The 115,343-nt window shown below is 67.7% G+C and carries 92 protein-coding genes, 1 other RNA gene and 4 pseudogenes (2 of these 97 running past the window's edge); 50 read left to right on the forward strand and 47 right to left on the reverse strand.

Going from position 1 to position 115,343, the window contains the following annotated elements; genetic code table 11:
• Positions 1 to 202, reverse strand: partial view of a hypothetical protein gene (locus ACFYWY_RS00820; protein ID WP_389177513.1) — the start only. 962 nt of this gene lie to the left of the window's left edge; only the first 202 of its 1,164 coding nucleotides appear in the window; the start codon lies at positions 200 to 202; the stop codon falls past the left edge of the window.
• A gap of 313 nt (positions 203 to 515) precedes the next feature.
• Here ACFYWY_RS00820 and ACFYWY_RS00825 point away from each other — a divergent pair, with 313 nt between their 5' ends.
• From ACFYWY_RS00825 to ACFYWY_RS00840, 4 genes are read left to right on the forward strand one after another with little or no spacing between them, the layout of a single operon-like run.
• The gene (locus ACFYWY_RS00825) at positions 516 to 1,352 is read left to right on the forward strand and encodes a Nif3-like dinuclear metal center hexameric protein (protein WP_389177516.1); all 837 of its coding nucleotides are present in this window, start codon (positions 516 to 518) and stop codon (positions 1,350 to 1,352) included.
• Positions 1,349 to 2,092 (forward strand): zinc ribbon domain-containing protein, encoded by a 744-nt coding sequence (locus ACFYWY_RS00830; RefSeq protein ID WP_389178392.1) that lies wholly within the window; start codon positions 1,349 to 1,351, stop codon positions 2,090 to 2,092. Before ACFYWY_RS00825 ends, ACFYWY_RS00830 begins: the two co-directional genes overlap by 4 nt.
• A gap of 8 nt (positions 2,093 to 2,100) precedes the next feature.
• Positions 2,101 to 3,471 (forward strand): bifunctional RNase H/acid phosphatase, encoded by a 1,371-nt coding sequence (locus ACFYWY_RS00835; protein WP_389178395.1) that lies wholly within the window; start codon positions 2,101 to 2,103, stop codon positions 3,469 to 3,471.
• Positions 3,472 to 3,483: 12 nt separating this feature from the next.
• Entirely contained in the window at positions 3,484 to 4,362 is an 879-nt protein-coding gene (locus ACFYWY_RS00840; protein WP_389177519.1) for a GNAT family N-acetyltransferase, read from the forward strand.
• Here ACFYWY_RS00840 and eda read toward each other — a convergent pair.
• On the reverse strand, positions 4,355 to 4,996 hold the full coding sequence (gene eda / locus ACFYWY_RS00845; protein WP_389177522.1) for a bifunctional 4-hydroxy-2-oxoglutarate aldolase/2-dehydro-3-deoxy-phosphogluconate aldolase: 642 nt from the start codon (positions 4,994 to 4,996) through the stop codon (positions 4,355 to 4,357). The two genes, ACFYWY_RS00840 and eda, sit on opposite strands and share 8 nt — an antisense overlap.
• Positions 4,997 to 5,055: 59 nt before the next feature.
• Positions 5,056 to 5,856 carry a peroxide stress protein YaaA gene (yaaA, locus tag ACFYWY_RS00850; RefSeq protein ID WP_389177525.1) on the reverse strand — a complete coding sequence of 267 codons (801 nt, stop codon included), beginning with the start codon at positions 5,854 to 5,856 and terminating at the stop codon, positions 5,056 to 5,058.
• A gap of 101 nt (positions 5,857 to 5,957) precedes the next feature.
• Between yaaA and ACFYWY_RS00855 the strand changes: the two genes are divergently transcribed.
• Positions 5,958 to 7,400 carry an RNB domain-containing ribonuclease gene (locus ACFYWY_RS00855; protein WP_389177528.1) on the forward strand — a complete coding sequence of 481 codons (1,443 nt, stop codon included), beginning with the start codon at positions 5,958 to 5,960 and terminating at the stop codon, positions 7,398 to 7,400.
• Here ACFYWY_RS00855 and ACFYWY_RS00860 read toward each other — a convergent pair.
• The gene (locus tag ACFYWY_RS00860) at positions 7,351 to 8,037 is read right to left on the reverse strand and encodes a hypothetical protein (RefSeq protein ID WP_389177531.1); all 687 of its coding nucleotides are present in this window, start codon (positions 8,035 to 8,037) and stop codon (positions 7,351 to 7,353) included. The two genes, ACFYWY_RS00855 and ACFYWY_RS00860, sit on opposite strands and share 50 nt — an antisense overlap.
• Positions 8,034 to 8,807: a MerR family transcriptional regulator gene (locus ACFYWY_RS00865; RefSeq protein ID WP_389177533.1), complete on the reverse strand. Its 774-nt coding sequence runs from the start codon at positions 8,805 to 8,807 to the stop codon at positions 8,034 to 8,036. Before ACFYWY_RS00865 ends, ACFYWY_RS00860 begins: the two co-directional genes overlap by 4 nt.
• A gap of 180 nt (positions 8,808 to 8,987) precedes the next feature.
• Here ACFYWY_RS00865 and rnpB point away from each other — a divergent pair.
• Together rnpB and ACFYWY_RS00875 are read left to right on the forward strand one after the other, a co-directional pair.
• An RNA gene (gene rnpB / locus ACFYWY_RS00870) (RNase P RNA component class A) lies at positions 8,988 to 9,392 on the forward strand.
• 644 nt (positions 9,393 to 10,036) lie between these two features.
• On the forward strand, positions 10,037 to 10,858 hold the full coding sequence (locus ACFYWY_RS00875) for a hypothetical protein (protein WP_389177536.1): 822 nt from the start codon (positions 10,037 to 10,039) through the stop codon (positions 10,856 to 10,858).
• Between the two features lie 550 nt (positions 10,859 to 11,408).
• On the opposite strand, the gene ACFYWY_RS00880 is transcribed toward ACFYWY_RS00875, so the two are convergent.
• A complete protein-coding gene (locus ACFYWY_RS00880; protein ID WP_389177538.1) occupies positions 11,409 to 12,602 on the reverse strand; it encodes a hypothetical protein in 1,194 nt (397 codons plus the stop codon).
• A gap of 298 nt (positions 12,603 to 12,900) precedes the next feature.
• On the opposite strand from ACFYWY_RS00880, the gene ACFYWY_RS00885 reads away from it, so the two are divergent.
• Positions 12,901 to 14,208, forward strand: a complete 1,308-nt coding sequence (locus ACFYWY_RS00885) for a hypothetical protein (RefSeq protein WP_389177541.1) — start codon at positions 12,901 to 12,903, stop codon at positions 14,206 to 14,208.
• A 158-nt stretch (positions 14,209 to 14,366) separates the two neighbouring features.
• Here ACFYWY_RS00885 and ACFYWY_RS00890 read toward each other — a convergent pair whose 3' ends face one another.
• On the reverse strand, positions 14,367 to 15,326 hold the full coding sequence (locus ACFYWY_RS00890; RefSeq protein WP_389177544.1) for an NAD-dependent epimerase/dehydratase family protein: 960 nt from the start codon (positions 15,324 to 15,326) through the stop codon (positions 14,367 to 14,369).
• A gap of 11 nt (positions 15,327 to 15,337) precedes the next feature.
• Complete coding sequence (locus ACFYWY_RS00895) at positions 15,338 to 16,633, reverse strand: nucleotide sugar dehydrogenase (protein WP_389177547.1); 1,296 nt, start codon at positions 16,631 to 16,633, stop codon at positions 15,338 to 15,340.
• Between the two features lie 344 nt (positions 16,634 to 16,977).
• On the opposite strand from ACFYWY_RS00895, the gene metG reads away from it, so the two are divergent.
• Positions 16,978 to 18,702: a methionine--tRNA ligase gene (gene metG, locus ACFYWY_RS00900; RefSeq protein WP_389177550.1), complete on the forward strand. Its 1,725-nt coding sequence runs from the start codon at positions 16,978 to 16,980 to the stop codon at positions 18,700 to 18,702.
• Positions 18,703 to 18,734: 32 nt separating this feature from the next.
• On the opposite strand, the gene ACFYWY_RS00905 is transcribed toward metG, so the two are convergent.
• The 6 genes from ACFYWY_RS00905 to ACFYWY_RS00930 are packed head-to-tail and all read right to left on the reverse strand — an operon-like array spanning position 18,735 to position 24,648.
• Positions 18,735 to 19,373, reverse strand: a complete 639-nt coding sequence (locus tag ACFYWY_RS00905) for a histidine phosphatase family protein (RefSeq protein ID WP_389177553.1) — start codon at positions 19,371 to 19,373, stop codon at positions 18,735 to 18,737.
• 20 nt (positions 19,374 to 19,393) lie between these two features.
• Positions 19,394 to 19,948 (reverse strand): FkbM family methyltransferase, encoded by a 555-nt coding sequence (locus ACFYWY_RS00910; RefSeq protein ID WP_389177556.1) that lies wholly within the window; start codon positions 19,946 to 19,948, stop codon positions 19,394 to 19,396.
• Positions 19,900 to 21,456 (reverse strand): hypothetical protein, encoded by a 1,557-nt coding sequence (locus ACFYWY_RS00915; protein WP_389177559.1) that lies wholly within the window; start codon positions 21,454 to 21,456, stop codon positions 19,900 to 19,902. The genes ACFYWY_RS00910 and ACFYWY_RS00915 overlap by 49 nt, the downstream gene beginning before the upstream one ends.
• A gap of 45 nt (positions 21,457 to 21,501) precedes the next feature.
• Positions 21,502 to 22,644 (reverse strand): glycosyltransferase family protein, encoded by a 1,143-nt coding sequence (locus ACFYWY_RS00920; protein ID WP_389177562.1) that lies wholly within the window; start codon positions 22,642 to 22,644, stop codon positions 21,502 to 21,504.
• Between the two features lie 13 nt (positions 22,645 to 22,657).
• Complete coding sequence (locus ACFYWY_RS00925; RefSeq protein WP_389177570.1) at positions 22,658 to 23,974, reverse strand: N,N-dimethylformamidase beta subunit family domain-containing protein; 1,317 nt, start codon at positions 23,972 to 23,974, stop codon at positions 22,658 to 22,660.
• Positions 23,971 to 24,648: a class I SAM-dependent methyltransferase gene (locus ACFYWY_RS00930; protein ID WP_389177573.1), complete on the reverse strand. Its 678-nt coding sequence runs from the start codon at positions 24,646 to 24,648 to the stop codon at positions 23,971 to 23,973. The genes ACFYWY_RS00925 and ACFYWY_RS00930 overlap by 4 nt, the downstream gene beginning before the upstream one ends.
• Positions 24,649 to 25,295: 647 nt before the next feature.
• Here ACFYWY_RS00930 and ACFYWY_RS00935 point away from each other — a divergent pair.
• Together ACFYWY_RS00935 and ACFYWY_RS00940 are read left to right on the forward strand one after the other, a co-directional pair.
• Complete coding sequence (locus tag ACFYWY_RS00935; RefSeq protein WP_389177576.1) at positions 25,296 to 26,333, forward strand: AAA family ATPase; 1,038 nt, start codon at positions 25,296 to 25,298, stop codon at positions 26,331 to 26,333.
• A complete protein-coding gene (locus ACFYWY_RS00940; protein WP_389177579.1) occupies positions 26,333 to 26,884 on the forward strand; it encodes a guanylate kinase in 552 nt (183 codons plus the stop codon). Before ACFYWY_RS00935 ends, ACFYWY_RS00940 begins: the two co-directional genes overlap by 1 nt.
• A gap of 28 nt (positions 26,885 to 26,912) precedes the next feature.
• On the opposite strand, the gene ACFYWY_RS00945 is transcribed toward ACFYWY_RS00940, so the two are convergent.
• The 5 genes from ACFYWY_RS00945 to ACFYWY_RS00965 all read right to left on the reverse strand — a co-directional run bounded on the left by ACFYWY_RS00945 (position 26,913) and on the right by ACFYWY_RS00965 (position 31,628).
• Positions 26,913 to 27,800: a DUF1932 domain-containing protein gene (locus ACFYWY_RS00945; protein ID WP_389177582.1), complete on the reverse strand. Its 888-nt coding sequence runs from the start codon at positions 27,798 to 27,800 to the stop codon at positions 26,913 to 26,915.
• Positions 27,797 to 28,462, reverse strand: coding sequence for an HAD family hydrolase (locus tag ACFYWY_RS00950; RefSeq protein WP_389177585.1), 666 nt, complete (start codon positions 28,460 to 28,462; stop codon positions 27,797 to 27,799). Before ACFYWY_RS00950 ends, ACFYWY_RS00945 begins: the two co-directional genes overlap by 4 nt.
• A 406-nt stretch (positions 28,463 to 28,868) precedes the next feature.
• Positions 28,869 to 29,588: an HAD family hydrolase gene (locus ACFYWY_RS00955; protein WP_389177588.1), complete on the reverse strand. Its 720-nt coding sequence runs from the start codon at positions 29,586 to 29,588 to the stop codon at positions 28,869 to 28,871.
• 2 nt (positions 29,589 to 29,590) lie between these two features.
• Positions 29,591 to 31,108: a helix-turn-helix domain-containing protein gene (locus ACFYWY_RS00960; RefSeq protein ID WP_389177591.1), complete on the reverse strand. Its 1,518-nt coding sequence runs from the start codon at positions 31,106 to 31,108 to the stop codon at positions 29,591 to 29,593.
• A 397-nt stretch (positions 31,109 to 31,505) separates the two neighbouring features.
• Entirely contained in the window at positions 31,506 to 31,628 is a 123-nt protein-coding gene (locus ACFYWY_RS00965; protein ID WP_389177594.1) for a hypothetical protein, read from the reverse strand.
• Between the two features lie 238 nt (positions 31,629 to 31,866).
• Between ACFYWY_RS00965 and ACFYWY_RS00970 the strand changes: the two genes are divergently transcribed.
• Entirely contained in the window at positions 31,867 to 32,061 is a 195-nt protein-coding gene (locus ACFYWY_RS00970; protein ID WP_389177596.1) for a hypothetical protein, read from the forward strand.
• Between the two features lie 399 nt (positions 32,062 to 32,460).
• Here ACFYWY_RS00970 and ACFYWY_RS00975 read toward each other — a convergent pair whose 3' ends face one another.
• The 4 genes from ACFYWY_RS00975 to ACFYWY_RS00990 all read right to left on the reverse strand — a co-directional run bounded on the left by ACFYWY_RS00975 (position 32,461) and on the right by ACFYWY_RS00990 (position 35,520).
• Positions 32,461 to 33,081: a hypothetical protein gene (locus tag ACFYWY_RS00975; RefSeq protein WP_389177599.1), complete on the reverse strand. Its 621-nt coding sequence runs from the start codon at positions 33,079 to 33,081 to the stop codon at positions 32,461 to 32,463.
• A complete protein-coding gene (locus tag ACFYWY_RS00980; protein ID WP_389177602.1) occupies positions 33,078 to 34,277 on the reverse strand; it encodes an MAB_1171c family putative transporter in 1,200 nt (399 codons plus the stop codon). Before ACFYWY_RS00980 ends, ACFYWY_RS00975 begins: the two co-directional genes overlap by 4 nt.
• Positions 34,278 to 34,282: 5 nt before the next feature.
• Entirely contained in the window at positions 34,283 to 34,813 is a 531-nt protein-coding gene (locus ACFYWY_RS00985; RefSeq protein ID WP_389177604.1) for a hypothetical protein, read from the reverse strand.
• A gap of 257 nt (positions 34,814 to 35,070) precedes the next feature.
• Complete coding sequence (locus ACFYWY_RS00990; RefSeq protein ID WP_389177607.1) at positions 35,071 to 35,520, reverse strand: helix-turn-helix domain-containing protein; 450 nt, start codon at positions 35,518 to 35,520, stop codon at positions 35,071 to 35,073.
• Between the two features lie 396 nt (positions 35,521 to 35,916).
• On the opposite strand from ACFYWY_RS00990, the gene ACFYWY_RS00995 reads away from it, so the two are divergent.
• The 16 genes and pseudogenes from ACFYWY_RS00995 (at position 35,917) to ACFYWY_RS01070 (ending at position 54,807) form a co-directional block, all read left to right on the forward strand.
• Complete coding sequence (locus ACFYWY_RS00995; protein ID WP_389177610.1) at positions 35,917 to 36,264, forward strand: hypothetical protein; 348 nt, start codon at positions 35,917 to 35,919, stop codon at positions 36,262 to 36,264.
• Positions 36,265 to 36,266: 2 nt separating this feature from the next.
• The gene (locus ACFYWY_RS01000; RefSeq protein WP_389177613.1) at positions 36,267 to 37,286 is read left to right on the forward strand and encodes a hypothetical protein; all 1,020 of its coding nucleotides are present in this window, start codon (positions 36,267 to 36,269) and stop codon (positions 37,284 to 37,286) included.
• Complete coding sequence (locus tag ACFYWY_RS01005; protein ID WP_389177615.1) at positions 37,286 to 37,996, forward strand: ATP-binding protein; 711 nt, start codon at positions 37,286 to 37,288, stop codon at positions 37,994 to 37,996. Before ACFYWY_RS01000 ends, ACFYWY_RS01005 begins: the two co-directional genes overlap by 1 nt.
• A gap of 98 nt (positions 37,997 to 38,094) precedes the next feature.
• The gene (locus ACFYWY_RS01010; protein ID WP_389177618.1) at positions 38,095 to 38,661 is read left to right on the forward strand and encodes a WhiB family transcriptional regulator; all 567 of its coding nucleotides are present in this window, start codon (positions 38,095 to 38,097) and stop codon (positions 38,659 to 38,661) included.
• On the forward strand, positions 38,658 to 39,698 hold the full coding sequence (locus ACFYWY_RS01015; protein WP_389177621.1) for a DUF2637 domain-containing protein: 1,041 nt from the start codon (positions 38,658 to 38,660) through the stop codon (positions 39,696 to 39,698). Before ACFYWY_RS01010 ends, ACFYWY_RS01015 begins: the two co-directional genes overlap by 4 nt.
• Before the next feature lie 100 nt (positions 39,699 to 39,798).
• Positions 39,799 to 40,023, forward strand: coding sequence for a hypothetical protein (locus tag ACFYWY_RS01020; protein WP_389177624.1), 225 nt, complete (start codon positions 39,799 to 39,801; stop codon positions 40,021 to 40,023).
• Between the two features lie 236 nt (positions 40,024 to 40,259).
• Positions 40,260 to 40,643: a plasmid mobilization protein gene (locus ACFYWY_RS01025; RefSeq protein ID WP_389177627.1), complete on the forward strand. Its 384-nt coding sequence runs from the start codon at positions 40,260 to 40,262 to the stop codon at positions 40,641 to 40,643.
• A 2-nt stretch (positions 40,644 to 40,645) separates the two neighbouring features.
• Entirely contained in the window at positions 40,646 to 42,391 is a 1,746-nt protein-coding gene (locus tag ACFYWY_RS01030) for a relaxase/mobilization nuclease domain-containing protein (RefSeq protein ID WP_389177630.1), read from the forward strand.
• A 52-nt stretch (positions 42,392 to 42,443) separates the two neighbouring features.
• Positions 42,444 to 42,866, forward strand: a complete 423-nt coding sequence (locus tag ACFYWY_RS01035; protein WP_389177633.1) for a hypothetical protein — start codon at positions 42,444 to 42,446, stop codon at positions 42,864 to 42,866.
• A gap of 394 nt (positions 42,867 to 43,260) precedes the next feature.
• Complete coding sequence (locus ACFYWY_RS01040; protein WP_389177636.1) at positions 43,261 to 48,540, forward strand: sacsin N-terminal ATP-binding-like domain-containing protein; 5,280 nt, start codon at positions 43,261 to 43,263, stop codon at positions 48,538 to 48,540.
• Between the two features lie 34 nt (positions 48,541 to 48,574).
• Positions 48,575 to 49,062: pseudogene (locus ACFYWY_RS01045) on the forward strand (IS5 family transposase); the annotation flags it as partial.
• Positions 49,063 to 49,443: 381 nt separating this feature from the next.
• A pseudogene (locus ACFYWY_RS01050) lies at positions 49,444 to 50,160 on the forward strand (aminoglycoside phosphotransferase family protein).
• 41 nt (positions 50,161 to 50,201) lie between these two features.
• Positions 50,202 to 50,399, forward strand: a pseudogene (locus ACFYWY_RS01055) (transposase); the annotation flags it as partial.
• Between the two features lie 461 nt (positions 50,400 to 50,860).
• The gene (locus ACFYWY_RS01060) at positions 50,861 to 51,091 is read left to right on the forward strand and encodes a hypothetical protein (protein WP_389177639.1); all 231 of its coding nucleotides are present in this window, start codon (positions 50,861 to 50,863) and stop codon (positions 51,089 to 51,091) included.
• Positions 51,088 to 51,648 (forward strand): RIO1 family regulatory kinase/ATPase, encoded by a 561-nt coding sequence (locus ACFYWY_RS01065; protein ID WP_389177642.1) that lies wholly within the window; start codon positions 51,088 to 51,090, stop codon positions 51,646 to 51,648. The genes ACFYWY_RS01060 and ACFYWY_RS01065 overlap by 4 nt, the downstream gene beginning before the upstream one ends.
• A 546-nt stretch (positions 51,649 to 52,194) precedes the next feature.
• Entirely contained in the window at positions 52,195 to 54,807 is a 2,613-nt protein-coding gene (locus tag ACFYWY_RS01070) for an N-6 DNA methylase (RefSeq protein ID WP_389177645.1), read from the forward strand.
• A gap of 209 nt (positions 54,808 to 55,016) precedes the next feature.
• Here ACFYWY_RS01070 and ACFYWY_RS01075 read toward each other — a convergent pair whose 3' ends face one another.
• The 7 genes from ACFYWY_RS01075 to ACFYWY_RS01105 form a co-directional block, all read right to left on the reverse strand.
• The gene (locus tag ACFYWY_RS01075) at positions 55,017 to 56,564 is read right to left on the reverse strand and encodes an ATP-binding protein (RefSeq protein ID WP_389177648.1); all 1,548 of its coding nucleotides are present in this window, start codon (positions 56,562 to 56,564) and stop codon (positions 55,017 to 55,019) included.
• Between the two features lie 20 nt (positions 56,565 to 56,584).
• Positions 56,585 to 57,040, reverse strand: coding sequence for a DUF6238 family protein (locus ACFYWY_RS01080; protein WP_389177651.1), 456 nt, complete (start codon positions 57,038 to 57,040; stop codon positions 56,585 to 56,587).
• Between the two features lie 44 nt (positions 57,041 to 57,084).
• Positions 57,085 to 58,551, reverse strand: a complete 1,467-nt coding sequence (locus tag ACFYWY_RS01085; RefSeq protein WP_389177654.1) for an SCO6880 family protein — start codon at positions 58,549 to 58,551, stop codon at positions 57,085 to 57,087.
• A 98-nt stretch (positions 58,552 to 58,649) separates the two neighbouring features.
• Positions 58,650 to 60,017, reverse strand: coding sequence for an ATP-binding protein (locus tag ACFYWY_RS01090; protein ID WP_389177657.1), 1,368 nt, complete (start codon positions 60,015 to 60,017; stop codon positions 58,650 to 58,652).
• 58 nt (positions 60,018 to 60,075) lie between these two features.
• Entirely contained in the window at positions 60,076 to 60,762 is a 687-nt protein-coding gene (locus ACFYWY_RS01095; protein WP_389177660.1) for a hypothetical protein, read from the reverse strand.
• Entirely contained in the window at positions 60,762 to 61,070 is a 309-nt protein-coding gene (locus ACFYWY_RS01100) for a DUF6112 family protein (RefSeq protein WP_389177663.1), read from the reverse strand. Before ACFYWY_RS01100 ends, ACFYWY_RS01095 begins: the two co-directional genes overlap by 1 nt.
• Positions 61,071 to 61,144: 74 nt before the next feature.
• Positions 61,145 to 62,275 (reverse strand): C40 family peptidase, encoded by a 1,131-nt coding sequence (locus ACFYWY_RS01105; protein ID WP_389177666.1) that lies wholly within the window; start codon positions 62,273 to 62,275, stop codon positions 61,145 to 61,147.
• A 629-nt stretch (positions 62,276 to 62,904) separates the two neighbouring features.
• Here ACFYWY_RS01105 and ACFYWY_RS01110 point away from each other — a divergent pair.
• On the forward strand, positions 62,905 to 63,654 hold the full coding sequence (locus ACFYWY_RS01110) for a DNA-methyltransferase (protein ID WP_389177669.1): 750 nt from the start codon (positions 62,905 to 62,907) through the stop codon (positions 63,652 to 63,654).
• A 94-nt stretch (positions 63,655 to 63,748) separates the two neighbouring features.
• Here ACFYWY_RS01110 and ACFYWY_RS01115 read toward each other — a convergent pair whose 3' ends face one another.
• Complete coding sequence (locus tag ACFYWY_RS01115) at positions 63,749 to 64,666, reverse strand: transporter (protein ID WP_389177672.1); 918 nt, start codon at positions 64,664 to 64,666, stop codon at positions 63,749 to 63,751.
• Positions 64,667 to 65,208: 542 nt separating this feature from the next.
• Between ACFYWY_RS01115 and ACFYWY_RS01120 the strand changes: the two genes are divergently transcribed.
• The 9 genes from ACFYWY_RS01120 to ACFYWY_RS01160 all read left to right on the forward strand — a co-directional run bounded on the left by ACFYWY_RS01120 (position 65,209) and on the right by ACFYWY_RS01160 (position 87,732).
• Positions 65,209 to 66,780 (forward strand): TIGR02677 family protein, encoded by a 1,572-nt coding sequence (locus ACFYWY_RS01120; protein WP_389177675.1) that lies wholly within the window; start codon positions 65,209 to 65,211, stop codon positions 66,778 to 66,780.
• Positions 66,780 to 68,201 (forward strand): DUF2398 family protein, encoded by a 1,422-nt coding sequence (locus ACFYWY_RS01125; RefSeq protein WP_389177678.1) that lies wholly within the window; start codon positions 66,780 to 66,782, stop codon positions 68,199 to 68,201. Before ACFYWY_RS01120 ends, ACFYWY_RS01125 begins: the two co-directional genes overlap by 1 nt.
• The gene (locus ACFYWY_RS01130) at positions 68,198 to 72,535 is read left to right on the forward strand and encodes a TIGR02680 family protein (RefSeq protein WP_389177680.1); all 4,338 of its coding nucleotides are present in this window, start codon (positions 68,198 to 68,200) and stop codon (positions 72,533 to 72,535) included. The genes ACFYWY_RS01125 and ACFYWY_RS01130 overlap by 4 nt, the downstream gene beginning before the upstream one ends.
• Complete coding sequence (locus tag ACFYWY_RS01135) at positions 72,532 to 73,791, forward strand: TIGR02679 family protein (protein ID WP_389177683.1); 1,260 nt, start codon at positions 72,532 to 72,534, stop codon at positions 73,789 to 73,791. The genes ACFYWY_RS01130 and ACFYWY_RS01135 overlap by 4 nt, the downstream gene beginning before the upstream one ends.
• 94 nt (positions 73,792 to 73,885) lie before the next feature.
• Positions 73,886 to 74,290, forward strand: a complete 405-nt coding sequence (locus ACFYWY_RS01140) for a hypothetical protein (RefSeq protein WP_389177686.1) — start codon at positions 73,886 to 73,888, stop codon at positions 74,288 to 74,290.
• A gap of 283 nt (positions 74,291 to 74,573) precedes the next feature.
• A complete protein-coding gene (locus ACFYWY_RS01145) occupies positions 74,574 to 75,656 on the forward strand; it encodes a MerR family transcriptional regulator (RefSeq protein WP_389177689.1) in 1,083 nt (360 codons plus the stop codon).
• Positions 75,657 to 75,812: 156 nt separating this feature from the next.
• Entirely contained in the window at positions 75,813 to 78,809 is a 2,997-nt protein-coding gene (locus ACFYWY_RS01150) for a helicase-related protein (protein WP_389177692.1), read from the forward strand.
• Positions 78,803 to 82,657 carry an Eco57I restriction-modification methylase domain-containing protein gene (locus ACFYWY_RS01155; RefSeq protein WP_389177695.1) on the forward strand — a complete coding sequence of 1,285 codons (3,855 nt, stop codon included), beginning with the start codon at positions 78,803 to 78,805 and terminating at the stop codon, positions 82,655 to 82,657. The genes ACFYWY_RS01150 and ACFYWY_RS01155 overlap by 7 nt, the downstream gene beginning before the upstream one ends.
• A gap of 143 nt (positions 82,658 to 82,800) precedes the next feature.
• Entirely contained in the window at positions 82,801 to 87,732 is a 4,932-nt protein-coding gene (locus tag ACFYWY_RS01160; RefSeq protein ID WP_389177698.1) for a DEAD/DEAH box helicase, read from the forward strand.
• Positions 87,733 to 87,798: 66 nt separating this feature from the next.
• On the opposite strand, the gene ACFYWY_RS01165 is transcribed toward ACFYWY_RS01160, so the two are convergent.
• Positions 87,799 to 88,278: an ASCH domain-containing protein gene (locus ACFYWY_RS01165; protein ID WP_389177701.1), complete on the reverse strand. Its 480-nt coding sequence runs from the start codon at positions 88,276 to 88,278 to the stop codon at positions 87,799 to 87,801.
• The gene (locus ACFYWY_RS01170; RefSeq protein ID WP_389177703.1) at positions 88,275 to 90,323 is read right to left on the reverse strand and encodes a GNAT family N-acetyltransferase; all 2,049 of its coding nucleotides are present in this window, start codon (positions 90,321 to 90,323) and stop codon (positions 88,275 to 88,277) included. The genes ACFYWY_RS01165 and ACFYWY_RS01170 overlap by 4 nt, the downstream gene beginning before the upstream one ends.
• A 671-nt stretch (positions 90,324 to 90,994) precedes the next feature.
• On the opposite strand from ACFYWY_RS01170, the gene ACFYWY_RS01175 reads away from it, so the two are divergent.
• Together ACFYWY_RS01175 and ACFYWY_RS01180 are read left to right on the forward strand one after the other, a co-directional pair.
• Positions 90,995 to 91,234, forward strand: a complete 240-nt coding sequence (locus ACFYWY_RS01175) for a helix-turn-helix domain-containing protein (protein WP_389177706.1) — start codon at positions 90,995 to 90,997, stop codon at positions 91,232 to 91,234.
• Positions 91,235 to 91,360: 126 nt separating this feature from the next.
• Entirely contained in the window at positions 91,361 to 92,614 is a 1,254-nt protein-coding gene (locus tag ACFYWY_RS01180) for a tyrosine-type recombinase/integrase (protein WP_389177708.1), read from the forward strand.
• Between the two features lie 168 nt (positions 92,615 to 92,782).
• Here the strand turns inward: ACFYWY_RS01180 and ACFYWY_RS01185 are convergent, their stop codons facing one another.
• The 3 genes from ACFYWY_RS01185 to ACFYWY_RS01195 form a co-directional block, all read right to left on the reverse strand.
• Complete coding sequence (locus tag ACFYWY_RS01185; RefSeq protein WP_389177710.1) at positions 92,783 to 93,268, reverse strand: hypothetical protein; 486 nt, start codon at positions 93,266 to 93,268, stop codon at positions 92,783 to 92,785.
• A gap of 125 nt (positions 93,269 to 93,393) precedes the next feature.
• Entirely contained in the window at positions 93,394 to 93,876 is a 483-nt protein-coding gene (locus tag ACFYWY_RS01190; RefSeq protein ID WP_389177712.1) for a VOC family protein, read from the reverse strand.
• A 371-nt stretch (positions 93,877 to 94,247) separates the two neighbouring features.
• Entirely contained in the window at positions 94,248 to 96,125 is a 1,878-nt protein-coding gene (locus tag ACFYWY_RS01195; protein WP_389177715.1) for a sigma-70 family RNA polymerase sigma factor, read from the reverse strand.
• A gap of 216 nt (positions 96,126 to 96,341) precedes the next feature.
• Between ACFYWY_RS01195 and ACFYWY_RS01200 the strand changes: the two genes are divergently transcribed.
• Positions 96,342 to 96,497 carry a DUF6131 family protein gene (locus ACFYWY_RS01200; RefSeq protein WP_389177718.1) on the forward strand — a complete coding sequence of 52 codons (156 nt, stop codon included), beginning with the start codon at positions 96,342 to 96,344 and terminating at the stop codon, positions 96,495 to 96,497.
• A 194-nt stretch (positions 96,498 to 96,691) separates the two neighbouring features.
• Here the strand turns inward: ACFYWY_RS01200 and ACFYWY_RS01205 are convergent, their stop codons facing one another.
• Positions 96,692 to 96,934 (reverse strand): DUF6411 family protein, encoded by a 243-nt coding sequence (locus ACFYWY_RS01205; protein ID WP_389177721.1) that lies wholly within the window; start codon positions 96,932 to 96,934, stop codon positions 96,692 to 96,694.
• Positions 96,935 to 97,106: 172 nt separating this feature from the next.
• On the opposite strand from ACFYWY_RS01205, the gene ACFYWY_RS01210 reads away from it, so the two are divergent.
• The 3 genes from ACFYWY_RS01210 to ACFYWY_RS01220 all read left to right on the forward strand — a co-directional run bounded on the left by ACFYWY_RS01210 (position 97,107) and on the right by ACFYWY_RS01220 (position 98,911).
• The gene (locus ACFYWY_RS01210) at positions 97,107 to 97,475 is read left to right on the forward strand and encodes a MerR family transcriptional regulator (protein WP_389177724.1); all 369 of its coding nucleotides are present in this window, start codon (positions 97,107 to 97,109) and stop codon (positions 97,473 to 97,475) included.
• 292 nt (positions 97,476 to 97,767) lie between these two features.
• Positions 97,768 to 98,082: an ArsR/SmtB family transcription factor gene (locus ACFYWY_RS01215; protein WP_389177727.1), complete on the forward strand. Its 315-nt coding sequence runs from the start codon at positions 97,768 to 97,770 to the stop codon at positions 98,080 to 98,082.
• Positions 98,083 to 98,119: 37 nt separating this feature from the next.
• Positions 98,120 to 98,911: an aquaporin gene (locus tag ACFYWY_RS01220; RefSeq protein WP_389177730.1), complete on the forward strand. Its 792-nt coding sequence runs from the start codon at positions 98,120 to 98,122 to the stop codon at positions 98,909 to 98,911.
• 112 nt (positions 98,912 to 99,023) lie between these two features.
• Here the strand turns inward: ACFYWY_RS01220 and ACFYWY_RS01225 are convergent, their stop codons facing one another.
• A complete protein-coding gene (locus ACFYWY_RS01225) occupies positions 99,024 to 99,371 on the reverse strand; it encodes a MazG-like family protein (RefSeq protein WP_389177733.1) in 348 nt (115 codons plus the stop codon).
• 162 nt (positions 99,372 to 99,533) lie between these two features.
• Positions 99,534 to 100,283, reverse strand: coding sequence for an SDR family oxidoreductase (locus tag ACFYWY_RS01230; RefSeq protein WP_389177736.1), 750 nt, complete (start codon positions 100,281 to 100,283; stop codon positions 99,534 to 99,536).
• A gap of 133 nt (positions 100,284 to 100,416) precedes the next feature.
• On the opposite strand from ACFYWY_RS01230, the gene ACFYWY_RS01235 reads away from it, so the two are divergent.
• Positions 100,417 to 102,039: an alkaline phosphatase D family protein gene (locus ACFYWY_RS01235; RefSeq protein ID WP_389177739.1), complete on the forward strand. Its 1,623-nt coding sequence runs from the start codon at positions 100,417 to 100,419 to the stop codon at positions 102,037 to 102,039.
• Here ACFYWY_RS01235 and ACFYWY_RS01240 read toward each other — a convergent pair.
• Complete coding sequence (locus ACFYWY_RS01240; protein ID WP_389177742.1) at positions 102,026 to 103,030, reverse strand: Gfo/Idh/MocA family protein; 1,005 nt, start codon at positions 103,028 to 103,030, stop codon at positions 102,026 to 102,028. The genes ACFYWY_RS01235 and ACFYWY_RS01240 overlap by 14 nt on opposite strands.
• Positions 103,031 to 103,111: 81 nt before the next feature.
• On the opposite strand from ACFYWY_RS01240, the gene ACFYWY_RS01245 reads away from it, so the two are divergent.
• Positions 103,112 to 104,491, forward strand: a complete 1,380-nt coding sequence (locus ACFYWY_RS01245) for a multidrug effflux MFS transporter (protein WP_389177745.1) — start codon at positions 103,112 to 103,114, stop codon at positions 104,489 to 104,491.
• A 62-nt stretch (positions 104,492 to 104,553) separates the two neighbouring features.
• Here ACFYWY_RS01245 and ACFYWY_RS01250 read toward each other — a convergent pair whose 3' ends face one another.
• Positions 104,554 to 105,876 (reverse strand): hypothetical protein, encoded by a 1,323-nt coding sequence (locus ACFYWY_RS01250; protein ID WP_389177748.1) that lies wholly within the window; start codon positions 105,874 to 105,876, stop codon positions 104,554 to 104,556.
• A gap of 130 nt (positions 105,877 to 106,006) precedes the next feature.
• On the opposite strand from ACFYWY_RS01250, the gene ACFYWY_RS01255 reads away from it, so the two are divergent.
• The 3 genes from ACFYWY_RS01255 to ACFYWY_RS01265 all read left to right on the forward strand — a co-directional run bounded on the left by ACFYWY_RS01255 (position 106,007) and on the right by ACFYWY_RS01265 (position 108,535).
• Positions 106,007 to 107,011 carry a small ribosomal subunit Rsm22 family protein gene (locus tag ACFYWY_RS01255; protein WP_389177751.1) on the forward strand — a complete coding sequence of 335 codons (1,005 nt, stop codon included), beginning with the start codon at positions 106,007 to 106,009 and terminating at the stop codon, positions 107,009 to 107,011.
• 73 nt (positions 107,012 to 107,084) lie between these two features.
• A complete protein-coding gene (locus ACFYWY_RS01260; RefSeq protein ID WP_389177754.1) occupies positions 107,085 to 107,690 on the forward strand; it encodes a TetR/AcrR family transcriptional regulator in 606 nt (201 codons plus the stop codon).
• Positions 107,691 to 107,782: 92 nt separating this feature from the next.
• Positions 107,783 to 108,535, forward strand: coding sequence for a bifunctional DNA primase/polymerase (locus ACFYWY_RS01265; protein ID WP_389177757.1), 753 nt, complete (start codon positions 107,783 to 107,785; stop codon positions 108,533 to 108,535).
• 125 nt (positions 108,536 to 108,660) lie between these two features.
• Here the strand turns inward: ACFYWY_RS01265 and ACFYWY_RS01270 are convergent, their stop codons facing one another.
• The 4 genes and pseudogenes from ACFYWY_RS01270 to efeO form a co-directional block, all read right to left on the reverse strand.
• The gene (locus ACFYWY_RS01270; RefSeq protein ID WP_389177760.1) at positions 108,661 to 109,611 is read right to left on the reverse strand and encodes a hypothetical protein; all 951 of its coding nucleotides are present in this window, start codon (positions 109,609 to 109,611) and stop codon (positions 108,661 to 108,663) included.
• Complete coding sequence (gene efeU / locus ACFYWY_RS01275) at positions 109,529 to 110,497, reverse strand: iron uptake transporter permease EfeU (protein ID WP_389177763.1); 969 nt, start codon at positions 110,495 to 110,497, stop codon at positions 109,529 to 109,531. The genes ACFYWY_RS01270 and efeU overlap by 83 nt, the downstream gene beginning before the upstream one ends.
• 25 nt (positions 110,498 to 110,522) lie before the next feature.
• The gene (gene efeB / locus ACFYWY_RS01280) at positions 110,523 to 111,890 is read right to left on the reverse strand and encodes an iron uptake transporter deferrochelatase/peroxidase subunit (RefSeq protein WP_389177766.1); all 1,368 of its coding nucleotides are present in this window, start codon (positions 111,888 to 111,890) and stop codon (positions 110,523 to 110,525) included.
• 12 nt (positions 111,891 to 111,902) lie between these two features.
• A pseudogene (gene efeO / locus ACFYWY_RS01285) lies at positions 111,903 to 113,043 on the reverse strand (iron uptake system protein EfeO).
• 180 nt (positions 113,044 to 113,223) lie between these two features.
• Here efeO and ACFYWY_RS01290 point away from each other — a divergent pair.
• Complete coding sequence (locus ACFYWY_RS01290) at positions 113,224 to 113,901, forward strand: PhzF family phenazine biosynthesis protein (RefSeq protein ID WP_389177769.1); 678 nt, start codon at positions 113,224 to 113,226, stop codon at positions 113,899 to 113,901.
• Here ACFYWY_RS01290 and ACFYWY_RS01295 read toward each other — a convergent pair.
• Together ACFYWY_RS01295 and map are read right to left on the reverse strand one after the other, a co-directional pair.
• A complete protein-coding gene (locus ACFYWY_RS01295; protein ID WP_389177772.1) occupies positions 113,891 to 114,541 on the reverse strand; it encodes a heme oxygenase (biliverdin-producing) in 651 nt (216 codons plus the stop codon). The genes ACFYWY_RS01290 and ACFYWY_RS01295 overlap by 11 nt on opposite strands.
• A gap of 148 nt (positions 114,542 to 114,689) precedes the next feature.
• Positions 114,690 to 115,343, reverse strand: partial view of a type I methionyl aminopeptidase gene (gene map / locus ACFYWY_RS01300; RefSeq protein ID WP_389177775.1) — the 3' portion only. It continues 204 nt past the right edge of the window; 654 of the gene's 858 nt are visible here — the last part of the coding sequence; its start codon lies beyond the right edge, outside the window; the stop codon is at positions 114,690 to 114,692.

The raw sequence follows: 115,343 nt of genomic DNA on the forward strand, positions 1-115,343 counted from the left end.
GCACCTCGGCTTCGCGCTCCTCGGGCTGGTCCAGCGGCAGCGGCACGGCGTAGGGCTCGGGCCCGAGCGTCCACCGCTCCGGGAACAGGGCCTGACGGCTCCCTGCCAGCCGGGCCGCGTATGCGCCGTCCGCGGTGATCGTGATCCCCGTACGCCCCACCGCCCCGTCCTCCGTGGCGGTCTCGATGGCACAGGCTGTCATCGGTCAGTCACCTCCGGCAACCGAAGCTAGGTATCGCACTTCCTGCCGAACAACACGTGACTCACCACTTCACACATATGGGGGTCAATGCCCGGATTCTCCTGAGGGGAAGGGGGCGAGTGTGCTCAGCGGGAATGCCGATGGCTGAAGTCAGGTCCCCCTAAGTGCTGGATCAGAAGCACGTCATGTCCCTACCCCGCCGAGGACAAGGCCCTCGGACGTCCTCCGGCGCTTCCTGGTCAAGTGGCCAGCCTTCCTGGCCGAGTGACCAGCGCAGGCCGCAGGGGCACTGAGGACAGGTAGCCTTTCCCTCGTGCCCCGTCTGTCTGAAGTTCTCGCCGCGCTCGACGCCCTGTGGCCCGCCGAGCGGGCCGAAGAGTGGGACGCGGTCGGTACGGTCTGCGGCGACCCGGACGCCGGGATCAGCCGCGTGCTGTTCGCCGTCGACCCCGTCCAGGAGATCGCCGACGAGGCGATCGAACTCGGTGCCCAGCTGATCGTCACGCACCACCCGCTCTATCTGCGCGGTACGACGACTGTCGCGGCCTCCACCTTCAAGGGCCGCGTCGTGCACACCCTGATCAAGCACGACATCGCCCTGCATGTCGCGCACACCAACGCCGACACCGCCGACCCCGGAGTGTCCGACGCCCTCGCGGGCGCGCTCGACCTGCGGGTCGTACGCCCTCTGGTGCCGGATGCGACGGACCCGCACGGTCGCCGCGGCCTCGGCCGGATCTGTGAGCTCGACCACCCCGAGACACTCGGCGAGTTCGCCGCGCGCGCCGCCAAGCGCCTGCCCGCCACCGCGCAGGGCGTCCGCATCGCGGGCGACCCGGACGCCGTGGTGCGTACGGTCGCGGTCAGCGGCGGCTCCGGCGACAGCCTCTTCGACGTCGTACGGGCCGCGGGTGTGGACGCGTTCCTCACCGCCGATCTGCGCCACCACCCGGCGTCCGAGGCGGTACAGCACTCACCGCTGGGACTGGTCGACGCCGCGCACTGGGCCACCGAGTGGCCCTGGTGCGAGCAGGCCGCGGCCCAGCTCGACGCGATTTCCGACCGGCACGGCTGGGGCCTTCGGGTCCACGTCTCGCACACGGTCACCGACCCCTGGTCCTCCCACCATTCTTCTGGAGCCCCCAACTGAACGCCTCGCCCGCCGACCAGATCCGACTTCTCGACGTCCAGTCCCTCGACTCACGGCTGTCGCAGCTTGCCCACAAGCACAGGTCGCTGCCCGAGCACGCCGAGATCGAGTCGCTCGGCAAGGACCTCACGCAGCTGCGCGACCTGCTGGTCGCCGCACAGACCGAGGAGAGCGACACCGCCCGCGAGCAGACCAAGGCGGAGCAGGACGTCGACCAGGTGCGCCAGCGCTCCGTCCGCGACCAGCAGCGCCTCGACTCGGGCTCCGTCACCTCGCCCAAGGACCTGGAGAACCTGCAGCGCGAGATCGTCTCGCTCGCCAAGCGCCAGGGCGACCTGGAGGACGTCGTCCTCGAGGTCATGGAGCGCCGTGAGTCCGTGCAGGAACGTGTCTCCGAGCTGACCGGACGGGTCTCCTCGGTCCAGGCCAAGCTCGACGACGCGACCGCGCGCCGGGACGCCGTCCAGGAGGAGATCGACGGCGAGGTCGCCTCGCTCACCAAGGAGCGCGAAGTCGTGTCGGGCTCCGTGCCGGCGGATCTGCTCAAGCTGTACGAGAAGCTGCGCGTCCAGCAGGGCGGGGTCGGCGCGGCCCGCCTCTACCAGCGCCGCTGCGAGGGCTGCCAGCTGGAGCTGAACATCACCGAGGTGAACGAGGTCAAGGCCGCGTCTCCGGACACGGTGCTGCGCTGCGAGAACTGCCGGCGCATCCTGATCCGTACCTCTGAATCGGGGCTGTAGTGCCGGAACTGCGGGAGTTCGTCGTCGAGGCGGACGGCGGCTCCCGGGGAAATCCCGGCCCCGCCGGATACGGCGCGGTCGTGCTCGACCCGAAGACGGGGGAGACGCTCGCCGAGACCGCCGAGTACATCGGCGTCGCTACGAACAACGTCGCCGAGTACAAGGGCCTGGTGGCGGGGCTGAAGGCGGCCAAGGCCCTCGACCCCCAAGCGTTGGTCCGGGTCCGGATGGACTCCAAGCTGGTCGTCGAGCAGATGTCGGGCCGCTGGAAGATCAAGCACCCGGACATGAAGCCGCTGGCGGCAGAGGCGGCGCGCGTCTTCCCGGCTTCTCAGGTCACGTACGAGTGGATCCCGCGCGAGAAGAACAAGCACGCGGACCGGCTGGCCAACGAAGCGATGGACGCGGGCAGGAAGGGCAGGCAGTGGGAGCCCTCGCGCTCCACGGCGGAGCTCGACGCACGCGACGCGGAGGCGGCGAGGGTGGTCGGCGACGCGACGGCGGGCGCGGCGAGGGCGAGGGCGGCGCTGACCGGTACGACGGGCGGCGCGGGCGCGGGTGCGCCTGCGGCTGCGGGTCGCGGATCCGGCGTCGCGCCCCAGCTCGGGCCCGGGCGCGGACTGTCCGGCGGCGTCGTGACCGACGGGTCCGCGGCCGAGGCGGTCACGGTCCGCGCCGAGCCTGTGGCCGGAGCCGAGGAGGCCGGTGAAGCCGCGCCGACCGCACCGTCCGTCGGGTGGGGCCCCGCCGACCTCGGCGCACCCGCCACCTTTGTGCTGCTCCGCCACGGCGAGACCCCCCTGACCCCCGAGAAGCGTTTCTCGGGCAGCGGCGGGACCGACCCTTCACTCTCCCCGGCGGGCCTGCGCCAGGCCGAGGCGGTCGCGGCCGCCCTCGTGGCGCGCGGCACCGTCCAGGAGATCGTCAGCTCCCCGCTGAAGCGCTGCCGCGAGACCGCGGAGACCGTCGCGGCCCGCCTGAACCTCGATGTCCGCATCGAGGACGGCCTGCGCGAGACGGACTTCGGCGCCTGGGAGGGCCTGACGTTCGCGGAGGTCCGCGAGCGGTACGGCGACGACCTCGACGCCTGGCTCGCCTCTGCGAAGGTCGCCCCGACGGGCGGCGGAGAGAGCTTCGCGACGGTGTCGCGGCGGGTCTCGGCGACCCGCGACAAGCTGATCGCCCGATACGCGGGCCGCACGGTCCTGCTGGTCACCCATGTCACGCCCATCAAGACCCTTGTCCGACTGGCGCTGGGAGCCCCGCCGGAGTCGCTGTTCCGGATGGAACTCTCCGCGGCGTCGGTCTCGGCGGTGGCGTACTACTCGGACGGCACGGCATCGCTGCGGCTGCTGAACGACACGTCGCATCTGCGCTGACGCGATGACGCGATGACCTGGCAACTGACCGAAGACGTCGAGGAGTTCCGCCGGGCCGCCGACGACTGTCTGACCCGCGACCCCGTCGGCAGCACCGCCCTGCTCACCGTCAGCGAGACCGTGCGGCGGCACGGGCCGCATGCGTACGGGAACGCGGAACCCGCCCGCTTCGGATGGTGGCGGGACGGGAACGCGAACGGGGACGGGAACGCGAACGCGAACGGCGGCCACGTGGCGGGCGCGTTCGTGCAGACGCCGCCCCTGCCGCCCCTGCTCGGGCCGATGGCCGAGCCGCTCGCCCGCGCGCTGGCGCGGACGCTGCGGGCCGCCGGGATCGGACTCAGCGGTGTGCGGGGCGGAGAGGCACACACGTACGCCTTCGCCGACGAGTGGGCGGGCGCGCAGGGCTGGACCGTCGACGCCCGGCTGCGGCTCTTCCGGCTCGGCAGCCTGACGCCGCAGCGGCCCGCGCCGCCGGGCGCCGCGCGCCGGGCCACCTCCGCCGACGTGCCGCTGGCCGCCGCCTGGATGCGTGCCTTCGCCGCCGACATCGGTGATTCCTCCGACGCGGACCAGACCGGGAACGTCTCCCGCCGCATCGCCGACGGCTGCCTGTACCTGTGGGAGACGGATGGGCAGCCGGTGTCCATGGCCGCCCGCTCCCCGCTGCTCGCCGGGCAGTCCCGGGTCTCGCCCGTCTACACCCCGTCCGGGCTGCGCGGACGGGGATACGCCGGTGCGGTCACCGCCGCCGTGAGCCGCGACGCGCTCGACGCCGGGGCCGAACAGGTGCTGCTTTTCGCGGACTTGGCCAACCCCACCAGCAACGCCCTGTACGAGCGCCTCGGTTACCACCCGCTCGCGGACTTCGTGGACCTCGACTTCAGCTGACCCGGCCGCGCAGCGCGGCGGCCCCGGCCGCCAGTGTCTCGACCCCCGCCCAGTCCTTGGCAGCGATCGCGTCCGCCGGCAGCATCCACGTACCGCCGACGCAGCCCACGTTCCGCAGCGCCAGATACGAGGGCGCGGAGGCGAGCGAGATCCCGCCCGTCGGGCAGAAGCGGGCCTGGGGCAGCGGACCCGCAAGGGACTTGAGGAACGCAGTGCCGCCCGCCGCCTCGGCCGGGAAGAACTTCATCTCGCTCACCCCGCGCTCCAGCAGCGCCACGACCTCCGAGGTCGTCGACACCCCGGGCAGGAACGGCACACCCGACGCCTGCATCGCGTCGAGCAGCCGGTCCGTCCACCCGGGGCTCACCAGGAACCGCGCCCCGGCCGCCATCGCGGCGTCGGCACCGTCCGCCGAGATCACCGTGCCCGCGCCCACCACCGCGTCCGGCACCTCGGCCACGATCGCGCGGATCGCGTCCAGTGCGGCCGGCGTCCGCAGCGTCACCTCGATCGCGGGCAGACCGCCCGCGACCAGGGCACGCGCGAGCGGTACGGCATCGGCGGCGTCGTCGATGACGACGACGGGGACGACCGGCGCGAGGTCGAGCACGGTGGGCAGGGCAGAGGTGGTCATGCCGTCATCCTGCCCGTCGTCCGCAGCATGCGCAAAGGGCATTGCATATGCTGCAATACCTAGTGGATCTGGTTCACCACCACGTCCAGCGCCCATGCCTTCCCGGCCCTGCCCGGGGCCTGCGCCTCCACCACGTAACCCAGATCCCGCAGCGCCTCCACCAGCTCGCCGGGCCCCACCGGCTTCGCGCCCGCCGTCAGCAGGTCCCGTACCAGCCGGCCCTTCGTCGCCTTGTTGAAGTGGCTGACCACAGACCGCTTCTCCACCCCGTCGACCAGCTGCGAGTGCAGCACCCGCACCGTCGCCGTACGCCCGGCGACCTCGCCCTTCGGCTTCCACGCCGCCGCATAGGCGGAGGACCGCAGGTCGAGTACGAGCCCGTCACCCGCGGCCTGAGGCACGGCGGACTCCATGGGCTCGCGCCAGTACGCCCCGAGTGCGCCAAGGCCCGGCAGCTTCACCCCCATCGAGCAGCGGTACGACGGAATCCGGTCGCCGACCCGCACCGCGCCCCACAGCCCCGAGAAGACCAGCAGCGACTTGCGGGCCCGGCGCCGCGCGTCCGGCTCCAGCGTCGCCAGCCCGAGCGCGTCGTAGAGCACACCCGTGTAGATCTCCCCGGCCGGCCGGGTCCCAGCGGTCCGCAGCTCCACGTTCTTCGCGATCTCGCCGCGCAGGCCCTCGCTCAGACCGAGTACTTCCCGCGCCTTCTCCTCGTCGGCGGCGCACAGTTCGACCAGTTCGTCCAGCACCGCGGCGCGCGCCCCGGCAAGGCCCGGCAGCGACAGTGACTCCGGCTTCAGCGGAGCCCCGCGCCCGGAAGCGGCCTTACCCTCCGACGGCGGCAACAGCACGAGCACGGCAAGTCTCCTTCGTACGTACGGGGACGGGGGTGCGGCCCCCGCGCCAGCCTACGGTCATCCGGGGTGCCGTCCGCCCGGCACCGCCATACGCTCGGTCCATGCCCCGCCGCCATATGCATGTGACCGGAGCAGCCGAGGCTCCGCTGCGGGCCGCCCTGCGAGAGCTGCGTACGACGCTCGGCGTGCCGGCGGACTTCCCGGCGCAGGTCCTCGCGGAGGCGGAATCGGCAGCCAGGACCCCGCGTCTGCCCGACCGCGACGCCACCGGCATCCCCTTCTTCACCATCGATCCGCCGGCCTCCGTCGACCTCGACCAGGCGATGTTCCTCGCCCGCCGCGAGGCCGGGGGATTCAGAGTCCACTACGCGATCGCCGACGTCGCCGCCTTCGTCGCGCCGGGCGGCGCGCTCGACGCCGAGGCCCACCGCCGGGTGCAGACCCTCTACTTCCCGGACGGAAAGGTTCCGCTCCATCCGGCGCGGCTCTCCGAGGGCGCGGCCAGCCTGCTGCCCGGCCAGACCGCGCCCGCGCTGGTCTGGCAGATCGACCTCGACGCCGAGGGCCGGGCCGTCAGGTCCGAGGTGCGGCGGGCCCTCGTGCGCAGCAGGGCCAGGCTCGACTACGAGGGCGTGCAGCGGCAGATCGACGCGGGCACCGCCGAGGAGCCGCTTGCGCTGCTCAAGGAGATCGGACTGCTGCGCGAGACGCTGGAGAGCGAACGCGGCGGGATCTCCCTGAACGTCCCCGAGCAGGAAATCGTCGAGCGGAACCACTCGTACTTCCTCGAATACCGCGCCCCACTCCCTGCAGACGGCTGGAACGCCCAGATCTCCCTGCTCACCGGCATGGCCGCGGCCGACCTCATGATCGCGGCGGGCACCGGCATCCTGCGCACCCTGCCCACCGCCCCGGACGGCGCGGTGGCGCGGCTGCGCCGCTCGGCGAAGGCGCTGCACATCGACTGGCCGCACCATGTCTCGTACGCCGAACTGGTCCGCTCTCTCGACCCGCACAACACCCGCCACGCCGCCTTCCTGCAGGAGTGCACAACCCTCCTGCGCGGCGCGGGCTACACCGCCTTCACGGGCGGTGCGGTGCCCTCGCCCGCGGTCCACGCGGCGGTGGCCGACGAGTACACGCACTGCACCGCGCCGCTGCGGCGTCTGGCCGACCGGTACGCGGGCGAGCTGTGCGTGGCCGCGGTGGCGGGACAGGAGCCGCCGGAGTGGGTCGCCGCCGCGCTGGAGGCCCTGCCGAAGGAGATGGCGGACGGCTCCCGGCGTGCGAACACGGTGGAGCGGGAGTGCGTCGACATCGTCGAGGCGGCGCTGCTGAGGGAGCGGGTCGGCGAGGTCTTCGACGCGATCGTGGTGGATGTGCACGAGCGCGAACCGGCCGTCGGCACGGTCCACTTGGAGGACCCGGCGGTGGTGGGGAGGGTCGAGGGCGGCGAGTCGAAGCTGCCACTGGGGGAGCGGCTGCGGGTCCGGCTCACGCAGGCGGACCCGGGGTCGGCGAAGGTGCTGTTCGTGCCTGAGTAAGGGCCGCGACGAGGGCGGTGACGAGGGCCTTCGGATCGTCGGCGTGGAAGCGGACTGTGTGCGCGCTCCCTCGCCTGCCGAGCGGCCGTACGAAGTCGACGGGCGCCGCCAGCTCTACGGTCACGGTCGTCTGACCCGCGACGATCAGTTCCAGCGACCCGTCCTCGCGCGGCTGGATCAGCCTCCCGTCGGGGAAACGGCGGTCCACGCGCGCGCGGACGATGTCCTGCCGCTGTATCCGCAGGTCGAACAGGGCGCCGTAGCGGATCCTCAACGACCCGTCCGCGCCCAGCACATGGGGCCGCGTCACACAGGCGGCGTGCATGGCGATCATCAGCAGCACGCCGTACACATCGATGACGAGTGTGATCGCGTGGACCAGCGGCCAGCGAATCAGCACCGCGAGCGCCACCGTTTCGACGACCGATACGAAAATGAACCCGTACATCAGGGCGGTCTGCGGCCCGGTGTACGCGGCCACGTGCGCGCCCTTGCCGACGCCGTGCCGCCGACGGACTATCCAGAGCCCGAGGCTGTGGGCCGCCCGTAGTTCGTGCGCGAGCAGCCTGCGCAGGGCGGTGGGCATGAGGGCGAGAGCGGCGTCGCGCAGGGCGAGGGCCGGTCGGGCGGCCCTCATCGGAGCTCCTCGGCGCGGGCGGTGAGCACGGTCAGCATCCGTCGTACGGCGGCGGCCTGCGCGGGCGCGAAGTCGGCCAGGAACGCCTCGCCGAACGCGCTGTCGGTCTCCTTTGGCGCCCCTCGCATCAGGTCGAGCAGCTCGTCCGGCATGCTCGCGGCTAGCTCGTCTCCGAGCGGGCCGATGCGAGGGTCGTCGACCTCCGCGTCGGAGAGGGCGTCGAGGCGTTCGTACAACTGCTGCACCCGCAGGGCGGTTTCCGGGTCCTCGGCGAGCGGTCGCAGCGCCGCGAACAGCCGGTCCCGCTGCTCCGGCTGCACGATGGTGTCCAGCAGTGACAGGTGGGCGCGGTCCTTGGCGGCCATCGGAGAGTCGCTCGGCGTGAGCGCGCCGAGGAGCCCGGCGAGCTCCGGTGACACCGGGCCCTCGGCCGGCAGCCGTCCCTCCCCGGCCTGCTTGATCAGATGGCCGAGCCGGATACGCCGCTCGGCGATGGCGTCCTGCTGCCGGGCGAGATCGTCGTCGAGCTCTCGCAGCACCTCGGCGAGCTCGCGCCCGGCGTCGTCGGCGAGCACGTCGCGTACCTCGGCGAGGCCGAGGCCGAGCTCGGTGAGCCGGCGGATCCGGGCGAGGGCGACGGCGTGCTGGAGGCCGTATTCGCGGTAGCCGTTGGGCAGACGCTCGGGCTCGGGGAAGATGCCGAGGTGGTGGTAGTGGCGAACGGTGCGGGGGGTGACGCCGGCGAGCGCGGCGATCTCTCCGATCCTCACGGGGCTCAGTACAAACCATGACGCTGCGGCAAGGTCAAGGAGACTCCTGCCGGCTGGACCTTGATGGCCGGACGGGGGGCCGCGTGGACGGCGCCGCGTGGACGGGGCCGCGTGGCCTGGGCGACCGCCTCCGTGGGCTTTGTCCCCGCACACGCCGGGTACCATGGTCACCACGGCAGACGAGCCGGGCGGACGGCCGCGTGGAGATCTTCTGGATCTCCCCGAGGAACGTCCGGGCTCCACAGGGCAGGGTGGTGGGTAACGCCCACCCGGGGTGACCCGCGGGACAGTGCCACAGAAAAGAGACCGCCGGGGACCTCGGTCCCCGGTAAGGGTGAAACGGTGGTGTAAGAGACCACCAGCGGCTGAGGTGACTCAGGCGGCTCGGTAAACCCCACCCGGAGCAAGGTCAAGAGGGGCCGCTGTAAAAGGCGGCCCTGCGCGGACGTTCGAGGGCTGCCCGCCCGAGTCCGCGGGTAGACCGCACGAGACCGGCGGCAACGTCGGTCCTAGATGGATGGCCGTCTCCCCGGCCGCCGCGAGGCGACCGGGCGACAGAACCCGGCGTACAGCCCGACTCGTCTGCCGCTGCCTGCAGCTTTGCCTCGGACAGGGCCTCTGACCTGCGTCGGAGGCCCTTTCCGATCTTTCGATGGCTTGCTACGTTAGGCGGCGAAAAGTCCCTCCGAAGTCCCTCAGACAGCGCTGAAAGTCCCTGAAAAGTCCCAGGAGCAGAGGGGCGGGCGATGCCTCTGAGCTGGTTCGGATCGATGGGGCATGACGCTCTTGCTCTACCCCGACGGCTTTGCAACTGCCGCGTGGTAGGACGTGGTCTGCGGTGGAGTGTTTGTGGTCTGAGGTCGGTGCACTCGTAATGTGTAGGTCTCGGGTTCGGATCCCGAAGTCGGCTCCAAAGAGGCCCAGGTCAGACGTGCTCTGGCATGGGCCTTTTGCGCACCGTGACTGCACGTTCCCACGACACTCCGGCCCGACAGCCGCTCCTGAAGGTCGCCGGTGGACAACCGGTGGACAGGCGCGCAGCGAGCGTGCAGAGCGGTGGACGGGCGGACGTACGAGAACCGGACTGTCGTGCCAGAGGCGACGGGGCTGCGAGGCCCCGAACGCCAGGCTGCCAGAAGCAGCGCTGTTCGGGGTTCCTGTAAATCGAGGGAACCGAGACGGCGACTGGTGAAGAATCAGCCGGAGGCATTACTACGGAGGAGCCGGTCGTGAACGTTATGCGCTTCGATGCCGGAGTCGGGGACTTCACCCTCGACGTCCAGGAGGAGAGCATCCAGCTTCTCAAGGGCATGGGCATGATCTGCCTGCAACTGGGGCTGGAAGTCAAGGCCCCACCCGCCCAGGAGGTCGGCAGGTTCCTTGCCCTTCAAGCTGACCTCTACGGCATTCATGGGTCGTACCAGCGGATGCTCCTCGGCCGGGTGACCGAGATGCTGCCGTTCACACCGGAGACCGGCATCGAGCGCCGCACCCTGAAGTTCTTGCTCACCGGCGCTCAGCTCCACGCGATCAACGAGGCTCGCGACGGCGACCTTCGCATGGAGCTTGAGGTGACAGGGACGCTGCCCCAAGCAACCGGCTACCCCGGGAGCACGACGGAAGTGCTGCACTTCAGCGTTGCGAAAAGCCGCTGGATTGACCAGCTCAATGCCCTCGGCCCGTCGATTGCCTTCGAGATGACGGTGCCCTTCCCGTTGGAGGACGACCCCCGGGCCGAGCCTGCACAGCACCTGCGGTCCGCGCAGCGGCGGCTGCTTGAGAGCGACCTCGACGGCGCGATTCTCGATGCCCGCCGGGCCCTTGAGTGGATCAGGCTCCACAGTGGTTGGACCTGGCCCCTCAATAAGGACAGTCGTCTGCGGTTGCAGGATGAACGGTGGGCGGCGATCCGCTCGGTCGTTGAGGACCAGGCGAGTGGATCGGTGCACGCGGATGCCGTTACCTCGGCTTTTAAGTACAGCCCGGACGAGGCGAAGGCGCTGATCGGCATCGCCGCCGCGCTGCTCACTGTGGTCGACAAGCCAGTCTGAAGTCGGTGGTCGGCTCGATCCGGTGGGGAATGAGTCGTGATGAGTCGGTCGCGCATGAAACTCCATCGCTTCATCAAGGTCTGATTGCTGGTACGACGCCGTCGTTGCCGCTGGCTGCGAGGTCGAGCCGGTCGGCGGCTAATTGCGGGACCGGCTACTGGCCCTGGCCGGCCCGCAAGCGGGCCGTCAGCGAGCGCTGGCAGGGCGAGATCAATCAGACTCGCACGGGGGCTCAAACTCGCGTTTCTCGGCGGCTGTACGGCCCCGACTCCTTTAACGTCTTCCGCGGGCGAGGCTCTGTCCACCTGACCACTGATCACCAGTTCGGTTCGGCTTCGTGTCGTGTCGGGGCGCGTGGTGGTTTTGGACAGGAGTGGGCAGCGCCGTGACACGCGCGTCGCGGCGTTGCTGAACCGAGCGACTCCGTATGCCAGGCACTGAGGACGTCATGGCTGATCGTTCGGGGCCCCGTGGCGTGTTCGGTGCCGGTCAGGTGGGTGAGCAGACGAGCGGCAGACGTCGGCCACCTGCCCGTGCGCTGCGTTGCCCGTTACACTGCGGGCAGCTCAAATGGAGCTGACGCTTTCCCGATTGAGAGCCCGAGCATGAGCGCGCCTTCGAGTGCCGTGAAGAGTGTGAGAAGCTGTTCGCGCTCTTCTGGTGAACCAGTGTCGGCGTGCTTGATTTTTTGCAGTCTGTTCCGGGTTGATACCACAGCCCGGGCGATCATTTCGTGAATCAGGCTCGGTCCTTCACTCTCATCGTGTTCGGTGGCAGGTCGAAGCACAGAACCGCCGCCGTAGACAAAGCACAAGGCCTCGCCGTATTTGGTCGGCTTCCTTTTTTGATCCTTGTCAAAGTGCGTGAGCTCCGGTTCGTTGGGAAGGTTGGCATCGACCCATTCCAGTACGGCGTGAGGCGGATACGCCTCACCCATGATTCTGTCGATGAGTTCGATGAGCGAGTTCGCTGCCTGCGAGGTGCCGTCCTCGGAGTACGTGAGAGCAGCTCGCGCACCCTTGATCTTCCTGATGAGGGGGGAGTTCGCGCGCTCCACCCGCTTGGCTGATGCTTCCGCAACCAGGCTGCGGAACTGGCTGACAAGGTCCGCCGCGCCCTCCATCTTCCAGGCGGTGACGTCGCTGTTCGTGGCGGCCGTGACTTCCATGGGGAGTTTGGCAAGGACTTTTTCGCCAAGTAACCCGTCCAGACTGATGACCAGGTGCACGACGTTGAGTGCGGCGAAATCGGCTTTGCTCTTGGCTTTCAGTTGGTCTTTCGTCAGGGTGCCGACAGAGTCGCTCCACGCGACGGCAAATGGCATAGCGCCGCGCACGATGCGTCTGAGCGCCAAGGCTGCTACGGCAACGTCCTCTTTCAATGCTTGTATGAGCAGTCGGTACCGCGCAGCCCCGAGGAGTCGCAAGGCGAAATCTCGGTACCCGTCATTCTTGTACTTCTCCACCCATATCTTTGACTTCCCGTCCTGGAAGTCTTTCACCATGCCCTCGAAACCCTCTTCCAAGGCGCTGGTGTCGGCATCTTCGAAGTACTTCTCGATACGCTCCATCCAGGGCTGAGAGTTGTCCGAATCTGTCAGCAGCTTGCAGATCGACACAGCCACTTCGGCCGCAAGGATCGTCGCCTCGTCTATTCGCAATGTGGAGAGTAGCGACGGGTTCAGGCTCCGGGCATAGGTAGCAAACCGGGACTGGTAGGTGCCGATCGAAGTGGACTGCTGCACTGTGGTTCGCCTCGCTTCACCGGAACGCGCTCATCACAAAGTTACCTGTGAAGATCCGGCGATGATAACGAATTTGACGGTGCAGCTGCCGGTCACCAACCCCCCTGAGCGGCGCAGTGCTCGCCTTCGCACACGCCCCCACTTCCCATGAGCGCCACACCTCACGGGCAGCTCTGGCCCCTTCAGAGCACGCGTGGAGGCTCGCAGCAGTACGAGGTCCGTCACTGGCCGTTGTGCTGACGGCCGGTGTGTGGTCCGTATCGCCGGTACGGTCGCTCTGTACCAGAGGGGGCTGCTGATGAGTAAGAAAGTCGTGACACTGCCGGACATCCCCGGGGCAGGCGACGAACTCGAGGACTACATCGCCGCGCTGTTCCAGGCGTCCGGCCACTTCGTGGAGAAGCAGATCGTGGAGTCCGACCCGGCGGACCTCCTCGAACTCGACATCTTCACCACCGACTACGCGCCCGAGGAGATGGCGCAGCGGCTCATCGAGGTCAAGGGTGGGAAGTGGGGTTACACCGACCTGTTCAAGGTGGTCGGCTGGATGAGGTACCTGGAGCTTCAGCACGGCGCCTTCTTCGTCACCAAGTGGGACGATCGCGCATCCGCGCCGCGCAAGATGGAGCCGCTCGGCCTGGATGTCGTCTGCTTCGATGACTTCACAACCGCCCCGCAGCACTTCGAGGACAAGGGCTTCGGATCCTTCGTGGACCCCAAGCTCATCGACTTGTGGCGGCACTCGTACGGCGTCGAGCGCAAGTTCGTCAAGACCATCCTCCATCAAGCAAAGGCGAGGGCCGACGGAGCCAGGGCGGCGAAGACCTATCACCGCCAGATCAACAACGGCACCTTCTTCGCCAGGACCCCAGAGGAGTCCCTGGCGATGCTGTATGAGGCATATGGAGAGCACCCCAAACTGACGCTTGGTTACGCACGCGAACTCGACGGGGGCGGCTTCGACCCACACTCGGCATCGACCGACAGCGCGAGTTGTAAGGCGGCCCTGCAGGAGGGCAAATACCCAGAGCTCCAAGCCTGCATGTACTTCGAACACCGGGCCCGACTCGCCATCCTCAAGGCTGCCGTGGACTACGCGCTCGCGAACCCGGACGGGCCGCCGGAGCTGGGGATGTCGGAGGACGGGAAGTTCTTCTTCTTTCGAGGGCTGACGTACCACGCCCTGCCGACGACGTTCCACGACGGCATGGACTGGCTGCGGCAACAGCCCAACTTCCGGCGCTACGCAGCCTTCTGGCAGCAGTTTCTCTGGGGATGGGGAGGGTTCTGCCTCGACGACCGGAAGGACCAGGAGTTCGCGTGGATGTCGAGGTACTCCGGCATCCCGGCAAGCGAGATCCCAACAGCACTCGAGGCCTTCGACCGCTTCTTCCCCATACCGAACGGCTGGTTCGTCACGCCGGGGCCGACGGACATTCACATGCTCAAGATGGTCCCGATGGTCTTCCAGGGAATCGGCGCCCACCATCGACGCGTCCAGTACAGCCTGGGCGACAACCTGTCCACGCTCAACCCAAGCGCCCAGTATACGCTCAGCGACCTTGGCAAACGCATCAACTGTGCGGTTGACTTCCTGCTCTCGTAGGCGGTATTGACCATGCACACTCCCTTCGCGGTCAGGTCGATCGGTGATACCGACGGCGGCGCGAGGCCGGTTGCGAGCTCACCGCTTGAGGTCGCCGACCCGGTAGAGGAGTTCGGCACCGCGCATGCCCGCCGGAGCTGGGAAGGGACCAGAGGTCCCTATTGGACACTCTGGCGACAAGGACCCGCGATCGAGGTGCCAAGCCAATCGATCGTTGCTGAGATGCCCTCCAGTATCGGTACAGGCTTCACGGCCGGGAAGAGCGCTCGCAGGCGTGTGCCGTCGGCCTGGGAATGGGGGACATCTCCCACGCGAGTGGCCGTGTGCTTCCTCAGAGCACGGATTCCGGTTGTGGCCTCGATCGCAGGAATCAGGTCCAGAAGGGGCAGACGTGTCCCGAAGGCCAGGTTCACAGGACGAGATTCGACAACCCGGCGCAGCAGCGCGTCGGTGAGTACACGGCAGACGGAACCCACGTACGTGAAGTCCCGCGTCTGAGTGCCGTCACCGTGCACGGTGACGGGCTGGTCGGCGAGCGTGGCGCTGATCCACTTCGGGATGACCGCGGCGTAGGGATGGTCGGCGCGCTGGCCGGGGCCGTAGACGTTGAAGAAGCGGAAGGGCAGGACTGGCAGGCCGTAGCTGTGGTGGTACGCGCCCAGGTATGCCTCGGTGGCGAGTTTGGTGACCGCGTACGGGCTCATCGGGGCGGTGGTGAGGTCCTCATGCTTCGGGAGGTGCGGGTTCGCGCCGTAGACGGATGACGAGGAGGCTGCGATCACGTGCAGGTTGCCGGCGCGGCGGGCGGCTTCGAGGACCTGGAGGGTGCCGGTCGCGTTGGCGTGGTGGCTGGCCAGCGGGTCCTTCACGGAGCGCGGTACGGACGGCAGAGCAGCAAGGTGGACGATCGCGTCCATGCCGTGGAACGCCTGATCCAGTAGAGCGGCGTCCTGGATGTCGCCTTCGAAGAAGTGGACGTCGAGGCCGGCGATGTTCTCCTTGGAGCCGGTGGAGAGGTTGTCGATCACCCGGATCTCTGCGATCTCGGGGTGCTCCGACAGGGTCCTAGTGAGGTTGCTGCCGATGAATCCGGCGCCGCCGGTGATCACGATGTTCACGTGGCTTCCCTTCAGAGAGAGTCGACGTGTGCGCCGACGAGTCGGCGGCGGCAGTCGAGGATGTATGGAGCGTGTGCGGTGATCGCTGGGTAGTCGAAGGCGTCATGGTCGGCGAGCAGGACGACGGCGTCAGCCGCCGCGAGACGCTCGGGGGTCACGTTGACGCGCTGGACGGTTTCGAGATTGGCGGCACGGGGGTGAGCGTTGTCGACGACGTGAGGGTCGGCCGCCTGGACCTCGGCGCCCATTCCAGTGAGCAGTTCGGCGATACGCGCTGCTGGGGTTTCCCTGGCATCTCCGGTGTTGGCCTTGTAGGCGAGGCCGAGCAGCAGAATCCGGGATCCGTTGAGAGCCTTCTTTCGCTCGTTGAGACCGTCGACGAGGCGGCGGACCACGTAGTCGGGCATGTGGTTATTCACGTCGTTCGCCAGCTCGACGAAGCGGAAGTTGCGCCCCAGGGTGCGCTGAACGCGCCAGGACAGATACGACGGATCGATGGGCAGGCAGTGGCCGCCGACGCCGGGGCCCGGGGTAAAGCGCATGAACCCGAACGGCTTGGTGGATGCAGCGTCGATGGCTGCCCAGACGTCGATGTCCAGTTCGTGGGCGAAGATCGCGAGCTCGTTGGCGAGGGCGATGTTCACGTGCCGGAAGGTGTTCTCCAGCAGCTTCGTCAGTTCTGCCTCCTTGCAGCTTGCGACCGGCACGATCGTGTCGACGAGGGACGCGTAGAAGCGGTGAACTGCTTCCGTGGAAGCGGTGTCGATGCCGGAGATGACCTTCGGGGTGTTCTCCAGCGTCCAGCTCGGATTGCCGGGGTCGATGCGTTCGGGGCTGTAGCCGAGGTGGAAGTCGACTCCGGTGATCAGACCGGATGAGCGCTCAAGTAGCGGACCGAAGAGCTCCTCAGTGGTTCCCGGATACGTGGTGGACTCCAGGACGACCGTCGCTCCCCGCCCAAGGTGGCGGCCGAGCATCCGGGCCGCATCCTCTACATGAGACAGGTCCGGCACCCCGTCGCGCAGTGGCGTCGGGACGGTGACGATTGCGATGTCGAAGTCCGCGCAGTCGGAGCTGTCGATGCTCGGACGGTAGACGCCGGATGCGAGGAGCGGGGCCAGCCGTGTATCCGGGATGTCCTCCACGTACGACTCTCCGAGCATGAGGTGCTTCACCCGCTGCACGTCAACATCGAGGCCCACGACAAGGTGTCCCACTTCGGCGGCCCTGACCGCGAGCGGCAGCCCCACGTATCCCTGGCCCACGACGACCACGCGGAGCTGCGAGGACTCGGAATCTTCGATCATGCTGTCCACCTCATTGGAATCGTGTGAGGGCAGTGCATGCGGATCTCTGGCGCGGGGGCGGTTGTGGTGGCCCTAAGATGGGGAGTGCCTCGGCCGTACGAGACTCGCTTGGCCGCCTGTCTCGGACGGCCGAGCGCCTTTTCGGCCCCACCCCGGCACCCCTGAAAACCCGTGGGAAGGGCGTTGCCCGGATTCGATACGATGGCGGCAGCTTGCAGCCTCGATCCGTCACCGTGCGTGATATCCCCATGCGGCCTGAGTGGTCGCGTCGACTGCAACCTCCCGACTTGGGCCCGCCGTGGCACTGTCACCGGCGCCGTACGTACGAAATGGAGCATCCGAGGATGGCTCGACACCTGGTCACCAGCGCGCTTCCCTACATCAACGGGATCAAGCACCTGGGCAACATGGTCGGGTCGATGCTTCCGGCGGATGTGTACTCCCGGTACCTCCGCCAGCGCGGCCACGACGTCCTCTACATCTGCGCCACCGACGAGCACGGCACGCCGGCCGAGCTGGCCGCCAAGGAGGCCGGGCTGTCGGTCGCCGAGTTCTGTGCTCAGGCCCACGACGTGCAGAAGGCCGTGTACGACGGGTTCGAGCTGGCTTTCGACTACTTCGGACGCAGCTCGTCGCAGCAGAACGTCGAGATCACCCAGCACTTCGCGCGCAGGCTGAACGAGAACGGGTTCATCGAGGAGCGGGCGATCCGCCAGGTGTACTCGCCCGTCGACGGCCGCTTCCTGCCGGACCGGTACGTCGAGGGCACCTGCCCACACTGCGGCTACGACAAGGCCCGCGGCGACCAGTGCGAGAACTGCACCCGTGTGCTCGACCCGACCGACCTGATCAACCCGCGCTCGGCGATCAGCGGCTCCACGGACTTGGAGGTCCGGGAGACCAAGCACCTCTTCCTGCTCCAGTCCAAGCTCCAGCACGAGGTCGAGGAGTGGATCAGCTCCGTCAGTGCGCAGTGGCCGCACCTGTCCACGTCCATCGCTCGCAAGTGGCTGACTGAAGGTCTCCACGACCGGGCGATCACTCGGGACCTGGACTGGGGTGTCCCCGTCCCGGCCGACACCTGGCCGGAACTCGCGGCCGAGGGCAAGGTCTTCTACGTCTGGTTCGACGCCCCGATCGCCTACATCGGCGCGACGAAGGAGTGGGCGGACGCCGCCCCAGACAGTGAGACCCGGGACTGGAAGTCGTGGTGGTACGAGGCCGACGACACCGTCCGCTATACCCAGTTCATGGCGAAGGACAACGTCCCCTTCCACACCGTGATGTTCCCGGCCACCGAACTGGGTGTCCGTGAGCCGTGGAAGAAGGTCGACTTCGTCAAGGGCTTCAACTGGCTGACGTACTACGGCGGCAAGTTCTCCACCTCCCAGAAGCGCGGAGTCTTCACGGACGCCGCCCTGGAGCTGCTGCCCGCCGACTACTGGCGCTACTTCCTGATCGCCAACGCTCCCGAGTCCGACGACTCCTCGTTCACCTGGGAGCACTTCTCCGCGACGGTCAACAAGGACCTGGCCGACACCCTCGGCAACTTCGTCAACCGAGTCCTGTCCTTCTCGCGGAAGCGGTTCGGCGATGCCGTCCCAGCGGGCCACACGGCCGCTGAGGCGGAGGCGAAGCTGGGCGAGGAGATCGCTCGGCTGCTCGCCGAGTACGAGGAGCACATGGAGGCCCTCCAGTGCCGCAAGGCCGCAGCGGCGCTGCGCGCCCTGTGGTCCGCGGGCAACTCCTATCTGGAAGAGAAGGCCCCCTGGCTGGAGATCAAGACCGACCCGGACGGCGCCGCTCTGACCCTGCGTACGGCGATGAACCTCATCCACCTGTACGCAGTCGTCTCCGAGCCGTTCATCCCTGCGTCGGCCGCCGCCATGCGCGGAGCCTTCGCGCTGGAGGGTGACACCGCGACTTGGGTGACCGCCGAGCAGGCAAAGGCCCTGGACACGGTCCCAGCCGGTGCCGCCTTTACCGTGCCGCCGGTGCTCTTCGCGAAGATCACGGAGGAGGACCTGGAGTCCTACCGTGACCGCTTCGGTGGCGCCGAGACCGCCTGACCGTAACCGCCGCACCCGTACCGCCCCCGTCCTCATGGGGCGGTACGGGCCGCGAGGCGACCGGGTAGCTCTGTGGGCGGCACGTTCATCAGCCGGATCCGAGGGGTGCCCTCGTCCACTTCGATCCAGGTGACGCCCGCGGAGCCGGGTACGTACGCGAGGTACCGTTCGAAGCTGTTCTGCGTGAGCCACAGCAGCAGGCAGGCGATCCCCCCTCCGTGGCCGACCAGAACGGTAGTTCGGTACGGACTGGAGGCGACTTCGTCCCACGCGCGTACGTAGCGGGCCTGGACGTCCTCGGATGACTCGCCTTCCGGTGTGCGGAGTTGGTGGATGGGCACACCGTGGCGAGAAGCCTCGATCTGTGCGAACTCCCGTGGCCGGCCCCCGAGATGGCCGCTGTTCTTGGCGGCCAGTCGCTCGTCGACGCGTACGTCAGCCGGGGCGAGCGCGGCAGTCAGCAGCGCGGCGGACTCATGGCAGCGTGACATCGGGCTGACCAGCATCTGGTCCACGGTGATCCTGGCTGCGGCAAGGCTGACAGCGACGTTGCGGACATCGTTGCTCCCTCGCTCACTGAGTCGGCCGCCGACGGTCCGGCCCTGGTGAATGCCCTGGAGGTTTTCCTCGGTCTCACCGTGCTTGATCAAGTAGATGTGCTTCGAGTGCATGGTCGTATCCCTTCCTCGCCTCAGTCCCAGTCGCGTACGTCGACGCACGCGGATACGGCGCCGACGAGCTCGTCGTGGTCGGCTTGCTTCATCGCGGGGAAGCGGTCGTAGTGCCACTCGATGTACAGGACGGAGATGAGACTCAGCGTTCCGTCGGTGAGAAGCTTGTTCAGGACGGGGTACTCGGCGCCCTCGATGTCCATCTTGACGACGACGTGATCATGCGGGGTGACCGTGCGGCGCATCCAGGCACTGAAGTCGGTGGCCGGCACGGCGACGGGCGCGCTGTAGTCGATCTGCTGGTCGTACATTGGCGGCACGCGCTTGCCCGGCATGACGGTGGAGCTCTCGTGGTGGCCGAGAAAGAGGTCGATCGTTCCGTCGTGGGTCCAAACCGCGCTGTGGGAGATCTCGACGCGGGGAGAGTGGGCGGCCCGTGCGACTTCCTGGCGGATGGACGGATGCAGGTCCTTGTTGGGCTCGAAGGCGTAGAAGTCGTGGTCCGGGAGTTCGTCGATGAAGCGGTTCAGCACGATTCCGAGGTTGGTGCCGCAGTCGATGAAGACCTTGCGCATGGAGTACTCCCGTGGTGTGGGTTGGGTGTGAGGATTTCGATCTCCTGCACGGTGTGATCGGTGAGCAGGACGAAGTCACCAGTGCGCGGGCGGTAGCAGCGTTCCTTGTAGCGGATGGTGATGCGGCGGACCGGCTCCTCGCCGCGGTAGGGAGGTAGGTCGCCCCACTGGTAGAGCTGGCCGCCGGGGGCCTTGAGACGGCGCAGTGATCGAGGCAAGGGGCCCTTCGGGGTGCCGGTGTTGAGGTGGGTGAACATCGAGGTCAGGAATGCGATGTGGTCGCGCGCCTGCTCCTCGTCCGCCTGCACCTGGCCGTACGCCTGCTTGAGGGTGCGCAGTTCGTCGCTGTTGCCGTCCGCCTGGACGAGACGATCACGTAGCTGCCGGTCCCATACGATGCCGAGGTGGCCGTGAAGGATGGGCTCCGCGGTGAGGAAGTACCCCAGGACGCGGCCGAACTCGCGCTCGTACGGGCACATGAAGTCGTTGTAGAGACCCAGTTTCGTGCCGGAGACGGTCTCTACCTGCCAATGCATGCGGGCGGTGAAGGGGGAGTCCCACCAGCCCAGGTGCCAGGGCTGCCACAGAAGGTCGGCGGCACTGAGCAGGAGCACCACCAGCGCGACGAAAGCAGCGGGCCAGCCGAACGCCACGTCGTAGCTCGTGTCCGGAAGCAGCGTCACAGTGATCGCCAGGGCGGTGTTGGTGATGATGTTCTCCCAGAAGAGGATCCCTGAGGCGAGCGCGACGGCCATGTTGAAGAGGACGGTCGCCATCAGGACGGCGATCAGGAGCCGGCGGTCGAGGAAGGCGATCAGTCCGGCAGACTCGACGGCCATCGTGAGGAAGTTGACTGGTCGGTCGACGACCTGCGCCCTGCGCAGCAGGCGGGCCATGGTCTCGGCGGGCAGGAACCGTGCCCAGCCCCACGAGTATGCAGAGGCGATGAGGTAGTGGGTACGGTTGTGCCAGGCCCACGACCACGGGCGCGGCCCCAGGCGGACCTTGCTCCAGGCCGGTTTGACGTAGTGAGAGAGCGAGACGCAGCCGAGCACCAGCAGCAACGCTGGCACGGAGATCCGGGGGCCGAGGAGCAGCGTGGCGAGGAACCACGCTAGGTATGCCTTGAGCAGGCGTAGGGGCATCATTGAGTGATGCCTCCAGCCACGCAGTGTGCCGCAGTACACGGCGAGCCATGGAAGCAGGGCAGGCGTCCACAAGCACGAGGCGGCCGCGAGGAGCAGCAGCAGCCGCTTGTCGCGGCGCTGTGGCCCGATGGGCTGGGTCGCGTCGTAGTCACTGGTGGTGCCTTGCCATGTGAGTAGCACGACCACGAAGACGGTGAACCAGCGGAACGGGCCGGGCTCAGGAAGCGGGCGGAACGCGAGGAACACCGCGGGCACCATGGCAGAGATCGCAGCTCGCAGAACCCTTGGCTGCTGTGTGAGGGCTCGTACGGCGGGTGAGACGACGAAGCGGTAGCAGGCGATGACTGCGACTACGGCCACCGCAGTGTCGATAGACGTATTGAGCGGAGCGATCTCCATGACCGCCTACCGGGCGGACGGGGTGAGGAGCCGCCCACTCGCCACGGGCAGACTCTCCATGTAGGAGGCGATCCGCACCCGGGGGTCGGACGTGAGGTGCTGGTCCCGGTGGCGTACGACGTTGTTGCGAAGCTCCCGGCTGCGGTTCAGGAAGTCGAGTATCGCTCCGCGGTCGATACGCGGTGCGGTGGTGCCGAGTTCTGCCTCGTGGACGACCTTGGCGCACCAGTGCTGGTCGTACGTGGGCAGTGGCACCAGATGCACCGGCTTGCCGAGGACGAAGGCTTCGCTGATGAGGTTGAAGCCGGCGTTGGAGAAGACTGCCTCGGATCGCGCCATGTCGGCGATGAATGCCTCGCGGTCGAAGGCACAGATCTCGATCTTTCCGTCGGCGTACTGACGCAGGCTCTCGATCTCGTCGGAGTGCGCGTAGATACGCAGCGCACGCTCGGGAACGTACTGACGGAAGACCTCAGCGAGGGTACGGACGGACTCCTCCGGGCCGTGGTCGAAGTAGCGCGAGAAGTAGGCTGTGGCGACGGGCTCGGTGGTGACCGGCGTGGAGCGGACCAGGTCAGGGACGACTGGAGCGATGAACTCCAGCGTGCCGTCGTCAGCCTCCAGGGGAACGTAGGAGCAGATGAAGGATCGTTGGGCGTGGGGCGTGAAGTAGCGCAGTCGCTGCTCGTCGGCGGTGCGGGCGTATCGGCCGACGGTCGGCAGTTTGAGGTGCCGGTATTTGCTCTGCTGGTCGACGGAGATCAGCGGTTTGCCGAAGTGGTAGGCGAGACGTGGCGTGTTGGGCTCGTAGTCGGTGATGAACACGTCCGGGACACCGGTGCGCTGGATGATCCGGCGCAGGCGCAGGTGTTGGGCGATGCCCGCGGGCGCCTGCCGGATGTTGGCGCGTACGGCGTCGCTGCCATGTATGCGGTCACCGCGGGCAATGAGGGTCGGCATCCACCCGTCCCACGCGGGGAAGCCGAGGTCCCGGAAGTATTCGACACGGGCGGAGCCGTTGGTGACGATCCGCACCTGGTGCCCACGGTCGCGGAGGTACTGGGCAATCACGCTCTGTCTGACGGAGTGCCCCATACCGATGCCATTGACGCCGATGATCACGTTGAGCGGCTGTACGTACTCAGACACGACGATCCTTTCGTCAGGAGAGTCGGGTGATGACGTTGCGGGTGATGGCCTCGACCTGGGGGTCAGTGGCAAGCAGGCGAGGCCAGTCGGTGGTGGCGGCGGTGAAGACCGTGCCCGTGGCCCTGAGGAGGCCGAGGGTGGCCACACGGGGGCTGGAGGTCGCCTCGCGGGCTGCGAAATTCCAGTCGGAAGGCAACTGGGCGGTGCCGAGGATCTCGAAGCCTTCCGGCGTACCGTCCTTGCCAGTCGGGCGGGGGCGGCCCTGCTCGTCGGTCTCGTACGCCGCCCCGTCGCATTCGTAACCGATCAGCGCACCGTCGCTGCCGAGGACGTCGCCGGTCTTCAGCCCGGTCCCCTCGAACACCCAGTGATCAGCATCCGTGATGGTGAAGCCAAGTGGAGCGCGAGGGCCGTCCCAGTGCCCACCGCCGTTGCGGTAGCTCGCGCCGAGCAGGGCGTTCTCGGGGTCTGACTCCCACCAGTGGTCGGGGCAGCCGTGGGAGCTGTCCGGATCGATTCCGACGGGAGCTCCAGGGGGAAACTTTGAGCATTCCAGCCCGACGTCGCGCTCGTCGACCTTCACTCGCCACCAGCAGGTGTTGGCACCGAAGTTGGCGACGTTGCCGCCGGCGTTCCGAAAAGCGGTGACGTGGCGGCGGGTCTGGGCGCTCCAGTACTCGTCATGCCCTGCGGAGACCAGAAGGCGGTATCCGTCGTCAAGGTGCCGGCCTTGGTGAAGGTCCAGGTCTGTGCAGTAGTCGCTCTCGATCCCGTTCTCCTCCATCCAGGAGATGAACCGGGCGTCCCAATGTGCGAACGTCTGCCGCGGCGACGTTAGGTCGTACGGATCTGGCAGTCCCTTGACGGGGCCCCCGACACCGCCCCCGGGGCGGCGCATCGTCACTCGGGAAGCGCTGTAGAGGCTGCCTCCACCTGCTGTGTTGTAGGCGTGGTACGTGGAGACCGGGATCTTGTACAGGACTTTGCGGCCGGAGGGAGCGGAGGGAGTGACGACCAGCAGCATCCTGGCCTCGCGAGAGTCCATGGGCGGTGTGCTGGGACGCGACCCTGTGCTCAGGACCGCGATGTAGACGCCGGACTGCCAGTTGTGAGGCACGTGGAAGTCGTAAGCGGGCCATTGCCAGTCCTGGTCGTACCGCCCGGGGACAGCGGCACGTCCGGGCCACTCAATGCGGGCCATGTGCTGGGGAGTTGATCCCCAGCGGTAGAAGTCGACGCGGAAGCGGGCGGCTGAAGTGGCGATGTGCAGTCTGATCACTTCGCCGGCGCGGACGCTGGGCCGGGCAGGGTAGCCGTTGATGCTGCTCATGAGCGTTCACTGGGCCGCGCCACGCCGCCGAAGTGATACTGGTCGACCAGCTCGACGTGAGCTTCCCATCCCAGCGCGTTCAGTCGCTTGGTGAGCCCATCAGCGTCGTGGAGGACCTTGACCGTCAGATGCTGAGACCCGTCGGAGAGCCTGCGGCGCACAGTCGGCACGTCGGTCTCGGCCACCGTCTCCTCGATCTCCGCTTTCGCGTGGGAGTCGTCGAGGAAGACCACGCAACCGCCCGGCTTCAGTGCTTGTCGCAGAGTGGCCCAGAAGGCTGCCAGACTCGCTGGCGGGACGTGGCTGAGCCAGAAGGCGAAGAAGACGGTGTCGTACTGGCGGTCCGGAACCCAGCTGAAGATGTCCGCGTCGATGAAGCGAGTCGTCGTGCCCTGCAGTCGACGGCGGGCAACGTTCAGCATCTCCGGCGCGGCATCCAGCGCAGTCAGGCTGCAAGCGCGGTTGTAGAGCAGCCGGGTCCACTGGCCCGTACCGCACGCCAACTCTAGGACGTCGCCGCTGATGGGCAGTTTGTCGAGAACCTTCGCGAGCTGGGGCATGTGCATCCGGTCGGCATACGCCGTGTCGTACTCGTCGGCCCGTGCCCGGTAGTAGGCGATCTGGCGCTCCGACCAGTCGGCTGCCTCCTGCTGCCACTCTCTGATGCCGTGCATGCTGACCCCTTCGTTTACATGGCGGTGCCGTTGCGCTGACCGCCCGCGTGGGCAGTCAGCGTGATCGGGATTTGGAGATGTACGCCTTCGACAGGCCTCCTGTGGCATGCCGACGGATTAACTCGGTGCAGCCGTTGAGCAGGCCGTAGCCGCAGGATGGGCGGAGACGGGTGTCTGCCCTACCCAGTCGCCTTCGCCGCTCGCCGCCATGGCGCGGCCTGCTTCACTGCTGCGGACACGGAATGGGGGCTATCTCCTCGCGGCGTCCACGATCTGTCCATGCCTGCCGAACCAGCCACCGCAAGCTCGGCGGCGAGCCTCAACATTGCCTGGCGCTGCAAGAACTCGCACACAACGCGGGTGATATCACGGCGGTGATCCTCGGAGGCTGGGGAGAACACCCGGTGCTGCAGCGGCACCAGTCGCTGAGGCCTTGAGGCCCGCACGGTCATCAACTCCTTCATGAACCGGTAGCCGCTAGTAATTGCTAGTTGCACTCAGGCTTCGAATGACAAGACCAATGACACCGGGATGCCGGCCGTCTGCGTATCACTGCGAGCTAGCGAAGCTGCTCATCGACGGACGACGTGACTTTTCAACATCTGCTTACACACGACCTCGCACGGGGCAGACTTAGGGTCCCGATCATGACGAGCGATGGGCAGGCAGAAGGGGCCGTGGGGAAGAGCCGTGTCGGTTGGCGCCCGGACAAGCTCCGCGAGGTGCGCGAGGCACACGGGCTGACGCTCGAGCGTGCCGGTGAGCGGTTGCGCGAAGTGGCAGAGAGGGCTGGCATCATCGTGCCAGCCGCGAACTTTCAAACTCTTTGGCAACACGAGCAGGGTGAGGTCTACCCCGGGCCGCACTACCGGCGCGCGTACTGCCTCCTGTACCGAGCAACGGAACCCGAGCTCGGCTTCCGCAACCCCCTGCCGGACGAGGCCACGCACCTGAAGCTCACGTCATCTAGCGAGCCTCGCAATGGCGCACACGTGCTCGCCGTCGAGCGTGCTCTTGCCCGGATCACGCCCGGCGCGGAGGCTGCTGACGAGCACGGGGTGCAGCAGCGAATCATCGACGCATGGAAGCGGCGCCATACTGGCGGGGATCCCCATCGGCCGACGCTGCTCATTGTCGGCGGCTACGCAGGCAGCGGGAAGTCTGAGTTCGCCCGCTTCATCTCACAGCTCACGGGGTGGCCCGTGCTCGACAAGGACTCCATCACGCGTCCCCTCGTGGAGCGGCTCCTTGTCGAGATGGGCAACGATCCGAATGACCGGCACTCCGAGCTCTACCGTGAGCGGGTGCGGCCGCTGGAGTATCAGTGTCTGCTGGAGACCGCGTACGCGAACGTCGACTGCTCCATCAGCACGGTGGTGACCGCACCGTTCGTCTCGGAAGTGATGGATGTCCGCTGGATGCGACGGTTGATCAATCGGTGTGAGGCGCGGGGGGTGAGCGTCGCTACCGTCTGGATTCAGTGCGATCTCGAGACGATGCACGAGTACATCAGCTTCCGCTCCGCGGCCCGCGACAGCTGGAAGCTTCAGCACTGGGACGAATACGCCAGGACCATCGATCCTGAACTCCGGCCGATCATGCCCCACATGGTGGTGGACAACCGCTTGGGCGCTGCCATATCGCTCACTGATCAAGTGCGTCAGGTCTTTGGGACGGTGTTCTGATGAGCCAGGGAATTCTGCTCTATGGGCCGCCAGCTGCCGGCAAGGACACAGTGACGGCTGCTCTCACCCAACTCGGCGCGCGCTACGTACCATTCAGCCGCCTGAAGGTCGGCAGCGGCAAAACCACGGGCTACAGGATGGGCACACACGAACAGCTGGCCGAGCTGGAGGCACGCGGCGACGTCATCTATCGCAACGATCGATACGGCAACACCTACGTCGTCGATCGGCCAGGCCTTGGCTTGGCGATGGCGGGCGGGCAAATTCCAATCCTGCACCTCGGCCAGGTCTCGGGGATCGAGGCCGTCACCGCGAACTACCCGGCAGGGTGGTCTACCGTCCTTCTGTGGTGCTCCCGGGAGGCCACAGCTCGACGCTCGACGGGCCGAGGCGACCACGATACGGAAGCTCGGCTTGCCGCCTGGGATGCGACTGAGCAGGATCTCGCCGACTGCGGCCAGGTGACGTGGCACTTGCGTGTAGATACCGAACTCCGCTCACCAGAGGACGCGGCGGCGCAGATTGATCGCTTGGTGCTCGCGTCAGCGTGACAAGCTGCAGCCGTCTCAGACGGTACGGCTACTCTTCCACCCGGTTCCCTACGCGGCTGTCATCCCCATCAACCTCTCCCGCTCGCAACCGTTCCAGAGCCTGCGCGACTGTGAGCGGTGTGTCGCGGACATCGTCCCAGCGGTGAAGCACGTCGGCGGTCGCGCGCATGAAGAGATCGGGCAGGCCCGATTCGGCGAGCAGGTCCGCGGCGTCTTCCAGTTCGGGGCCCCATCGCCAGGCTCGGGCGGCTGTTTTGGGGATGTAGTCGGTTTCCGTCAGATAGCTGCCGCCACGCTTTGCGGCGATCTGGAGGAGTTCGTCAGCGACGCCATTCGCATCTGCGAGTCCGTATGCCACTGCAGCCAAGACACGGGACGCCTTTTGGTAGCTGGAGTACGCGAGCTTCAGAGCGGAGGCTTGACCGATCTCGTCGCCCAAGGGGTGGGCGCGCACATCGGTGCCAGCAAAGAGCTGCTCGACCAGCGCAACGTGCTCGCGAGGGCCAGAGAGGTACAACGTAGGCCGCTTGCCCCCGACGGGAGGTGAGCCCACGACGCAGCCGTCGACGACAGAGGAGCCTGAAAGACATGCGGCAATGCGCTGGACCTTCTGCGGAGTGATCGCATTCGCCTCGACATACGTCCCCCCTGGGAAACCGTGGGCGGCGACTTGCGCGGCGACGCCCTCGGCGGCCGCCGGCGGACACAAGGACAGCAGCACGTTGACGCGGTCGAGGAGCTCCGCAAGGTCGTCAACAGGCTCCATGCCGGCGTGCTCGGCACGCTGCCGTGAGGTCACACTGCGACCGATCGGGCACCACAACACGGTGGTGCCCTGGGATCGCAACTGGGCGGCGAAGGCCGACCCCATACTTCCGGGATGAAGCAGCCCAACCGTCGGACCATGCGGCTTCATGCCGTGCTCTTCACGTGGTCGCTGGTAAGCAGTAGCTCCACGGCGGTGCGGGCATCGGGCACGGCGTGATCGGGTGGCGCGAGATGGCCGGGCCAGGGGCGGCCTCGGCCGATCCAGATGGTGCGCAGCCCCGCCCGCTTGCCTCCGCAGATGTCGGTTTCGGGGTTGTCGCCCACCATCCATCCTCCGTTGGAGAGCAGGGCGCCGCAGGCCGCGGCCGCCTCTTCAAAAGCCCTGGTCTCGGGTTTGCGGGCACCAGCCGCCTCTGAGATGCAGACTCCGTGAACGCGTTCCACGAGGCCAGCGGCATGGAGTTTGGCGGTCTGGATATCGGTGGCGCCGTTGGTGGCAATGCCGACCAGCCAGCCGGCGGCCCGCAAGCTGTCCAGCCTGACGAGGAGGTCGTCGGTGCACGAGACGGCCGCCGAGATGTCGGAGCAATAGTCGCTCCACAATGACGCTGCCGAGGGCGCGAGACCGAAGCGGGTTCGGATCTCTTCGAAGGTGCAGGGGGAGGTTCGCTCCCGGACCAAGTCGAACACTTGTGAGCGCCCGTGGTCGCCGAGCTGGTAGCGCGTGGCGAAGAGGGTGGCCCACGCTGCGACGGTGCCACTCCTGTCGACCAGGGTGTCGTCAAGATCGAAGAGCACGAGGCGCTGCATAGATCGAAACCCTAACTGGAGCGGGCGGCATGCGGGTCAAGCGGATGGCTGACAGGAGATTGCTTTCCTACTCGCCTTGATTGCCCCATTCCTCCCGGAGAGTGCGCCTCCAGACTTGGCGCTCGTAGTCTGCTTGGGCTCTGCGTCGGCGGTGCGCTTCCGCCGCTACTGAGATGGCCGTGGTGGTGGCGACCACGCTGGCGAAGGCAGTCCAGACGCCGAAAAGGGAACTCATCAGCAGCGCCCCGCCGCCGAATACCAGCAGCCCGATGGCAATGGCCTCAGGTTCATTTCCTCGGCTCGGCATCACCGAGAGCAGGCTCGGGGCCCTTGGTGAGCCCTGGCTGACTGGCAGTGGTTTGGTAGACCCGTCAACATACTGCACTCCAATCAGAGTCAGCAGGTGCTAGGACGTGACCGATGCAATAGCCCTCATCAACTGCGGGGTGTCTTCTAGGCTTTCAAGGACCACATCGGCCCCTGCGTCCTCGAGTTCGGTCGCCGTGGTCTTGCCGGAGGCAACGCCGATGACAGGGGCGCCGCCCTCGAGTCCTGTCCGGACGTCTTCAAGGGAGTCTCCAATGATCACGGTGTTGGAGCGGGTGAAGGCCGTGCCGTACTTGGCCTGGGCCCGCCGCTGCGCGACCTCAACCAGCGCGGGTCGGTGGTCGTCGTCGGAAGCGAAGCCGCCGATCTCGATGTCTACGAATCGGTCGAGGCTGAAGGCTTCGAGTTTCAAGATGGCGTTGGGTTTGAGGTTTCCGGTGACCACGGTCGGCAACAGACGTGGATGATCACGCACGCAGCTGAGTGCAGCGACTGCGCCCTGCATGAGAACGCCTTCGCGTCGCAGGTCTGCTGTGTGGCCGCCTAGTCGCTTCGGCAGCAACTCCACCATCTGCGGCAACAGTTCTGGCACATCCTCTTCCGGCACGCCGTTGTTCAGAAGCAGGCCGCGGATCGCGAGCGGCATCGTCACCCCTGTCCCGCGGGCCGGTAGGCGCTCCGCCGGGCGGCCGACGACTTCGGCGAAGGTTTCCCGGTAGACCTGACGGTCGATATCACCGACGTACAGCAGCGTCCGATCAATGTCCCACAGCACAAGGACCCGCTGGGCTTCGGTCACGTTCAGCTCCTCATCCGCGTCACAACGGCGGCCCGTTCAAGCAGCTCACGAGCGTATGGGGTGTGGCTGATCGGAGTGAGCTCGTTGGTCATGGCGTCGACATGCTCGGTAAGTCGGGCGGACTGGAGCCGTTCGGCCAGGTCCATTGCTTCGTGCCCGGTGGCACACCCCGCTTCTGCATCGCCTCCGCGGATCTGGGCTGTAGCCGCACGAGAGAGAATCAGGGCTCTGGTTCGAAGATCGCTTGGATTGAGCGCGTCGCGGGCTCGGATGAGACTGTCAATGGCCCCCTGCGGGTTTCCGAGATCGAGGTGACAGCTGCCGGCCTGCCCGTGGATCTCTCCCTCATTGATCCAGTACAGCCAACTCGGGTCGTTCTCCGATCGCCCTCGAGCGCACAGTTCGGCCGCTTGGCCAAGCGCCCTGAGCGCCGCCTTCTGTTCTCCGAGTTTCGCGTGGCCACGAGCCTGTCGGGTGAGCAGCATGGCCTCCAAGGACGGGGCGGTGACTTCTTTGACTCGCTCGCGGGCTGCTCGCGCTGCGGATACGGCGTCTCGTGGGCGCCCTGTCGAGTAGCCGTGGATGGCGATGTAGGACAAGGCGCCGGCGCCCAGTCGCACGTCACCAGACGCTTTGGCGGCGCGCAGCGCGGCGAGGAGGTACGCCTGGGCCAAGTCATGCTGTCCAGAGTCGAAGGCGAACCAGCCCGTTTGTGTGGCTGTATCAGCGACGATGGCTGCGAGCTTTCGACCGGTTGCCTCGCTGTAGGAGGCCCGTTTGAGGATGCGTTTCAGGAGTTCGAGATGAGCGTCTCCCATGTCGGTCAGCGTGCCGCTTCCGGAGCTGGCATCCATGATCCGCAGGTGATCCGTGGTGCCTTGCAGTTTATCCAGTAGATCGTCGGAGATTCGGCTGCCCTTTCCGGCCCGCTGGAGGGGCTCGGCTTCCTCCACGCCCCAGTGATGCACGTACGCGGTCAGTGCGATGCCGCTCGCAGTGATGAACTTTCGACGGTCCACCGACCCACCTCCTACCGCGCCGTTCAGTGCGGCCACCATACGACTGGCAGTCCATGGGAGGGCTGGGTCCAGGTCGTCAGTGAGGAGGTTGCGTGGCTGATGTTCGGTCGCCGGTGTAGCCCGCCTCGGAAGCGGGAGGGGTACGAGATCAGCGGGTGTGTCGAGACCCGTCAGGAACTCGATGATCTTGTCAATGTTGGTGAGTCTGCGCGCCCCGGATTCGAGCATCGACAGGAAGGCCTGACTCAGGCCCGTGAGTTGAGCCAAGTCGTCTTGCCGTAGCGATCCGCGTTGCCGAATCAGGCGGCTGACCTTGCCGAAGTCCCAGGTGGCGAGCGCCCCGCGGACTTCGGCGTCCTGCCAGACCCGCTCCGGTATGCGCGGGGCGTTGACTACCGCAGGTCGCCTGGAGCGGGCGCATCCTGCGCACCATTCGTCAGGGTTGTACTGGCTTAAGAGGCAGCCGCATTGAGAACAGTGTCGCGCCGCCTGCTGAGCCACCTCTTGCCTCTCCTCTGAGCGAGAGCGTGCGGGCTCAACGGCCCCTGCCTGACATCGGGATCACCTCAGTGATATCACCCGCCGAATGTGTGCAAGGGCGGTTTGTCGAACAGTCTTGTGGCCAGCCAGCCCGGATCGCGGAGTCGTGTGGTGTCGACCGGGCCCCAGCGTGACGATGCATCGAGATGTTCAGGAGACTGAGGTGCTTGCTCCTTCTGGTCAGCTTGCGGCCTGCGCATCCGGCGGCCCAATCGTTCCTGGGTGCCGTCATTCACGCCACTCGGCTACGAGATGACGGGGTTCTCTCGGTTGTCCCCTCTCACCGGAGCCTTCGTTGCCTTCCTCTACCCAGACCGAACTGCCTTGGAAAATCCAGCTTGTGGAGCATCCGCTTCCCTCACCACTGCTCAGCAGTCCCATTGATGTGGTTCAGACGGGGGTACGCATCGGCCTGCGGGCGCTCGAAGGTATGCGCGAGCAGCAGCATCCGGTGAGTCCGGTTCTTTGCTGCTTGTCTCACATGCTCCTCCATATCCCGGTGGAACCAGGCTCCGAGCATCGCTGGCATGTCCCACAAACACTCTGCCGACCCGGCACGTTGGCCTGTTCGGCCACCGAGTTCGAGTCTGCTCGTCATGCGTGCCACCGCATCTGGCTGATTCCCCATGAGGTCGTACACCCCCACACTGGCAGCACCAAGCTTGGTCTCGGCATCGCGCTCGCACGTTCGACGCCCGACCGCGGATGGGGTGTTCCCCGTGGCCGTTAGCATCTCCGCCGTAGTGCTGCTGGCCGTCATCGTCTTCCTACTCATCCGGAAGGGCGGGCTGAAAGCCGGGCACGCGATCGTCTGCGTACTGCTGGGCTTTTACCTGGCCAGTTCCTCGATCGCGCCGACGATCTCCGAAGCCACGACGAGCTTGGCTCGGATGATCGGCGGGATCAAATTCTAGACCGGGCCGCCAGGTACGAGGACGGGCACGAATCCCGAGCTGGCGCGACCCGTCAACGCCGAGCAGCATCTTCTGGACGAGGCCGTGCAGACCGGTGTGTAACTGCCACTCGCAGCGGGACTCGAATGGTGGACACCTCGCCCGGCAGCTCCAATTCGACACTGGCCGCAGCGAGGGCCACGTGCAGCCGGATGGCTGGGATCCACGGGCAACGCTGTAGCGGATCGCACCACTGCGGTGGCAACGTCCGGAGAGTGAAGGTCGGCTTGCCCCGCGCACGGCGGCATCAGGAGATCCAGTTGGCTGGCGTCGATCTCAACGTCGTCAGGAAACTCTTCCCAGAGGTCCCACCAGCCCGCCTCCAGCGCCTCCGGGCGCCGACCCTTCGTGGGCCGTGGTTCAGCGGAGCAGGGTGAAGACGACCGCAGAGATGGCGCCCAAGGCTGTGCCGCAGCAGAGCTGGGCGAGAGTGTGGGCCTTGAGGACCCGGCGGGACCAGCCGACAGCCAGCACGATCAGGATCGCGGGCAGTACCGCTTGGCCGAAGACCAGCAGCAGGATCATGACGGTGCCGCCCGCGACGGCGTTGTGAGCGGAGATCTGCCACCAGACGGTCACCGCGAGGGTGGAGGCGAGGCCCACGAGCATGGCGACGACGAGCGCGGAGACCTCGCTGGGTGCGTCGAGGACGTACAGCAGCACGATGCCGACGACGACGGACACCAGGCTGGTGGCGAGTGGCGCTATGCGCTGCTTGCGCACGCGGACGTGCTTGTCGGTCAGGCGGCCACGCCTTACACCGAGCCGCACGATGGTGATGGGGATGATGCCGCAGAACAGCGCGCCGACGAGTCCCCAGGCGACCCCGGTGAAGTTGCTGGTGCTGTGCCACCCGACGAGGAGCAGGAGTGCTATCACCAGGTTGGCGGGCGCGAGCACGTCAGTGATCAGCTTCGCTGCCTTCACCTTCGTGGAGGCTTCGGAGTACTTGGGCGGGGCGGGGGGCGTGAACGTGCTCATGGCTGCGTCTCCAGCGTACGGGTGCGATCCGTCGCTTCGGCGAAGGAGCGGGTGAGGTCGGAGTGGTAGGCGGCGGACAGTTGGCTGAGGGCGCTGATCTCGCTGGCAAGATTGCGGCCGCCGCCGGCGGGCCGGTGGTGCTTGTTGGTGGGGTCCTCGCCGCGTAGCCGGGAGCGGCGGGCCACCTCCAGCCAGCAGGCTTCGACGGCGGTGTCGGCTTGGGTGCCGATGAGTCCGCTTGCGACCACGTGCGACTGGGCCTGCGCCCGGATCTCCGCGGGGGCATGGTCGCTGAGTACGAGAGCGGCATCGCGGATCTCGATGGTGCGGCGGTAGAGGCGACCATGGGCGTTGCGGGGGTCGAGCCGTTCCACGGTTCGGCTGCGGGGCGGATCGAGTCTTACGGAGGGGACCGCGTCGGTGAGCCGGTGCCACAGCGGGTAGAGCCGGAGCAGGTTTCGGCGGTCCGCGGACCAGCTGCGGATCTTGGTCAACGCCGGGAGAGTGCTGCCGGTCAGGATGAGCAGTACAGCGACGACGAGGAAGAGCGTGCTTGTGGTGTGGTCGAGGCTCTCGCCAAGGATTGTGTGGCCGAAGTAGCGCGTAACGAGGTTCGCGATGCGGTGCAGGGCGTATGCGACGCCACTGGCCATGCCGACGCCGATGAGCCTGAGGCCCCAACCGAGGGAGCCGTTGGCGGAGTCGCGCCCCCAGCGCCAGCACACGCGCATGGCGCCGAACAGGGCGGTGGTGAGGTAGGCGACGAAGATGATGCCGTACGCGAGGATGGTGCCGTGCTGTGCGTAGTCGGTCAGAAGGTCTTCGGCCTCGTACGGCTGCGAAGTCGCGGCGAATAGAGCCGTCATGGCAGTTGCAGTCGTGATCGGCAGGGCCACGCGAAAGCCAGCTCGCCAAGAGCCCGAGTCATTGCTGCCCGAAACGTTCCGTAGGAAGGCCAGCAGGGCAGCGGCGCCGAACACACCACCGCTGATGTGCTTGAGCAGAAACGAAAGATCTACGACACCGATACTGCGGTCCAGATCCTGTCCGAGGGGCAATCGGAGGGTCATGGTGACGCTGACCCCGAAGAAGGCCCACCACAGGGTGCGATCCTTACCCTGACGCCAGACTTTCGGGGCGCGCCAGGCCGTTATGGCCCAGAGCAGGATGGCGACGGAACCTTCAAGAGTGGTCATGGGGCTCATTCGGAGCGGAGTGCCACGTCGATGCGGTGCAGCTCAGCGGGACGGGCAGGGGCAGCCGGGAGTTCAGCCAGCTTGGCGATGCGGGTGGCGAGCTGTTCCGCCTCGCGCTCCTGCGGGGTATCGAAGTTGGCTCTCGCCAGCACACTGCGGACCGTCTGCGGGGCGATGCCAGTGAACAGCGCAGAAGGCACCGAAGGCGTCACATCGTTGACCGACGAATGCCCGAGCAGCATGTGGCTGATCTCGTGCAACACGATGTGGTCCCGGTGAAGCGGTGATGTTGATGCCTCATAGAATATGCAGTCGCTGTTCTCCAGCTCGATCCACAGGCCGCACAGCTCGTCGTTACTTCCCGAAATGCCCTCGACCGCTTCGAGACGTAGCGGTCGCCCCCGATGGGCAGCGACGTTGTCGCAGAAAGCTTGAATGCTGAACGGGGAAGGGATTTCGATCTCGGTCAGAAGATCTTGGGGATCTCGGCGCTTGCGCTGCGGCAGGCGTGACCGGAGCCGTCGGCGAAGACGCAAGGCAACTCCTGGGCGGTGCTAAGTGCCGATCATGGAATCACCATCTTCGGCTGTCGTGCAGTCGTCAGCACAATATGTGAATTGCATACGCAATGTTGCCGCGGGGTCATCGGGCTGTTGGCGGACACTCACTGGCGGCCGGAGCGTGGCTACGGAGCGTGCATCGTCAATCAGGCATCAGGTGCACAGGGGGTGAATCGCCCTGTGGGCAACCAAGGAATTTTTATCGATCCTTAACCGGCTGGAGCCGGCTTGGGTCAAGGTTGCTCTTCTCGGGCGCGGTCGCCTGAGTTGAGGCCCTCTAGGTCGCGTGCTCGCTCGATGAAGCTCTGGATGGTCTGCAGCGTCTCGGGTGACAGGCCGCTTGCGCGCATGGCAACCGATCGCACCTGGTTGTCGCGCATCGAGGAGAGCATCGACAACTCGGCGTCGATCCGCCTGGACGACTCCTCGTCGAAGAAGTACGACGGTGAGACGCCGAAGAAGCCGGCCAGGGCTTCGAGGTGCTTCATGGTCGGGTTGTCTCGCTTGCCGGTCCGCAGTTGCCAGATGTAGCTGGAGGACATGGGCGGGCCGCCTTGCTCGCGGATGCCGGCCTCCACCTCCTTGTAGGAGTACGGGCCCCGGTCTCTGGGGTGAATCGTGAGGAAGAGGTGATCGACCTTCTCCGCGAGGGAGCGCTTCACCTCATGTGCCCCGTCGCCCATGGGGGGTCGCCCTTCCGTCCGGTGCGGGTGACGCTGGTGCACCACGCGAATCTCATCAACTGGTGTAGACGATACATGCCTCTGCAGGCTCATTCCATCTTCACCAGTTGACATGATCCATCCTCATCAGTCTATGGTCGTCCCGTCGCCGTCAACTGATGAAAACGCGACCCGGAGGGGCTCGCTAGGAGTGACCGAGGGGAGTGCGGTTCGCCGCGCAGGGCGACACCTGATCCGCAGAACGGATTGCGGAGGAATGCGCCGGTGTCTGGGGCTGGAACCCCAGACACCGGGCCGCGGCCCTCTGCGGGACGCGGATCCATAACTGGAGCGGGTCGGCTGGCCTTTTCGACGAGAACGGCCGCCCCGCCCCACCTACGAGTGAGGGATTTTCGCATGCCTACGCCCCAGAGCGAAAGGGCGGTCAGCGCCCAGTATGACGAGTCTGCAGACATCCGTCGGCAGCGTATGGCCCGCCTCCTCGCAGACATGGTGCCGGGAGCCATCGTCATACGCATCTCACAACGGGAGCCCAGCCAGACCTGGCCAAGCCCGTATGCCCGCGCCTACGACGAGCACGGTCGCCGCATGGAGATCAACCGCGCGCAGGGCTTGATCGCCGCGCGCTGGATCATCCGCTCCTATCCCGGGGTGAGCTGGGACGAAGCCCACGACCTTGACCTGACCACGGGCGTCCTGAAGCCCGCCGCCCAGGCGTACGCCGCTGCGGGCGGGGTGCGCTGACCGTGGCGAGGATCCGCACCATCAAGCCCGAAGCCTTCACCAGCGAGTCGTTCGCCGAGGTGAGCGTCTATGCCGAGCGGACCTTCTTCGGCCTCCTCACCCAGGCCGACGACCATGGTCGCTTCCGCGACAACCCGGCCATCATCACCGGGCTGCTCTGGCCACTGCGGGCTGAGCACACCCCGGTGCACGTCGAGGACGACCTCCACCAGCTGGCCACCGCCAGGCTCGTCTGCCGGTACACCGGCTGCGACGGCCGCCGGTACCTGCACATCGTCACCTGGTTCGAGCACCAGAAGATCGACAAGCCCTCGCAGTCCCGCATCCCGGCCTGCCCGGCCCACCATGCCAAGGAGCGCTGCGGAGCATGCAAGGGCACCTGCACCGTGTTCGACGAGAGCTCGCCGGACGCTCCCCGCGGGCTTGCCGGGGCCTCGCCGAAGGCTCCCCGGACCTTCGATCGGCCGTCGAAGACACCCGCGACGCCTCCCACCGCCCGGTCCGCGAGCACAGGCGGCCAGCAGGCCACGCTCGACGGCACCACCGACGCTCCCAAGCGAGCCATGAAGAAAACCGCAGCTCAGAAGAGTGTCGGGGAGGGCTCCCGGAAGGCTCCCCGAGCCTTCCCCGAGGGCTCGACGCCTGGATCTAGGATCTTGGATCCTGGATCTTCTAATCCTTCGGGGCGCACAGCGCCCGCACCCAGCCCTTCGGCGCAGGACCTCGTCCGCGAGTACGTCGCCGCTCGTGACGAACGCCCGCCGGGCGACGTGATCGGGCACCTCGGGCGCATCACCAAGAAGCTCCTGGACGAGGGCATCTCCCCGGAGCACATCCGGGGCGGCCTGCAGCGCTTCGCCGCCAACCCCAAGCACCCCAGCGTGCTGCCCGGCATGGTCAACGAGGCCATGAGCGCCCGGTCGGCTGGTTTGGCGCGGCCGGGATCGCGGCCTAACGTGCCCGGGCACCGGGCCTGGGCCAACCCCGCCGACCCTGCCGCCGCTTACGCCGAGGAGCTGTGATGCGCGACTACGACGCCCAGCCCGTCGGCGGCATCGCCCGCCGCCTGGCGAACATCCTGACCGCCCGGGGCATCGACCCTGCCGCCACGCCCTCCGGCCTGCTCGAGCCCATCCCGGCTCTCCAGGCCGCACAGGCCCGCATCCCGGCCCGCTACCAGGCCGCCCTCGCGGACCACCCGGCAATCACCGCCTGGGTCCACGAGGTCGCCCAGGCCGGCCGACCCGGCCCCGGCGGAGCCCCGGGCATTGCCCAGGGGCGCTCGCTGCTGATCGTCGGCACCACCGGCACCGGCAAGACCCACCAGGCGTACGGCGCGGTTCGCTCCCTGATCACCGTCGGGGTCCGGCTGCGCTGGAAGGCGACCACCGCCGCCGACCTGTACGCCGACCTGCGGCCCCGACCCGGCCACGACGGCGAGCGGGAGCTGATGGACATGGCCCGCTGCCCCCTGCTGATCATCGACGACCTCGGCGCGGCCAAGAGCAGCGAGTGGACCGAGGAGATCACGATGCGGCTGATCAACCGCCGCTACAACGAGATGCTCCCGACCCTGATCACCACGAACCTCGGCATGGCCGACCTGCGCGAGTACATCGGGGACCGCGTCGCCTCCCGCCTCACGGAGATGACCGACAAGGTCATCCTCGACGGCCCCGACCGCAGACGAGCCATCGCAGCCGAGCGTCGCCGCCCCGCCGCTGCCGCCTGATCCCTCTCGCGACCGCCGTCACGGTCCGCCTCCTTCAAGCACCAACCCCCGGGCCGCGCATGCCCAAACGCGCCCCGGGGGGATACGGAGACACCCACATGCACAGCACCGAGCTCCACACGCCGCGCACTCTCGGCGACCACAACTGGCACGACCACGCCGCCTGCCGCTCGACCACCCATCACAAGGTCGACCCAGAACTCTTCTTCCCCGAGCCCGACGAGATGGACCGCATCCGCGCCGCCAAGGCTCTGTGCACACAGTGCCCCGTCCGCAGCACCTGCCTGGATGCCGCCCTCGAAAATGGCGACCGCGACGGCATCCGGGGAGGCATGACCGAAGAGGAGCGCGACCCCCTGCACCGCAAGTTCCAGCACCGCCTCAACTACGCCCGCGTCAACGCCGTCCTGGCCGGACGCGACATCCACCTCACCGAAGCCGAGCGCCAAGCCGTCGTCCGTGCCGCCTATCAGTCCGGCACCCCGGCCGAACGCCTCGCCTGGCTCCTCAAGGTGACTGAGGAACACGCCGAGAAGCTCTACCGCCGCACCCGGCGCGAGATCCGCAACCGAGCGGTGGACCAGACGAAGAATGCCAAGACCAAGGCACTCAAGGAGCCGAAGGCGCAAAACCCCCGCCGCGATGACCTCGGGAAGGCGGCATGAGCCACATCGCGCCGATACCCGCACGCATCAGGGGATGGGACCGCGCCGCCATCGTCGCCCTCGGCGGCGCAGGATGCGCTCTCTCCTACGACGCCCTCCAGCAGATGGCCACCGCCATCCATGTCCGCGGACTCCTGACCTTCCTCTTTCCCCTGGTGATCGACGGTTTCATCGCCTACGGGGTACGCGCCCTCCTGGTCCTGCGTGCCGCCCCGCTCGCCGCCCGCTGCTACGTCTGGATGCTGTTCGGCACCGCGACGGCCGCCAGCATCTGGGCCAACTCCCTGCACGCCGTACGCCTCAACCAACAGCAACCCGAAGGCGCGGGGCTGCGGCTCGGCGACGTAACCGTCGGCGTCCTCTCCACCCTCGCCCCGCTCGCCCTGGCCGGGGCAGTCCACCTATACATCCTCATCGCCCGGCGGGTCACCGAGCCCGCTGTCCCCGGACAGCTCGGACACCCGGACACCGCCAGTCACTGGACTGACCGGATCGCAGCCGACCGACGGGAGCCCCTCGGCCAGCCAGAGGACAATCGGCCCGGGGAGGTCACCTCCGGACACCGGCTTGCCGCCCTGGCCGGGACAATCGGCCAGGACAACCGCCCAGCGGTCACCGCCGCCGCGGAGGATCGTGCACCAGCCGATCCGGAGGGCGAGCCCGGACAGCCACAGACCATGCCGGAACCGGGACCCGAGCACGCTGGCCGTGACGCTGACCTGGGCGGACAACCGGTGACCAGACCCGTCCCGCTCACCCGTCTGCACCTGGAAAATCCGGTCACCACCGATCCGGAGACTGCCCAGGACAGCCTCCTGGAGACCTCGGACAGCGGTGACCGGGACACCAATCCGACAACCGGCGAACTCCTGGAGATCGCCCGCCGGGCGGTCACGGAATCCGGCAAGGTCACCCGCCAGGTTGTTGCGTACGCCATCCGGGGACAAGGTCTCCCGCTGGCCAACGACCGACTGACGGGCCTGATGGAACAGCTCCGCAAAGAGGCCAACCAGAAGTCGGTCACCCGGACCGGCTGACCGATCAGCCCGCACGACGAGTGGCCCGGCCGCCGGATACCGGCCGGGTCACCCACCCCGACGCACCTCCCCGCTCTCCCTCTGCACCGGAGACACCATCATGCGCACCACCCCGGCCACTTATGCCGAAGCCGACGCCTGGATCACCGTCCTGCGCGACCACGGGCACCTCCACCGCGCCGAGACCGGGCCCGACGGGACCTGGGCCGTCTGGCGCACCGCCACGAGCACTCCACGAACCCTCCACCACCCGGTCTTCGCCCTCGACTACGTCGCCGAGATCCTCCTCGACGTGCGCCGCAGCAAGGCGGAAACGCCACGATGACAACTTTCGAACCGACCGGCACCACCTCTGACGCGCAGCAAGGCCACTGCCCGGCACGAGGCCGAGCAAGCTGTACGTTCCGAAACTCCTCCGCTGCCACGGGCTGCGGAGGAGTTTCGGAAGGGCATGCCCCCGCCCCCGGAGGGGCAGGGGAGGCCCGGCACCAGGGGGCGCCGGGCTCAGGGGCTGCGACCGAGGGCGGATCGCAGCCAGGAGGAGAAGCAGATCCAAACGCCGTGACGCGTACGCGCCCCCGTCTGCGCCAGAGCGTCCACCGCGACCAAGTCCGCAGCGTCCGTCTGACCCGAGACGAACTCGACACCGTGAAGCGCGCCGCGGAAGCCGTCGGTCTGAAGACCGCCGGGTTCCTCGCCGACGCCGCGGTCGCGGTCGCCCAGGCGCAAGGCGGTCCGAAGACATGGCTGTTGGACCAGCGCGGCCGAGTGGAGGAGCTCATGGCGGCCAGTGCCCAGCTCGCCCGCGCTGGCAACAACCTCAACCAGGTCGCCCGCGTCCTTAACTCCGGCGGTCAGGCCGACTACACGGACGACGCGGTCGCCCGTGTCCTACGCGCTGCTGCCCGCATCGAAGCCGCCGCCATAGAGATGGCGCGGCGCTGACGGTGGTCCCCGACATCTCCACCGGCAGCCGTACGTACGGACTGCTCAACTACCTCTACGGGCCCGGCCGTCGGGACGAACACACCGACCCGCACCTTGTCGCGTCCTGGATGCCGGGGCTCGCCCCCGATCCCGGACGCGATCCGGCCGCCACGCTCAAGCAGCTCACCGACCGGCTCGACCTTCCCGTTCTCGCCCTGCCGAAGAACCGCCGTCCGGCCCGGCACATTTGGCACTGCCCCGTCCGCACGGCACCTGGAGACCGTCACCTCACCGATGCCGAATGGGCCGAGGTTGCCCGACGCATCGTCCACGCCACCGGCATCGCCGAGGAAGGTGACGCCAAGGCCTGCCGATGGATCGCCGTACGCCACGCCGACGACCACATCCACCTCGTCGCCACCCTCGTCCGCGAAGACGGCCGCCGCCCCCGACGCCACGAGGACGGCATCCGTGCCCAGGCCGAATGCCGAAGGATCGAAGCCGAGTTCGGCCTGCAGATCCTCAACGGCGGAGACCGCACCGCCGCCCAGCGACCCACCAGCGCCGAACGCTCGAAAGCCGAGCGATCCGGTCGCCCCGAGACACCCCGCGAGACGCTGCGGGAGAGCGTCCGCCACGCCCTGGCCGGAGCCGCTGGCGAGGAGGAGTTCTTCCGCCGCCTCGCCGAGGCCGGCATCCGGGTCGAAAAGCGCATCGCTCCTTCCGGCGACACCCTCGGATACAAGGTCGCCCTCCCCGGCGACCGCAACCGCGACGGCGAACCCGTCTGGTTCTCCGGCTCGAAACTCGCCCCGGACCTCTCCTTCCCCAGGATCCGCCAACGCCTCGACGCCGGACGGCCCGACGACGAGCCCGTCACCGAGCATGCCGATGAACGAGCACCTCGCCCGGCCCGCGCTCGACGCCAGGCAGCCCCGGTCGCCGAACGGGCGGTATCGATCCTGGACGGGAACGACGACGAGGACTCCGCCGCCCAACTGGCCGGCGTCGGCGAACTCCTCGACGCACTCGCCCAGACCGCCCCGGCATCAACGCGCAAGGAACTCGCCGAAGCCGCTCGCGCCTTCGAACGCGCCACCCGCTCCCACATCCGCGCCGAGCACGCCGACAACCGCGCCATCCGCTCCGCCGCCCGCGGCATCATCCGCGCCGGCAACGCCCTCGGCAAAGGCGAAGACGGCGGCGCCACCGCGATGCTCCTGTCCACGATGGTCCTCGTCACTATCGCCGCGGTGCGCTGGCACTCCGCCCGCGGCCATGCCCAGCAGGCAGCCGCCGCCCAACGAGCCGCACAGCACCTGCGCAGCGCCTACCGATCGGCCGCCCTTGCCCCTATGAACGCGATGCGCGAGCACGGCCGTCGCCTCCCCGAACCCGTACGAGTGCGGTACGCCGGCACTCTCGAAACCGCCCTGCCCGAGCAGGCCAACTCCGCGCGCCGAGAACCCGGCTGGGACGCCCTCGCCGCCACCCTGGACCAGGCCGAGCGCGCGGGACACGACCCCGATGCCCTGCTCCAGCAGGCCATCGAATGGCGCGAGCTGGACACCGCGGACAGCGTCACCGACGTCCTCGTCTGGCGACTTCGACGCATCGGCAAACTCCCCGGCACCATGGACCCGCCTCGTGCCCGTACGAACACGCGGGCAGCGCAATCACGCTCCCACCCGTCCCCGCCACAGGCGCCCGAGACGACCGCTGAGACCCGCCATGTCGCCCCCCGCTCCCGAGGACCGAGGCGCTGAGCAGCACAAAGAGCTGGACACCGACCGCCAGTGCCTGTTAGGGCTGGTTGATATGGAGAAGGAGACGATGCAGATCCTCAACGAAGGCCTCCACCCTCAGAGAACCGTTCAGCCGGAGACGGACTTCGGCGACGACCCCCTGTTGAGGCTCCAGCAGGAGATGCAACTCGGTGACGGCAACATCGGTCTCCGTGCCAGCACCCACCCCGAGGAAATCGTCATCACCGGAATCCCCGTCATGTGCCCGCGGTGCGGCGCCCGGCGCGACTGGATGGTCATCTGCGACCGCGACGAGATCAGCATCCGCTGCCGCTGTGCACACCAGTGGGTCGAGCGCGAACTGACCCGCGCGGACTACGAAGCGATGATCGGCGTCGGAGGGCAGGACTACCCGAGCCTGGAGGCTGCGGCCCAGGCCGCGGGCTACGACGGCACGCTCGCCGGCGTCTATCTGACCGAGCCCAGGCCCGAATAGGGCCTGCGACCAAGCGCCGTAGACGCCGCCCGGTGGCGCATGCACTCAGGCTCATGAGGTTCCCTGAGAACGACCAGCTCTCGCTTAACCCGCGTTTGATCACAACCGCAGACAGCCCCTAGCACCCGCCTCTGACAATTCAGGCTGCCGACGAGCTTCTTTCGGTCGTCCCGCCGTTCACCACATCTGAGGGTGCCCGGACGTCGCAGGGGACCGAGCGGGCCCCACCCCCTCTCGCATCGACATGTGAGCTTTCAAGGAATTGGCCGGAAAACGTGGCTGGTGCCCCCTTCCGGACACACTGATGAGCACGATTCCCGGCAGGCACGCACAGGCATGCCGGTTCAGCGAGGGGGGAACGGCCATCACACCGATGAGGGGCAGCGGATCAGGGGTGGGGTTCGGGGACGCGATCACCGCCCTAACACGCCGGCGGATCGAGATCTTCGACGGAGCGGGAGGAGACTGGCGCTTCGCCGAGAGCCTGAAGTCCGTCAGCGAGGACACGGCCCAGGAGTACGAGGGCCGCACGATCCTGGAGCTCATCCAGAACGGACACGATGCCCTGGCCGCGGGGGGCACCGGCAGGATCGCCGTGCTGGCCACGCGCCACCAGGACGGCGGCGGTGTCCTGTACGTCGCCAACGAAGGCACCGGATTCACCGTGGAGAACTTCAAGGCCATCACCGAACTGGCCCTCTCCAGCAAGGGAGCCGGTGAGGGCATCGGCAACAAGGGCCTCGGCTTCCGCAGTGTGCTGCAGCTGACCGACTGGCCGGAGATCTACTCCAAGGCGTCGCCCGCCTCCGACTCGTTCGACGGCTACTGCTTCCGTTTCGCCCGACCGGACGACATCCACGCCGTCGTCGACGACACGGCCCTCGCCGCCCGGGTGATCAAGGACGTCTCCCCGCTGGCACTGCCGGTGCCCGCCGAGGCCGCGGACCCCGTACTCAAGGAACTCGCCACGGACGGCTACGCGACCGTCGTACGACTGCCGCTGCGCAACGACCACGCCTGGAGCCTCGTCGTGGCGCAGGCCGAGAACGTGGTGGACGACGAGGCGCCTCTGCTGCTCTTCCTCGACCGCGTACGGGAACTGGTCGTGGAGATCCGTGACGGGGCCGAGTGCGGCACACGACATGTGCTGTCACGTGCCCAACGCCCCTGCGACCTGGTCGAGTCCCGGACCGCAGACTGGATGAGCGAAGTCGACCTCGGTGACGCCGGGCGGTATCTGCTGGCACGGCGGACCCTGGACGCCGAGGGGCTGCGCGTGGCGATCGAGCGCAGCGTAGACGTCCATGGGATCGACGCGAAATGGCTGGACTGGCAGGGCGAGGCGTGGGTCGGTGTCGCGCTCCGACTGGACCGGCCGCTGTCGCGGAACGGCCGGATGTACACCTTCATCCCGATGTCGGAGGCGTCCTCCGCGCCGTTCCCGGGCCACGCCCACGCGCCATTCTTCACCAAGCTCGCCCGGCTCGACATGAGCGAGGCGGTGGCCCTCAACGATCTGCTGCTCGACCAACTGGCGGTTCTCTGCGTGGAATCGGCCAGACGCCTGCGTACCGAGACCCCGCACGCCCGCGCCGGGGACCTCGTCCTCGACCTCATGTGCTGGGACACCCCGGCCCGCCTCGGCAAGGCGGTGGACGGGCGGCTCGCCGTCGAGCCGTTCCTCCCCCTGGAGGGCGGGGAGTCCTGGGGCACCCTGCGGGACACCTACGTCTGGCCGGACGGCCGACGCCCCTGGCGGGTCCTCACCGCCGGGGCTCTCGCCCGGGCCGGCGCCCATCTGCTGGCCGCCTCCGCGGGCCAGGTCCGGCACGCCCGTGCCGACCGGCTGGCCAAGGCGGTCGTCTCCCGGGCCCTGCGTCCTCCGCTGGTCAGGACCGCCGACTGGGCCGAGGCGGTGGCCGAGGAGATCCGGGCAGAAGGTGGCGAGTCGCCGAGCCCACGCTGGGTGGACTTCTACAACGACCTGGCCCAGGCCTTCACCGGCCAGCACACCGCGCTGCGGGGCCGGCGGATCGTCCTCGACCAGGACGGCGGCCTGCGGCCTGCGCTCGGCGGTGCGGTGGAGCAGGGAAAGAAGGGCCAGAAGGAAGGCACCGTCTTCTTCCACCCCGGGGACGAGCACGACGACGCCGGCACCCGCGTCCCCGGCGACCTCAAGGCGCTGCGCCGCCGTGTCGCCTTCACCCACCCCGACATCACCTGGGAGAGCCCCGGACGGGACTTCCTGCTGCGGGGCGGGCTGGTCCGCTCCTACCAGCTGGACCAGGTCCTCGACGCGCTGCACGACCTGCTCGGGGCACGGCCCTCGGAGGCCCTCAGCCGTGACGCCCTCACCTTCGCCCTGCGGCAGTTCCCGGCGCTCACGCCGGGGCAGCGCGACCGGCTGTCGCGGATCGCCTTCCGGGTGCCGCTCGCCGACGGCGGCTGGGCGAGGGCGGCACGCTGCTCGTACTCACCGGGCTGGGGCACCGAAGGCGCGCAACGGCTGGAGAGGTTCCTCAAAGCGGGCGGTTCCCGGATCCCCGAGCTGGCGGACCAGCGGCGGCACTGGATCAGCGGCCCCGACGACTGGCCCGCGCCGGTCCGAGACCGGGAGGCGTACCTCGAATTCCTCACGGCCGTCGGTGTGGTCGACGGACTGCGGCTGTCCGTTGTCGGGGACCGCCTGGGAGCCCAGCAGGGGAACGATCTGGCACCCCGTGGCCTGGCCCAGCGGTTCGGCCTCGGCGACGACCTGGGGCCTGTGTGGACGGCGGACGTACGGTCCCGGTGGACCAAGTTCGCCCACCCGTGGACGCCCTACGCGTTCCAGCGGCGACTGGCCCATCTCCCGGGAGCGACTGAGGTGGAGGGCCTCGGCCCCACCACACGGCGGGAGTTCGCCGAACTGCTCATCCTGGGGTTCCGCACCTGGGGCGACGAGGTCTTCGACGTCACCGTGTACCGGCCCGAGCACCCGCACAAGAGGGACGAGCATTCCTGGCCCACGCCGTTCGCGTCCTTCCTCCGCCGCACGCCCTGGCTTCCGGTGGAGGACGCCGAGTCGGACGGCCCGGCCTTCGTCACCCCCGGTGAGGCATGGTTCAGCACCGACGGGGAACTGCCCGGCTTCGTCCCCTCGTTGCCGCTGCAGACCCGGCGGCTGCTCGCCGACAAGGCCGCGGCCGCGAGGCTCCGCCGGTGCGGGCTGCGTAGCTGGGAGGACCCGCGGCACGCCGGAGCGGCCGTCCAGCACCTCGGTGAGATCCTCCACCGGGGCGACGTGCCGTCGTACCTCAGTGTCTCCTTCAAGAAGCACTACGGGCGGGCGTGGTCGCACCTCGCGCAGAACGCCCGCTGGCCGTGGCTCCCCGGTGAGGAGGTACGGCTCGTGGTCAGTCGCGGCAACGCCCTCGGCACCTTCGTACCGGCGGCCGAGGACGTGCCCGTGCATGTCTGTGACGATCAGGCGCCGCTGAAGGAGGCACTCGTCGAACTGGCGGGCCATCCCGTCCTGGTCGCCGGACCGGAGAGCGGGGACGCAATCGTGGAGATGGCCGACGCGCACGGCATCCGCACCCTGCGCACGTCGGCGACCGATGTGCAGGTCCGCGACCGCGACGGCGAACCGATCACCCCGACCGGACACGCCGACACGCTCATCGACGGCAGGGAATGGCTCGTCACAGTGGTGGCTTTGGCCGTGGAACTGAAGTCCGGGGCGTTCCTGCGCCGCAGCGAGCGCGGTGTGCGGGCCCTGCTGGAGCGGCTGCGCACCGTGCGTGTCGTCCGGGCCGACGCGGTGGAGGTCGTCATCTCGGGCGTGCTCACCGAACCACCGCCGACCACGCGCGCTCTGCCGCTGCCGGACGCCGACCATCCCACGGTCGTCGTCTGGCGCAGCGAGGAGGGCTGGGACGAACTGCAGGCGTGCACGTCCGCGCTCGCCCAACTGCTGGGCAGGCCGGGGCTGCAGGACGTGCTGGAGCTGGTCCTGGTCAAGCTGGAACGGCAGCTCGACACCCATGATCCGGAAAGGATCGACGACCGCACCCTTGCGATGGCACTGGACACGACCGAGGCCAAGGTCGCCGAGATCAGACGCAATCTCACGGGAGACGTGCACGACACGGTACGACTGCTGCGCCCGGCCCTGTGCTGTCTCCTCGGCTCCGCATGGGACGAGGAGAGTGCGCGGGCGCTCGACCGCGCGGCAGGCGAGGACGAACTCGTCCAGATTGTCGGCCGGTACACCGTCTCGCTGCCCGCGTCGGCCGCCGAACTCGTCGCCCTCGCCCGCTCCTGCACCACACCGGCCGAACTCCGCGACGAACTGGGGCTGGACTTCCAGCGGTTCAACGAGGCGCTCACCACGCTCGGCCCCGGCTACGCCCCCTACTCCCACCCCGATCTCCACGAGCAGGCCTTCGGCGACTTCGTACGCGGCCACGCCGGCACCCTGGTGGACCGGCTGCGGGAACGGTACGTGGCGGCGGCCCGCGACGGCGCGGACCTCTCCGCGTACGCCGGGGCCCGTCGACTCCACGACCTGCTGCCGGACCCCGACTGGCTGCCCCGGTTCGTCACCCCGCCCGAGGACGAGATGCGGGCCAGGACACAGGCCTGGCTGCGCTCGCACGGCGCCGACGACGATCTCGGCCGAACCACCGATCTCCCGCCCGTCGACCGGCTCCGCGAACTCAACACCGCCGCACTGGACCCCCTGGTTCCGGCGCTGGCCCGGCTGGTGTCCGCCTGGTGCCGCCGGCACGGAGCACTCGTACCGACCGGCTGGCAGGGCGCGCCCCTGCTGGAGGCGCGGACCCTCCTCGACGGCTCCGGCCTGAGCGACCTCATCGAGCTGAGCGAGGGACAACTGCTCGACGTGGTGCGGCGCGGTGTGGGCTGGCCGACCGGCATGCCGCTCACCGCCGACGCGGGGCTCCTCGGCCTCACCCCCGCCGACCTGGCGCTCCGGACCGGACCGGCGCAGGGCACCGCCGGATCACGCGGGGCGGGCCCGGCCACGATCATGATCGGCGAGAAGGAGGTCGCCGTGGGACGCGACCACTTCTCCGCCATCGCGGACATAGCCTCCAGGACCGTCGACGAGGCCTTCCTCGCCCAGTCCGGCAAGGTACGCCTGGACACGGTCGCGCCGGTGCCCCAGCCCGGGCGGGGCGGGAGTTCCGGCACGTCGCGGGTGGTCGTGGCCCGACTGCACCAGGTGAGTGAGGACCAGCGGTCAGCCATCGGTCTGGTCGGGGAGGTCGCGGCACGGGCCTGGCTCCAGCGCCATTACCTCGAGGTGCGCTGGCGGTCGGGGTACGCCGCGGTCATCAACGGCGACCGGGAGGCATCGGACAGCCTGGGGTACGACTTCGAGGTCGCCTGGCATGACACCACACGGCTGTACGAGGTGAAGGCGCTGAGCGAACCCGTCGGCGAGCGCGTGGAGTTCGAGCTCGGGCCGTCCGAGGTGGATGCCGCGCGCACCCACGCGCGTGGCGGTCGATACCGGATCCTGCTGATCACCGCCGCCCTGGACCCGGAGCACCGTCAGGTGTTCGAGCTGCCCAACCCGTTCTCGGCGGCCGGTCGCGAGCGCTTCCGGATCGTGGGCAAGGGGCTGCGCTATCAGTGCTCGCCGCTGCGGAACAGCCGACGGCCGTGAGCTGAAGCGCACGATGTCCCGCGTGCCGGGGAGCGGCCGGTCCCGGGTCGGGCTGACCTCCAAGAATCACCTGGCCGCCGACCGGCGCTGTCGGCCGATGGCGATCGTCCTGACCGCCGGGCAGGCCGCCGACAGCCCTCAGTTCATCCCGATGCTGAACAACGTGCGGGTCCGTCTGCCGGTCGGCCGTCCCGGCACCCGGCCCACCGCCGTGGCGGGCGACAAGGCCTACTCCTCCCGCGCCAACCGCGCCCACCTGCGCAAACGCCGCATCAAGGCGCTCATCCCGGAGAAGAAGGACCAGGCCGCCAACCGCAGCAGAAGGGCAGTCGGGGCGGTCGGCCTGTCACCCATGACGCCGATCTCTACCACGACCGCAACACGGTTGAACGCGCCATCAACAAGATGAAGGACTGGCGAGGCATCGCCACCCGCTATGACAAGTCGCCCGAGAGCTACCTCGCCGGACTCCATCTCCGCGCAACGACCATCTGGATCCGCAGCCTCCTGAAAGCCCATTGATCACAACCGCAGACAGGCCTAGTCGCGCTCGTGGGCGCGCCGGCGGTTTGCTACGGGGAGTCGTGCAGCATTGTGACCCGCTGCGACGCTCGGTATGGGCTGACCTGCGGAGTTGAGGATCAAGACCAGGGAGCGACGCGAGGGCGGGCCATCTTCGCTCTGCCTGTTGCACAGGAGGGTGAGACGGCATGACGACTAGGGAACGAACCGCCGCCTTCGACTCCACCGCGGCAGAGAGCATCCTGCGCAGAGCTTGCGGGTTGGTCGGGCTGGACCCCAACGGAGTCGAAATGCTGCGACTCGGTGACCATGCGGTGTTCCGCATCGACGGCGGGCGGGTGGTCTCTCGCGTCGGCCCGCCACGCGGACCGTCTGCCGTCCGTGCGTCGAGACGTCGCTGTCGCGCAATGGCTCGTGGCTGAGGGCTACCCGGCAGCACGACTCGTCACGGAGGCCGAGCAGCCTGTCGTCGTCGAGGGCCACCCCGTGACCTTCTGGGAGGGGCTGGCCGACGGCGAGAAGTACGCCAGTACACGTGAGATGGGCGAACTCCTCCGGCGGCTTCACGGACTGGAGCCGCCGCACTTTTCCCTGCCCGCCCTCCGTCCCTTCGACAAGGTCGAGCAGCGCCTGCGGCGTGCTGTGATCCGTGCCGAGCCCCACGCGTATCTAGCCGGTCTAGCTGCGGAGTTGGCGGCTTAGTACGAGCAGCTGGAGTTCGTCCTTCCGCCGGGGCATCTACACGGTGATTTCAACGTCGGCAATGTCCTGCACGACCCCGAGGGGCACCCGGAGGTCATCGACCTGGACGGCTTCGCGACTGGCCCCCGCGAGTGGGATCTCATGCAGACGGCCATGTACTACGACAGCTTCGGCTGGCACACGGAAGCCGAGTACGTCGACTTCGCGGAGGGCTACGGCTTCGACGTCCGGCGATGGTCTGGGTACACCGTGCTCCGGAGTGTCCGCGAACTGCTGATGGTCACCTGGCTCGCGCAGAACGCCGGCACGACCCCGCGCGCCGCCAAAGAAGTGGAGAAGCGTGTCGAGACGCTGCGGTCAGGTGGATCCCGGCGGGATTGGGCACCCTTCTGGTAGGACTCCGTTAGGTCTTCAGGTCTGTGCTCGTGAGGAGCACGTTGGAGACCGTGGAGCAGCGGGTTGTGGGTCTGCGGAGTGACTTGGCGGAGGTATCCGCCTGGGCTCCGCGGAGGGACCAGCGGGCCAAGGGCGACTGCTGTCTGCGCGGGTTGATGCTGGATGGGCGGCGCAAATCGGTCCAGGCGATGGCCGCTCGGCTGCCGGATGGCAACGAGCAGAACCTGCAGCAGGAAGTCGAGGTCGAAGCGCGACAGGTCCTGGGTGGTGCGCACGTCGAGGATGGTCCGGCCGTGCAGTCGCCCGGTGGGGAAGGAGTAGCCGTCCCGGACGTCGTAGTGCAGCACGTCGATGCCGCGGTTGCCGCCCTGTGGGAAGTACGGGTCTCCCGTCCCGCTCGCACCGGGCGTCGGGCCCCGCTCGGTCACCGCGGGTCCGGCCGGCAACGACCCGGCCAGCGTCAGCCCAAGCACGGGCGGGACGAGCCCGGTACGGAGGATCAGCCGGAAACCTACGGCACCGCTGGGCCCCTCGAGGCGGGCCGACTTTACTCGGTTGCCGCTCCCCGTGTCCGCCCTCACCATGGGCGAGACACCGGGAGCTGCCCGGTGCTCCACGAGAGGAGGCACGACCGTGACTACGACTGTCCTCGGCCTGCCCGCAGACCGCCTCCCTCTCGCCTCATGGAGCACCTCCAGCGATGTCTCGCGACGATCTCTCGCAGCACCCTCAGCACCCGGCATTTCCTGACGACTTCATCACCGACCCCTACCGCTACGTCCCGCCGCCGGACGACCTGGGCGACGTCGACGACCGGTTCGTCTTCGACTTCCGTTCCTACGACGACCTCGAGGACGGCCAGCGTTGGTCGACCTGGCTCGGCGTCGAACCCCTCTGCCGAGCCCCGAGCCGCTCCCGGACTGGGTGGTGACCTCGCAGGGCGCGATCGACACCGAGCTCGGCGTCCTGAAGACCGGCAAGGAGGCCGACGTCCACCTCGTCGAGCGCGCCGACCCGCTCGACCCCGCCGCCGGCGTGGTCATGGCGGCCAAGCGGTACCGCTCTCCCGAGCACCGGACCTTCCACCGCGCCGCGTCCTACACCGAGGGCCGCTCGATGAAGCGCTCACGTGACGAGCGGGCCCTCAAGCGGAAGAGCACCTTCGGCCGGCAGGTCGCGGCCGGCGAGTGGGCGGTGTCCGAGTGGGGTGCGCTGCTGCGGCTCTGGGACCTCGGGCTGCCGGTTCCCTACCCGGTCCAGATCGACGGCACCGAGATCCTGATGGAATGGATCACCGTCGTCGACGAGGACGGCACCGTCGAGACCGCGCCCCGGCTCGCCCAGACCCGGCCCTCACCCGAGCTGCTGGCGGCGTACTTCGAGCAGCTCACCGATGCGCTCGCGACGATGGTGCAGAACGGCGTCGTGCACGGCGACACCTCGCGAGAGGTCTGGTCCAGTTCGACCAGATGGGCGGTCAGGCGCTGAGACTCAATTGCGATTACCGCGTCTGCCACCGAAGACGGCACGTGTGGCACCTCGGACAGGGGCGGGGCGCCGCCGCCGTGGCGGACGACCGGCCGCGCCATCTCACTGGCATCCATGCGCCCCCGGAGGGAGTCAAGAAAATTCCACAGGCGCTGGTCGACCGTCCGCTGCTCGTTCGTCATGTGGAGCCCCCGGGCTGCCCCAAGATTGGGGCAGCCCTAGTGGCGTTGGGCGCGTCGCCGCAGATCGCGGTCCGGTTGGGTCAGCGCGTACAGGCTGGTGTCGGGCAGCCGCTCGAAGCCGACAACTTCAAGGCTCGGTGCCGCCTGGTGGAGGGTTTGGGAGCTTCTGCCGCTGGCTTCCGCGCTGTGGAACGCGGTCGACTGGAGAACCCGGACTACGGGCCTGCCTGCACCGGAGCTCGAAGATCTGCAGCGTGTCGCACGGAACGCACAGCACAGAAACCCTGAGCTGGACTCCACACTGGAAGGCGAGCAGCAGGCGCTGCACAGCTACACCCCCACCCAGATACGTCATTACGCCCGGATGCTGCTCCGCCCCTTCTCCACCTCGGACCACCGTGGCGAGCTCACCACGTCCGCATCCCTGGTGAAGGTTGCCAGAACCGCGTTGACCGCGTATGAGCGTGATAGCCACACGGAGGCGACGCATCTCTACGATCCAGCGTGCGGCTCCGCCACCCTGGCGCTGGACGCGGCCCAGGCGCTGGCCGAGCAGACCGGAACAACTGTCACCATCGCCGGCCAGGACGTCAACGCGTCCGTCGTCCAGCGTGCCCGGGCCCACGCCTTCCTCCTCGGCGCTGACGCCGCATTCAGCCCGTCAAACTCCCTCGAACAGGACGCCTTCCCCGACCGCCGATTCGACTACACAGTGGCAGAGATTCCGTACAACCTGCACTGGCAGAAAAGCTACGAGGAGTGTGAAGTCGAGGCTGGCCGCCCGGAGGGACGTTTCCCCGCCGGACTTCCGCAGCCCAACAACGCCTCCCTGCTGTTCGCCCAGATCCTGCTCAGCAAGCTTCGAGATCCGGCAGACGGTGGCGGCCGGGGCATCATGTTCACCGCCACCGGGCCGCTGCACGACACGGGCGGCAGCGCGATCCGTACCTGGCTGCTCGACCAGGACCTCCTGGATGCCGTAATCGCTCTGCCCGAAGGGCTCAGCGCGAGCACCGGGATCCGGCTGTTTGCCCTGATCTTCTCCAACCGCAAGCCCACGGCGCGTCGGCACAAGGTGAAGTTCATCGATCTTCGCGGCTTTTACCAGGACGGGGACTCCCGCCGACTCGTCGAGCGCCGCACGATCAGCGAAGCAGCTCTCGACGAACTGTCTCGTAGCCTGAAGCATCCGAAGCCGACGGCCTACAGCAGAACAGTCGCAGCGAAGGATCTCTCCTTCCGCCAGGTCAGCGTCGCCCATCACACCACCGCAGCCACCATCAAGCCCGAGCCGTGCGACGTACCACGCCTGACCATGCTCCTACCGGCAACCTCCGCCACCGAAGCATGGCGCGACACTCGGTACGCCACGATGCCACCGGACGTGAAGGACGTAGCGAACCCACAGCTCACGATGTTCGACGTGGACCGCGTCTTTAGAACCGACCGAACCCCGCGTGCGCTGCGTGACCTCACCCAGCTCGGCTGGAAGACCGCCCGCCTGACCGAGCTCACCGAGCACATCTGCTATATCCCCTCGGCCAAAGCCGCCGAACGCGCCGTGATGCTGTCGTCCGTCACCGGGGAGCCAGCTCTCATCCTTCCCATTGAACCGCGCTTGGACGCGGTGATCGGGGACCCGGGCGAAGTCGCTCCCGAAAACCGCATCCTCGTGCTCAGGATCAGGGCGACGCACGCGGACGCCGAATACCTAGCGGGCTGGCTCAATTCCCCTCTGGGCCGGCACCTGCGCTCGGTGGCCATCGGCTCCGGCAGCGACAGTTACGTCAGCCCCCGCGCCGTCAACCTCACCCAAGCCTGGCGCATGGCTGACGATCTCCTGATCCCCCTACCGGACCTGTCCGTCCAGCGGGACATGGCCCGCACGGAACGAGCACTGGTCGCAGCCCGCCGTCACCTGGTCGATTCGCACCGAGAGCTCTGGAACGACCCTAAGAGGCGCTCCGACATCTACCGGGAAGCCAGCCGCCTCATCCCGTCGGCAGACCTTGCTCAATGGGCAGCCAGCCTGCCCTTCCCCATGGCTAGCGCCCTGTGGGCCTACGAATCCAAAGGCGACAGTAACCTGCACGCCCGCCGCGACCAGATGTTCCACTTCTGGGACGCCACTATTCAGTTCCACGCCACGGTTGTCGTGTCAGCCCTACTCCAGGATCGCTCACGCCTCAAGCAGGAACTCCCCACCCTCGCTGCACAGTTCCACTCCGTGGGACTCACCCCCGAGCGGGCCACCCTCGGCATCTGGCACATCATCCTGCAGCGGCTCACCAAGACGTACCGCACCGCACTGACCGGAACCGACACCGACGAGCAGGCACGAGCACGAGCAGCCTTCGCCGACGCACCACCGGACTTCCTGGACACCCTCCTTAGTACCGACGTCACGAACCTGTTCGGAGAGGTGATCCAACGACGCAACACCTGGAGCGCCCACTCGGGTGCGACAAGCTCCGACTCCCTCAAAGAGCAACTCGACATCCTGACCGGCCACGTCCACACCCTGCGCAATCTGATCGGCGCCGGCTGGCAGGACTTTCCCCTCGTACGCGCTGGCGCCGCCCGGATCAGAAACAGGGTGTTCCACCATGATGTGGACCTGGCCATGGGCCCGAACGCACCGTTCCGGCAGGAGCAGATCCCGATTAGCCAGGCTATGGAGGAAGACGGCCTCTACCTCCTCTCCCGCGAGGCCGGCAGCGCACTCCCCCTTGCTCCGCTGGTCATAATGCGCCCGGCAGCGTTCGGATCGAACAGCGGCTGCTACTACTTCAACCGCCTGCAACCTGAAGGTGTCCGATTCGTGGCCTACCACGAAGTAGCCGAATCGGAACTGATCGAGGACGCCACGCCCACAGCCAGCCTTGCCGCTGCTCTGGCCTCCGGCGAGCCGGCCCCCCCAGTAGCGAGTCCCGCCCAACGAGGTGTACCTGGCCCTGAGAACCGCTCGCTCCAGTGACCGCGTGTGCCAATTTTCCACTGACGGGCGCGGGCCCTCACCTGGGGCTTCGGCGGCTGGCGTCCCCCGAGCCCCGGCAAGAACCTCTTCTACGCCCACATCGGCCGAAACTCACCCCGATGAGTGCCCTGTTCGACTTCCCAAGTCACTGTGCTCGCTAGGACAACAGCTTCTCAAACTGAGGATGGGAAAGGCTCCGCGCCCCCAGATCACATAGGAATTGAGCAACTGTCAGTTGCGGCGAACTCGCGGGAGACCGCCGACATCCGGGCATCGGTATCGAACAACTCGCGCTCGCGCGGATGCAAAAGATGTTGAGCGATGAACGATCGGCCTGCGACCTTCCACAAGCCACGCCCCTTGGTGAGAGCGGAGACGGCCTGGGTCTCGACGCCGGTGAGCCCCAACAGGGATGCGGCCGAGGCTAGTTGGTCGGCTTCCTGGCGGTAGATGATCCGGGTGGAGCAGTCGGTGAGCAGGCCCTCGGCCAAGGCACGTCCCCGGGAGCCGGCATCGCCCGCGGTCAGCAGGTCGCTGAGGCGGTGGATGACCATCAGGTTCGCGATGCCGAGACCGCGGGAGAGCTTCCACTGGCTCTGCATCCGCTCCAGCAGAGCGACGTGCCGCATCACACGCCACGCCTCGTCGTAGATCACCCAGCGCCGCCCACCGGAGGGGTCGGCAAGCGCGGACTCCATCCACGCGGAGGCACAGGTCATCGCCAGGACGAGCGCGGTGTCGTCGCCCGCACCCCCGAGGCGGGACAGGTCGATGGACAGCATCGGCGCGCTCGGGTCGAACGCCACGGTGCTCGGCGCGTCGAACATCCCTGCCAGGTCGCCGTGTACGAGTCGGCGCAGTGCGTGGGCGAGGTCCTCGGCGGCGTGCCCGAGGCGGCCGGACAGCTCGCCGAGCGCGGCATCGAGACGCTCGGGGGAACCGAGAACGTAGGCGACTTCGCCTAGCAGCGGAGTGGTGCCGTTGGCCTCGGCGTAGGCGACGACCTGGTCGAGTGCCACATCGAGGGCGGTGTGTTCCATGGGATGCAGCTCGCGCCCCAGGACGGTCTTCGCGAGTGAGCCGAGCAGCAGAAGGCGTCGCTTGCGGACCTCGCCCGTCCAGTCCTTCTCGCTGACGCCGTACGGCCGGGCGGGCGCGTCGAGGGGGTTGAGGCGTCCCGGCAGGCCGGGGCCGAGCGCGATGGTCTGGCCGCCCAGCTCCTGGGCTACGACGGTCCACTCGCCCTTCGGGTCGCAAGGCACGTAGATCCGGTATCCGAAGGCGACGGCGCGTACGGCGAGGGACTTGGCCAGGGCGGACTTGCCCATGCCGATGATCCCGGCCAGCAGGATGTTGGGGTTGGTGAAGCCGTCGAGGCGCCCGTACAAGGCGAACGGGTCGTAGGTGAACGCCGCTTCCGCGTGGACGTCACGGCCGATGTAGATCCCCTGAGCGCCGAGGCCGCCCTCCGCGAGGAAGGGGTAGGCCCCGGAGGCCGTGGCCGTGGTCATCCGATGGGCGGGCAGCTTGAGACGACCGCCGCGGGCGGAGGCCGGACCGGGCCGGCCGATGGCCGGGTAGGTGGCTCGCAGCTCGGGATCGAGACCGGGCGCGGTGCGGCGGGCTTCGGGACGTGCAGCGTGCCGGGCCTGGTCGCGGGCGGCGGCGAACTGGGTGCGGGCGGCGCGCGCAGTGCGGCGGTCGCTCTTGCGAGGGACGAACAGCGGGCTGGCGCTGGCGCGGGTACGAGAAGCCATGGTGGTGGTGCTCCTGGCGGTCAGTGGCGGGTGAGGCCGGTGAAGGGGTCGCGCAGATCGGCCGGGGTGTGGTCACGCCGGACGCGGGTGGCGGTGGCCAAGTGACGCTGGCACACGGTGAGTTCGGGCACCCCCTCCGGCAGCCGGGCCCGGCACGCCTCCCGGGCGGGCAGGCGACCGGAGCCGGGATGCGGGGCGGCGTGGAAAGCGGCGTGGAGGTGCTCGGCTGCCTGCCACAGCCGAACCCGGCCCGCCCGCAGGTGGTCACCCTCGGCGCTGGCCACCGGGGTGGTCCGGGCGGTGTGGGCGTCGAGCAACCCGTAGAGGGCGACGAGGTGAGCGTGCAGGGAGTCCAGCTCGGTCCGACTGGCGGCGATCGGCGCGACGGGCATGTTGATCGCGCGGTGGAAGTCGAGCGCGGCAGTGGCGAACGGGACGAAGTCCGGAGCCAGTTCGGGCAGGGGCTCGGTCGGCATGAGAAGTGCCCTTCGGTAGAGCGCGGGTTGGTGGAGCGGGTGCGCTACGGACGGGCGAGGGGCAGGGCGGCGTTGGTGAAGGCTTCGGCCTGCTGCCAGGTGAGGAGGCGGAGATCGACAAGGGCGGCGGCGGCCGCCGTCTCGATGGCCGCGCAGGCGGCGTTGAGCTGCTTTTCCGTGTCGGCCGAGACGGTGAGGAGACCGGTGAGCGCGACATCGGCGTGCCCGGCGATCAGCTGACGCTCGCGCTGCTTGATGTCCGCGTACTCGACCGAGTCCTCTTCGGAGTCGACTTGGCCCTTGCGCTGCCGCTCGGCCGCGTCGGCGATCACGGTGGCCTTACGGCGCTGAACATCTTTGAGCGCGGCGTCCAGACCCTTGGGCGCGTAGGTCAGGGAGAGCGTGCGGCGGACACCGGAGGTGAACAGCAGCTGGTGCAGGAAGCCGGGGCTCGTCTCGATGCGCGGCCAGTTCTCGATCCAGAAGGTGGCGTGGTGGGCTGAGTCGGTCTGGATGCGGTCGGCCTTCTCGACCAGGACGACGGGGCCGGCGGAGGCGGGGTCGGCCTGCGGTCGGCCGGAGGAGGACCACTGTTCCAGCGCGGCGGACGCCTTCGGGTCGTACGCGGTGCGGATCACGGCGGCGATTTCACTCGCGGGCAGCCAAGTGCTCGGTGCCAGACCGGAATTGCGGGCGGCCTGGTCGAAGGTGGACGTGAGCTGGGAGAGGACCGCGAAACCACCGGTCAGTCCGCCACCGGCCTGGTTGATCAGGCGGCGGGCGGCCTTGAGGTCGAGGGCGAGCGCGACGTACGCCTCGTGCGGGGCAGCGGCGGGGCCGGCGGCGGCCAGTAGCTCGCTGTAGATGGACCCGGCGAGGTGGGTCTGGGCGTTGCCGTGCTCGTGCCAGTAGCGGTTGAGCGCGTCGCCGGAGTCCGGCACGGTCCGCTCCAGGACCTGGACCCGGGCGATGTGACCGGTGCGCGACAGGGCAGCCAGGGTGCGTCCCCAGCCTGCGACGTTGCTGGTCTGCGTGGCGGGGTCGAGCAGCGCGAAGGCGCGCGAGGAGACCTTCACAACGGAGGTGAGCGTCCCCTCATGAGGGTCGTGCACCGCGCCGAAGCGGCCGTCCGGGGAAGTGACGACCCGCAGCGACGCGCCGGTGCCCGGGAGATGGAGCAGGCCCTCGCGCTGCGGTCGGCGGGAGGGACGGGCCAGCCAGATCAGCTGGCCCCGGAAGCGGCGAAGCGCGTACCGGACGGCGATCGGTGCCCAGTCGGCGAGCGAGCGTCCGCGGTGGCGGATGAAGACCGCCGCCAGGATGACGACCCACAGAGGTATGAGCCTGAGTGCCCCAGGGACGCCGGAGGTGATCAGTACCGCGAGCACCAGCAGGCCGGTGATGGTGACGACGGTCAGCTGGGGAGCCGAGAGACCGAGCAGTACGCCCCGGCGGGAGCGGTGGGGGAATTTGACGGCCGGGCCGTCAGAGGTGGAGAGGTCGGGGTACATGGCGAAGCCGTCCTTGGAACGTGAAGGAAGAGAGAAGGGGAGGAGGCGGGGGCGGGTTGGGCCGTGCTTGGCCGGAGCCCACCCCCGTCAGGCGAGGGCTACGAGCCTGATCCGCCCGGCGGCTGGGGGTAGATCCACCGTTGTGGCGTGGTCCCGCCCTGCGGGGAGGGCCCGCTGGCCGGGGACGGTCCGCTTCGCCGAGGTGCTGGCGTGTCCATCCGCGTCACCTGCGGCGATGCAACCGACGCGCCCTGGGGCGTCGGGCCGGAGGAGACCGGTGCCGAGTTGGCATCCGCTCCGCTGCCCTGGCCCGGACGCTGGATCAGGGGCTGACCGCGGTCTCCGTCCGTGGGAGGCCGCCGGATGGGCGCCCGGCCCTTGTCGCCCGTGGCGTTGGGGTCCTCACCGAAGCGGAAGTGGGTCTGCTTCGGCTGGCCGCCACCCGAGCCGCCGGTCGGGTCGATCCCGGAGGTGACACCGCCGGATCCCTGGCCCGGAACCGTCGCCGGACCCTGCGGTGCGCGCATTCCCGTGCTGGCCTGGACTGCGAGCTGGCCCGCGGTCTTGGCCGCACCGGCAGCGACCGCCATACCGGCGACGCCGGTGCGGTGCAGGTCGTCCTGGCCGCCGCCGTCGGCAGCCCAGTGCACGAACTTGTACGTGGCGTAGGGGCACAACATCACCAGGACCATCACGACGATGCCCGCCATCGCATCCGAGAGAGCGCTGAGCCCGTCGTTCGCATCGGTCTTGCCTATGGCCGAGATGCCCAGGAGGAAGACGATCGTCATCAGCAGCTTCGAGACGATCAAGGTGCCGGTGGCCTCGATCCAGCCGCGTCGCCAGCGACGGGCAACCTCCCAGCCACCGCCGGCACCTGCGAACACCGCCAGCGTGACCAAGATCAAGATGCCGACTTTTCGGGCGACCATCACGGCCCAGTACAGGAAGGCGCCGACGGCGCATCCTAGAGCGACGATGGCTGGGATGCCCCAGCCGAGGCCGTACATCGCCCCCAGTGCGTTCACCTTGATGATGCGGCGGACCGCGTCATCGATCGAGGTGTTCGCCGCTTTGAACAATCCAGCGCTGAGGGCGTCGACGACGGTGATCGCGACGGTAGTGCAGGCGATGGCGGCGAAAGCGAAGATGACGCCGGTGACGGTGCCGCTCACGGCCTGGGCCAGGGCCCGTTCGTCCCGGCGCCAGGCGGCCCGCGTCAGCTGCAGACAGAACGTACCGACGGTCAGGATGAGGCCGATCGGCAGCAGCAACTCGTAATTGCTGCGGAACCACCCGGCGTTGAGATCGATGGCGGTGGTCTTGTCGACGGCCCTGGACGCGAGGTCCGCAGCTGCCTGGGCCATCTCACCCATCGACTTGGCGATCCACGCGCCGATGCCGTCGGTGACTGCTTCGCCGGTGGCGCCGACGACGCCGCCGATGGTGTTGCAGACCGTGTTCATCAGAGGAAGGTCACAAGCCCCCATGAGGGCACCTCCTTTTCGTACGGGTTTGGGGCGATCACGGCGCGACGCTCGGTAGGACTCCGACCAGGGCGCAGTCCTGGTGGGGGCGGCACTGGACGGCGAGCGTGGTGGAGCGGGACTCGGCTCCGGCGCCGGAGCCCTTCCAGGCGATGGTCTGCTTGCCAGTGACCGTGACGGCGTAGGCATACGCCTCGGTGATCGCGCCGGGGTCCTGGGCCAGAGCCGTCTTGAACGCCTGGGGGAAGTGGCCCTCGCCGACCGTGGCGCTCGCGTGCTGGTGGTTGTCGTGCATCCGCGCCCACAGCACCGGGCTCGGCGCCTGCTGGGTCACGGACTTCCAGTCGGCGTACTCCTTCTCGCTCGTCATCCAGCGCTTGAGCCCGGACAGGTGCTCGGCCTGGGAGAAGGAGCGGGTGTCGTACGTCCAAAGAACCTTCGTGGCAGCCTTGGCGAACTCGATCGGATCGCTCGTCGCGGGCGGCGCCGCAACCGCCACGCCCTGGGCCCGAGTCGACTGCGGCGCAGGCGAAGCAGAGTCGGACTCGGACACCGGAGCGTCCTTGGCCGGGGGCGGGCTCTCCTCTCGCGTCATGTACGCGAGGAGGCCGGCGAGGGCAATCAGCACGGCGAGGACGACGCCGCCGATCAGTACACGCTGGGTGACCGAGGAGGGAGCTCGGTGGGTGCGTGTCTTGGCAGTGGAGGAACGCTTCTTCGGCATCAGCGGACCTGCGTCCCCATCGCGCTGAAGAACGCGACAATCCCATTCGCCGCGCCGAGCAGCAGCGCGCATCCCGCGGCGACGACCGTGCCCTTCTTGCCGTTCGCCTCGGCCTGGTGGCCGCCGCTGTGGTGGCCCCACGCCCAGACGAGGGCGGAGATGGCCAAGGCGCCGACCACGGCGATGATGCCGAAGAGGTTGATCGACGAGATCACGTTCCTCAGCACGCTGAGGCCGGGGAGGCCACCCTCTTTCGGCGTGACGCCGGGGTTGTACGCCAGGTACTGGGCGTGTTGCATGAGCTTCATTTAGAACTCCAGAGCGTTCTTGGGCGCGTGAGGGCCCATAGGGGCGGTGCTGGGGAAGAGGGAGAGGAAGCCGGTCAGACGACTCGGCGGACGGCGAGAATGTCCGGCCGCCAATCAGCGAGGGTCGAGATCTTGACCACGTCGCCGGACTTGGGGGCATGCAGGATCAGTCCGGCGCCGATGAACATCCCGACGTGTTCCGGCACGGCGGCCGTGCCGCGGGTGAACAGGAGATCGCCAGGCTTGAGAGCGTCGACCTTGACGGCCTTGCCGTCCTTGACCTGGGTGACGGTGGTCCGGGAGATCGAGACGCCGCCAGCCTTGTACGACGCCTGCATCAGGGACGAGCAGTCGCACCGGCCCATCGGGTCCTGGCCGCGCGGATCCGAGCACCCACCGCCCCACTGGTACGGGGTGCCGAGTGCGCCGAGGCCCCAACGGATAGCCCTCTGGACCGACTTGGGTGCCCCGGCCGGGATCTTGTAGTCCTTGGGCACTGACCCCGGAGGGATCGGACCGAACTCGGTCCCGACGCCCTCAGCTCCGCACCCGTCGACGGGAGCTTCCGGCTTGGTGTCCTCGCCTTTGTCATTCTCGGAAGCGCTCTTCTGGCGCAGGGCCTTGGCGATGGCCTTCTGCAGGGCGGTGGCCAGCGGCTCCCACTTGGCATAGGCGTCTGGGAACCCGCTTGCCTGGACTGCCTGCGCCGCCTGGGTGACCGTCATCGACTCCCAGCCCGAGACCTTGAGCAGCCTCTCGTAAAACTTGGTCGAGGCGTGCACCGGATCACGAACCTGCGCCGCCGTGCCCCACCCCTGCGAAGGGCGTTGCTGGAAAAGACCGAGCGAATCCCGGTCCCCGTAGTCGAGATTCCGCAGCCCCGACTCCTGCAGGGCCGTGGCCAGCGCGACGATCTGCCCGCGCGCCGGCACCTTCATCGCGACGCCGGTGGCCTGGATGGCCTTGGCGTTCGGTATCTGTTCCTCCGGGGCATCCAGCCCCTGAATGGACACGGACCCCTTGCCATCACCCTTGAGGATCGACTCCACCTGCTTGGCGACCGCTGCAGTGTCCAGAGCTTGTGCATCGCCGTCGATACATGCGGCCTGTGCGTTACTGGCGCCGGTCAGGGCTACGGCGAGAGGCGCGATCAGCAGCATCGGGCTGAGCGCGACGGCCCCCGCAATGACACCGACCTTCTTCACGGCCGCAGTCCGTACGCCGTGCGGTCTGTCGGGGAACTGAGCCCCAGGGAGGGGCGTGCCTGGGCATGCCGCATAAGCAGCTCCTGTTACTCGTAGGCAGCGCGGCAGCGGCGTTCTCGTCGAAAGGTCACCGGTACTGCGCCGGTTAAGAATTTGCAGTCCCAGGAGGAAGTCCAGTGACTGGGAGCTGCTAACTCCCAGTCGCTGGAGCCCTCTTTGAAATGCGGCAGTCAGCCGCGCTCGTAATCTGACGCGCCACATGGGGATTCCCTCTCTCTCCAATCGGAGACTGGCTTCCTGGAGAGCCGTGTCGTGCTGTCGTCTGGACGGAACAACACGCATCAGCACAGCTCAACCGGGCTGAAACCAGGTCCCGTCCTGCGAACATGGCGAGACTGTAGAGACGAAATCCGGCCGCACCAAACGGCCCCCTCGGGACCTTCTCCGCCGCCAGGCAAGGGCTCTCGCTCATTGGGTGCGGCCGGAGAACGGCGTTAACCTCCAGCGCATTGCTCGCCCCTGGCGGCTGCGTCCGCGGTTTCCCGGAGTGAAGCTTGCCGACGTGCACGTCCCCGGGCAAAGGGGAATTGTGCGCGCACGACCGCCTTCCGGAAAGAGAGAACCTCGCAATGCCGTACACCCTGCACCGAGGGGATGCGCTTACCGCCCTCGCCGGCATCCCGGACAACAGCGTGGATGCCGTGATCACCGACCCGCCGTACAACAGCGGCGGCCGAACGAGCAGCGAGCGCACAGGCCGGACCGCTCGCGCGAAGTACACCTCCGTCGATGCCGAGCACGACCTCGCCAACTTCCCCGGTGAGAACCGCGATCAGCGCTCATACGGCTTCTGGCTCACACTCCTGCTCACCGAGTCGTACCGGGCGACCGTCGAATCGGGCACCGCGCTCGTCTTCACCGATTGGCGGCAGCTGCCGACCACCACGGACGCGTTCCAGGCAGCAGGCTGGACCTGGCGAGGGATCGCGTCGTGGCATAAGCCGGTCTCCCGGCCGCAGAAGGGCCGACTCAAGCAGTCGTGCGAGTACATCGTGTGGGGAACCAAGGGGCCCGTCGACGCCAACCGCAACCCCGTCTACCTGCCCGGTCTCTACACGGCGAGCCAGCCCCGGAAGGACCGAGTGCACATCACGCAGAAGCCGGTGGAAGTGATGCAGGAGCTGGTGAAGATCTGCCCGCCGGGCGGAACGGTCCTGGACCCCTTCGCTGGCTCTGGGACGACCGGCGTCGCAGCCCTGCGAGAAGGCCGCCAGTTCATAGGGGTCGAACTCTCCAAGCACTACGCCGACATCGCAGAGGAGCGTCTCCACAATGCTCTGACACAGGACGACTTCGAGCTTGCCGGACCTGAGGAGTGAGAGCGAGAAGCCCCGTCACTGGCGCCAGAACGCAAGAAAGGGCGGTTGCGTCACCAGGTTCTTGTGACGCAACCGCCCTTGACCGTGGGACGAATCAGGAGGCCTCGATGCTCTGCCGGATCAGACCACTCGCCCGATCGAGATCCTCACGAGATCCAATCCGTACCTCGACGCCGTCCCGGATGCCGAGGCACCCCAACCCGCGGATATCCCGCGAGAAGCCGTCCTGCATCTCCACCGTGTCGGGGTCCAGCTTCAGATTGACTACGAGCACTCGGTTGCGAGGCTGAACGCGCACCGTGGCGACATTCTTGATCCGCCTGTACGCGATGTAATGGAGCTGGCTCTCCTTCTGCACGTCGCTGTGCGAGAGGAGAACCTCGTCGAGGTCCGCATACAGTTCCTGCAGGCCCTGTGGGGATTCGTCGAGGTACTGCTGCACCGACTTCGCCGAGCCCGGCCCGGAGGGGCGAGGCGTGTTCTGGGCTCTCCTCCGCGATGGGAGAGCCGCGCCAGCAACCGAAGCGACGAGCTGGAGAGCGAGCACGTCGTCGAACACGCGGTAGCCCACCAGGTCGATTCGGCGGCCGATCATCTCGATGGCGACAGTGTCGTGGTGGGTGAACGACCCGGCGATGCAGACGATTCGGGGATTACTCCAGTCGATCTCCTCGGCCGCCCTGGCGCCGAACTTCTCCCTGACCAGGCTCTCGAACTCGTGGTGGTGATCGTGCAGCCACGACAGGTACGAGAGCGCCTGGTTCACGACGTTCTGGTCGCGCGTGCGCTTGTACTCCACGATGACAGGCGTCCCGCTCTCATCCAGGCCCAGCGAGTCGATCCGGCCCCGGTGACGACCGGTGCGGTACTCGGTCACCAGGAAGCGGATGCCGAGCATCGCTTCCATGTTGGCCTCGATGAGAGTCTGCAGATCGCGTTCCACGCCCACGGACGCTCCGGGTATCTCGGTAGCCTGCCTACCCCTCACCCTGAAGACCTTCAGGTCGCTCACGTATCTCCCCGGCTGTGCCTCGATCACTGCGAACGAACAATCGAAAGCAGGGGGCATATATTCCAGTGAAGCTCGAGACCTGATGGCTGCGGTGAGGCGATCCGACACATAGCTCGGATGTCGTCCCGTCTGGCCTTCCGGTCGCCGGCGAGGCGGCGTCCGCATGCATTGTGACGGTGGCCTCCCCCGTGTGATCTGCCGGGGGAGGCCACGGTTTCCAGGGGCTGAGCGCTCGCGGCATGAGGGCTTCCGGCTTGCAACGGCTGACGCGATCAGGCGAACCCGGAGCCTAGTGCCGTGCTCCTCCCTGCCGCCGTCCGAAGCCGTGCCGACCCCCGAGCGAGTTCTGGCGGCTATTTCGGGCTCCATCAGCCCAGCGACTATCAACTCACCCGATCTGAAAGCGGCTTCTCGCACGATCGCTGCCTGGCGGCTTGGCCGTGGAGCAGCCTCAGAGGCGACCGGTTTCCGGGTACTCCAGCGTGATTGTCAGTGGCAACTGTCAGGGTAGGAGCAGTAGATGTGAACGAGGGGCGGTGTAGGTGCTGCAGCGTGATGACTCGGGAATCGCAGAGTCGTTCGATCTTGACTCGTTGACGGTGGGCGACCGGCTGAGGCTGTTCAACTTCACCCAGCGCGATAACCACGTCGCGTACTTATGGGTGCTGCGGGCGATGAATGTGCTGCGAGCTGTGCACCAGGTTCAGGTCCATACCGATGACGTGGCGAAGGCCTTGAGTGAACTTGCGACAGCGCACGACGAGGTGCCGAGTGCTACGGACCTGAACCTGCGGGCCATGCTCGACAACCTCGCGGCCGAGGATGAGCAGGTCCTCTACAAGGTGGAGGACGCGACGCGATGCGGCAATCTTGCTGCCTACCGCAACCGCCAGTCGGTGTACCAGTTCACGGAGATCGGCTACCGCGTCTACTGCGCGGTGGAAGAGGTCATCGGGTCGCGGGTCCAGGACGCAAACCTGTCGCGTCTGGTCTTCGCCGACATCCTGGCGGACTTCAAGGCCCTGGCCACCGCGAACCGGCAGGGCGACCAGGACGAGGTCTACCGCAAGCTCACCCGGCTCGACAGCGTGCTGGAGGACATGACCCAACGGGCAGCGCGCTTCTATTTGACGCTCAACGACGTAGTCCGTACGACGGACATCTCCCCCGAGACGTTCCTCCGGTACAAGCATGCGCTGCTGGCCCACATGAGCGAGTTCACGGCCGAACTGGAACGCTATGCGCCCCGCTTGGCTGAGGCTGTGCATGAGGTGGAGGACACCGGGGTGGAGACGCTGCTGGAGCGGGCGGCCGCAGCGGACGAACGGCCCATGATGCGCCCGGCTGTACGACTGGAGGACTGGCGGCGGCGCTGGATGGGGCTGCGGCAGTGGTTCTTGGCCGATGGCACGGGCGGGTCCAGGGCGGATCAGTTGCAGGGCGCCACTCGCACCGCGATCTCTGGGGTCATCGCCTTGCTGAGGCAGGTCACGGAGTCACGCAGAGGCGGTGTGAGCCGCACTACTCAGCTGCGGCATCTGGCCGCGTGGGCTGCCGCGGCACCGAATGAGCAGGCGGCGAACGCTCTGGTTGCCGCCGCTTTCGATCTGCGCTCCGTACGGCATCTTTCGGGGGCCCACGACGATGACGACCAGATCTCGCCGCGTTCGACGTGGTGGGAGGCGCCGGGTGTGGAGATCAGCGTCAGCCTCTTCAAGCACGGTAAGAGGCCGGCGCAGGGAGGTCCGCAGCCGGTGCGGAGGTCCCGGGGCGCGCACGCCCGCCTGCGTGAGGCGCAACTGGCAGAGCGGGCCGCGGAACGGAGCGCGGCGGAAACGCTCCTGGAGCACGGACCTCATGATCGAGTACTGAACCAGGTGGAGACTCGCGCCGTGCTCAAGCTGCTGACCCGCGCCCTGGAGGCGCGAACGGTCGTCGCGGGACGTCTGCGCTCAGGCACTGGCAGCAGCGATGTGCTGACGCTGCGTCTCGTGCCCAGCGAACGCGGGAGTCGCGTGCGGACCGAAACCGGCACGCTGCACCTGCCCGGTTTCGCCCTGGAGATCAAGCCCCACGGTGCGATGCGTCGCCGTCTCGGATCGGAGGCGCCCTGATGCCTGCCCATCGCGTAGCCGCATCCGTGGAGCCCGCGGACCTCAGCTCGTACCAGCAGGCGGCCCGGCTCATGTTGTTGCACAGCGTGGTCACCGAGACCTACCCGCGGAGCAAGGCGCTTGCGTCGGTCCTGCAGTGGACCGACGAACTGACGAAGGACTTCCGGGACCTTTTCGGATACACGCTGTCCACGAGTGCCCGTCATGCTCGCCTGCTGCGGCGGCTGGATGCCTTCGACGAGAGCCAGGCGTTTCTCACGGTGAAGAGTAAGAAGCCCTTCGACCGGCGGCGGCTCGCATACCTGTGTCTGGTCCTGGCGTGCTTGAACCGGTCGCGGATAGAGATCACCCTCGCCGATCTCGTCAAGTTCCTTGCTCCGTACGCCAATGCCATCGAGCATCTCGGCTTCGACGCGACGGCAGCGGGCCACAAGGACGCGGTCGTTGACGTGATGGACTGGCTGGTCGACCGAGGGGCGCTGCGGATTTCCGACGGTTCCACCGAGGACTGGGCCCGCGACCACGATCGTGGGGACGCGCTGTTCGACATCGACCACGACGCCTGCGCAGCCCTCTTCAAGCCCAACAGGCCCTTGCAGCACCTGACGAGTGCCGCCGGTCTGCTGGACACCCCGACTGCGGGAACCGGGCGGGACCCGCGTCGGCGTTGGGCTGCCCAGCGGGCCCAACGGATGCTCATCGAGCACCCGGTGGTCTACTTCGCCGGCATCGACCCGGAAACCGCGATCGCGCTGCGCCAGCCCACTCTGGCCGAGGACATCGCGCGTCTGACCGGTCTGCCCGTCGAGCGCCGGGCTGAGGGGATCATGCTTGTCGATACCACGGGGCGCTTCACGGACAAGCGTTTCCCGGGGCGAGGAGGAGCAGTCAACCGGACCGCCGGTCTGATACTGGCGAAGATCGCGGACCTGCAGGAAGACCCCGACCGTTCCGGCAGCCTGCAGCGCCTTCTCCCACCTGACCCGCGAGAAGAACACGCGGACCTGCTGAGTCGCATCGACATGGCCCTGCCCGAGGCCGGCACGCTCGAAGCCCTCGCCCAGGACCCGCAGACAGACAACGGCCAAGGGACGTACGGACCAGGAACGGAATCCGACGCAGCCGAACAGCGGGCGGGCCTGCCGTTCGTTGAGCAAGGCGTGCTGGAGCAGATGATCACCGAGCTGTACGAGGAGTTCGGTCCCTCCTCGTTCACCAACAAATGGCAGGGCGATCCCGGAGGGCTCCTGGCCGAGGCCCTCTCTCTGCTGGCAGATCTGCGCCTGGTGCACCTCGTTCCTGGGGGAATCCTGGTGTGCCCTGCCGCGGCGCGTTACCGCAATATCACCGCCGTGCTGCCTCGACCTGCGTACGAAGGTCAGTTCGCCCTCGACTTCCCCCTTGAGGACACCTCTCGATGACGCTCATCCCGCATCCCCGCAATGCCGAGTATCCGGAGGCCCGATTCAAGCCCACGCGTGCGGGCGTGATCGGCCTGTGGGACTACATCGACGAGGAATTCGTCTTCGCCGACGGTCGCCTGGTGCTGCGCGGGCACAACGGATCCGGCAAGACCAAGGCCCTGGAGGTGCTCTTCCCCCTCGTGCTGGACGGCGTCCTAGACGCGCGACGGCTGGATCCGTTCAGTGGCGAGGAACGGACCATGAAATCGAACCTGCTCTACAAGAAGCAGGAGTCCGCATACGGCTATGTATGGATGGAGTTCGCCCGCACTGCCCCCGACTGCAAGGTCATCGAGGCTGTTACCGCTGGCATCGGCATGCGAGTGACGAAAGCGATGCCCTCGCCGGCCCGCTTCTACTTCGTCACCGATGGTCGCATGGGCCTCGACTTTGGTCTCCTGGACGATGCCTCGCGGCCACTGCGGGAAAAGGCACTGGCGAAAATGCTCGGCGAGGATGCCACGTACGAGACGGCAGAGGCATACCGCGATGCCATCGACGACCGGCTGTTCGGCCTTGGACGCGAGCGCTACAGCCAACTGATCAACCTGCTGCTCCAGTTGCGGCGCCCTCTCCTGGCCAAGGACCTGGATCCGGTCAAGGTGTCCGACACCCTCACCGCGGGTCTGCGCCCCGTCGACGAAGACTTGATCAAGCAAGCCGCCCGGGACTTCGAGAACCTCGCAGAGATCCAGGCGCTCCTCAATGCCTTGGCCGGGGCCGACACAGCCGTACAGAACTTCCTGCGTGAGTACACCAGTTACCTGCAAGTCCACGCCCGAGACCGAGTAGACCAGGTCAAGGAGCGCACGCAGGCCACGGCCGACGAGTGCGCCAAGATCCTTCAGGCAGCGGAGGAACGGCGCGCCGCCGACGGGCAACTGGCTGAGGCACGACAACGCCGGGACACCGGTGAACGGCAGCGCAAAGAGATCGGCACACGTCTCGCCACCCTCAGGAATCATGACGCCGTTACGGAGCAGAAGGACCTCGACGAGCTACGTGACCGAGTGCGCGACGAGAACCAGGGCATCAAAGACAGCGACCGCCTCCTCAACGGCGCTTGGGGGCACCTGGCCACTCTCAAGGGTGAGGCAGAGAAGGTCGGCGAGCGGTGCGAGAAACTCAACGCAGCCGCATCACGGCACACCCGAGACCTCTTGGACGCGGCACGCCGCTCCGGCATCCTCCTCGAAGAGGACGCACTGAACTTCGATGCCGCGTTCCAGACGCACGTCGTCGGCTACACGACCGCGCGCGAAACCGAACTCGAGGATGTGCGCCACCATCTCACCGCAGTCGAGCAAGCTATGGAGGATCAGGGCCGCGAGCAAAAACGTGTGGATATCGCAGCTGCTGAACTCACGGAGACCGAGCAGAAGTCAGCTGCCGCCGCCGATCAGCTCAGCCAGGCGCGCGCAGAGGCCGCCCAGGATCTCGACCAAGTCATCGCTCGCTGGACCGGCGACAGCGAAGCCGCGGTTCTCTGCCCCGCCGACCGTGCACCCCTGCTCGCTGCTTTGGCCGCCGCAGGAGAGCCAGCAACGACCCCGCTGCCCGAGGTCTTCCGCTCTCTCACTGATCAGCGCCGAACTGCAGCCCTCACCCGCGTCGAAACGCTCAAGAGGCAGTACGACGACATCTCGGACGCCCTGCACAAGACGCGAAGCGAGCGAGACAGGGTGGCGGCTGAAGAAGACGAGGCACCTCCGCTCAGCGACCTGCGACCCGCCAACAGAGAGGGAAGGCCAGGCGCTCCGCTGTGGCAGCTCGTACGGTTCGCCGATCACATTTCGGATGACCACGCTGCCGCGGTGGAAGGCGCCCTGTACGCGGCCGGGTTGCTCACCGCATGGCTGCACCCCGACTCGGAGGCCACCGACCAGGCACTGCGCGATAAGGTCGCCGACGCCTACCTGCGTCCACTGCCCGTCACACAACGGCCCACCGGGAGCACACTGGCCGACATCCTGGTTGTCGAAGACCAGGAACATGTGAGCCCCGAAGGTGTGCAAGCCGTCCTCGCTTCCATCGGTGTCGCGGACGACGCTCCGACAGCCGACAGAGACATCGACACGGATAGCGCCCCCTGCATCACCGTCGGGTCGCATTTCTCCCTGGGCGTTCAGGTCGGTGCCCATCCCAAGGAACAGCCGGAGTACATCGGAGCCACTGCACGGGCTGCACGCCGACGTGAGCGGCTGAGCCGCCTCGATGGGGCCATCACCGTGCTGGAGAACCAGCTCAAGGATGCCGAGGGTCAACGGCAGGACGCCCAGGAGGTGTTCGACGACTTCGACCGCGCGCGCTGCCAGCTCCCCAGCACCCAGATGATCGACGAAGAGGCACGCCAGGTGGCGGTGATCGCCGGCAATCTCGCCGGAGCTCGCCGTCGCCTTGAGAAGGCCCGCAAAGACCTTGATGGTGCTGTTGCCCGTGCACACGAGAAGAAGCGGCTGCTGAGACAAGCCGCCACCGCCGCGCGGCTTCCTACGACCCGTGAGGAACTGAAAGGTGTCGCCCAGGCCGTCACCGATTTCGGCGCTGCCGGCAAGGAGCTTGCTGTATGCCGAGAACAGATTGATGAGGCCGAGAAGGACCTCGCGGGCCGCAAAGAGATTATCGAAGGGCAGGCGCAGACCTACGCCGAGGAGGCCGAGCAGCTGCAGACACGCAAGGATGCTTTTGCCGTCCTGGAAGAGCGGCTACGTACGAGGCAAGAGACGCTTGAAGCACCGCTCCGGGAGATCCTCCAGAAGATCAAGGCGGCCGAGGGGCAGCTGGCGGAAGCAGAGAAGGCACACCGGCGTGCGGTGAAGGACGTCGAAGAGCAGCGTGACCGGCTCATGAAGGCCAAGAACACTCTGGAGTTCGTCGGCGACGTCCTGACGACCGCCGTGCGTGAGCAGGTACGAACGACCCTCACCCTTGAGCCGTACGCCCGGCCGGACCTGCTCGGCCTCCTCGACACAGTGGTGGACACCGTCTGGGTACCGCGCGAAGTGTGGCCATCTGCCGAGGAGACCGTGCGGCGACTCATGGACACGCTGACTGCCCACGACACCTCGGTCACTGGCATCGAAGCAGCCCGCAGCGCCGTCCCTACGACCGTCATCTCCCTTGTCGACGCACTCGATGAAGCCACTCAGGGTCGCCGTATCACCGAGAGCCTCCTGAAGACCGCCACCACAAGGATCTCCACGGCCATCACCACGTTGGAAGGCGCCCTGCTCGGATCCGATCAGGGCTACCTCTTCGAGTGGGAGCAGGTCGGCGACATCATCCTGGCCCGGGTTACAGACAGCGAAGGCCCGGCGCCGGTGGCGGACTTCGGGCGCCAATTGGCCGAACAACTCGCCGACCAGCGGGTATTGCTGGAGGAGAAGGAACGTACCGTCCTTGAAGACGGCTTGCTGACCGGGCTCGCCGAGCAGATTCACAGCCGCACCACTGCGGCCCGCGATTTGGTCAGGAACATGGACGCCGACACCCGGGCCAGGCCGATGTCATCCGGAACGACGGTCGGCATCCACTGGGTCGCCTCCGACAGCCTGACCAACTCCCAGAAGGCCGTCAGCAAACTGCTGGAGAAGGACGCGTCCGGACTCGCCCCCGCGAGCTTGGCCGAACTCCGCTCCCACCTGCGCAGCCAGATCCGCACCAAGGCCGCCGCAGACAAAAAGCAGAGCTACCAACACGTGATCGCCGAAGTCCTGGACTACCGATCCTGGCGCAAGTTCGAACTGCGGCTGTTCCGCCCGGGCATGAGTGAGGAGGAGAGGAAGAAGGGAGAAGTTCTCACCAGGGCCAAACACAGTGTGATGTCCGGCGGTGAGAAGTCCGCCTCCATCCACCTGCCACTCTTCGCCGCCGCCCACGCCCAGTACAGTTCCGCCTACCCCACCTGCCCACGCCTGATCGCCCTCGACGAGGCGTTCGCCGGCATCGACGAGAAGTACCGCCCCGACTTGCTCGCCCTCACGGCCAAGTTCGACCTCGACCTCTTCATGACCGGCTACGACCTGTGGATCACGTATTCCGACCTGCCGCAGATCTCGCACTACGACATGAAGCACGACGAGGCATCGCACACTGTCTCCGCCATGCTGCTGGTCTGGGACGGCGAACAGATCCTCGACGACGTCGGATACCCCGGATCCGAAGATCTGGCCGCCGAGCTGCTCAACTTCCGGCCAAGCCGCCACGTTCCGGCCCACGCGGGGTTGCTCACCGACGTGCCTGAGGAAGAGCCGGCAGACACCAGCACTGAGGAAAACGAGGGGGAGCAATGAGTCTGCCGACGTCCGACGCATACGAGCGCTACCGCGGCCCCGAGTTCCGCCGCCTTCTTGGGGCCGCCCGGCGCTCTCTTGAACGCAATGGAGGCGAGATCACCGGCTCCATCGGCCTGACGAATCCAACGACAGACGAGCGCAACGCCGTCATCGGAATCACAGGCGCGTATCGCTCGGCGGACGTCCGCCGTGTCTCTCTTCCGCTCGAGGCACTGGACCAGAACGTCCGCAACGTCACCGGAGCCTCACTCCGCGACGTCTTGGAACGAATTGGTCCTCCACTGCGGTTTCGAGCCGACGAACGGAGCGCCATCAATCAGGCCCGCCAGCAGTTGCTGGCTGAGGGAGAGGCCAGCGCGCTCTACGCCGAGAATCCCTGGTACAAGGAGTGGCTGAGCGGCCTAGCCTCCGACGGGACGATCACTGGGCTGATCAATAAGAAGGATGAACGCCTCCTCAGCCAGGCCATCCGCGTTCTGGAGTACCTCGATGCCCGTGCCAGCGGTTCGCCTCCGGTCATGCTGGCCGCCTTGGCCGACGCCACCACGGGAAACACCAAGGCCCTCAACCCTGGCCAAGGCTCGCTGCCGACCCTCGTACTTCGCGCGCTGGCAACAGCAAGAGGAGTTCCGCTCGAGGCAGGAGCCGAGGCCCGGCGCGAGCTCTGGGACGCGTTCGACGTCATCGTCGACGACCTGGCCAGCCGCGTCCTTGTCCTCAATCTGCCGGCGTCTGGTCGAGGGCTGGGGGAGTGGCTCACTGACGCGGCTCGATACGGCACCCCCTTCCACGTCACACTTCACCAGCTGGTCACCTTGCCTGTCACCGTTCACCTGCCGCGGGTGTACGTTTGTGAGAACCCAGCCGTCCTCCGCCGCGCCGCCGGGGAACTCGGTGCGAGCAGCCCGCCGTTGATCTGCGCCGAAGGCCGACCGTCAACGGCCTTCCACCGACTGGCCCGCTTGATCGTCAACGGTGGGGGACGGCTCCTCTACCACGGGGACTTCGACTGGCCGGGAATCGACATGACCAATCAACTCATCGGCCGCTACGGAGCCGAGCCCTGGAAGATGAGCGCTGAGGATTACCTGGAGGGGCTCCGGACCGAAGACGACCACGTCGCCTTGTCCGGGAAGGCCCGCAGTACTTCATGGGACCCGCGTTTGAGCAATGCGATGCAGGAGCATCAGACGGCTGTATACGAGGAAGGTGTCGCTGACGCTCTCCTGGCGGAGTGGGGTGACCAGCCCTGATTGTCATGGAACCCGCGGAGTGCATTCCGCCCGGGGCGCATCGGCTGAATCCGTACAGGGCTGCTGATCGCAGGTAGGGGGCACGATGATCGGCATGGCGACCGATAGCGAGAGGCAAGCGGCGCTGCGCCTCGCCGAGCAGGCCCACGAGGTGGGCTGGGCGGCCGAGCGAGAGCTCTGGCGCGCGGTGTTGAAGTGGATCAGCGGTGGGCGGCTCGGTCAGCGAGATGGCCGACCCAAAGTTCCTGAGATCGGCACACCATGGCAGGACACAATGTCGAACGAGCGGGTCGGCTGGCGCCAGCGCGCGGCCAACCACGGCGAGTTCGCGTTCGCGGTCGACTATCAGATCTGCCTGGCAACTGCCGAAGCCCGTGATATGCAGCTGCGTAACTCCCAAGTCGGCTACTTGCTCAGGGTCGAGCGCTATCTGCCACCTGCGTCACTTGTCCAACGCATCTCCCGCAGCCTCGCTCGGGGCGCTGGCACTGGCGTGTAATTGCGTCCTCCGCCCCTTGCGCCGATGCGTTGCGCATCGGCATCGGCGCAGTCTCGGCACGCAGGCGGCAGGCACGGTTTCGAAACTCGATACCCATCCGGGATGACTTATCCCCCAAGGTCAATCTTCACCCGATCGCGACTTCGTCACGCGTGTCCGGAAAAGGTTGGCATCGTCCCGCCGGGACTCGCGTGCTGTTCGGTCTCCTCAGTGTTTGAGTCGATCGGCTGAGGTTGACTCTCGACCTTGTCGAGGGCTCAGAGTTCTGGTTGTGGAGAGCGGGATGTGCAGCATTGGTGAGATGGCCCGGGACAGCGGACTGAGCGTGAGCGCCCTGCGGTTCTACGACCGTGGCGGTGTGCTGATCCCTGCATGGGTGGATCCCGTGAGTGGCTACCGCTGGTACGGTTCCGCGCAGCTTGAAGAGGCCCAGCTGCTGGCCCGGCTGCGCCGGGCCGGCATGCCACTGGTGGACATCCGGCTGGTGCTGGCTGGCTGGTCCAGCGCGGACACCGACCTGGTGCAGAAGCTACTTCAGGCGCATCTGCACCGTCTTGAACTGGGACTGTCCGATGCCCGCAGTGAGTTCTCCACGCTCCGAGCACTACTCGAACGCAGGGAGAACCCCATGACCTCGCTCCGTACCGCCGCCGTCCGACTGGCTGTCTCTGGGCCAGAGCTGGCTGCCGCGTTGGACACGGTTCGTTTCGCCGCCAGTACCGACCCGGAACTGCCGATGCTCGGCGGTGTCCTGTTCGACATCGAGGGCGACGGACTCCATGTCGTGGCCACCGACCGGTACCGGATGGCCGTCGCGCGAACCGGTATCACTGGGTATGGCGGGATCCGTCTGCAGGTAATCGTCCCTGTCCCGCTCGCCGACGCGATGCGGGCGCTGCTGAGTGGCAAGGAACCCGTCCAGTTCGCGGTGGATGGTGACCGCGTGACACTGGAGACCGGGGACCGGCAGACGGCCGGTCAGTGCCTCGATCACGACTTTCCCGATTACCGTCGCCTCGTCCGTTTGCCAGCCGGACGCCGCGCGCTCGTCGATGTGTCGGCTTTCCAGGAGGCTGTGAAGACTGGTCCCGTCCGCGCGAGCGAGGCGCGCAAGCCGGACGGCGTGTCTTTTGACCTCAGCGTGCTCAGGGTGACGGCCGACGGCACGGTGACCATCTGTGAGGACGGTGACAACGACGAGAACGACGTTGCCGTCAACCGCGAGTTCCTGCTCCAATCGCTCGCCGCCGGAGCCCGAGACCAACTGATCCTGGAGTTCGGTGCCCCTACGGCGCCCCTGGCGATCCGTCGGCGCGATACCGAGGACACGTTCTCGATGCTGATGCCGGTCCGCCTGGAGAACTAGCCGCGAGGCACGCGTTGCCCCCGACCGCACACACTTGCGGAAACCGGGGCGCTGTGGTCGCGTGCACGCGCGTCTCTGCTTCCTCTCGAATCGCGACGCTGTGTGGACCTGACCAGCACGCTGCGAATTCGGGAGTCACCCGGGTAGCCTTTGGCCTTGCTGATCAGCAGGTTGGGAGACTCCAGAGTCATGTTCGAACGTGGGATGCGGGTGCGGGTCAGGGACCGCTTGTGGGAGGTCGAAGCTGTCCGCGGTGCTGGCAGCGAGACGTTCCTCGACTTGCGACGGGCTGATGAGCGCCCGGGGCCTCGGCGGTTGACGGTCCTCGCGGACCGGGATCGAGAGCCGACGCTCCGTCCTGAGTCGGCGACGGGGCTGCGGTTCGAGCCGGGTAACCCGGTTCGGCTGAACGAGTTGCACGATGCCCTCGCGCTCACCATGGCGCACGGCCGAGGCGATCTCCTCGCTGTTGAACATGGCCGGATCGACGTCGAGCCTTACCAGCTAGTCCCTGTTCTCGCCGGAATGCGTCAACCGCGCGTACGCCTCCTTGTCGCAGACGATGTCGGCCTCGGTAAGACGATCGAGGCCGGCCTGGTACTCATGGAGCTGGCGCGGCGAGGCCGTGCGGACCGTGTGCTCATCGCTTGCCCGGCTGGTCTGCAGGACCAGTGGGTCGAGGAGATGCGCTTCCGCTTCAACCTGGACTTTGCCAAAGTCGACAGCAAGAAGTGGCTGGAGGTCCGGCGCGAAAACCCGACCACGGTCAGCCCATGGACTGCTGTGCCGTACGCGGTGTCCTCCATTGACTACCTAAAGAACAATCTGGCGGCCATCCACGCGGCGCCGCCGTTCGACGTGGTGATCATTGATGAGGCTCACCACGTGGCCCGGGCGTATGCCGGCGAAGGCCGCTCCAGCGGCACCGACCGTAGTCGACTGGCTCGTGCTCTGGCCGATCACAGCCGTGAGCTATTGCTGCTCTCTGCGACCCCGCACAACGGATACCAGGAGTCGTTCGCCAGCCTCCTGCAGCTGATTTCTCCGCACCTGGCCGCCGATGACGGCCGTCTGAATCCTGACCTGGTCAAGCCGTACATCGTGCGGCGGCTTAAGGACGACGTCGCCCGTGGCGACCCGCCGCAGCCGATCAGCCGTCGCCGTCCGCCGCAGCCGATCGAGGTGCGCCCCACAAGCCGCGAGAAGGAGATCCACACGCGGCTGCGCGGACACAGTAAGCGCGTCCTGCACGCGCTGCGCGACACGGACTCCTACTACGTCCAGGCATTCGCCCTGGAGGTGCTGCGCAAGCGCGCTCTGTCCAGCCCTCATGCGCTCAAGCAGAGTCTGCGCCGCCGGGCGCAGAATCTTGGTATTCCGCCAGTCGAGCGCACCGGTCGCCACCGCATGGATGTGCTGCAGCAGTATCGGGGTGATACCGCGTTGCCCGAAGAAGATCTGCTGGCTGCAGAAGAACTCGCGCTGGAAGGCGTGGCAGCGCATCTGAAGGCAGACGATCTGCGAGAAGAGCAGCGCCTGGTCGCCAAGCTGCTGGAGCAGGTCGAAGCGCTGAGCCCGGGGGACGACAGCAAACTCACTCGGTTGCAGGGCTGGCTGGAAGGCTTCCGTGCCGGACGACGCGGGGAACGCGTCATCCTCTTCACTGAATACCGGGACACCCTGGACTACCTGGAAGAGAACTTGGGCCACGGTCCCTTGCTGCGGGTTGACGGTACCGTTCCGCTCGCCAAGCGACGCGAAGTGCTGGAGAGTTTCTCCCGGACCCCCGGGGCGATCCTGCTGGCCACCGATGCAGCTGGGGAAGGTCTCAACCTGCAGGATGCCTGCCACGTGGTTGTCCACTACGAGCTGCCGTGGAACCCGAACCGGTTGGAACAGCGCAACGGGCGCGTTGACCGCTACGGACAGCAGGACGTCGTAGAGATCAGCTACCTGTACCTGGGCGATACCCGGGACGAGGAGATTCTGCAGCGGCTGCGCGAGAAGCTCGCCACCATCACGGTCCAGCTCGGATCCAGCAGCGATGTCCTGGGCGTCGCAGGCCGCAGCGACGTGATCGACGGCCTCCTGGAGGACGTCTCCCCGGAGGAGCTTGAGGAACGGCTGGAACGGGCGGTACAGCAGGTACGCGAGTACCTCGACCGCAGCGGCGCACTGGTGCTCATGCAGGGCATGCAGAACGAGAAGGAAGCCGAGGCCGAGACCGCGGTCGCCCGTGAACAGGCCCGCTGGCTGCTGCCGGACTTCGACGAGTTCCGCAAACTCGTGACGTCCGTTGTACGCAGTTGCCAAGGCCGGGTCAGCGGCAGCGGCGATGTACTGACCATCGATCCTGGGCCGCTGCTCAAGCAGTACCCCCTGGTTCCCCAGGACGCGTTCCAGGCCACCTTCAGCCGCAGCGTGGCCTTGGACCCGGAAAACCGAGGGATGGCGTTCCTCACCCCGGTACACCCCCTGGTGCGTGCGGTCCTGCAGCGCGTCCGTACGAGGCTGTACGACGAGAGTGCCTCCGACCGTGTCGCCGTACGGCCGGTGGCCGAGGGCGGAAACGGTTGGCTGTTCACCTACGTCGGCCGCATCACCTCCGACGACAACAGGGTCCTGGAAGAACCGCTCATCCCCGTGTTCGTACCCCGCACAGAAGACGGCCGTCCAGACAAGCCCCGCGAGGACGAGGCCGCAGACCTCCGCCGACTCCGGCAGCGCGCTGCCCCGGTCGGCAGCCATGACCCCATTGAGCAGGCCCGACGAGAGATGGCCGCAGGATTCGATGAAGCCGCGTTGATCGGTCAGCAGGAGGCATCCCGCAGGATCGCTGAGCGGGCCGAAGGGGTCCGCGAGCAGCTGACTGCCGACTCCCGTCGACTCCACGCGGACCTGGACCGCTGGCATGCCGCCGAACTCGCCGAAGCCGAGCGCCGCTTCGCCACCGGCCTCGGTGAATCCGTACAGCTCGGCCTTTTCGCCGATACCGGACACGGTGCCTTCCATACCGTCGATGAAGCCCGAACCGCAGTCGACGCAGAATTCGACCGCCGCCGCAAAGCCCTCAGCCGCGGATTCCAAGTCGCCGACATCACCCAGGGCGAACCCGTCGGCTGCATCGTGTGCGTGGAGGCGCCAGCATGCTGAACATCACCGTCGCCGGCACCACACTGTCGACGTACTACCTTTCCGACCCTGCCCTCTTCCTCCGCGAACAGCGCGATCGAGCCGGGGCCGACGACGCAATCGATGGCATCCGCCATGCCAAGCGCGAACTTCGCCGTCTCATTGCCGACATTGATGAGACCAGCACTCCCGGCGAGACCCGCAAACGCATGCTGACCTGGCTCGCCTGCTTCGGCTGGACCTACACCGGCAGTCTCCCGCCCATAGAAGAACCCGTCCTGGGCCAAGCCCACGACCTCGCCGGCGATCAACATGCCGCCCCTCACCTCGTCTCCATCCTCATCACCCCGCCAGGGCAGCACCTCGACGCCTCACCCACCGGCCGCCGCGCCGGAAAGCTGCGCCCGCAACGCCAGGCCGAGGTTTGGGCCCGCGAACACCAGCTACCCGCAGTGCTAATTAGCAATGGCGTGGAACTCCGCGTGATCCGCCGCGACCCAGGGCTCGGCGGCGAAGCAAGCTACCTATCGATCGACCTCGTCGGCCTAGCGGAGCTAGGAGACGACCACGAGTGGCGGGTGCTCTGGGCCCTCCTGCGCCCCGAGGCATTCACTCCAGACGACACCGGCGAGATCCTCTGGAAGCGTGTCGAGGACGCCAGCACTGATGCGGCAACCTCAGTCAGCGAAAACCTCTCAGGGGGCGTGCGCACCGCAATCAGCTCCATCGCCAACGGAGCCCTGCACCACTGGCGACGCTCGGGCCAAGAACCGCCTGAGCCTCGTGCCCTGTTCGCCGACGCCCTCAAGGTCGCGTACCGGCTGCTGTTCGTCGCCTACGCAGAAGACCGTGGCCTCCTTCCCATCGGTACCCCCGCCTACGACCGCGGGTACTCCCTGCGCACGCTGCGAAAAGAGATCCTCGCAGCAGACGCAGCGTGGGAACCCGACGGCGGCTTCCTATGGGGCTCCCTGCAAGCACAATGGGCACTCTTGAGGGATGGGATTGACGCCGGAGAACTCCAGATCACGGGATTCAACGGCGGCCTCTTCGATCCGGGCAAGTCTCCGCTGCTCGACACCCCAGAAATGACGGTCGGCGATACATTCGTACGCAACGCCATCCACGCACTGTCGTGGACCAAACCGGAACGCAGCACAGGTTCTCAGGCCCAGGAGGGACTGCGTGCCGTCAACTACCGTGAGCTTGGCGTCGAACAGCTCGGCAGCATCTACGAGGGCCTGCTCTCGTTCGAACCGCAGATCGCCGAGTCGCCGAAGGCCCTCGCACGCATCGGCCGGGGGCAATCCGCCCTTGTCCAGGTACTCGACATCGATCGGCTGCCAGAGAATGCCGAAGTCCTGGAGTCTTACGAAACCGGTACCTTTTACCTCTTCGAAGCCAGCGGTCAGCGGAAAGGCTCTGGCTCTTACTACACCGCTCGGCCTCTCGCCCACTTCGTCGTAGGCGAGACCTTGCGCCCTCTCGTGCAGGACGCCACCCCGGAGCAGATTCTCAACCTCCGCATTTGCGACCCCGCGATGGGGTCGGGAGCATTCCTCGTCCCTGCCGTCCACCAGCTGACCGAGGCATACGGCGAGGCGCTGGCCAGGGCTGGCGAAATGCTGGACCACAAACTCGATGACTCCGAGCGCGCCGCCTACCGACGATTGATCGTTGAGCGCTGTATCTACGGTGTCGACCTCAACCCCATGGCAGTCGAACTCGCCAAAGTTTCCCTGTGGCTCACCACTGCCGCAGCCGGCAAGCCGCTGTCCTTCCTCGACGCACATCTGCGCTGCGGCAACGCAGTTGTTGGTGCCTCGATTGACAGCTGGGCAGGCGTTCCCGAACCGGCCCGAGGTGGCCGTGTGCAGCGCGGAGGCGCCGCCTCCGATGACCTACAGGGCTCCCTCTTCGCTGTCGAGGAACCTGACCTTGCCTCCCTCGTGCGTGTGCGCCAAGCGCTGGCCCAAGAACCATCGGAGGATCGCCTCCAAGTCCGGGCTAAGGAACAGCGCTTCGCCCGGCTCCTCGACGGTGATGACTTCACCAGGCTCCGTGCCATGGGTGACTGGTGGGTCGCCCCGTTCTTCCACACCGATGCCCTCAAGGGCAACACAGGCCAATGGCTTTCCGGCCATGACAGCATCGAGCGAGGCGAATCACCGCGACAGGACCTAGCCGAGCTACCCTCTCAAGTACGCAAGAGGTTTCGGCCATTTCACTGGGAAGTCGAGTTTCCCGAGGTCTTCTTTAACGCTAATGGTGAACGGCGCACCGATGCCGGATTCGATGTCATGCTCGGTAACCCTCCATGGGAGGGTATTACGTTCAAGGCCGCTGAATTCTACGGTCGTTTTGATCCGTCTTACGTGCTGCTGAAGAAGAAGGACGAGAAGCTCGACCGTCAGGCCGAACTCGATAAACGGCCAGATGTGTCCACCGCGCGAGAAGAGGCGGACACCGTTCTCGCAGGCGTGAAGAGTTTCATCAAGAGCTCCGGAATTTATCGGATGCTCTATGCCCACGGCACGACGTTCAATTACTACCGCACTTTCCTGGAACGAGAATTGGCCATGCTTGCTCCGAGAGGGCGAATTGGCTTGGTCATCGACTCAGGTGTGATCTCTGATGCCGCGACTGCCGAACATCGTCGCGAGTTGCTCGATCACTGTTCCATCGATCATTTCGTTCTCTGCGACAACAAGAACAAAATATTCCCAATCGACAGCAGGGAGCAGTTCCTTCTATTGGTCGCCGGCAAGGGAGGTGTGACCGATCCATTGCCGTTCGCCAGTGGCGTCTCCCTCCTTGAGCATCTCTTGGACCTGGATCGTCGAACCCTGTCAATTTCCAGGACAACCATTGAAGCTCTAGCTCCCGAGACCCTCGCAATTCCCGACACGCGGGATCCGTCCATCCTTGACGTGTTCGCGACGATCTATGCGGACCGCCCTTATCTGCTGGAGCAAATGCCAGTAGGTGGATGGCGAATTGATTGGGGTCGCGAATTTCATCTGAACGATGATCGCCAGTTCTTCGGGGTCGATGGAACAGGAATACCCCTGCGGGAAGGGAAGCATATCCACCAGTACGTTCATAATTTCGCGGAGCCCAGCTACTTCCTAAGGGAAGAGCTCGGTGAGGCGGCTCTGGTGAACCGAGCTAGGAAACGCGCCAAGAAGAAGGATGTGCGATCACTCATTCGTCAACCGGGAGAGGGGGTCCTACTCGCCACCGAACCGCGCACTCGATCGCTTGAACTTCCATCGGATCACTATCGCCCTTGCGTCCGGCAAACCGCAAGAGCAACTGATGAACGTACCTTGATTGCGGCAGTCATTCCGCCTGGCGCGGCGGTTTCGGATAAGCTTCATTTTTTCTACAGGTCATCTTTTGACCTCGGCGGCAATGGCTATCGTACAGTTCTTGATACTGCCGCCATGATGTATATCGTTGCGCTTCTGAATAGTGTAGTGCTTGATTTTATTGTCCGTCGCAAGGTTTCGAGTGCTGTTACCAAGTCGGTAATGGCCACTCTGCCTGTGCCGGATGTCCCGCTCGATGGCGGTCCTGGTGCCGATATTGTTCGACTCTCAGCCCGACTCACCTGTAGGTCTTTCGAGTTCGAAGACCTCGCGGGCGTTCTCGGTGTCGAGTGCGCGCCTCTATCCAGGGAAGCGGAATACAGTTTGAGGGCCGAACTGGACGCGCGTGTGGCGCATCTCTACGGCCTGTCAGTGGAGCAGCTGGAGTTGATCTTCGCCGACTTTCGGCAGAGCGCCGACACCGAGGGAAGTCCGGTCCGGCCCGACGAGGAGTACAAGCAACTCGTCCGGGGATACTTTGGGCGGTTGGTGAGTTGACCTTCTTGGTCCGTCCGGCACTGGCTGTCAGCGCCCAGCACTAAGCTCCTGTCATGCACTGCTTGGGTTCCTGTCGCGGGGCCAAGTAGTCGTACATATGTGCGGCGCGGCGAGATGGCCACGGGGACTGGAGGGGCGCAGAGATGAATCCGCTGGAGCTGGCCGATCGGTTGCGTGACGACTACCGGCGGTTCACCTGGACCACCTATCCGATCGCCGACCCGGGGCTGCGTGCGCAGCTGGAGCGCATGGTGGACGAGGATGCGCTGTTGTGGCGCGGTCCGTATCTGTCCGTGCAGCCGCGCTTCAAGCTGGACGCCACCCTCGCAGAGTTGGCCAGCACCATCGGTCTGACTCCGGAGATCACCGAGGCATTTCCCCGGGTCGAGCGCCTGTTTACGCACCAGGTCGCCGCGGTCACGCGGATCCGGCAGGGCCTCAACACTCTGGTCGCCACAGGCACTGGCTCAGGCAAGACCGAGTCGTTCCTGATCCCGGTGGTCGCTCACGCCTTCGACAACCGGCACCGCCCAGGCGTGAAGGCAATCGCGCTGTACCCGATGAACGCCTTGGTCAACGATCAGGAAGACCGGATCAAGGCTGCATGCGAGGCGCTCGGCCTGACTTATGGCGTGTACACGGGAGCGACCCCCGCTCACGAGCGGACTCGGATGCAGGAGACGCCGCCGGACATCTTGCTCACCAACTACTCCATGCTGGAGTACATCCTCACCCGGCGCGACGACCGTGCTCTGTTCCAGCACGGACTGCTCCGTCACCTGATTCTGGACGAAATCCACACTTACCAGGGCGCACTCGGTACCGAGATCGCCGGTCTGGTCCGCCGGCTGCGTGGCCACATCGACGCCGACGGGCTCGTGTGCGTCGGGCTGTCCGCTACGGTTAGCGCGGGCGGCGACCATGACGTCGACCTGCGACGCACAGCGGAGTTCGCGAGCAGCTTGTTCGCCGCGCCATTCCATGTGGATGCGATCGTCGAGGAGACGGCAGTCCCGCAGCCCGAACCGGACCTGAGCGCCATCGGCCCCGCTCCCCACCGTGAGCAATTGCGTCAGGCTCTTTCCGATGGCGGGGACACCGCCCGCCTACGGGCCATCCTCGGAGACCCCCAAGCCAGCCCGGTCTTAGACCTGCTGCGCGCCCACCTTGCTCAGCCCAGCAGGGTGGACGAACTCGTGGCCACCCTCGCCGCTCTTCCTCAGAGGGCAGGTACCGACCCCGAGGCCCTTGAGGAGGAGGTGGCCGGCTGGTTGCTACTGGGTGCGGACACCCACACCCCTGCCGGGCCGCCCGTCCTCGAAGCCAAGGTCCACCTGTTCCTGCGCAGCCTGCCCACCCCCGTCCGCTGCACCGCCGACGCCGAGCATCTGCTCCTCGACGGTGCGACCACCTGCGCCATCGACAGCTGCGATGCAAAGGCCACCACCGCGCTGGGCGTGTGCCTGGGCTGCGGCCAGGACTACGACCTGGAGCGGGACGAAGCCGATGGCCCTATCGCCCGTTATGTGGCGCGCCGTCTGACCGCCGAGGATCCCTACTCGCTTCCGCAGCCCCGTAGTAAAGGCTGGTACACGGCGAGGCGGTGTACCCGCTGTGGGAAGGGCACCCAGGGCAATGTCACCTGCCTGGGCTGCGGTGTGCCCAGCCGCGAGGTGTTCGTTGCTGTGCCGGATGCCGGTCGCCCGTTGACCCGCTGCCCCGGGTGTGGATACTTGCGCTCCAGCGGCGCGGTTCAGGAGTTCACGGCTCGCACCGCTGCTGCCGTCACCGCCGCTGCATTCAGCCTGCACACGGGCCTGGCGGCGCAGAGCGACGACGAGATGCTGCGTCGGCTCCTGGTCTTTGCCGACTCGCGCCAAGATACGGCCTTCCAGGCCGGTTACTTGCGAGATCGCTCTCGTGCCGTGCAGGTACGCCGCATGATCGTGGATAGCGTCAGCGCCCGAGTCCGCGAAGGACACCCAGCCGCCAGCTTTAACAGCCTTGTCCAGGACGTCTTTCAACGAGGCCAGGAATCTGGGCTCTATCCGGACCCCGCTGGCAAGGACGCCCGTCAGCGAGCGCTGCGGGTATGCGAATGGGATCTTCTCGGTGAACTGGCCAGCGACGAGAGGCGCCCGCCCACCTTGGAGCGCCTCGGCCTGATCACCGTCGGCTATCCCGGACTGGAAGCCCTCGGCGACGACGCATTGAAACCCATCACGGACGACCTGGGCGCCGACGCAACGGCGGCCCGTTGGTTGCTGGCCCGAATCCTCGACCTCGCCCGTACGCGCGGCGGCGTCGGACACGAGCTGCTCAGCAAGCGCCTTGATGCGAAGATCGAGTCCGAACTGATCGAAGCCGGCGCGACCATGGCAGTGGGACAGTCCGTCACCGGATACGGCGAGACCACCTTTAACGTCCCGGGCTCCAACCCACTTGCCATGAGCGCCCGCGGTTCGGCAGCGCGCTTGGCCAAGACCGCCTTCCCGCTAGTGACTGGGTCCGACAACATCGAGCGGGGCGTCCGCAAGGCCGTAGACCTGCTGGCCGAGCACGAACTGCTGACGAGCACCCAGATCGGCACCGGCAAAGCCCGCATACTGCTGCGCCAAGTCCCGCCCCAGGCCATGGAGATCCGGCCCGCCAATGACACGATGTTCCGGTGTCGTGCGTGCCGGGCCGTGCAGCCCGAGCCCTCTCCGAAGAGCAGGTGTGCCACCTTCAACTGCAAGGGCATGATGGAGCCCTGGCAGGGCGATAAGGACGATCACGAGCGGCTCCTCGCGGCCAGCGACGCCCCGCTGATCGTCAAGGCCGAAGAGCACTCTGGACAGGTCCCGCTAGAGGACCGTGAACTGATCGAGGAACGGTTCAAGACCGGCGACCTCAACTTGCTGGTTTGCACCATGACGCTGGAACTCGGAGTCGACCTCGGCCAGCTTCTCGCCGTCATCCTGCGCAACGTCCCGCCGCGCCCGAGCAACTACGCACAGCGTGCCGGACGCGCCGGCCGCCGCGAGGAGCGGGTCGCTCTTGTCGTCACCTTCGCTGGCGGCATGCCGCACGACAGCTACTACTACGCCCGCCCGGTGGAAATGATCCGCGGTGCCATCCGCCCGCCGGCGTTCCTCCTGGATAACCAGCGGGTGATCAAGCGTCACGCAAGAGCCATGGCGCTGGAGCTGTGCGGCGAGAATCTCCCCCAGTGGATGCGTGGGCTCGTCACCGAGGACGAAGCCGGAGACCTGCAGAACATAGACGAAGTGAAGACCGCCCTCGCTGAAGGGCGTGACCGCATCGCCGCCCGGGTGATTGGCGCCTTCCGGCTCGGCCTTGCCCAGGACGACCTGCCCTGGCTCACAGAGGACTGGGCGTACACGGTTGTCGACTCCTGGACCGACGACCTCAGCGAGGCGGTCGAGCCGTATCGCATCCGGCAGAAGGGCCTGATAGAGGAGTGGACACAGGCGACCAATAAGCCGGGCAACAAGGAAGCCTCACGCGCCATCGCCAGCATCAGCGCGAGCCTGGAAGCGATGCGCCGTGGCGACTACACCCGGGCGTACACGCTCTCCTACCTGAACTCCGTCGGCTTCCTGCCGTCATACGCCTTCCCGACCGACACGACCACCTTGGCGCTTGAACGCGAAACGGCGGAACTGTCGCAGGACTCGGTCCAAGCTCTCAAGGACTACGCGCCCGGCCAGCTCGTCTATGCCCGCGGGGCGAAGTGGCTTGTGGACCAGGTCGACTTCCGACGCGCCAACTTGGTGAACTCCGAAGGCGTAGGCGCCCTGGTCCGCGTCAACCTGTGCGCGCGCTGCGACACCGTCAATGCCCCCACCGACGCCCACTGCATGTCGTGCAACAGCGACGAGCTGACCCCTCAGCTCAGCGTCCCGATGCGCGCCATGCGCGCCGCGCGCCGCCAGCGGATCTCCGCCGACGAAGAACACCGCTCCCGCTCTCCCTTCGAGGTCACCCACCACCTCGGCGCCCCCAACACCGCCGAGACCTACCTGTTCGAACGCCCTGGCCTGGTCCTGCACTGGGAACGCGGCGCCGACCTGACCGTCCTCAACCGAGGCCGCATCGCCAAGGACCACCGCGACAGTGAACGATTCATTGTCTGCACTGGCTGTGGCCTGTGGTTTGACGCGATCCCCGGCCCCAAGCCGACCCAGGCCCAGAAGAGCCGCGCCAAGCTCCACGACGCAATGTGCACCAACCAGCGCCTCGAACCCAGCGTCCTCCAAGTCGACCGCCGCGTCGACTGCCTGCAGATCCTGCCCGACCTGGAATCCCTGGACATCCGCTCCGACAACCTGGAGGAATTCCTCGCGAGCATCCGCGCTGCCCTCGACCTGGGTTGCCGCGTTGTTCTACAGGCCGGAGACGAAGAAGTCGCCGGCTTCGACTGGCCCCGCCCTGACCCGGAGAGCGAGGACGCCTCCCTCCGGCTGGCTGTGCTGTACGAAGAAGTCCCTGGCGGGGCTGGCTACCTGCGCCAGCTCGCCGAACGTTTCGGCGAGGTCGCCGCAACCCTCGTCCCCGTACTCGACGGCTGTGCCTGCGAACGCTCCTGCTACGCCTGCCTGCGCTCCTACGGAAACCAGCTCGAAGGCGACCTGCTCGACCGCCGCATCGCCGCCGACTTCCTACGCCACTTCATTGGCGCGCCGGACGTGTCGGGCCTCCGCGTTCCCACGTACTCCGACGCCTTCCACGGTCGCCCTCGGTCCGCGATCGAACGGCGGTTGGCGATCGCCCTTATGACAATCGGCGCCCCCCGTGGGCAGGCTCAATTCGCGTGGGGAGACCGCGGTTCCACTGACGGCAACCCCCGTCCGGTGACCGTCGCCGACTTCGCCTGGCCCGAGGACAAAGTCGCCGTCTTCTGCGATGGCTGGAAACATCACCACACACCCGAACGGCAAGCCTCGGACATGGCAAAACGCGATGCCATGAAGGCAGAGGGTTGGACGGTCCTGGCATTCTGGGGCGGAGAGATTGTCCGCGATGCCCAGCGCTGCGCGGAACAGATCAAGGAACACCTGAGCGAGAACTGAACGTGTAGCGGGCCCGATGCACCTCCACGGGGAGTTACACGGGCCCGCTTGCCTGACCGTTGCCGGCTACGCCATCGCTGGCATCGAGAGGACCTTCTGCAGCGCGGTGTCGGCGGCAGGGTACGTCTCGGTCATATGCCTGAGATCATCCCCCGTGAGATAGCGATAGCTCTGCGGCGGATGGAAGTCCGCCGTCGCCCGAAGCGCACTGAGCGGTACCGGATCGGTGATCCGAGTCGGAGCCTCAAGCGTGATCGCGCTCGCTTGGGATGCGCCGCTCATGTAGTCATCGAACTCCTCCCTACTGATTGCGGTAGCGGAGTGATGGGCCGACCACACGTCGGCGGGGGGCGCGATGTGTACCGCGCTCACCCGGGCTGTCCCCACCAGCGCCATGGTCGGAGCCGTGGCATACAGCATGACTGGCGTGCCAACGGGGACTGCCACTCTCTGGCGGCGTACCTCTACCGTCTTGGTGCCATCCAGGATGGAGTTGGCGAAGCGCGGGTGGACTGACAGCAGCATCGCTCGTTCCAGCTCGTTCACGTCCGGGAGTGACCTTCCTGGTAGACCGCTCGGAACAGCTCGTTGCTGATCTCCGAAAGCGAGATTAGTGGCAACGGGACATCGAGCGATCTAGAAAGCTGGCGCATCCGACGCAAACTCACACGGTGAGGGAAGATCTCGGTATCGGAGAAGCGCAGAGCCATGGCAAGGCCGGTCTTCTTGTCGGCGACGTCCCGGACTTCATTACGGCCGTAGACTCCAAGGTGCTCAAAACGCTCGAACAGCGCGTCCGCGTCGTCGACAACCACCTCGTCGAGACGCGAGCACCCCACTGCCTGCTGCCCCGACACCCCTTCGCTCATGTACCAGAGCAGCCGGGCGGGTACTCGCTCACCCCGGTGACCGGGAGAGCGGTAGTACACATGCTCTCGGCTCATCCCGAGCGCGTCACCCCTGGGGAGCAGCGTCGGCGGGACATTGAAGAGCGATGATGACCAGCGCGGCTCGATCGGCACGAGGAACGATGGGAGCAGCGCGTCGGTGATCTTCGCGGGCCACCAGGCAACTTCGGCTGAGGAGGCCACAGTGGCTGGAAGACCCGGCCCCAGCGCAGGGATATCGCGCCCTGCCAACGAAGCCGCCTTCGTTGCATGGGCGCGGACCGTCTCGGCTGTGCCGCAGACATCGACGACGAGGGCAACCAAGCCCTCGTCGTCCTGGACGAACCCGTCTTCGGCAGCGGCAGCTTGGGCAGACGGTGAGACGTGCTTGTCGGTGATCTTCAGCACGCGCCCTCCGTGGTCCCGGCAGAGCCCCTTGAGGAGGAACAAGAGCTGCCGAGCCAAGGTCTCTTCCAGGGGATGCGTCGCGGTACGAAGAATCGGGACAACAAGGGCGTCGCCTTCGAGCGCCCACACATAGAGCGCTACCGGATGACCGTCGGCGTCCCGTACCAGTTCTCGGCGACACTCAAGTTGGCCGCTGGCCAGCGAGCGGAGCCGGTCGACGAAGGCGGATCCTCGATCGGTGTCGGGCTGGTCGAAGAAGGCCGCCAGTTCGGCTTCGCCGTCGTCGGTAACAGTGCTGGTCCTGAAGGCCGTTCCCATTAGGTCAGCAGGCCGGTACTGCTGCGCCTGCCGCAACTCCTCTACGTGCATCGCCACGACAGTCGGTGGAAGTACCCGGATCTTGGCTACGTCCCAAGCGAGATCGGCCAAACGTGCCTGCACAGGCGCACGAGTGGTGAGCACCTTCGACCCCGCACACGATGCTTCCGCGACGTACTGCAAGAGGCTGATCTCGTCGGCCCGAGCCGGCACTTCCCAAGACTGCGTGGCCTCGGTCAGCTCCTGTAGGCGCCGTAGCACTGCCTCGCCGGACGGCCTGAGATGCCGGAACGTCTGGAGGGCAGACCGCTGGTGCTGCCGTTCCCGCCCCTCCTTGATCTTGTTGACCTCATGGAAGAGATGGGGTGTGACCGTGAGTTCGATCAAATCGGCCAGCCATGGTGCCTCGATGCTTTGTGACTCGTTGCTGCCCTGGGCCGGCGCGAGTGCCCGCAACTCGGCGAAGACTCCGTGGTCCATAGCGACGGTCAGCAAAGCGCCGCTGTCCGCCTCGTCAAAGAGGTCCGGATGTTCGTGATCGCGCCACCATCCGTCCAGTGGCATGCCCTTGCTTCCTCGGCCTGGTGCCTCCCCACGAGGGACGAAACCAAGGCTGCTCCACATGCGGCTGAGTTTGTAGTCCCGGCGGCACTTCGCTCGGATTCCGAACCTGTCGCGGTGGCGGGCGGTGATCTCCTCCACCAGCCTGCGCGCGATCCCGCGTTTCCGGTGACTCTCATCGACGCACAGATGCGTCAATTGGACGTGGTGATGCTTTCGCTTCGGCAAGGAGTAGAGGGCGTAGCCCACGAGCTTGTCGTCCTCGAACGCAGCAAGTAGCGTCCTGCGCTCAGCCGCCTGTAGGTACACCGGCGGCGCAAGCATCCCAAGTGTCTTTGTGTTCTGATCGCCCAGTGCCACGATGGTGTCAATCAGCTGGGTCTCGTCAGCTCCCACCTGCCTGACGGTTACAGTCACGTACTCCCCCCTCACATTGCGTTGTCGAGATCACAGTCTGGACTCCCGCGTTGATGAGCGCTAGGAGTTCGCTGATTGCAAGCACCTTGCGGCCGCCGTGGTCGACGAGGCTCGCCGGTCGGCCGCCCGCTGCCACGCGGCAACGAGCCGAGGACGAACTTGCTTAGGAGATACGGGCGATCCGCACCACCTCGCGCGGCGCCTGCGGCGTCCTGGTGTGCACGCAACGCTCCAGCGGGGCGGCCGGGGGGCGTAGCGCGACGACGCCCTAGCTGGCGCGCGAGCCACGGAGGCCCCGTTCGCCGAGGAGCCCGATGGATGCAATGGCGATCGAAGCCTTCCCAGCTGTGCTGTGCCGGTTGTCCCCTACACCGGTTGGGCAGCGCCATCATCACCACGGCGCGTGAGCAAGGTTCGGGCAGCGTACGTCTGCCAGCGCAAGTCCCGCTGTCTCGAACGGCAGCAGACGATGGCCGTCCACCTTGCGTTATCACGACGGGGCAGCCGAGCCAAATTGCTGATTCTCCGGATTCTGATCCTGCTCGCCGGCAGTTATTCGTGCCGCTTCGCTGCGCGGTAGGCGGGAGGACGGAACGTCCGCTGCTTGGGCAGCGCTTACCCGGAGACATGCGATGCGTAACCAGCCAAAGCCTGCCGTTGAGGCTGCCTTCTTGAATGTTCAGAACGCTGCGCAGTACATGGGCATCTCGGTGAACACTCTCTACGTCTGGCGCCATCGTCGGCAAGGGCCGCCCAGCTTCCGGATGGGGCCCGGCGGAAGGGTCATGTACCGCCGGGACCTGCTCGATGCGTGGCTCAGCGAACAGCAACAGGCGGACTCGCGATCGAACCCGGCTCTCAACCCGCTGAACAAGGCCCCGCAGCAGCGTGAACGGCGCCGGGCTGCCTGACCTGGGAAACCGCTCTGAAAAGTTCAGCAGCACTCGGAATTTCATGCACACGGACATCGTCTGTGTGTCTGATCGCGACGCAGATCGCGCCGAGAGAACCATGGCGAGGCTGAGGGCAAGACAAGTATGGCGGGTTACATCGAAGACCGGTGGCTTAAGAAGCGGCTGAACAAGGAGACGGGCAAGCGCGAACGCACTGCCCTGTGGGGCAAGTGCACGCGCTACCGCGTCAAGGGGATACCGGGGGTCCGCGACCGGTCATTCGACACGGTCGCGGACGCCAAGGCGTGGCTGGCCGAGACGCAGACCGACTCACGGCGAGGAGACTTCGTCGACGGGCGCGATGGTGCGATCAGCCTTCGTGAGTACGTCGAGAAGCACTGGTGGCCCTCCCAGGTGCATCCCGCTCAGACGTTGGAAAGCATGAAATACCGAATCTGGGGGCAAGTGCTGCCGCAACTCGGGGAGTTGGCGCTCAAGGACATCGGCGTCGCGGAGCTGCGCAAGTGGTCGGCCGATGTGCAGCGGGGGGTGGCATCGAGCACGGCCTACGTCGCATGGGTGTACCTGAAAGCGATCATGCAAGCCGCGGTCGAGGACAAGCGGCTGTACCGCAACCCGTGCAAGGGCAACAGCTCGATCAAGCCGCCGAAGAAGCCGGAACGCAAGGCTCGCGCCTGGCAGCAGAACCGTGTCGACGCCGCACGGGAGGCGCTGGCCGCCCGGTACCGGATCACGGTCGACCTCGGGGTCGGGTGCGGACTCCGGCAGGGTGAGGTGTTCGGTTTCAGCCCAGACGATGTCCACGACGGCTTCGTGCACGTGGAGCGGCAGATCCTCATGTACAAGTCTCAGCTGTACTTCGGTCCGCCCAAGGGCGGCAAGGAACGCGACGCGCCTCTACCCCAGGCGCTTGCGAAGCGGATCCTCACGCATCAGGAGCATTTCGAACCGATCGAAGTGACCCTGCCGTGGCTGGATCCCGAGGAGCCCGACCTCGCGCGCGAGGACCGGCGCAACGTGACGGTCCGGCTGCTCGTCTACACAGGGCGGCTCGGCGCGATCAACCGCACCACCTGGAACACCAAGGCGTGGAAGCCCGCGCTCGCCGACGCGGGAGTCATCCCGCCGCTGCCCAAGCGACAGCCGGGCGAGAAGCCGTCGCGTGTGTGGGAGCCGAGCCGCGAGCACGGCTTCCACGTCTTGCGCCATACGTACGCCTCGGTGATGCTCGAAGCCGGTGAGTCGATCGTCTCGCTCGCGAAGTGGCTGGGCCACTCCGACCCGGCGTTCACGCTCCGGACGTACACGCACTTCATGCCGCAGGCCGGCGCACGGGGACTCTCCGCCATCGAGGCGTGGTTCACGGACCTCGGCTGAAAGTCCCTGAGAAGTCCCAGAGGGCGATACCAGCCGCCCGATGCCCGCAAACATGCAGGTCAGAGCGTGATCGCTCCCTGAGTGGGACTCTACCCGGCGTACAGCCCGACTCGTCTGCCCGCTCGCATTTCTGCAGGTCATCATGGTTGTGCGCTGGGGATCTCGCCATCAAAGCTGGGGGCCCGCTGCTTCCAGCTTCTCAAGGACGCGGACTGTGACTGCCGCATAGAGAACATGCGGGATGATGTCTGAGACCCAGTCCGAGGTTGCCCAGGTCCGTGGATCCGTGATTCCCAAGAGAACAATCGGCGCATTCGTGACAGTCAGGGCAAAGAGAGACGCAACGACATAGCGGGAAGCCTTCGTCGGAGGCCAACCGGCAGCCTGTGCCAATGACAGTGCCGTCCCCATGCCCAGCCCCACGGTGTATCCGATCAAGGGGCCAAGGCCGGCGATCCGGTTCTCCAGGATCTGATCGTCCCCGGGGATTCGAATACGGAGCTTCGCAGCAAGGCTGCGCACGGTGATCTCAGGTGTATCGCTGATGGGCCGGCCTCGAAGTGCGATGTCGGCATAACCTGCGATATTGAGCGCGGTCGTACCGGCGAGTCCCGCAACAGCGCCGTGAAGAAGGGGCCGCACAACTCTGATCATGGGCGGTCCTCCTGCTGGGCAATCAATCTCGAGTCGGTGACCCGTACCCCGAGGCTGAGCTTCAAGAGTCCCAGTTTCCTGGACGCTCCGCATCACAGGACGTGTGAGTGGACGACGGCTGGCCGTCATCGTCCAGGCTGTCGCACTCGGACCTCTTGAAGCAGCCACCCATTGCCGTCCGGGTCGCTGAACGTCGCGTACGAGTTGTAGCTGAGACCCTTGGGGTCTGGGCCGTCTACCTGTTCTTGGGCGCCGGTGTCGTAGACGCGGTGGAAGATCTCGCTGACCTCGACACCCTGGCCAATCAGTCGGGCGCGGGTTTGGTCGAGGTCTTGGACGACGAGGTACATGCCCTGGGCGGAGCCCGCTGCCGCAGGGGTGACTCCGCGGCCGAACTGGATCGAGCATCCCGACCCCGGAGGCGTCAGCTGCACAATCCGGAATTCCGGGCCCGTCTCGTAGTCCGCATCGAGTCTCCACCCCAAGCCCTGGTAGAAGCGCAGGGCACGATCGACGTCAGCCACCGGCATCACGACGACCTCAAGATTCATATCCATGGTCGGCTCTTCATCGACGTTCGTTGCGCCGTCCTGCTTTGCGGTGCCCATAACGCCCTCCTACGCCGCTTTCTGGTTAGGTTCATGGCCTCTGAAAGCCCGCAACTGGCGGAACACGGTCGTCACCAGGGGATGCACAGGTAGTTGATCACGCCTGCCGGCGCCCGCTCCTGCGGCTACCTGGACGCGAGTGCAAGCCTCGGCGCCATGCTCGCGGAACGTGATCTCCAGCCTACGCTCGCGGACCGTGAACTGCTCGCCCTGCTTCCAGGCGGCCGAAGTTCGTAACGGACCTGGCTGACGAAGCGCACCTCAGAGGCCACGATCGGAAGTTGGCGAGCACCCCGCCGGCGCAGTCTCAGACAGCCACGGGCTCGGTTCGCGAGCGAGCCGCTAACCGCGAGGTGTGACAGCGGAACGGGCTAGTAGCCGAACACCTGCGTCCAGGTCCAGTCGTCGGTGACCAGGCCGAGGCCCATGGTGGTCAGGGAGCAGTTGAGGATGTTGTCCCGGTGGCCCTGCGAGTTCATCCACGCATCCATCACGCTCTCAGGCGAGTTCTGGCCGCGGGCGATGTTCTCGCCGCCAGGGGTCGCGTAGCCCTGTGCCTGAGCCCTGTCGCCGAAGGTGCGGCCGTCCTGGCTGCTGTGGGAGAAGTAGCCGTTGTCCGACATGTCCTCGCTGTGCAGCTGGGCGGCGCGGGCGAGGCGGTCGTCGATGGTCACGGCGCGGCAGCCTGCGGCGGCGCGCTCGGCGTTGACGATCGCCAGGATCCTCTCGGCCGGGGTGTCCGCGGGATTACCCGTGGCCTTGGGCTGCCGTGTGGGCCTGGCCGTCGCCGTGGTGGCGTTGGTCGTTGACGGCGCCCGAGTGGACTTCCTGGGCGACGCATTGGGGCTTTGCGAGGCGGATTTGCTGGGTGAGGCCGACGGGGACGCCGAGGCGGTGGGCGACGGCGACAGGGAGGTGGCGGGTGCCGATGGCGTCGCGGAGTCCGGCTCTGTGGCGGTCGCCGACCGCACCGCGTCCCGCTCCTCGTCGGGCGACAGCATGGTCATCCCGGCGACCGTGCCTCCCGTGACCAGTAGGGCGATTGCTGCCGCGGCGGTCGCACGCCGCCGCTTCTGTATTCGGCGGCTCCGGCGGTCGTGCAGTCGGCCACCGCCCACCGTCCCGATGACGGCGGTGTGGTCGCCAGGTGCTCCGGGCCCACCGCCCACGCCCGTGTGGCGGCCCGCGCCGGCGTGGTCGGCCGTGCCCCTGTGGCGGCCCGGGCCGGTGGGGCCGGCTATGCCTGTGTGGCTGCCCATGCCTGTGTGGCCGCCCATGTCCGTGTGGCCGACCGGAGCTGTGTTGCCGCCCGCATACGTGTGGCCGCCCGGGCCCACATGGCCGGCCGGAGCCGTGTGGCCGACCGTGCCGAAGGCCGCCGTCTCGCCGACCGCCCCGGCGCCCCCGAAGGTGCCCAGCTCCGCGAGACTCCCCAGCACCCCGGCCACCGGCACCAGGCCGAGGCCCACCAACAGCCCCTCGGCAGGCGCCAGTCCCGCTCCGTATCCCGAACAGACCGTGCAGTCACGCGCGTGCCGCGCGACCCGCTTGCGCCACAGCGCCGACGGGATGCCGTCCCAGGTCAGGATCACCTCGTCCAGCAGCACACAGCGGGGCACCGCGGACAGCGCCCGCACCACCACCCGGGCCGTCTCCAGCTGCGCCTTCATCCGCTGCACCCGCACCGCAGTGTGCTGCCGCGACAGATCCAACGCGGCGGCCACCTCGGCCCGTCCCAGCTCGCCCGCCGCCTCCAGCCACCACAGCGACAGCAGCTCACGGTCGTCGGTGTCCAGCCAGCGGGTGGCCTCCGCCGCCTCCCGCCGCTGACCCTCCAGACCGAGCCTGACGATCGTCAGGTCCACGAAGTCCGCGCCCGGGTCGGCCACGTCGTACGCCTCCTGCAGACCGGAACCGGCCGCCACACCACGGTGCGTCTGCCAGTGGCCGCGTATCTGGTTCATCGTGATGGCCACCAGCCAGGACCGGAAGCTGCCCGGGGCACGCAGCGATCCGAGACCGCCGAGCGCGCGGATCATGGTCTCCTGCACCACGTCGTCGACGTCGGCATGCCCGTTCAGCGCCCGGCCCACGATGTTGTACACAAGCGGCAGATACGCGGCGACAAGCTCGTCCTGCGCCCGTTGGTCGCCCCGACGTGCCGCCTCGACCACCGCGCTGTCGTGTTCCCTGCTCGCACCCACGCCCGTCCACTCCCCTTCTCGGTCCTCGCCTGTCCGGTCTGACACAGGGGAGACCGTCGGCCGGGGGCGCGATAACAAGAAGTCCGCCGCGACCCGGGGCGCACGCTATTCGAATGAGTCTCGAACGGGTGATGAGGGGGGTCCGCAACGTCAAGATGTGTAGATCAACTACTACTCTGCTCGGGGCGTATGCCGGGTTTGTCACGAGCGAGGGTGGGGACCCGTGAGTGAGAGGGGGCCGCTCCTCAACCGGAGGACATCATGATCATCCTCGGAGTCATTCTGCTCATCATCGGCCTCTTGGCCGGCATCGGCATTCTCTGGACCATCGGGATCATCCTGGTCGCGATCGGGGTTGTGCTGTGGGTCCTGGGAGCGGTGGGCCACGCGGTCGGCGGACGACGGCACTACTGGTAATTCGCCGGTCCATCGCGTCCGGCATTCGGAGTTCGGCTGGGTATGGACAACCGATGCCCTGCCCGCGCGGCATCGGTTGTCCGCCGACATCCTCTGATTCGGCCTCGGCGCCGCCGTCTTCAGCGCCGACCCGTCGCGGCGACAAGCCGACCGGCCCGGCTTCGCTGCGGTCAGAGCTTCGGTCAGAGCTGCGATCAGAAAGGCATGCGGCCGCGGGCCCGGCGCCCGGCCGTGCCGCTGCGGCCCACGGCGCGGGAACTGGCCTGGAAGGGCTTGCTGAGGAGCCGGCCCAGGATGCCGGGCGCCCTGCCGCCGGCGCGCGCGCCGACACCGAGCGAGCGTTGCGTGCCGCGTTCGGGGTGGCGGGAGATACGGGGGACGAGGAAGGCCAGTACAGCCAGGACCACACACGCGGCAATGACGGCGACAACTATCACGAACGGCCTCCCTCGGGCTGGTGACAGCCGTTTGCCCCGCCGGGCTGTGCGTATGCGACCTGTGTCCTTGGCCTCACCGGTAGCCCGGCCGCGCGGTCTACAGTTGGGCTACGCTGAAACCTGACGTTGACGTCAGAGGCAAGTGATGTTACGGGCCACGAGGGAGGCGCTCATGCGCATCGGCGAGCTGGCCGCCAGCGTGGGCGTGAGTGTGCGGGCGCTGCGGTACTACGAGGAACAGAACCTGCTGGCCTCGGTACGCAGCCCCAGCGGGCAGCGGCACTACCCGGACAGCGCGGTCGACCGTGTCCGGATGATCCAGCAGCTGTACGCCGCAGGGCTGGCGAGCAAGGCGATCGTGGAACTGCTTCCGTGCGTTGTGACGGGTGAGGTCACCCCGGAGCTACTCGACCGGCTGGAGGCCGAGCGGGACCGCATCGACAAGCAGATCAGCGATCTGGTGAACACCCGGGACCGGCTCGACGGCGTCATCAACGCGGCCACCTCGGCCAGAAACACGGGCCGACCCTGTCCCCAGTGAACAGAGGCCTCCCACGGAAGCTCCTGGGCGGACGCGGCCCAGCCGCCCGGACGCATCTCGGAGCGCAGGTTCCCGGAGACCTTGTCCCCCGACAGCCCGGCACCCGCCGCCGACGTGCACGCTCATCGCGGGGATGTATCCGGCGGGTCCGGAGCCTGGACGATGACTTCGCGGACGTCGCTGCCCGCGGTTGCTTGGCGGCCGTCGGCGCGATTTCCTCGACCCTGATCGCCGGGCCCTACGGCTCAGTCCTGACTGGTGTCAGCTCCAGATGATGTGAGAGTATCAGCGCATGATGACGTCAGTCGACACTGACCTGATCCGGGTGCTGGCCGACCCGCTCAGGCTCCGGATCGTGACCCTTCTCGCCCACGAGACGCTCTGCACCACGCACCTGGTCGAGGAGACGGGCGCCAAGCAGACCAACCTCTCCAACCACCTGAAGGTGCTGCGCGAGGCCGGCGTCGTCGAGACGGAGCCATGCGGCCGGTTCACGTACTACAAGCTGCGGCCCGAGGTCATCAAGGCGCTCGCCGGTCAGTTCTCCGACCTGGCCGACACCGCGCACGCCACAGCCGAGGCAAACCTCAAGCGCTCCTGCCCCTGATCACGGTGTCCCGTTACTCCCGTACGAAGGAGTCCAGTTGAGCGTCACCCGGGCCGCCGGAACCGAGACCACGGCGGAAGCGGCCACAGCCGCCGAGCCCCAGCCCGCGCCTGGCGCCATACCCCCGAGTACGCCGCTGGTCGCCCGCGCCGCCGCCGAACTGGTCGGCACCGCCGCTCTGGTCGCGGTGGTGGTCGGTTCCGGCATTCAGGCCACCGAACTGACTCAGGACGTCGGTGTCCAACTGCTCGCCAACTCGCTGGCCACGGTCTTCGGACTGGGTGTTCTCATCGCCCTGCTGGGTCCGGTCTCCGGCGCGCACTTCAACCCGGCCGTCACTCTGGCCGAGTGGTGGACCGCCCGCCGCGGGGGCGCCGGTGTCACCGCCCGCGAGACGGCCGTGTATGTCCCCGCCCAGATCGCCGGGGCGATCGCGGGCGCCGTGCTGGCCGACGCGATGTTCGGCGAGCCGCTGGTCAAGTGGTCCACGCACGACCGCTCCGCCGGACACCTGCTGCTGGGCGAGGTCGTGGCCACGGCCGGGCTGATTCTGCTGATCTTCGGCCTGGCGCGTACGGACCGTCTGCGCTTCGCGCCGGTCGCCGTCGCCTCGTACATCGGCGCCGCGTACTGGTTCACGTCGTCCACCTCGTTCGCCAACCCGGCCGTGACGATCGGCCGCGCTTTCACCGACACGTTCGCCGGCATCGCACCCGGCTCGGTCCCGGGGTTCATCGGCGCCCAACTGGCCGGCGGCGTGGTCGGGCTGGCCCTGGTGGCGCTCATCTTCATGCAGGGGCGGACCGAGTCCCCGCAGCCGGCCGGGTGACGCCGGCCGGGTGCCGGACGCGAAGCTGAACGCTCCGGCGTCCCGGCGACGAGGCTGCGCTTGTCCTGGACCTCGCCGGCTTATCGCTGCCGCGCAGGCGAACCTCGGCGGATCACTCCGGTGATTGCTCCAGCGAGCGCTCAGCGACACGGCGCAGATGCGTGCCGAAGACCTCCGGCGCGTCCGGCGTGAGCGTGCGCAGTGCCACCATCGCCGTGATGATCACGTCGCACAGCTCCGACTCGACGTCCTGCCAGCTGTGCGTACTGCCCTTCCGCGGGTTCTGGCCCGTCGCGCCGATGATGGCCTGTGCGACCTCGCCGACCTCCTCCGACAGCTTCAACATCCGCAGCAGCGTCTCCTGTTGGGGCGGCAGTTCGCTCTCCGCGTCGAGCCAGGCGTGCAGGCGGCCCACCGTGTTCCAGATGGGGTCCACGGTGGTGTCCAGGGTGTGTTCCATGCGGGAAGCCTGCCATGCGCGGTGTAGGGATGGAGGGGCCTCCTGCCTACCCCCGGCGCGCGCCGGCTTCGCGGCACAAGGCCTCCCGGCGCGCGCCCGTTTCGCGGCGCAAGGCCCCCCGGGGCGCGCCGGCTCCGCGACCCGCGACCCGCGCCCCCATCCTCACCCCCGCCCGATATACGGCATCGCCGTCGCCATCACCGTCGCGAACTGCACATTCGCCTCCAGCGGCAGCTCCGCCATATGCAGCACGGTCCGTGCCACATCCGCCGCGTCCATCACCGGCTCCACCATCACCTCACCGTTCGCCTGCACGATCCCCTTCCGCATGCGCTGCGTCATCTCCGTCGCCGCGTTGCCGATGTCGATCTGGCCGCACGCGATTCCGTACGCCCTCCCGTCCAGTGACAGCGACTTCGTCAGGCCCGTCATCGCGTGCTTCGTCGACGTGTACGGCGCCGAGTTCGGGCGGGGCACATGCGCCGAGATCGAGCCGTTGTTGATGATCCGGCCGCCCTGGGGGGACTGCTCCTTCATCATGCGAAAGGCCGCCTGCGCGCACAGGAAAGCGCCTGTCAGATTGACGTCCACCACCGCTCGCCAGTCCTCGTAGGCGAGGTCCTCGAAGCGGACCCGGGGGCCGGACCTGCCCGCGTTGTTGAACAGCAGGCCAACACGGCCGTGCCGTTCGTGCACAGTGGCAAACAGCGTGGTGACATCCGCTGGTGACGTCACATCAGTGGGGACGCACAGGACGTCCCCACCCGCGAGCGACGCCGTTTCCTCCAGCGTCTCGGCGCGTCGGCCCGCCAGAACCACCGACCAGCCCGCCCCCGCCAGCGTCAGCGCCACGCTCCGGCCGATGCCCGAGCCCGCTCCCGTCACCACGGCAATCTTCGCAACTGCGTTCATGCACGCGCAGCGTAGTCGCCTGCTTGTGCGCGGAACTCATCCGACCGACACACGGATGTTGTGTACTCGACAACGCAGAGTCGTCAGCCCCTACTCAAATGCGAAGGGACAACAGTCGTCAGGGGAGGGGCACATGACACCCGCACCGCACGCACCCGAACTCCGCGCTGCCGCCCAGCACATCGGCCGCCGCCGATTCCTCACCGTCACCGGCGCCGCCGCCGCACTCGCTTTCGCCGTCAATCTGCCCGGCACCGCCCACGCCGCCGAGCTCGACGCCAAGAAGATCACCGAGGACCCTTTCACGCTCGGCGTCGCCTCCGGAGACCCGCAGCCCGGTTCCGTACTGCTGTGGACCCGTCTTGCGACCCGCCCCTACGAGCCCGACAGCGGACTGCCCCGCGCCAAGTTCCCGCTGCTCTGGGAGCTCGCCCATGACTCCCGTTTCCGCCGCATTGCGAGGCGCGGATCCGTCGTCGCCCACCCGGAGTTCCACCACAGCGTCCACGTCGAGGTCGCCGGCCTCGACAACGACCGCCCGTACTACTACCGCTTCCGCGCCGGGAACTGGATCAGCCCGACCGGACGCACCAGGACCGCCCCCGCCCGGGCCGCGCGGATCAGAGAGCTGAAGTTCGCCGCCGTGTCCTGCCAGGCGTACCACGACGGCTACTTCACCGCGTACAAGCACCTCGCAGAAGAGGACCTCGACGCCGTCTTCCACCTCGGCGACTATCTGTACGAGTACGCCGTGAACGCCGTCGGCGGCGCCCGGAAGTACACCGACCGGGTCCTCCCCGCCCACTTCAACCGTGAGACCGTCACGCTCGACGACTACCGGATGCGCTACGGCCTCTACAAGTCGGACCCCGACCTCAAGGCCGCGCACGCCGCGCACCCCTACGTCCTCACCTGGGACGACCACGAGACCGAGAACAACTACGCGGGCGACATCCCGGAGAACAACGTTCCGCCGGAGGAGTTCCTGCTGCGCCGGGCCGCCGCCTACCGCGCGTACTGGGAGAACCAGCCGCTGCGCAGGCCCCAGCAGCCCGAAGGCCCCGACATGCAGCTGTACCGTCGGCTGCACTTCGGGCGGCTCGCGCAGTTCGACATCCTCGACACCCGCCAGTACCGCTCCGACCAGGCGTACGGCGACGGCTGGCAGGTCCCCGGACCGGAGTCCGACGACCCGTCGCGCACCATGACCGGCGCGACCCAGGAGCGCTGGCTGCTGGGTGGCTGGAAGAGCTCCCGCGCCCGCTGGAACGTGGTGCCGCAGCAGGTCACCTTCGCGCAGCGGCGCGACGTCCCGGCCACGCCGTACAAGGTGAGCATGGACGCCTGGGACGGATACGCGGCCTCCCGCGGACGCGTTCTGGACGGCGCGGCTGCGGCCGGCATCGAGAACCTGATGGTCCTCACCGGCGATGTGCACCGCGGCTACGCGTACGACCTGAGGCGGGACTTCAACGATTCCGCCTCGCCCGTCGTCGGCACCGAGATCGTCGCCACCTCCATCAGCAGCGGCAAGGACGGCGAGGAGCGGCCCGCCAACTACGACACCCTGAGGGCCGCCAATCCGCACATGAAGTTCTACAACGGCCGTCGCGGCTATGTGACCGTCACCCTCGGCGAGCAGCAGGCGCGCGCCGACTTCAAGACGGTCAGCGCGGTCACGACGCCGGGCGCGCCGATCATCACGGCCGCGTCGTTCGTGACCGAGGCCGACGACCCGGGGCTCAAGCCTGTGTGACCCATTCGCCCGGGAAGCGGACGCCGATGCGGTCCCGTACCGCGTCGAGCGTCCGCATCACGGCGAGGCTGCCGTCCAGGGGAACCAGCGGCGACTCCGTCTCGCCCGCCCGCAGACACCGCATCACCTCCGCCGCCTCGTGCTGGAGGCTGTCCCGCCGCCCCTCTGCGGTGAACTCCTCGGGTTCGTGGCCGCCTTCGCGGTGCAGTACGAAACGGTCCGGGAAGAAGAAGCCCTGCGGAAGATCTATCCGGCCTGCCGTGCCGGTCACCGAAGCGGTCACCGGGGTGCCGGCCGTGACAGAGCAGGACAGCAGCGCCGTCGCCCCCGACTGCGACCAGCCCAGCAGCATGCCGGTGTTCAGGTCCACGCCCTCGGGGGAGAGCAGCGCATCGGCCTGTACCCGGTCGGGCTCGCCGAGCAGCAACTGCGCGAACGAGACCGGGTATACGCCGAGGTCGAGCAGCGCGCCGCCGTCGAGTGCCGGGTCGCGCAGCCGGTGGTCCGGCGCGAAGGGGCCGGCGAGGCCGAAGTCGGCCTGCACGGTGCGTACTTCACCGATCGCGCCGTCCCCGATGAGCGCCGCGAGCCGTCGCACGACGGGATTGCAGTACATCCACATGGCCTCCATGAGGAAGAGCTCGCGCTCGCGGGCCAGCGAGACCAGCTCTTCGGCCTCCCGCGCGTTCAGCGTGAACGCCTTCTCGCACAGCACCGCCTTTCCGGCCTCCAGGCAGAGCCCGGCCGCCGCCCGGTGCGCGGAGTGCGGCGTCGCCACGTACACCACGTCGACGTCCTCGTCGGCGGCGAGCGAGGCCCAGTCGCCGTACGCCCCAGCTATGCCGAAGCGATCCGCGAACGCCTCTGCGGACGCTTCCGTACGCGATGCCACCGCCACCACCTCGGCGTCCGGCATCGACTGCAGCTCCGCCGTGAAGGACGCGGCTATGCCGCCGGTCGCCAGCACACCCCACCGTACGATCCCGCTCATCCCAGCCCCGCCTCGACATAGGTCTCGACCCCTCCGGACGAGCTGAGAGCATAGGGAGGGATTCGAGAACATGGAGACGCAATGCCGAAGCCGGACAGCGGCCAGACCGGTACAGAAGGACACATACAGGCCGCCGATCCGGCACTTGTGACGTCGGTCGGTCCCGCACGTGTGGCGGACGCCGACCCGGCGGCCCTGTCTGCGGCCGGCCCGGCGCCTGTGGCGGACGCGAACCCCGTACCCCTGGCGGCAGCGCGCCGCGTCGGCTTCCTGCTCACCCTCGTCCTGGGCGGCCTCACAGCCCTGCCGCCGCTCTCCATCGACATGTACCTCCCGGCGCTGCCCGCGGTCACCGAGTCGCTCGGCTCTCCCGCCGCGACCGTTCAGCTCACGCTCACCGCGTGCCTGGCGGGCATGGCGCTCGGCCAGCTCGTCGTCGGCCCGATGAGCGACCGATGGGGACGCCGCCGCCCGCTGCTCATCGGCATGATGGTGTACGTCGCCGCCACCGCGATCTGCGCGCTGGCTCCCACCGCCGAGCTGCTGATCGGCTTCCGGCTGCTCCAGGGACTCGCGGGCGCGGCCGGCATCGTCATCGCGCGGGCCGTGGTCCGTGATCTGTACGACGGCGTGGAGATGGCCCGGTTCTTCTCCACGCTGATGCTCATCTCCGGTGTCGCGCCGATCATCGCGCCGCTGATCGGCGGACAGGTGCTGCGGATCACCGACTGGCGCGGCATCTTCGTCGTCCTCACCGTCGTCGGCATCGTGCTCACGCTCGTGGCGGCGAAGTGGCTGCATGAGACGCTGCCCCCGGAGAAGCGGCACAGCGGCGGCGTCGGCGAAGCCCTGCGCACCATGCGCGGACTGCTCTCCGACCGGGTCTTCACCGGCTACACGCTCACCGGCGGGCTCTCCTTCGCCGCACTCTTCGCGTACATCTCCGCGTCGCCGTTCGTCGTGCAGGAGATCTATGGCGCGTCGCCGCAGACCTTCAGCCTGCTCTTCGGCGTCAACTCCGTCGGCCTGATCGCCGTCGGCCAGATCAACGGCAAGATGCTGGTGGGCCGGGTCAGCCTGGACAAGGCGCTCGGCTTCGGGCTCGGCGTGATCACGCTGGCCGCGACCGCGCTGCTGCTGATGACGGCGGGGGTGTTCGGGAAGGTGGGCCTGCTTCCCGTCGCGGCCGGTCTCTTCGTGCTGATGTCCGCGATGGGCCTGGCGATGCCGAACACCAACGCCCTGGCCCTGATGCGCACCCGGCACGCCGCGGGCTCCGCGTCCGCGCTGATCGGCACGTCCTCGTTCCTCATCGGGGCGGTCGCCTCACCGCTCGTCGGGATCGCGGGCGAGGCGACGGCCGTCCCGATGGCCGTGGTCCAACTGACCTGCGCGCTGGGCGCGGTGGGCTGCTTCCTGGGCCTGTGCCGTCCCTGGCAGCGGCGCGCCGCGGCCGTCTGACACGTCCGCGCAGGGCCGTCCGACACGTCCGCGCCCAGGCACACACCTCGTACGGCTCCCGGCTACCCCTCGCGGCGCGGGTAGCCGATCAGATGCAGCCGGTCCTTCGTGTCCGTCCAGCTGAAGATCCCCACCCCCGCCGTCTCCGCGCCCGGCAGCCGCACATTGGGTCCCAGCGACTGGGGCACCGCGGTGGCCAGATCCAGCTCGATCGGGGCGCCGCCGCCGGCCAGCGCGTCCGCCGGGCTGCGGGCGCTGGTCGCTCCGTACGCCGTGCCGGAGTCGGTCACCGTCGTCAGCGTCAGCGGCTTCGACCCGTCCGACTGCTCGAAGCAGTACGCCTTGCGCTGTTCCAGGTCGAAGGCCAGATTCCCGGCCACCAGATAGCCGCCCTCGGGCGCGAGCACCGCCTGCGGATATTCGCCCGGCTCGATCGCCGGCTTGTGGCAGCGCACCTGCACCAGCGGCTTTCCGGCGGCCGTGTCGTGCACCGCCCAGATGTCGTACGCACCGGCGTCCTTGCTGCCCTTCGCGGGCTGCCACTTGGCCAGTACGTAGCCGGGGGCGACCGAGGTCGGCACGCCGGACGCGGGGTCGGTGCGGGCCGGGGCCACGTTCCTGCTGTACCAGCCGCCGCGGACCCAGAAGCCCGGGTCGCCGCTGAGCAGCAGGCCCTTGTCGGTGACTCCGCGGACCTCGGTGAGGCGGCGGCAGCCCGTACAGCCTCTCGGGTGACCGAGCGCGCTCTCCGGGACCTGCGTCACCTCGCCCGAGACCGGGTCTACGACCGCGCTCCTGGTGCGGCCGTCGGAGATGAGGATGCCGGGGCCGGCGCCCGAGACGGCCGGCGCGGCGGGCCACGGGACCTCGACCCGCTGCCGGGCGCCGTCCGCGACGTCGTACAGATCGAGCGCGACGAAGGTGTCCGCCGTCGTCAGCGCGTCCTCGCCCACCTTGCCGTACGACCACGTCACGAAGTACTCGCGGCCGTCCTTGGCGACGGACAGCAGCCCCGGGAACTGGTCGGCGGACGCGGGCGGATGCCAGGGCGCTCCCGTCCAGCCGGGCCTGCCGGTCGCGGCGTTCAGGGTGCGCAGCCGGAACCGTTCGCCGTCGACCCGCTCCAGATAGCCGATGCGGCCGCTGTCCTGCGCGATCGCGTACTGCGGGGATGCGTTGGAGATCTCCCAGCCCTGCGAGGTGTCGTACGCGGACGGGACGGTGAGCCGGGTCAGGGGCGCCGCGCTGGGCCGGGCCGGCTTGCGGGGCTTGTCGTCGGCGGCCCGGTCGCCGCCCTCGCCGCCGCCGCACATGCTCAGCAGGAGCAGCAGCGCCAGCACGATCACCCCGGCCACCAGGGACACGCGCACGACCCTCTGTCTCATGGTCCCCCCGTGAGCGGTGCGCCACGTTCCGTGAGCGGCGCGACGGCCGTCAGCGTAGCAACAGCCGCCGCGTAGCCAGGAGTTCGATTCCGTCGCTGTTCCGTCCCGGTTCCGTGCCTAGAATTTGCCGGTGAACGCCACCCTCTCCACCGCGGAAGCCCTGCGCAGCGCCCTGGCCGCGCAGCTGGCCGGGCTGCCGCCCACGCAGGCGGCGCAAGCCGTCGAGCGGCTGATCGCCAACTACCGGGGGACCACCCCGACCGACGCGCCCGTGTTGCGGGACCGCTCCGACGTCGCCGCATACGCCGCCTACCGGATGCCGGCGACCTTCGAGGCCGTACGGTCCGCGCTCGCAGCGCTGCGGGCCGCGGCCCCCGAGTGGAGCCCGGCCACGCACACGGACATCGGCGGCGGGACGGGCGCGGCGAGCTGGGCGGTCGCGGAGGCCTGGGAGGAGGACGGCCCGCGCACGACCGTGCTGGACTGGGCCGAGCCCGCGCTGGCACTGGGCCGTGAACTGGCCGCCGCATCGGAGGTGCCCGCGCTGCGCGCGGCCCAGTGGCAGCGCTCGCGGATCAGCGCGTCGCTCCGTATCGAGAGCACTGATCTCGTCACGGTGTCGTACGTCCTCAAGGAGCTCACCGCCGAGGACCGCGCGGCCGTCGTCACGGAGGCGGCCCGCGCCGCCCAGGCCGTCGTGATCGTCGAACCCGGCACCCCCGACGGCTACGCCCGCGTGATCGAGGCCCGCGACCGCCTGATCGCGGCGGGCCTGAGGGTCGCGGCGCCCTGTCCGCACAGCGCCGCCTGCCCCATCGAGCCGGGCACGGACTGGTGCCACTTCGCGGCCCGGGTCAGCCGCTCCTCGCTGCACCGCCAGGTGAAGGGCGGCTCACTGCCGTACGAGGACGAGAAGTTCAGCTATGTCGCGGCGGTCCGCTTCCCGGCCGCACCGGCCGCCGCCCGGGTCACCCGCAAACCCCAGATCCGCAAGGGCCTGGTCCTGCTCGACCTGTGTACGCAGCCGCGGGAACTGAGCCGCGAAACGGTGACCAAGCGCCAGGGCCCGCTGTACAAGGCGGCGCGGGACACGGAATGGGGCGACGCGTGGCCGCCGGACGCCTCCGGCGGCTGACCGGCCATTTCACTGTGTATGCGACGCGTATGAGACGATACGTCTCGGCTCTTCCCGTTGGTAGATTGACGTCATGACCGAGACCAGGGCCCCCGACTCCACGCGCCGCAGCGAGCGCTCCCGGCGCGCCATCTATGACGCGGCCCTCGCCCTCGTCGGCGAGGTCGGCTACGCCAAGACCACCATCGAGGGCATCGCCGCCCGCGCCGGCGTCGGCAAGCAGACGATCTACCGCTGGTGGCCCTCCAAAGCCGCCGTTCTGCTCGAGGCGTTCCTCGACCTCGCCGAGCAGGCGTCCGAGGGCGAGAGTGAGATCCCCGACACCGGCGACCTCGAAGCCGACCTCAAGCTGGTGCTGCGGGCCACGGTCGACGAGCTGAACAGCCCTGCCTACGAAGGCCCGACCCGCGCGCTCGCCGCCGAGAGCGTGGTCAACCCCGAACTCGCCGCGCAGTTCGTCGAGAAGCTGCTCGAACCGCAGCTCCAGCTGTACGTGAAGCGGCTGCGGGCCGCCCAGAGCGCCGGGGACGTACACGCCGGCATCGACCTCCGTATCGCCCTGGAACTGTTCACCGGACCGCTCACCCATCGCTGGCTGCTGCGTACGCTCCCGCTCACCCACGACTACGCGGACGCGATCGTCGAGTACGCGCTGCACGGCCTCGCACCGCGATCCTGACCACCGGATCGGGGGGTGCGGCCACCTCGCGCTCGGGAAGGTGGGACCATGGCAGAGTCCGCCGGAGGCGAACGTGAGGTGTGAGGGGATAGATGGGCGACGGTATCGGCCGCTACCGCGGCACGGAGAACAGGTTGTCCCGGGAGAGCCGACTGCCCCAGTGGCTGCGCCGGCGCCCCAAGAACACCGACGCCGAGGACTCCCGCCGCGAGACTTTGCTGCTGGCCGCCGCCGCCGCGGGACTGCCGCTCGCGCCCGCCGCGTACCCCGTCTCCTACCGATGTTCCTGTGAGCGCATCGGCTGTCCGACGCCCGGCAGGCACCCCGTCTCCTTCGCCTGGCAGACGCAGTCCACGACCGACAGCGCCCAGATCGAGCGCTGGGCCACGGGCCAGCCGCAGGCGAACTTCATCACCGCGACCGGCATGGTCCACGACGTACTCGACGTCCCCCAGGAAGCAGGCCGCAGCGCGCTTGCCCGGCTGCTGGAACGGGGCATCGAGGTCGGCCCGGTCGCCGAGTCCGGCAGCGACCGGATGCTGTTCTTCACCGCCACGCGCGGCACGCCCGAGGACGAGGACGAGTGGTGGCCCTGCGAGCTGGACTGCCACCCCGAGACGATGGACGAGCATCCAGGGCTGCGCTGGCACTGCCGCGGCAGCTATGTCCTCGTACCGCCGGCGCGGTTGCCGGGTGAGCTTGATGTGGCGTGGGTGCGGGGGCCGGAGAATCCGCTGCCGGATCCGCTGACGTTGCTGGAGACGCTGACGGATGCGTGCGCGAAGTGGATGGGCGGGGTGGAGGGCGCGGACCGCCACGAGGTGGCGTGGCCGCTGAGCCGCTAGGCCTTCCCGCAACCGGGGCTCCGCCCCGGACCCCGCGCCTCAATCGCCGGCGGGGCTGAGATTCGGGGCTCTGCCCCGGGCCCTGCGCCTACGCGGAGCCCTTGTCACGGTCAACTCGCGTGCCGCTACGACCCCTTCGCCGCCGTCAGGCCCGTCAGTCGGCCCAGCACATCGACCTCCCCGACCCCCGCGCCGACCGTCGGTACCGTCACCGCCTGGCTGGAGACCCGCTCCTTGGTGACCGTGGACTTCACGTCGCCCGTCAGCAGCGCCTTCACATCCGGGTGGACCTTCAGCCGTACACCCTTCGCGGCGGTCTGCCGCTCGTAGTTGCGCACGGCGAAGAAGACCAGCGCGCTGCCGTCCTCCGTGACAAGGCCGAGCGGCGCGAAGTCGTCGGAGTCCAGCGGCTGGTCGATGTACTGCGTGGACATCCCCGGCAGATTCGAGTCCTTCTTGCGGGACTCGCGCCAAGCCGAGGTGTGCGGACCGTCCTTGAAGTGCTCCGGCTTGCCGCTTTGCATGTACGAGGAGTACTCCTCGCTCAGATCGCGCGGAGCGACCGCCAGCGCGGCGCTGTCCGGCGCGACCGGCTCGGCCCAGCCGTTCTCGTCGGTCTTCAGGGCGGGTATCCGGCCGGGAGACAGGATGGTCAGATACGCCGCCTCCCACAGCTGGTCCACGTCGCTGCGTACGAAGACCAGCACCCAGCGGTTGTCCAGCGCGCCCTTGTCCTGGTCGCGGTTGGAGTCGACGTCCGCGAGGAAGAACCGCGGCCAGCCCGCCTTCTTCGGGATTGCGAACTTCGCGTCCGTCAGCTCCAGCGGCACATGCTGCGGGTTGCCGTCCGGGTAGTTGACGCTGCGCGCCTTGAGACCGGCCTGGTTGATCGCGCCGAGCGCACCGGTGACATGCGCCGCGTCCAGGGCCGGATCGTAGGCCTTGTCGGCCTTGTTGTACGCGTCGGTGAAGTCCTCGAGCGCCTGCGCGGCCTCAGACTTCGTCGCCGACGGTACGACCTCCAGCTCCCCGTGCACCGTCACGCACCCGCTCGCCGTCAGGCACAGCACCGTCATCGCCGCGAGCCCTGTCGCCGCCCGACTCAGCCTTCTCATCGGTTGCCTTCTGCTCCTTTGCCCCCACTGACCGTCCGAACCCTACCGGGGCCAGGAACAGCCCGAGCGTCGGGACCAGATACAGCGCCCACACCGTGACCTGGAGAACGGTCGGGTCGGGCTGGAAGTTGAAGACGCCCTTCAACAGCGTGCCGTACCAGCTGTCCGGCGGGATCGTCGTGCTGACGTTGAATGCCTTGTCCGCCAGACCGCCCAGGAAGCGGGCCTCCTGCAGGTCGTGGACGCCGTACGCCAGCACACCGGCCGCCACGACGACCAGCATGCCGCCGGTCCAGGTGAAGAACCTGGCCAGGTTGATCCGCAGCGCACCCCGGTAGAACAGCCAGCCGAGCAGGATCGCGGTGGCGATGCCGAGCAGGACGCCGAACAGCGGCGCCTGCGTGCTGTTGTTCTCGTCGGTGGCCGCCCGGACCGATGCCCAGACGAACAGCGCCGTCTCCAGGCCCTCGCGCCCCACCGCCAGGAAGGCGGTCGCGACGAGCGCGCCCGTACCCATCTGCAGCGCGGCGTCCAACTTGCCGTGCAGCTCGGACCTCAGATGCCGCGCGGTGCGCCGCATCCAGAAGACCATCCAGGTCACCAGGCACACCGCGAGGATCGACAGCGAGCCGCCGAGCAGCTCCTGCGCCTCGAACGTCAGCTCCTGCGAGCCGTATTCGAGCGCGAAGCCGAACCCGAGCGAGATCGCGACCGCGACCCCGATGCCGAGCCAGATCGGACGCAGCGCGTCCCGGCGCCCGGTCTTGACCAGATACGCGATCAGGATGCAGACGACCAGGCTGGCTTCGAGGCCCTCGCGCAGGCCGATGAGGTAGTTGCCGAACACGTCGGGTCCTTTCCGGGCGGGCGGGTCAGGAGAACAGCGCCCGGCCCCACCAGTCGTCCTTGTCCCGGACGCCCGGCGGGATCGCGAACAGCGCCGAACCCACGTGCTGGATGTACTCGTTGAGGACGTCGCTCGCCGCCAGGGAGCGCTGCACCGGGACGAAGCCCTTGCCGACGTCGCGCTGGTACGCGAGGAAGAACAGCCCCGCGTCCAGGCGGCCCAGACCGTCCGTGCCGTCGGTGAAGGAGTAGCCGCGGCGCAGCATCTTCGCGCCGCCGTTGGTGTCAGGGTGCGCGAGCCGCACATGCGCGGTCGGCAGCATCGCGGGCAGGAACGGCTCGTCGCGCTCCTTGGCCTTGCCGACCGCGGCGCCCTCGCCCTTGTCCCGGCCGAAGATGTCCTCCTGCTCCTTCAGCGGCGTACGGTCCCAGGTCTCGATGTTCATCCGGATCCGGCGCGCGACGAGGTACGAGCCGCCTGTCATCCAGGCCGGACCGTCCTTCTGAGAGACCCAGACGTGCTTGTCGAGCTCGGCCGTCTCCGTCCCGGCGATGTTCCGGGTGCCGTCCTTGAAGCCCATCATGTTGCGCGGGGTCTGCGCGTCGGGCGTCGTCGACGAGGTCTTGCCGAAGCCCAGCTGCGACCAGCGCACCGCGACCTTGCCGAAGCCGATCCGGGCGAGGTTGCGGATCGCGTGCACCGCGACCTGAGGGTCGTCCGCGCACGCCTGGACGCACAAGTCGCCGTCGCTGCGCGCGGGATCGAGGTTGTCGCCGGGGAACTTCGGCAGATCGACCAGGGCGCCGGGGCGCTTGCCCTCAAGGCCGAACCGGCCCTTGGCGAACAGGGACGGGCCGAAGCCGATGGTCAGCGTGAGCCGGGACGGCTTGAGGCCGAGCGCCTCGCCGGTGTCGTCCGGCGGGGCCTCCGCGAGACCGCCGTACGCGCCCTCGCCGACAGCCTGCCCGGCCGTCATCCGCTCGGCCGCGCGCGTCCAGTCCTTGAGCAGCTGGATCAGCTCGGCGCGGTCCTTCGTCTTCACGTCGAAGGTCGCGAAGTGCAGGCGGTCCTGGACGGCGGTGGCGATGCCCGCCTGGTGAGTGCCGTGGAAGGGGACGGCCGCGCCGCTCGCGGCCGCGCGCACCGCGGTGTCGCCGCGGCCCACGGCGAGTGCCGCGCCGCCGGCCGCGGCGGCGCCGAGCGCGAGCCCCGCACCGCCCCAGCCGAGCAGCGAACGACGGGATGGAGCGTTGCCGCCGCTCTCCTCGGACCTGCGGCTCTCCTCGGACCTGCCGGTTTCCCCGGACGCGCTTGCCGTCTCTTCGGACGCGCTGGCGGTCTCTTCGGGCACGCTCGCGGTCTCCGCGGACATGCCTTTGGTCTCCTCGGACATGAAGTGCCCCCTCTACTTCACAACCGCGGCGGCGAGCTTGGACAGTGGCTCGGCGAGCGCGTTGACCGCGTCGCTGAGCTCCTTGCGCTCCGCCTTGCCGACCTTGTCGTACGACGTGAACTCGTAAGAGGCGGTGTCCTTGCGGTACTTGTCGAGCAGCTTGTTCAGCGCCGCGAACTGCCTGTCCAGCTCGGCGACAAGCTTCGGGTCGTTCTTCGACGCGACCGGCTTGAGCAGCTCGTGCGACTTCTGCGCACCCTCGACGTTCGCCTTGAAGTCGACGAGGTCGGTGTGGCTGTAGCGCTCCTCCTCACCGGTGACCTTGCCGGTGGCGACCTCGTCGAGCAGCTCCTTGGCGCCGTTGGCCATGAAGGTCGGGGTGATCTCGGCCGTGCCGACCCGCTTCTGCCAGGCCGTCAGGTCCGTGATGAGGGTGTCGGCGAGGGTCTTGTCCGCGGGGCCGATCTTCTTGGTCTGCCACAGCGCCTTCTCGAGGGTGTGCCAGCCCGTCCACTTCTGGCCCTTCTCCAGGCCGTCCTCGCGCAGGTCGACCTTCGGGTCGATGTCGCCGAAGGACTCGGCGACCGGCTCGGTGCGCTCCCAGCCGATGCGGGAGTCGGCGTACACCTTCTTGGCGGCCTCGATGTCGCCGGCTTTCACGGCGTCCGCGAAGACCTTCGCCTTGGGCAGCGTCTCGTGCCTGCGTCTGCACGTACTTGCGGTACGCGGCGACGGCTGCGTCCATCTCGGGGCTGCGCTTGGCGACCTTGCCGTCGCCGGTGGCGGTGACCTGCTGGCGGATGCCGTCGCCCTTCATTCCGGGCTTGCAGGCGATCTCGTACGAACCGGCCTTCACCTCGGCGGTGAGCTTCTGCTTGGTGCCGGGGCCGATGTTCTCGCGCTCGGAGACGATGCGGTCGTCGGGGAAGAGGATGTAGACCTCCGTGACCTTGGAGCCCTTGTTCTCGATGGCGAGCTCGACATGGCCGGCCGGGAACTCCTTCTTCGACACCTCGCAGGAGTCGTCCGTCGCCGTGACGCCGATGCCACCGTCGCCGCCCTTGGCGTCGCTCTTCTCGGCGCAGCCCGTGACGGCGGTCAGGGCAGCGGCGGTTGCGGCGGCGGTGACGACGGACAGACGGACGGCTCGCATAGGGGCTCCAACAAAGGACGAGTACCGGGGGTACGGAGGTGAGGCTGACCTAACTTAACCGAGGCTTACCTCACCCATACCCGCGGGTCCAGTGACGTAGCTCTCAAAATGCGGATGCGTCAGCACCTCGACCTGCCGGGGGCGCCGCGTGGTGGGACCTGTTGATGCTTGAATGCCGGAGTGAACGAACTGGACGTACTGAGCGTCTTCTGCGGGCCCGACGGCCGGCACGGGAACACACTCGGAGTCGTACGTGACGGCCGCACCTGCCCCGACGCGGCGTCCCGGCAGACCCTGGCCGCCCAACTCGGGTTCAGTGAGACCGTCTTCGTCGACGACCCCGAGCGCGGCGTCGTCGACATCTACACACCCGGCCTCCGGCTTCCCTTCGCCGGGCACCCTCTCGTCGGCGCCGCCTGGCTGCTGGATCTGGAGACGGTCAACCCGCCCGCCGGCGAGGTATGGGCCCGGCAGGACGGGGAGTTCACCTGGATCACCGCGCGCGCCGAGTGGGCGCCGCCGCGGCGGCTGGAGCGGTACGCCTCTCCGGCCGAGGTCGACGCGCTGCCCGCGCCGCCGCCTGGGGAAGGCTGGCTCTACGCCTGGGCCTGGCAGGACGAGGCCGCCGGACGCGTACGCGCCCGCGCCTTCCCGCGGCGCGACGACGGCATCGTCGAGGACGAGGCGACCGGCGCCGCCGCGCTGCTGCTCACCGCCGAGCTGGGGCGGGCCCTGAACATCACTCAGGGCCGGGGGTCGCAGATCCTGACCGCTCCCGGCCCCGACGACACCATCGAGATCGGCGGCCGCGTACGCCTCGCGGCTCCCCTTGCCCTTCCCGTACCTGCTACGCGCTGAGCGGGAACTCCGCCCCGAGCTCCCGGAACACCGCTCCGTTGTACTCGAACGCCCGCTTGCACTCGTCGACGATCCGCTTCTTCTCCAGGTCGTCCGCGTTCACCGCGTCCAGCAGCTCGCGATAGCCCCGCTTGAACGCCGCCGGGTTCGGGATCTGCTCGAATACGTAGAACCGCACCCCGTCGCCGTTGCGTGCGAAGCCCCACGTCCGCTCCGCCTTGGCGCGGATGATCTGGCCGCCGGACAGGTCCCCGAGGTAGCGGGTGTAGTGGTGCGCCACATACCCCGCGGGCCAGCTGCGCGCGCACTCGGCGATCCGTGCGGCGTACGCGGCGGTCGCGGGCAGCGGCGCGAGCCCCTCGCGCCAGTCCGCGCCGCGCAGATGCGCCAGATCGCGCTCCAGCTCGGCGGTGCGCATCAGCTCCGGCTGGATGAAGGGCCCGGCCACCGGGTCGTCCTTCAGTGACCCCGCGGCCTCCTCCAGCGCCCGGTACACGAACCACAGCTGCTCGGTGTAGCGCGCGTACGCCGCCACACCGAGCCGGCCGCCGAGCAGATCGCTCATGAAGGTCGACGTCTCCGCCTCCGTGTGCTGCTCGTGCGAGGCAACACGGATGAGCGTCGAGAAGGACGTGTCCAAGGCGGGCCTCCTGGGACCGATGGGGACGGGAACGGAAGCGGGCGACGGGCAGGCACTCACGGTTGCCGGCACCGATCTTCCTACTTAGGCTTGCCTAAGTCAATGTGTTCCCGACGGCCTGTCGGTAAAACGCTACCCGGTTCGACGGTCAGGGCAACGTGAGAATCTCGGCCCCGCTCTCCGTCACCACCAGTGTGTGCTCGAACTGCGCGGTCCGCTTCCGGTCCTTCGTCACCACGGTCCAGCCGTCGTCCCACATGTCGTACTCGTGCGTGCCGAGTGTCAGCATCGGCTCGATCGTGAACGTCATGCCCGGCTGAATCACGGTGGTCGCGTGCGCGGCGTCGTAGTGCGGGATGATCAGCCCGGAGTGGAACGACGAATTGATCCCGTGCCCGGTGAAGTCGCGGACCACGCCGTAGCCGAAACGCTTGGCGTACGACTCGATGACCCTGCCGATGACATTGACCTGGCGGCCGGGCCTGACGGCCTTGATGGCGCGGTTGAGGGACTCCCGGGTCCGCTCCACCAGCAGCCGCGACTCCTCGTCGACGTCGCCGCAGAGGTAGGTGGCGTTGTTGTCGCCGTGGACGCCGTTGATGTACGCCGTGACGTCGAGGTTCACGATGTCCCCGTCGCGCAGCACGGTGGAGTCGGGGATTCCGTGACAGATGACCTCGTTGACCGAGGAACAGAGGGACTTGGGGAAGCCGCGGTAGCCGAGGGTGGAGGGGTACGCGCCGTGGTCGCACATGAACTCGTGCGCGACCCGGTCGAGTTCGTCCGTGGTCACGCCGGGCGA

Origin of the sequence: Streptomyces sp. NPDC002870, assembly GCF_042888505.1 — a bacterium.
Taxonomy (GTDB): Bacteria; Actinomycetota; Actinomycetes; order Streptomycetales; family Streptomycetaceae; genus Streptomyces.

Bases quoted from the DNA above. Each gene is read 5' to 3' on its own strand.
- ACFYWY_RS00840 (WP_389177519.1), top strand. From the start codon at position 3,484: ATGACCTGGCAACTGACCGAAGACGTCGAGGAGTTCCGCCGGGCCGCC.
- eda (WP_389177522.1), bottom strand. From the start codon at position 4,996: ATGACCACCTCTGCCCTGCCCACCGTGCTCGACCTCGCGCCGGTCGTC.
- ACFYWY_RS00855 (WP_389177528.1), top strand. From the start codon at position 5,958: ATGCCCCGCCGCCATATGCATGTGACCGGAGCAGCCGAGGCTCCGCTG.
- ACFYWY_RS00860 (WP_389177531.1), bottom strand. From the start codon at position 8,037: ATGAGGGCCGCCCGACCGGCCCTCGCCCTGCGCGACGCCGCTCTCGCC.
- ACFYWY_RS00885 (WP_389177541.1), top strand. From the start codon at position 12,901: ATGAGTAAGAAAGTCGTGACACTGCCGGACATCCCCGGGGCAGGCGAC.
- ACFYWY_RS00895 (WP_389177547.1), bottom strand. From the start codon at position 16,633: ATGATCGAAGATTCCGAGTCCTCGCAGCTCCGCGTGGTCGTCGTGGGC.
- metG (WP_389177550.1), top strand. From the start codon at position 16,978: ATGGCTCGACACCTGGTCACCAGCGCGCTTCCCTACATCAACGGGATC.
- ACFYWY_RS00905 (WP_389177553.1), bottom strand. From the start codon at position 19,373: ATGCACTCGAAGCACATCTACTTGATCAAGCACGGTGAGACCGAGGAA.
- ACFYWY_RS00910 (WP_389177556.1), bottom strand. From the start codon at position 19,948: ATGCGCAAGGTCTTCATCGACTGCGGCACCAACCTCGGAATCGTGCTG.
- ACFYWY_RS00925 (WP_389177570.1), bottom strand. From the start codon at position 23,974: ATGAGCAGCATCAACGGCTACCCTGCCCGGCCCAGCGTCCGCGCCGGC.
- ACFYWY_RS00930 (WP_389177573.1), bottom strand. From the start codon at position 24,648: ATGCACGGCATCAGAGAGTGGCAGCAGGAGGCAGCCGACTGGTCGGAG.
- ACFYWY_RS00935 (WP_389177576.1), top strand. From the start codon at position 25,296: ATGACGAGCGATGGGCAGGCAGAAGGGGCCGTGGGGAAGAGCCGTGTC.
- ACFYWY_RS00940 (WP_389177579.1), top strand. From the start codon at position 26,333: ATGAGCCAGGGAATTCTGCTCTATGGGCCGCCAGCTGCCGGCAAGGAC.
- ACFYWY_RS00945 (WP_389177582.1), bottom strand. From the start codon at position 27,800: ATGAAGCCGCATGGTCCGACGGTTGGGCTGCTTCATCCCGGAAGTATG.
- ACFYWY_RS00950 (WP_389177585.1), bottom strand. From the start codon at position 28,462: ATGCAGCGCCTCGTGCTCTTCGATCTTGACGACACCCTGGTCGACAGG.
- ACFYWY_RS00975 (WP_389177599.1), bottom strand. From the start codon at position 33,081: ATGAGCACGTTCACGCCCCCCGCCCCGCCCAAGTACTCCGAAGCCTCC.
- ACFYWY_RS00980 (WP_389177602.1), bottom strand. From the start codon at position 34,277: ATGACCACTCTTGAAGGTTCCGTCGCCATCCTGCTCTGGGCCATAACG.
- ACFYWY_RS00990 (WP_389177607.1), bottom strand. From the start codon at position 35,520: ATGGGCGACGGGGCACATGAGGTGAAGCGCTCCCTCGCGGAGAAGGTC.
- ACFYWY_RS00995 (WP_389177610.1), top strand. From the start codon at position 35,917: ATGCCTACGCCCCAGAGCGAAAGGGCGGTCAGCGCCCAGTATGACGAG.
- ACFYWY_RS01005 (WP_389177615.1), top strand. From the start codon at position 37,286: ATGCGCGACTACGACGCCCAGCCCGTCGGCGGCATCGCCCGCCGCCTG.
- ACFYWY_RS01010 (WP_389177618.1), top strand. From the start codon at position 38,095: ATGCACAGCACCGAGCTCCACACGCCGCGCACTCTCGGCGACCACAAC.
- ACFYWY_RS01015 (WP_389177621.1), top strand. From the start codon at position 38,658: ATGAGCCACATCGCGCCGATACCCGCACGCATCAGGGGATGGGACCGC.
- ACFYWY_RS01020 (WP_389177624.1), top strand. From the start codon at position 39,799: ATGCGCACCACCCCGGCCACTTATGCCGAAGCCGACGCCTGGATCACC.
- ACFYWY_RS01035 (WP_389177633.1), top strand. From the start codon at position 42,444: ATGGAGAAGGAGACGATGCAGATCCTCAACGAAGGCCTCCACCCTCAG.
- ACFYWY_RS01060 (WP_389177639.1), top strand. From the start codon at position 50,861: ATGTCTCGCGACGATCTCTCGCAGCACCCTCAGCACCCGGCATTTCCT.
- ACFYWY_RS01070 (WP_389177645.1), top strand. From the start codon at position 52,195: ATGCTGCTCCGCCCCTTCTCCACCTCGGACCACCGTGGCGAGCTCACC.
- ACFYWY_RS01075 (WP_389177648.1), bottom strand. From the start codon at position 56,564: ATGGCTTCTCGTACCCGCGCCAGCGCCAGCCCGCTGTTCGTCCCTCGC.
- ACFYWY_RS01080 (WP_389177651.1), bottom strand. From the start codon at position 57,040: ATGCCGACCGAGCCCCTGCCCGAACTGGCTCCGGACTTCGTCCCGTTC.
- ACFYWY_RS01085 (WP_389177654.1), bottom strand. From the start codon at position 58,551: ATGTACCCCGACCTCTCCACCTCTGACGGCCCGGCCGTCAAATTCCCC.
- ACFYWY_RS01090 (WP_389177657.1), bottom strand. From the start codon at position 60,017: ATGAACACGGTCTGCAACACCATCGGCGGCGTCGTCGGCGCCACCGGC.
- ACFYWY_RS01095 (WP_389177660.1), bottom strand. From the start codon at position 60,762: ATGCCGAAGAAGCGTTCCTCCACTGCCAAGACACGCACCCACCGAGCT.
- ACFYWY_RS01100 (WP_389177663.1), bottom strand. From the start codon at position 61,070: ATGAAGCTCATGCAACACGCCCAGTACCTGGCGTACAACCCCGGCGTC.
- ACFYWY_RS01110 (WP_389177669.1), top strand. From the start codon at position 62,905: ATGCCGTACACCCTGCACCGAGGGGATGCGCTTACCGCCCTCGCCGGC.
- ACFYWY_RS01125 (WP_389177678.1), top strand. From the start codon at position 66,780: ATGCCTGCCCATCGCGTAGCCGCATCCGTGGAGCCCGCGGACCTCAGC.
- ACFYWY_RS01130 (WP_389177680.1), top strand. From the start codon at position 68,198: ATGACGCTCATCCCGCATCCCCGCAATGCCGAGTATCCGGAGGCCCGA.
- ACFYWY_RS01135 (WP_389177683.1), top strand. From the start codon at position 72,532: ATGAGTCTGCCGACGTCCGACGCATACGAGCGCTACCGCGGCCCCGAG.
- ACFYWY_RS01140 (WP_389177686.1), top strand. From the start codon at position 73,886: ATGGCGACCGATAGCGAGAGGCAAGCGGCGCTGCGCCTCGCCGAGCAG.
- ACFYWY_RS01145 (WP_389177689.1), top strand. From the start codon at position 74,574: ATGTGCAGCATTGGTGAGATGGCCCGGGACAGCGGACTGAGCGTGAGC.
- ACFYWY_RS01155 (WP_389177695.1), top strand. From the start codon at position 78,803: ATGCTGAACATCACCGTCGCCGGCACCACACTGTCGACGTACTACCTT.
- ACFYWY_RS01160 (WP_389177698.1), top strand. From the start codon at position 82,801: ATGAATCCGCTGGAGCTGGCCGATCGGTTGCGTGACGACTACCGGCGG.
- ACFYWY_RS01180 (WP_389177708.1), top strand. From the start codon at position 91,361: ATGGCGGGTTACATCGAAGACCGGTGGCTTAAGAAGCGGCTGAACAAG.
- ACFYWY_RS01185 (WP_389177710.1), bottom strand. From the start codon at position 93,268: ATGATCAGAGTTGTGCGGCCCCTTCTTCACGGCGCTGTTGCGGGACTC.
- ACFYWY_RS01190 (WP_389177712.1), bottom strand. From the start codon at position 93,876: ATGGGCACCGCAAAGCAGGACGGCGCAACGAACGTCGATGAAGAGCCG.
- ACFYWY_RS01200 (WP_389177718.1), top strand. From the start codon at position 96,342: ATGATCATCCTCGGAGTCATTCTGCTCATCATCGGCCTCTTGGCCGGC.
- ACFYWY_RS01210 (WP_389177724.1), top strand. From the start codon at position 97,107: ATGCGCATCGGCGAGCTGGCCGCCAGCGTGGGCGTGAGTGTGCGGGCG.
- ACFYWY_RS01215 (WP_389177727.1), top strand. From the start codon at position 97,768: ATGATGACGTCAGTCGACACTGACCTGATCCGGGTGCTGGCCGACCCG.
- ACFYWY_RS01225 (WP_389177733.1), bottom strand. From the start codon at position 99,371: ATGGAACACACCCTGGACACCACCGTGGACCCCATCTGGAACACGGTG.
- ACFYWY_RS01230 (WP_389177736.1), bottom strand. From the start codon at position 100,283: ATGAACGCAGTTGCGAAGATTGCCGTGGTGACGGGAGCGGGCTCGGGC.
- ACFYWY_RS01235 (WP_389177739.1), top strand. From the start codon at position 100,417: ATGACACCCGCACCGCACGCACCCGAACTCCGCGCTGCCGCCCAGCAC.
- ACFYWY_RS01240 (WP_389177742.1), bottom strand. From the start codon at position 103,030: ATGAGCGGGATCGTACGGTGGGGTGTGCTGGCGACCGGCGGCATAGCC.
- ACFYWY_RS01245 (WP_389177745.1), top strand. From the start codon at position 103,112: ATGCCGAAGCCGGACAGCGGCCAGACCGGTACAGAAGGACACATACAG.
- ACFYWY_RS01250 (WP_389177748.1), bottom strand. From the start codon at position 105,876: ATGAGACAGAGGGTCGTGCGCGTGTCCCTGGTGGCCGGGGTGATCGTG.
- ACFYWY_RS01260 (WP_389177754.1), top strand. From the start codon at position 107,085: ATGACCGAGACCAGGGCCCCCGACTCCACGCGCCGCAGCGAGCGCTCC.
- ACFYWY_RS01265 (WP_389177757.1), top strand. From the start codon at position 107,783: ATGGGCGACGGTATCGGCCGCTACCGCGGCACGGAGAACAGGTTGTCC.
- ACFYWY_RS01270 (WP_389177760.1), bottom strand. From the start codon at position 109,611: ATGACGGTGCTGTGCCTGACGGCGAGCGGGTGCGTGACGGTGCACGGG.
- efeB (WP_389177766.1), bottom strand. From the start codon at position 111,890: ATGTCCGAGGAGACCAAAGGCATGTCCGCGGAGACCGCGAGCGTGCCC.